General features: G+C 72.3%; 99 protein-coding genes, 1 pseudogene and 1 riboswitch (2 of these 101 only partly in view). Of the genes and pseudogenes, 66 read left to right on the plus strand and 34 right to left on the minus strand.

Annotated features, from left to right (window positions below; translation table 11 throughout):
• The 5 genes from B446_RS27140 to B446_RS27160 all read right to left on the minus strand — a co-directional run.
• Window positions 1-971 carry the 5' portion of an FAD-dependent monooxygenase gene (locus B446_RS27140; RefSeq protein ID WP_020942623.1) on the minus strand. 649 nt of this gene lie to the left of the window's left edge, so only the first 971 of its 1,620 coding nucleotides appear in the window; the start codon lies at window positions 969-971; the stop codon falls past the left edge of the window.
• Between the two features lie 177 nt (window positions 972-1,148).
• A complete protein-coding gene (locus B446_RS27145) occupies window positions 1,149-2,042 on the minus strand; it encodes an amino acid ABC transporter permease (protein WP_020942624.1) in 894 nt (297 codons plus the stop codon).
• On the minus strand, window positions 2,039-2,704 hold the full coding sequence (locus B446_RS27150; RefSeq protein WP_020942625.1) for an amino acid ABC transporter permease: 666 nt from the start codon (window positions 2,702-2,704) through the stop codon (window positions 2,039-2,041). Before B446_RS27150 ends, B446_RS27145 begins: the two co-directional genes overlap by 4 nt.
• 70 nt (window positions 2,705-2,774) lie before the next feature.
• Entirely contained in the window at window positions 2,775-3,608 is an 834-nt protein-coding gene (locus tag B446_RS27155) for a glutamate ABC transporter substrate-binding protein (RefSeq protein ID WP_020942626.1), read from the minus strand.
• An 85-nt stretch (window positions 3,609-3,693) separates the two neighbouring features.
• Window positions 3,694-4,470: an amino acid ABC transporter ATP-binding protein gene (locus B446_RS27160; RefSeq protein ID WP_020942627.1), complete on the minus strand. Its 777-nt coding sequence runs from the start codon at window positions 4,468-4,470 to the stop codon at window positions 3,694-3,696.
• Window positions 4,471-4,765: 295 nt separating this feature from the next.
• On the opposite strand from B446_RS27160, the gene B446_RS27165 reads away from it, so the two are divergent.
• Window positions 4,766-5,452, plus strand: a complete 687-nt coding sequence (locus tag B446_RS27165) for a response regulator transcription factor (protein WP_020942628.1) — start codon at window positions 4,766-4,768, stop codon at window positions 5,450-5,452.
• Between the two features lie 9 nt (window positions 5,453-5,461).
• Entirely contained in the window at window positions 5,462-6,889 is a 1,428-nt protein-coding gene (locus tag B446_RS27170; RefSeq protein ID WP_020942629.1) for a sensor histidine kinase, read from the plus strand.
• Here B446_RS27170 and B446_RS27175 read toward each other — a convergent pair.
• Window positions 6,879-7,877 carry a TAXI family TRAP transporter solute-binding subunit gene (locus tag B446_RS27175; protein ID WP_020942630.1) on the minus strand — a complete coding sequence of 333 codons (999 nt, stop codon included), beginning with the start codon at window positions 7,875-7,877 and terminating at the stop codon, window positions 6,879-6,881. The two genes, B446_RS27170 and B446_RS27175, sit on opposite strands and share 11 nt — an antisense overlap.
• A 107-nt stretch (window positions 7,878-7,984) precedes the next feature.
• Between B446_RS27175 and B446_RS27180 the strand changes: the two genes are divergently transcribed.
• Window positions 7,985-8,389, plus strand: a complete 405-nt coding sequence (locus tag B446_RS27180) for a MazG nucleotide pyrophosphohydrolase domain-containing protein (RefSeq protein WP_020942631.1) — start codon at window positions 7,985-7,987, stop codon at window positions 8,387-8,389.
• Window positions 8,390-8,415: 26 nt separating this feature from the next.
• On the opposite strand, the gene B446_RS27185 is transcribed toward B446_RS27180, so the two are convergent.
• The 4 genes from B446_RS27185 to B446_RS27200 form a co-directional block, all read right to left on the minus strand.
• Complete coding sequence (locus tag B446_RS27185) at window positions 8,416-9,873, minus strand: hypothetical protein (RefSeq protein ID WP_020942632.1); 1,458 nt, start codon at window positions 9,871-9,873, stop codon at window positions 8,416-8,418.
• 379 nt (window positions 9,874-10,252) lie between these two features.
• Window positions 10,253-10,723, minus strand: coding sequence for a MarR family winged helix-turn-helix transcriptional regulator (locus B446_RS27190; protein ID WP_020942633.1), 471 nt, complete (start codon window positions 10,721-10,723; stop codon window positions 10,253-10,255).
• A gap of 57 nt (window positions 10,724-10,780) precedes the next feature.
• Entirely contained in the window at window positions 10,781-11,140 is a 360-nt protein-coding gene (locus tag B446_RS27195) for a DUF6204 family protein (RefSeq protein ID WP_020942634.1), read from the minus strand.
• Complete coding sequence (locus tag B446_RS27200; RefSeq protein WP_020942635.1) at window positions 11,137-12,186, minus strand: redoxin family protein; 1,050 nt, start codon at window positions 12,184-12,186, stop codon at window positions 11,137-11,139. Before B446_RS27200 ends, B446_RS27195 begins: the two co-directional genes overlap by 4 nt.
• Window positions 12,187-12,322: 136 nt before the next feature.
• On the opposite strand from B446_RS27200, the gene B446_RS27205 reads away from it, so the two are divergent.
• From B446_RS27205 to B446_RS27215, 3 genes are all read left to right on the plus strand, one after another.
• Complete coding sequence (locus tag B446_RS27205; RefSeq protein WP_043479185.1) at window positions 12,323-13,072, plus strand: PP2C family protein-serine/threonine phosphatase; 750 nt, start codon at window positions 12,323-12,325, stop codon at window positions 13,070-13,072.
• Between the two features lie 51 nt (window positions 13,073-13,123).
• Window positions 13,124-14,650, plus strand: coding sequence for a tRNA (N6-isopentenyl adenosine(37)-C2)-methylthiotransferase MiaB (gene miaB, locus B446_RS27210; RefSeq protein ID WP_106960624.1), 1,527 nt, complete (start codon window positions 13,124-13,126; stop codon window positions 14,648-14,650).
• Window positions 14,651-14,783: 133 nt separating this feature from the next.
• Window positions 14,784-15,497: a class III extradiol dioxygenase subunit B-like domain-containing protein gene (locus tag B446_RS27215; RefSeq protein WP_020942638.1), complete on the plus strand. Its 714-nt coding sequence runs from the start codon at window positions 14,784-14,786 to the stop codon at window positions 15,495-15,497.
• Between the two features lie 146 nt (window positions 15,498-15,643).
• Here B446_RS27215 and B446_RS27220 read toward each other — a convergent pair whose 3' ends face one another.
• Window positions 15,644-15,916, minus strand: a complete 273-nt coding sequence (locus B446_RS27220) for an antitoxin (protein WP_043476520.1) — start codon at window positions 15,914-15,916, stop codon at window positions 15,644-15,646.
• 25 nt (window positions 15,917-15,941) lie between these two features.
• On the minus strand, window positions 15,942-16,262 hold the full coding sequence (locus B446_RS27225; protein ID WP_020942640.1) for a hypothetical protein: 321 nt from the start codon (window positions 16,260-16,262) through the stop codon (window positions 15,942-15,944).
• Window positions 16,263-16,443: 181 nt separating this feature from the next.
• On the opposite strand from B446_RS27225, the gene miaA reads away from it, so the two are divergent.
• The 6 genes from miaA to hflX all read left to right on the plus strand — a co-directional run bounded on the left by miaA (window position 16,444) and on the right by hflX (window position 24,617).
• Window positions 16,444-17,382, plus strand: a complete 939-nt coding sequence (gene miaA / locus B446_RS27230; protein ID WP_020942641.1) for a tRNA (adenosine(37)-N6)-dimethylallyltransferase MiaA — start codon at window positions 16,444-16,446, stop codon at window positions 17,380-17,382.
• Window positions 17,383-17,489: 107 nt separating this feature from the next.
• Window positions 17,490-18,002, plus strand: coding sequence for a hypothetical protein (locus tag B446_RS27235; RefSeq protein ID WP_043476523.1), 513 nt, complete (start codon window positions 17,490-17,492; stop codon window positions 18,000-18,002).
• A gap of 58 nt (window positions 18,003-18,060) precedes the next feature.
• Window positions 18,061-18,930: a diaminopimelate epimerase gene (gene dapF, locus B446_RS27240; protein WP_020942643.1), complete on the plus strand. Its 870-nt coding sequence runs from the start codon at window positions 18,061-18,063 to the stop codon at window positions 18,928-18,930.
• 284 nt (window positions 18,931-19,214) lie between these two features.
• Window positions 19,215-21,344 (plus strand): RelA/SpoT family protein, encoded by a 2,130-nt coding sequence (locus tag B446_RS27245; protein ID WP_020942644.1) that lies wholly within the window; start codon window positions 19,215-19,217, stop codon window positions 21,342-21,344.
• A 132-nt stretch (window positions 21,345-21,476) separates the two neighbouring features.
• Window positions 21,477-22,979, plus strand: a complete 1,503-nt coding sequence (locus B446_RS27250) for a M1 family metallopeptidase (protein ID WP_020942645.1) — start codon at window positions 21,477-21,479, stop codon at window positions 22,977-22,979.
• 150 nt (window positions 22,980-23,129) lie between these two features.
• Complete coding sequence (gene hflX / locus B446_RS27255; protein WP_043476526.1) at window positions 23,130-24,617, plus strand: GTPase HflX; 1,488 nt, start codon at window positions 23,130-23,132, stop codon at window positions 24,615-24,617.
• Between the two features lie 133 nt (window positions 24,618-24,750).
• Here the strand turns inward: hflX and B446_RS27260 are convergent, their stop codons facing one another.
• The gene (locus B446_RS27260) at window positions 24,751-25,971 is read right to left on the minus strand and encodes a trypsin-like serine peptidase (protein WP_193384502.1); all 1,221 of its coding nucleotides are present in this window, start codon (window positions 25,969-25,971) and stop codon (window positions 24,751-24,753) included.
• Between the two features lie 288 nt (window positions 25,972-26,259).
• Here B446_RS27260 and B446_RS27265 point away from each other — a divergent pair, with 288 nt between their 5' ends.
• The 4 genes from B446_RS27265 (at window position 26,260) to B446_RS27280 (ending at window position 33,177) form a co-directional block, all read left to right on the plus strand.
• Window positions 26,260-27,741 carry a diaminobutyrate--2-oxoglutarate transaminase family protein gene (locus tag B446_RS27265; protein WP_020942648.1) on the plus strand — a complete coding sequence of 494 codons (1,482 nt, stop codon included), beginning with the start codon at window positions 26,260-26,262 and terminating at the stop codon, window positions 27,739-27,741.
• Between the two features lie 273 nt (window positions 27,742-28,014).
• On the plus strand, window positions 28,015-30,183 hold the full coding sequence (locus B446_RS27270) for an IucA/IucC family protein (RefSeq protein WP_020942649.1): 2,169 nt from the start codon (window positions 28,015-28,017) through the stop codon (window positions 30,181-30,183).
• An 83-nt stretch (window positions 30,184-30,266) separates the two neighbouring features.
• On the plus strand, window positions 30,267-31,082 hold the full coding sequence (locus tag B446_RS27275) for a GNAT family N-acetyltransferase (RefSeq protein WP_020942650.1): 816 nt from the start codon (window positions 30,267-30,269) through the stop codon (window positions 31,080-31,082).
• Between the two features lie 79 nt (window positions 31,083-31,161).
• Entirely contained in the window at window positions 31,162-33,177 is a 2,016-nt protein-coding gene (locus tag B446_RS27280) for an ATP-dependent DNA helicase (RefSeq protein WP_020942651.1), read from the plus strand.
• A 186-nt stretch (window positions 33,178-33,363) separates the two neighbouring features.
• Here the strand turns inward: B446_RS27280 and lexA are convergent, their stop codons facing one another.
• Window positions 33,364-34,143 carry a transcriptional repressor LexA gene (lexA, locus tag B446_RS27285; protein ID WP_030750750.1) on the minus strand — a complete coding sequence of 260 codons (780 nt, stop codon included), beginning with the start codon at window positions 34,141-34,143 and terminating at the stop codon, window positions 33,364-33,366.
• 618 nt (window positions 34,144-34,761) lie between these two features.
• On the opposite strand from lexA, the gene nrdR reads away from it, so the two are divergent.
• Complete coding sequence (nrdR, locus tag B446_RS27290; RefSeq protein WP_020942652.1) at window positions 34,762-35,316, plus strand: transcriptional regulator NrdR; 555 nt, start codon at window positions 34,762-34,764, stop codon at window positions 35,314-35,316.
• A 165-nt stretch (window positions 35,317-35,481) separates the two neighbouring features.
• Entirely contained in the window at window positions 35,482-38,382 is a 2,901-nt protein-coding gene (locus B446_RS27295; RefSeq protein ID WP_020942653.1) for a vitamin B12-dependent ribonucleotide reductase, read from the plus strand.
• Window positions 38,383-38,537: 155 nt separating this feature from the next.
• Here the strand turns inward: B446_RS27295 and B446_RS27300 are convergent, their stop codons facing one another.
• Complete coding sequence (locus B446_RS27300) at window positions 38,538-39,065, minus strand: TerD family protein (protein WP_020942654.1); 528 nt, start codon at window positions 39,063-39,065, stop codon at window positions 38,538-38,540.
• A gap of 151 nt (window positions 39,066-39,216) precedes the next feature.
• Here B446_RS27300 and B446_RS27305 point away from each other — a divergent pair, with 151 nt between their 5' ends.
• The 6 genes from B446_RS27305 (at window position 39,217) to B446_RS27330 (ending at window position 43,764) form a co-directional block, all read left to right on the plus strand.
• Window positions 39,217-39,822 (plus strand): YdbC family protein, encoded by a 606-nt coding sequence (locus B446_RS27305; protein ID WP_043476530.1) that lies wholly within the window; start codon window positions 39,217-39,219, stop codon window positions 39,820-39,822.
• Window positions 39,823-39,974: 152 nt separating this feature from the next.
• Window positions 39,975-40,634 (plus strand): histidine phosphatase family protein, encoded by a 660-nt coding sequence (locus tag B446_RS27310; RefSeq protein WP_020942656.1) that lies wholly within the window; start codon window positions 39,975-39,977, stop codon window positions 40,632-40,634.
• Window positions 40,635-40,646: 12 nt separating this feature from the next.
• Window positions 40,647-41,552 carry an ADP-ribosylglycohydrolase family protein gene (locus B446_RS27315; protein ID WP_020942657.1) on the plus strand — a complete coding sequence of 302 codons (906 nt, stop codon included), beginning with the start codon at window positions 40,647-40,649 and terminating at the stop codon, window positions 41,550-41,552.
• 483 nt (window positions 41,553-42,035) lie between these two features.
• The gene (locus B446_RS37455) at window positions 42,036-42,269 is read left to right on the plus strand and encodes a TetR-like C-terminal domain-containing protein (protein ID WP_020942658.1); all 234 of its coding nucleotides are present in this window, start codon (window positions 42,036-42,038) and stop codon (window positions 42,267-42,269) included.
• A gap of 80 nt (window positions 42,270-42,349) precedes the next feature.
• Window positions 42,350-43,051, plus strand: coding sequence for a ribonuclease HII (locus B446_RS27325; protein WP_020942659.1), 702 nt, complete (start codon window positions 42,350-42,352; stop codon window positions 43,049-43,051).
• Between the two features lie 68 nt (window positions 43,052-43,119).
• The gene (locus B446_RS27330; RefSeq protein WP_078614818.1) at window positions 43,120-43,764 is read left to right on the plus strand and encodes a hypothetical protein; all 645 of its coding nucleotides are present in this window, start codon (window positions 43,120-43,122) and stop codon (window positions 43,762-43,764) included.
• A 333-nt stretch (window positions 43,765-44,097) separates the two neighbouring features.
• Here the strand turns inward: B446_RS27330 and B446_RS27335 are convergent, their stop codons facing one another.
• Both B446_RS27335 and B446_RS27340 read right to left on the minus strand, forming a co-directional pair.
• Window positions 44,098-44,718, minus strand: coding sequence for a hypothetical protein (locus B446_RS27335; RefSeq protein ID WP_020942661.1), 621 nt, complete (start codon window positions 44,716-44,718; stop codon window positions 44,098-44,100).
• A gap of 282 nt (window positions 44,719-45,000) precedes the next feature.
• A complete protein-coding gene (locus tag B446_RS27340; protein ID WP_020942662.1) occupies window positions 45,001-47,166 on the minus strand; it encodes a RecQ family ATP-dependent DNA helicase in 2,166 nt (721 codons plus the stop codon).
• A gap of 140 nt (window positions 47,167-47,306) precedes the next feature.
• On the opposite strand from B446_RS27340, the gene B446_RS27345 reads away from it, so the two are divergent.
• The 7 genes from B446_RS27345 to B446_RS27375 all read left to right on the plus strand — a co-directional run bounded on the left by B446_RS27345 (window position 47,307) and on the right by B446_RS27375 (window position 58,891).
• Window positions 47,307-48,995 carry a DUF4192 domain-containing protein gene (locus B446_RS27345; protein ID WP_020942663.1) on the plus strand — a complete coding sequence of 563 codons (1,689 nt, stop codon included), beginning with the start codon at window positions 47,307-47,309 and terminating at the stop codon, window positions 48,993-48,995.
• Window positions 48,996-49,573: 578 nt separating this feature from the next.
• Window positions 49,574-51,523: a glycogen debranching N-terminal domain-containing protein gene (locus B446_RS27350; RefSeq protein WP_020942664.1), complete on the plus strand. Its 1,950-nt coding sequence runs from the start codon at window positions 49,574-49,576 to the stop codon at window positions 51,521-51,523.
• Window positions 51,524-51,664: 141 nt separating this feature from the next.
• Window positions 51,665-52,423 (plus strand): NUDIX hydrolase, encoded by a 759-nt coding sequence (locus B446_RS27355; protein WP_020942665.1) that lies wholly within the window; start codon window positions 51,665-51,667, stop codon window positions 52,421-52,423.
• Window positions 52,424-52,582: 159 nt separating this feature from the next.
• Entirely contained in the window at window positions 52,583-54,877 is a 2,295-nt protein-coding gene (locus B446_RS27360; protein ID WP_043479194.1) for an ATP-binding cassette domain-containing protein, read from the plus strand.
• 162 nt (window positions 54,878-55,039) lie between these two features.
• Window positions 55,040-55,927 (plus strand): FadR/GntR family transcriptional regulator, encoded by an 888-nt coding sequence (locus B446_RS27365; protein WP_078614819.1) that lies wholly within the window; start codon window positions 55,040-55,042, stop codon window positions 55,925-55,927.
• Window positions 55,928-56,363: 436 nt separating this feature from the next.
• On the plus strand, window positions 56,364-57,908 hold the full coding sequence (locus B446_RS27370) for an RNA polymerase sigma factor (protein ID WP_020942668.1): 1,545 nt from the start codon (window positions 56,364-56,366) through the stop codon (window positions 57,906-57,908).
• Window positions 57,909-58,030: 122 nt separating this feature from the next.
• The gene (locus tag B446_RS27375) at window positions 58,031-58,891 is read left to right on the plus strand and encodes a serine protease (protein WP_020942669.1); all 861 of its coding nucleotides are present in this window, start codon (window positions 58,031-58,033) and stop codon (window positions 58,889-58,891) included.
• Window positions 58,892-58,989: 98 nt separating this feature from the next.
• On the opposite strand, the gene B446_RS27380 is transcribed toward B446_RS27375, so the two are convergent.
• Window positions 58,990-59,220 (minus strand): DUF7455 domain-containing protein, encoded by a 231-nt coding sequence (locus B446_RS27380; protein WP_020942670.1) that lies wholly within the window; start codon window positions 59,218-59,220, stop codon window positions 58,990-58,992.
• Between the two features lie 440 nt (window positions 59,221-59,660).
• Here B446_RS27380 and B446_RS27385 point away from each other — a divergent pair, with 440 nt between their 5' ends.
• The 6 genes from B446_RS27385 to B446_RS27410 all read left to right on the plus strand — a co-directional run bounded on the left by B446_RS27385 (window position 59,661) and on the right by B446_RS27410 (window position 66,605).
• Entirely contained in the window at window positions 59,661-61,784 is a 2,124-nt protein-coding gene (locus B446_RS27385) for a DNA gyrase/topoisomerase IV subunit B (protein WP_020942671.1), read from the plus strand.
• A gap of 250 nt (window positions 61,785-62,034) precedes the next feature.
• On the plus strand, window positions 62,035-62,568 hold the full coding sequence (locus B446_RS27390; RefSeq protein WP_020942672.1) for a DUF1453 family protein: 534 nt from the start codon (window positions 62,035-62,037) through the stop codon (window positions 62,566-62,568).
• Window positions 62,565-63,716, plus strand: a complete 1,152-nt coding sequence (locus tag B446_RS27395) for a sensor histidine kinase (protein ID WP_020942673.1) — start codon at window positions 62,565-62,567, stop codon at window positions 63,714-63,716. The genes B446_RS27390 and B446_RS27395 overlap by 4 nt, the downstream gene beginning before the upstream one ends.
• The gene (locus B446_RS27400) at window positions 63,713-64,402 is read left to right on the plus strand and encodes a response regulator transcription factor (protein ID WP_020942674.1); all 690 of its coding nucleotides are present in this window, start codon (window positions 63,713-63,715) and stop codon (window positions 64,400-64,402) included. Before B446_RS27395 ends, B446_RS27400 begins: the two co-directional genes overlap by 4 nt.
• Window positions 64,403-64,470: 68 nt before the next feature.
• The gene (locus B446_RS27405; RefSeq protein WP_078614820.1) at window positions 64,471-65,022 is read left to right on the plus strand and encodes a DUF485 domain-containing protein; all 552 of its coding nucleotides are present in this window, start codon (window positions 64,471-64,473) and stop codon (window positions 65,020-65,022) included.
• Window positions 65,019-66,605: a cation acetate symporter gene (locus tag B446_RS27410; protein ID WP_020942676.1), complete on the plus strand. Its 1,587-nt coding sequence runs from the start codon at window positions 65,019-65,021 to the stop codon at window positions 66,603-66,605. Before B446_RS27405 ends, B446_RS27410 begins: the two co-directional genes overlap by 4 nt.
• A 51-nt stretch (window positions 66,606-66,656) precedes the next feature.
• Here B446_RS27410 and B446_RS27415 read toward each other — a convergent pair whose 3' ends face one another.
• Window positions 66,657-67,349 (minus strand): response regulator, encoded by a 693-nt coding sequence (locus B446_RS27415; RefSeq protein WP_020942677.1) that lies wholly within the window; start codon window positions 67,347-67,349, stop codon window positions 66,657-66,659.
• 158 nt (window positions 67,350-67,507) lie between these two features.
• Between B446_RS27415 and B446_RS27420 the strand changes: the two genes are divergently transcribed.
• The 3 genes and pseudogenes from B446_RS27420 (at window position 67,508) to B446_RS27430 (ending at window position 70,342) form a co-directional block, all read left to right on the plus strand.
• A complete protein-coding gene (locus tag B446_RS27420) occupies window positions 67,508-68,323 on the plus strand; it encodes an ABC transporter ATP-binding protein (RefSeq protein ID WP_043476533.1) in 816 nt (271 codons plus the stop codon).
• Window positions 68,313-69,175 (plus strand): annotated as a pseudogene (locus tag B446_RS27425) (ABC transporter permease). Before B446_RS27420 ends, B446_RS27425 begins: the two are co-directional and overlap by 11 nt.
• Window positions 69,176-69,283: 108 nt before the next feature.
• Complete coding sequence (locus tag B446_RS27430; protein WP_020942680.1) at window positions 69,284-70,342, plus strand: ABC transporter substrate-binding protein; 1,059 nt, start codon at window positions 69,284-69,286, stop codon at window positions 70,340-70,342.
• 52 nt (window positions 70,343-70,394) lie between these two features.
• Here the strand turns inward: B446_RS27430 and B446_RS27435 are convergent, their stop codons facing one another.
• From B446_RS27435 to B446_RS27450, 4 genes are all read right to left on the minus strand, one after another.
• A complete protein-coding gene (locus tag B446_RS27435; protein WP_020942681.1) occupies window positions 70,395-71,075 on the minus strand; it encodes a response regulator in 681 nt (226 codons plus the stop codon).
• Window positions 71,072-72,733, minus strand: coding sequence for an ATP-binding protein (locus B446_RS27440; protein ID WP_193384503.1), 1,662 nt, complete (start codon window positions 72,731-72,733; stop codon window positions 71,072-71,074). Before B446_RS27440 ends, B446_RS27435 begins: the two co-directional genes overlap by 4 nt.
• Before the next feature lie 120 nt (window positions 72,734-72,853).
• Window positions 72,854-73,795: a sucrase ferredoxin gene (locus B446_RS27445; RefSeq protein WP_020942683.1), complete on the minus strand. Its 942-nt coding sequence runs from the start codon at window positions 73,793-73,795 to the stop codon at window positions 72,854-72,856.
• Window positions 73,796-73,854: 59 nt separating this feature from the next.
• Window positions 73,855-75,117: a citrate synthase gene (locus tag B446_RS27450; protein WP_043476535.1), complete on the minus strand. Its 1,263-nt coding sequence runs from the start codon at window positions 75,115-75,117 to the stop codon at window positions 73,855-73,857.
• A 113-nt stretch (window positions 75,118-75,230) separates the two neighbouring features.
• Between B446_RS27450 and B446_RS27455 the strand changes: the two genes are divergently transcribed.
• Both B446_RS27455 and B446_RS27460 read left to right on the plus strand, forming a co-directional pair.
• Complete coding sequence (locus B446_RS27455) at window positions 75,231-76,397, plus strand: citrate synthase (RefSeq protein ID WP_020942685.1); 1,167 nt, start codon at window positions 75,231-75,233, stop codon at window positions 76,395-76,397.
• Window positions 76,398-76,496: 99 nt separating this feature from the next.
• The gene (locus tag B446_RS27460; RefSeq protein ID WP_020942686.1) at window positions 76,497-77,576 is read left to right on the plus strand and encodes a CobW family GTP-binding protein; all 1,080 of its coding nucleotides are present in this window, start codon (window positions 76,497-76,499) and stop codon (window positions 77,574-77,576) included.
• Between the two features lie 58 nt (window positions 77,577-77,634).
• On the opposite strand, the gene B446_RS27465 is transcribed toward B446_RS27460, so the two are convergent.
• Window positions 77,635-80,094 carry a DNA gyrase/topoisomerase IV subunit A gene (locus B446_RS27465; RefSeq protein WP_020942687.1) on the minus strand — a complete coding sequence of 820 codons (2,460 nt, stop codon included), beginning with the start codon at window positions 80,092-80,094 and terminating at the stop codon, window positions 77,635-77,637.
• Window positions 80,095-80,454: 360 nt separating this feature from the next.
• On the opposite strand from B446_RS27465, the gene B446_RS27470 reads away from it, so the two are divergent.
• The 4 genes from B446_RS27470 (at window position 80,455) to B446_RS27485 (ending at window position 85,345) form a co-directional block, all read left to right on the plus strand.
• The gene (locus tag B446_RS27470) at window positions 80,455-81,849 is read left to right on the plus strand and encodes a M16 family metallopeptidase (protein ID WP_043476537.1); all 1,395 of its coding nucleotides are present in this window, start codon (window positions 80,455-80,457) and stop codon (window positions 81,847-81,849) included.
• Window positions 81,846-83,234, plus strand: coding sequence for a M16 family metallopeptidase (locus B446_RS27475; RefSeq protein WP_020942689.1), 1,389 nt, complete (start codon window positions 81,846-81,848; stop codon window positions 83,232-83,234). The genes B446_RS27470 and B446_RS27475 overlap by 4 nt, the downstream gene beginning before the upstream one ends.
• Before the next feature lie 237 nt (window positions 83,235-83,471).
• Window positions 83,472-83,634, plus strand: a riboswitch (cyclic di-AMP (ydaO/yuaA leader).
• Window positions 83,635-83,647: 13 nt separating this feature from the next.
• Window positions 83,648-84,403: a M23 family metallopeptidase gene (locus tag B446_RS27480; RefSeq protein ID WP_020942690.1), complete on the plus strand. Its 756-nt coding sequence runs from the start codon at window positions 83,648-83,650 to the stop codon at window positions 84,401-84,403.
• A 246-nt stretch (window positions 84,404-84,649) separates the two neighbouring features.
• Complete coding sequence (locus B446_RS27485) at window positions 84,650-85,345, plus strand: GntR family transcriptional regulator (protein ID WP_020942691.1); 696 nt, start codon at window positions 84,650-84,652, stop codon at window positions 85,343-85,345.
• A gap of 257 nt (window positions 85,346-85,602) precedes the next feature.
• Here B446_RS27485 and B446_RS27490 read toward each other — a convergent pair whose 3' ends face one another.
• On the minus strand, window positions 85,603-85,884 hold the full coding sequence (locus B446_RS27490; RefSeq protein ID WP_020942692.1) for an HPr family phosphocarrier protein: 282 nt from the start codon (window positions 85,882-85,884) through the stop codon (window positions 85,603-85,605).
• A gap of 178 nt (window positions 85,885-86,062) precedes the next feature.
• Between B446_RS27490 and B446_RS27495 the strand changes: the two genes are divergently transcribed.
• The 4 genes from B446_RS27495 (at window position 86,063) to B446_RS27510 (ending at window position 91,528) form a co-directional block, all read left to right on the plus strand.
• A complete protein-coding gene (locus B446_RS27495) occupies window positions 86,063-88,912 on the plus strand; it encodes a bifunctional GNAT family N-acetyltransferase/acetate--CoA ligase family protein (RefSeq protein WP_020942693.1) in 2,850 nt (949 codons plus the stop codon).
• A gap of 147 nt (window positions 88,913-89,059) precedes the next feature.
• On the plus strand, window positions 89,060-89,647 hold the full coding sequence (locus B446_RS27500) for a DUF5998 family protein (RefSeq protein ID WP_193384504.1): 588 nt from the start codon (window positions 89,060-89,062) through the stop codon (window positions 89,645-89,647).
• A complete protein-coding gene (locus B446_RS27505; RefSeq protein WP_020942695.1) occupies window positions 89,647-90,837 on the plus strand; it encodes an alkaline phosphatase family protein in 1,191 nt (396 codons plus the stop codon). The genes B446_RS27500 and B446_RS27505 overlap by 1 nt, the downstream gene beginning before the upstream one ends.
• A gap of 40 nt (window positions 90,838-90,877) precedes the next feature.
• The gene (locus tag B446_RS27510) at window positions 90,878-91,528 is read left to right on the plus strand and encodes a thymidine kinase (protein ID WP_020942696.1); all 651 of its coding nucleotides are present in this window, start codon (window positions 90,878-90,880) and stop codon (window positions 91,526-91,528) included.
• Window positions 91,529-91,593: 65 nt separating this feature from the next.
• On the opposite strand, the gene B446_RS27515 is transcribed toward B446_RS27510, so the two are convergent.
• Window positions 91,594-92,385, minus strand: a complete 792-nt coding sequence (locus B446_RS27515) for a VOC family protein (protein ID WP_020942697.1) — start codon at window positions 92,383-92,385, stop codon at window positions 91,594-91,596.
• Window positions 92,386-92,703: 318 nt separating this feature from the next.
• On the opposite strand from B446_RS27515, the gene B446_RS27520 reads away from it, so the two are divergent.
• A complete protein-coding gene (locus tag B446_RS27520) occupies window positions 92,704-93,555 on the plus strand; it encodes a sulfurtransferase (protein ID WP_020942698.1) in 852 nt (283 codons plus the stop codon).
• An 88-nt stretch (window positions 93,556-93,643) separates the two neighbouring features.
• On the opposite strand, the gene sepH is transcribed toward B446_RS27520, so the two are convergent.
• Window positions 93,644-94,684, minus strand: coding sequence for a septation protein SepH (sepH, locus tag B446_RS27525; protein WP_020942699.1), 1,041 nt, complete (start codon window positions 94,682-94,684; stop codon window positions 93,644-93,646).
• A gap of 479 nt (window positions 94,685-95,163) precedes the next feature.
• Between sepH and B446_RS37465 the strand changes: the two genes are divergently transcribed.
• Complete coding sequence (locus B446_RS37465; protein WP_020942700.1) at window positions 95,164-95,955, plus strand: hypothetical protein; 792 nt, start codon at window positions 95,164-95,166, stop codon at window positions 95,953-95,955.
• On the opposite strand, the gene B446_RS27535 is transcribed toward B446_RS37465, so the two are convergent.
• Both B446_RS27535 and B446_RS27540 read right to left on the minus strand, forming a co-directional pair.
• Window positions 95,879-97,198: a D-arabinono-1,4-lactone oxidase gene (locus B446_RS27535; protein WP_043476542.1), complete on the minus strand. Its 1,320-nt coding sequence runs from the start codon at window positions 97,196-97,198 to the stop codon at window positions 95,879-95,881. The genes B446_RS37465 and B446_RS27535 overlap by 77 nt on opposite strands.
• Complete coding sequence (locus B446_RS27540) at window positions 97,158-98,396, minus strand: MFS transporter (RefSeq protein ID WP_020942702.1); 1,239 nt, start codon at window positions 98,394-98,396, stop codon at window positions 97,158-97,160. Before B446_RS27540 ends, B446_RS27535 begins: the two co-directional genes overlap by 41 nt.
• A 173-nt stretch (window positions 98,397-98,569) precedes the next feature.
• Between B446_RS27540 and B446_RS27545 the strand changes: the two genes are divergently transcribed.
• Both B446_RS27545 and B446_RS27550 read left to right on the plus strand, forming a co-directional pair.
• The gene (locus B446_RS27545) at window positions 98,570-99,697 is read left to right on the plus strand and encodes a ferrochelatase (RefSeq protein ID WP_020942703.1); all 1,128 of its coding nucleotides are present in this window, start codon (window positions 98,570-98,572) and stop codon (window positions 99,695-99,697) included.
• An 8-nt stretch (window positions 99,698-99,705) separates the two neighbouring features.
• On the plus strand, window positions 99,706-100,524 hold the full coding sequence (locus tag B446_RS27550; RefSeq protein ID WP_020942704.1) for an inositol monophosphatase family protein: 819 nt from the start codon (window positions 99,706-99,708) through the stop codon (window positions 100,522-100,524).
• 77 nt (window positions 100,525-100,601) lie between these two features.
• Here the strand turns inward: B446_RS27550 and B446_RS39770 are convergent, their stop codons facing one another.
• Complete coding sequence (locus tag B446_RS39770) at window positions 100,602-100,775, minus strand: hypothetical protein (protein WP_020942705.1); 174 nt, start codon at window positions 100,773-100,775, stop codon at window positions 100,602-100,604.
• A 416-nt stretch (window positions 100,776-101,191) separates the two neighbouring features.
• On the opposite strand from B446_RS39770, the gene B446_RS27555 reads away from it, so the two are divergent.
• From B446_RS27555 to B446_RS27570, 4 genes are all read left to right on the plus strand, one after another.
• Window positions 101,192-101,845, plus strand: a complete 654-nt coding sequence (locus tag B446_RS27555; RefSeq protein ID WP_007387794.1) for a response regulator transcription factor — start codon at window positions 101,192-101,194, stop codon at window positions 101,843-101,845.
• 6 nt (window positions 101,846-101,851) lie between these two features.
• The gene (locus tag B446_RS27560) at window positions 101,852-103,099 is read left to right on the plus strand and encodes a sensor histidine kinase (protein ID WP_020942706.1); all 1,248 of its coding nucleotides are present in this window, start codon (window positions 101,852-101,854) and stop codon (window positions 103,097-103,099) included.
• A gap of 393 nt (window positions 103,100-103,492) precedes the next feature.
• Window positions 103,493-103,789: a DUF4193 domain-containing protein gene (locus B446_RS27565; protein WP_005481602.1), complete on the plus strand. Its 297-nt coding sequence runs from the start codon at window positions 103,493-103,495 to the stop codon at window positions 103,787-103,789.
• A gap of 13 nt (window positions 103,790-103,802) precedes the next feature.
• Window positions 103,803-104,738: a hypothetical protein gene (locus B446_RS27570; RefSeq protein WP_020942707.1), complete on the plus strand. Its 936-nt coding sequence runs from the start codon at window positions 103,803-103,805 to the stop codon at window positions 104,736-104,738.
• Here B446_RS27570 and B446_RS27575 read toward each other — a convergent pair.
• Complete coding sequence (locus B446_RS27575) at window positions 104,735-105,202, minus strand: DUF3093 domain-containing protein (protein WP_020942708.1); 468 nt, start codon at window positions 105,200-105,202, stop codon at window positions 104,735-104,737. The two genes, B446_RS27570 and B446_RS27575, sit on opposite strands and share 4 nt — an antisense overlap.
• Before the next feature lie 58 nt (window positions 105,203-105,260).
• Here B446_RS27575 and B446_RS27580 point away from each other — a divergent pair, with 58 nt between their 5' ends.
• From B446_RS27580 to B446_RS27610, 7 genes are all read left to right on the plus strand, one after another.
• Window positions 105,261-105,845 (plus strand): PaaI family thioesterase, encoded by a 585-nt coding sequence (locus B446_RS27580; RefSeq protein WP_043476544.1) that lies wholly within the window; start codon window positions 105,261-105,263, stop codon window positions 105,843-105,845.
• Window positions 105,842-106,420, plus strand: coding sequence for a dUTP diphosphatase (gene dut / locus B446_RS27585; protein ID WP_020942710.1), 579 nt, complete (start codon window positions 105,842-105,844; stop codon window positions 106,418-106,420). Before B446_RS27580 ends, dut begins: the two co-directional genes overlap by 4 nt.
• A 1-nt stretch (window position 106,421) precedes the next feature.
• Entirely contained in the window at window positions 106,422-107,183 is a 762-nt protein-coding gene (locus tag B446_RS27590; protein WP_020942711.1) for a DUF3710 domain-containing protein, read from the plus strand.
• A gap of 287 nt (window positions 107,184-107,470) precedes the next feature.
• Entirely contained in the window at window positions 107,471-110,047 is a 2,577-nt protein-coding gene (locus B446_RS27595; protein WP_020942712.1) for an ATP-binding protein, read from the plus strand.
• Complete coding sequence (locus B446_RS27600; RefSeq protein WP_020942713.1) at window positions 110,044-110,730, plus strand: response regulator; 687 nt, start codon at window positions 110,044-110,046, stop codon at window positions 110,728-110,730. Before B446_RS27595 ends, B446_RS27600 begins: the two co-directional genes overlap by 4 nt.
• A gap of 82 nt (window positions 110,731-110,812) precedes the next feature.
• Window positions 110,813-111,211, plus strand: coding sequence for an OB-fold nucleic acid binding domain-containing protein (locus tag B446_RS27605; RefSeq protein ID WP_078614821.1), 399 nt, complete (start codon window positions 110,813-110,815; stop codon window positions 111,209-111,211).
• A gap of 3 nt (window positions 111,212-111,214) precedes the next feature.
• The gene (locus B446_RS27610; protein ID WP_020942715.1) at window positions 111,215-112,000 is read left to right on the plus strand and encodes a DUF3159 domain-containing protein; all 786 of its coding nucleotides are present in this window, start codon (window positions 111,215-111,217) and stop codon (window positions 111,998-112,000) included.
• Window positions 112,001-112,150: 150 nt separating this feature from the next.
• Here B446_RS27610 and B446_RS27615 read toward each other — a convergent pair whose 3' ends face one another.
• The 3 genes from B446_RS27615 to B446_RS40810 all read right to left on the minus strand — a co-directional run bounded on the left by B446_RS27615 (window position 112,151) and on the right by B446_RS40810 (window position 113,742).
• Window positions 112,151-112,822, minus strand: coding sequence for a potassium channel family protein (locus B446_RS27615; protein ID WP_020942716.1), 672 nt, complete (start codon window positions 112,820-112,822; stop codon window positions 112,151-112,153).
• On the minus strand, window positions 112,822-113,493 hold the full coding sequence (locus B446_RS27620; protein WP_020942717.1) for a potassium channel family protein: 672 nt from the start codon (window positions 113,491-113,493) through the stop codon (window positions 112,822-112,824). The genes B446_RS27615 and B446_RS27620 overlap by 1 nt, the downstream gene beginning before the upstream one ends.
• 114 nt (window positions 113,494-113,607) lie before the next feature.
• Window positions 113,608-113,742 carry a hypothetical protein gene (locus B446_RS40810; protein WP_268825454.1) on the minus strand — a complete coding sequence of 45 codons (135 nt, stop codon included), beginning with the start codon at window positions 113,740-113,742 and terminating at the stop codon, window positions 113,608-113,610.
• A 161-nt stretch (window positions 113,743-113,903) separates the two neighbouring features.
• Here B446_RS40810 and B446_RS27625 point away from each other — a divergent pair, with 161 nt between their 5' ends.
• Window positions 113,904-115,343, plus strand: partial view of an APC family permease gene (locus B446_RS27625; protein ID WP_043479200.1) — the 5' portion only. Its footprint extends 609 nt past the window's final position; only the first 1,440 of its 2,049 coding nucleotides appear in the window; the start codon lies at window positions 113,904-113,906; the stop codon falls past the right edge of the window.

The raw sequence follows: 115,343 nt of genomic DNA on the forward strand, positions 1-115,343 counted from the left end.
GCCTCGTGATGCCCGTGGTGCCAGGCCGGAGCCAGCTTCCAGGCCAGGTTGTCGGCGTCGCGCAGCCCCTCGTCGAGGCCCTGCGTGCCGAGCGCGCCGAGGAGGTGGGCCGCGTCGCCGGCGAGGAAGACCCGGCCGGCACGCCAGCGCCGGGCCAGCCGGTGGTGCACGGTGTGGACGCCGGTGTCGAGGAGGTCGTAGACCGGCGCGGACTCGCCCGTCCAGCCGGTGAGCGTCTCGCGGATGCCGGCCACCAGGATCTCGGGCGTGACCAGGTCCTTGCCCGGCGGCAGCAGCCAGTCCAGACGCCACACACCGTCCGGGAGGGGGCGGGCGGTCACCTCTCCGGCCGAGGGTCCGGATTGCCGCCACGGCGGCATCCGGTGGAGCAACGCGCGTCCCTCCCAGGGAAGTTCCGTGCGCAGCGCGGCGACCGCGTGCCGCTCCACCGCCGTACGGCCCGGGAAGCGGATGTCCTGGAGCTTGCGCACGGTCGAGCGGGGGCCGTCGCAGCCGACCAGGTAGCTGCCACGCCACCAGGTGCCACTGGGCCCCCGGGTGTGCGCGGTGATGGCGGAACGCTCCTGCTCGATCGCGTCGAGCCGGCTGTCCACGGCGATCCGCACCAGAGGGTCGTCCGCGGCGGCCGCGCGCAGGGCGCCCGTGAGGACGTGCTGGGCGATGTGCAGGGGGGCGGGCTCGTCCTCCTCGAAGGTGATCTCGCTCGTCACCTGCTTGCGCCGCAGCGACCGCCATCCGGTCCACGTCGCGCCGTGGTCACCGAGCGCGACCCCGGTCAGCCGCGACAGCAGGGCGGCCGTGTCCTCGCGCAGCACGGCGGTGCGGGCCGGGCGCGGCTCGTCCTTGCCGGGCCCCTCGTCCAGGACGACGGACGGCACCTCCTGACGGGCCAGCGCCAGGGCGAGCGTGAGCCCGACGGGCCCCGCTCCGACGACGATCACCGGGTCCACGACGCGGCGCCTCCTGCCCGCAGCGGTGTCCGGACGGTCGCAGGTGAACAGGAAGGTGAAGCGGGGTGCACGATCACAGAACGTATGCAACCCATTGGCGGAGTTTGCGTCAAGCGACCGGAGGCAGTGGCGATCATGCCACTGCCTCCGGGTGAAGCATTCGGGTTTGATCGGGCGTCAGGCCGCGATGCCCGTCCCCGCCGCGCCGGCGATGTTCGCCGTGTCGTCGACGCCGAGCACCGCTCCGGTCGACTTCTTGCCCTGCCGCAGCCGCCGCTCCAGCCAGCTCGCGAACGAGGTCAGCGAGAAGTTGATGACCACGTAGATGACCGCGACGACCGTGAAGGAGGCGATGGTGTTGGCGCCGTAGTACGCGCTCATCGTGTTCGCCGAGGCGAGGAGTTCGGGGAAGGTCAGGACCGCGCCGCCGAGCGCCGTGTCCTTCACGATGACGACCAGCTGGCTGACGATCGCCGGGAGCATGGCGGTGACCGACTGCGGCAGCAGGATGAGCCGCATGACCTGGTTCTTGCGCAGGCCGATCGCCATGGCCGCCTCGGACTGGCCCTTCGGCAGCGCGAGGATGCCCGCGCGGACGATCTCCGCGAGCACGGACGCGTTGTACAGCACCAGACCGGTGACGACCGCGTACAGGGGACGGTCGTCCGAACTGACGTCGGTGTACGCGGCGAACAGGGCCAGCCCGAAGATCATCAGGACCAGCACCGGGATCGCCCGGAAGAACTCCACGACCGTCGCCACCGGGACCCGTATCCACGCGTGGTCCGAGAGCCGGGCGATGCCGAGCGCGGCGCCGAGCGGGAGCGCGATGACCATGGCCAGGGCCGCGGCCTTGAGGGTGTTCTGCAGACCGGGCCAGATGTACGCCGAGTAGGCCTCGGTGCCGCTGAAGAACGGCTTCCAGAGGACCCACTCCCACTGGCCCTTGTCGTCGAGCCCCTTGTAGACCCACCACAGGACGGCCGCGAGGACGACGAGGAAGCCCGCCGTGTACAGGAAGTTGCGCCGCTTGGCCCGCGGGCCCTGGGCGTCGTACAGGACCGAACTCATCGCTTCACCGCCACCTTCTTGCCCACCCAGCCGAGGACCAGACCGGTCGGCAGCGTCAGGCAGCAGAACCCGAAGGCGATGACCGCGGAGATCAGCAGCAGCTGGGCCTCGTTCTCCACCATCTCCTTCATCAGGAGCGCCGCCTCCGCCACGCCGATCGCGGCCGCCACGGTCGTGTTCTTCGTCAACGCGATCAGCACGTTGGTCAGCGGCCCGACGGCCGCACGGAAGGCCTGCGGCAGTACGACGAGGCCCAGGACCTGCGTGAAGCTCAGGCCGATGGCCCGGGCCGCCTCGGCCTGCCCGACCGGCACCGTGTTGATGCCGGAGCGGATCGCCTCGCAGACGAAGGCCGACGTGTAGACGACCAGACCGAGTACGGCGAGCCGGAAGTTGGACGTGTCGACCTGGTCCGACCCCAGGGTGATGCGCAGGGTGTCCTTCAGGCCGAGCGAGGCGAACAGGATGATCACCGTGAGCGGGATGTTCCGCACGATGTTCACGTAGGCGGTGCCGAAACCGCGCATGAGCGGCACCGGGCCCACCCGCATGGCGGCCAGCAGAGTGCCCCAGACCAGGGAGCCCGCGGCCGACAGCAGCGTCAGCTGCACTGTCGTCCAGAAGGCTCCCAGCACGTCGTACTTGTCAAGAAAGTCGAACACGATCTCCCGTGCTTCCGCGTGTAGGGACGCCCGGGTGCGCCGCCCTCACGGACGGCGCACCCGCCGGGCCTCAGCTCTTGATGTCGCCGATCTTCGGGGCGGGCTCGTTCTTGTAGCCGGCCGGGCCGAAGTTCTTGTCCACGGCCTTCTGCCACGAACCGTCGGAGACCATCGACTCGAGGGCCTTGTTGATCTTGGCCTTGAGGTCGCTGCCCTTCTTGACGCCGATGCCGTAGTTCTCGTTGGTCATCTTGAGACCGCCGAGCTTGAACTTGCCCTTGAACTGGGCCTGGGCGGCGTAACCGGCGAGGATCGAGTCGTCCGTGGTCAGCGCGTCGATGGCCTTGCTCTGCAGACCGGTCAGGCACGCCGAGTACGTCGGGTACTGCTGCAGCTGCGCCTTGGGGGCCAGCTTGTCCTTGACGTTCTGGGCCGACGTCGAGCCGGTCACCGAACACAGCTTCTTCTTGTTCAGGTCGCCGGCCGACTTGATGGAGGAGTCGTCCGCGCGGATCAGCACGTCCTGGTGGGCCAGCAGGTACGGGCCGGCGAAGTCGACCTTCTGCTGACGCTCCGGGGTGATCGAGTAGGACGCGGCGATGAAGTCGACGTCACCGCGCTGCAGCATGGTCTCGCGGTCGGCGCTCTTCGACTCCTTCCACTCGATCTGGTCGGGGCTGTAGCCGAGCTTCTTGGCGACGTAGGTGGCCACGTCGACGTCGAAGCCGGAGTAGCCCTGCGGGGTCTTCTGGCCGATGCCGGGCTGGTCGAACTTGATACCGACGGTGATCTTCTTGCCGCCGCCGGAGCCGCCGTCGTCCTTCTTGTCGCCGCCGCACGCGGTCGCGGACACGGCAAGGGCGAGCACGACGGCCGAGGCGGCGGTGACCTTGCGGAGCTTCATGGTGAACTTCCTTTGCGTGGTGAAGGAACGAGGGCCGTGAGGGACGGGTGGCCCCGGGGCCGCCGGGGCGCCGGGCTCGGTGCCGTCAGTGGTGCAGGATCTTCGACAGGAAGTCCTTGGCCCGGTCGCTGCGCGGGTTGCTGAAGAACTGGTCGGGCGTGGACTGCTCGACGATGCGGCCGTCGGCCATGAAGACGACCCGGTTCGCGGCCGAACGCGCGAAGCCCATCTCGTGGGTGACGACGATCATGGTCATGCCCTCGCGGGCGAGCTGCTGCATGACCTCCAGGACCTCGTTGATCATCTCGGGGTCCAGGGCCGAGGTCGGCTCGTCGAAGAGCATGACCTTCGGGCCCATCGCCAGCGCCCGGGCGATGGCCACACGCTGCTGCTGGCCGCCGGACAGCTGCGCCGGGTACTTGTCGGCCTGGGTGCCCACGCCGACCCGGTCGAGCAGGGCCCGCGCCTTCTCCTCGGCCTGCTTCTTGTCCGCCTTGCGGACCTTGATCTGGCCCAGCATCACGTTCTCGAGCACGGTCTTGTGCGCGAACAGGTTGAAGGACTGGAAGACCATCCCGACGTCGGCGCGCAGCCTGGCCAGCTCCTTGCCCTCGTGGGGCAGCGCCTTGCCGTCGATGGTGATGGCGCCCGAGTCGATGGTCTCCAGGCGGTTGATGGTGCGGCACAGGGTCGACTTGCCGGACCCGGAAGGCCCGATGACCACGACGACCTCACCGCGGGAGATCGTCAGGTCGATGTCCTGGAGCACGTGCAACGCGCCGAAGTGCTTGTTGACGCTCTTCAGGACGACCAGTTCGCCGGACGCGGCCACGTCCTCCTTGGCCACCGATACTTCGGTCATCGCTTACTGGCTCCGTCCTCCTCGGTTTCGGTGGACAGTAGTAAGGGCCGGTGACCAGCGTCATCACATCTGAGGGGAATCTGAGCATCACGATCCGATAGCAATCGGACACGTGTCGTAGCAGTTGGCTCCCGCGCGCGTATCGGCCGGATAACGGAACCCGCAGGCAACCGGAACCCTCTTGACGCCGTCCTTATCCATCGGCGTGACTGCCATGGTGCACGCGCGCGTGCACCCGGTGTACACGCCGGACGAGAACCACGACCGTACGAACGCTGAACCGGAGGGGGCCGGGATGAGACTGCTGCTCGTCGAGGACGACAACCACGTCGCGGCCGCCCTGTCCGCGGTTCTGGCGCGGCACGGATTCGACGTCACCCACGCGCGCAGCGGCGAGGAGGCCCTCCAGGCGCTCGTCCCGGAAGGCGCCGGCTTCGGGGTGGTCCTGCTCGACCTCGGCCTGCCCGACCAGGACGGCTACGAGGTATGCGGCAAGATCCGCAAGCGCACCACCATCCCCGTCATCATGGTCACCGCCCGCTCCGACGTCCGCTCCCGGATCCACGGGCTGAACCTCGGCGCCGACGACTACGTGGTCAAGCCGTACGACACCGGGGAACTGCTCGCTCGCATCCACGCCGTCAGCCGGCGCACCGTCCACGAGGACGCCGCGGCGGGCGCCGAGACCGCGCTGCGGCTCGGGGCCGTGCACATCGAACTGCCGACCCGCCAGGTCAGCGTGGACGGTTCGGTCGTCCAGCTGACCCGCAAGGAGTTCGACCTCCTCGCGCTGCTCGCCCAGCGCCCCGGGGTCGTCTTCCGGCGGGAGCAGATCATCAGCGAGGTCTGGCGGACCAGTTGGGAGGGCACGGGCCGCACCCTGGAGGTGCACGTCGCCTCCCTGCGCTCCAAGCTGCGCATGCCCGCGCTGATCGAGACCGTGCGCGGCGTCGGCTACCGGCTCGTCGCTCCGGCCGCGTAGCGGGGCCGCGTGCGCACACGGCTCCTGCCGCTGCTCATCGTCCTGATGGCGGCCGTGCTCCTCGCCCTCGGCGTGCCGCTGGCCGTCAGTGTCGCCGCCGGCGAGCAGCAGCGAGTCGTCGTCGACCGGATCGACGACACCGCACGCTTCGCCGCGCTCGCCCAGTACGTCACCGACGCGCCCAGCGGCTCCCGGCCCACCGCCCCGGACGAGCGCCAGGAGACCCTCCGCCGCGAACTGGACAGCTACTACGGCGTCTACGGCATCCGCGCGGGCGTCTTCTACCGCAACGGTTCCGCCATGGCCAACGCCCCCGGCGACTGGCTGGTCCCGCAGACGGGGGAGGTCAGGGAGGCGTTCGGCGAGGCACTGCTGAGCCGCCGCAGCCACGACCCCCGGCAGGTGTGGCCCTGGCAGCGCAGCCGGCTCATCGTCGCCTCGCCGGTGATCCGGGACGGCGACGTCGTCGCGGTGGTGGTCACCGACTCGCCCACCGGGCAGATGCGGTCACGGATCCTGCGCGGCTGGCTGCTCATCGGGGCGGGGGAGATCGCCGCGATGCTGCTCGCCGTCGGCGCCGCGCTGCGGCTGACCGGCTGGGTGCTCAAGCCGGTGCGGATCCTGGACGCGACCACCCACGACATCGCCACCGGGCGTCTGAAGTCCCGCGTCGCGGTCGGCGGCGGACCGCCGGAACTCAGACGGCTGGCCCGGTCGTTCAACGAGATGGCGGACAACGTCGAGGACGTGCTGGAGCAGCAGCGGGCCTTCGTCGCGGACGCCTCGCACCAGTTGCGCAACCCGCTCTCGGCGCTGCTGCTGCGCATCGAACTGCTCTCCCTCGAACTCCCCGAGGGCAACGAGGAGATCGCATCGGTCCGCACCGAGGGCAAACGGCTCGCGCAGGTCCTGGACGACCTGCTCGACCTGGCGCTGGCCGAGCACACGGAGGCCGACCTCGCGGTGACCGACATCGGCGCCCTGACCGAGGAGCGGGTGGCCGCCTGGTCACCGGCCGCCGCCGCCAAGGGCGTCCGGCTCGCCGGCGACTGCCCGCCCACCACCGGCTGGGCCGACCCGATCACCCTGTCCAGCGCGCTGGACGCGGTGATCGACAACGCCGTGAAGTTCACCCCCGAGGGCGGCACGGTCGACGTCGCCGTGTCCTCCGACGGCGCGGTCACGACGGTCGTGGTCACCGACACCGGGCCGGGCCTCACCGACGACGAACTCGCGCGCGTGGGCGACCGTTTCTGGCGCAGCGGCCGCCATCAGAACGTCAAGGGCTCGGGCCTCGGCCTGTCCATCACCCGCACCCTGCTCGCGGCCGGCGGCGGCTCGATCACCTATGCGCACCACGAACCGAGCGGACTGACGGTCACGGTGTCCGTGCCACGGCACCCCGAGACCCACCAGGCCCTGTCCGTCAGGGCTTGACCGACTGGTAGTAGCGCCGGGCGCCCTCCTGCAAGGGCAGCGGATCGGTGTAGATCGCGGTGCGCAGGTCGACGAGCTGGGCGGAATGGACGTGGGCGCCGATGCCGTCCCGGCTCTTGATCACCGTGCGGGTCAGCCACTCGGTCAGCCGGGGGTCCATGTCCTTGCGGGTGATCAGCACGTTGGACACCGCGATCGTCGGGACCGCCGACCCCCGCTGCACGGAGCGGTACGCCGACTCGGGAATGCTGGTGGCCCGGTAGTAGCGGTCCACCTCACCGCCCGCGTGCAGCCTGGCGACGAGGTCGCCGTCGATCGGCACGAACTTGAAGGCGGACTTCTCGGCCAGCCCCATCAGCCCCTTGGTGGGCAGCCCGCCCGACCAGAAGAAGGCGTCGATCTTCCCCTGCCGCAGCCGTTCGGGGCCGGTGTCTATGCCGTCCGACACCGGTGTGACGTCCTTGCGCGGGTCGATCCCCGCGGCCCGCAGGACCCGGTTCGCGATCAGCCGCACCCCCGAGTCGGGCAGCCCGATCGCCACCCGCTTGTGCCGCAGGTCCGCGACGCTGTCGACCGTCGAGTCGCGCGGCACGATGAGCTGCACGTAGTCGTCGTAGAGCCGGGCCACTCCGCGCAGCCGGGCGGCCGCGGCCGGATGCCGCAGCGTGTACGTCTCCACCGCGTCGGCCGCCGCGATCGTGACGTCGGCGGTGCCGTTCGCCACCCGCTGGACGTTCTCCTGCGAACCGGCGCTGTTCAGCAGCTTCACCTTCAGTCCCGGCATGTCCTTGCGCAGCTCGGTGCGCAGCCGCTCGCCGTACTCCTGGTAGACGCCGCGCGGTGTGCCCGTGCTGAAGACGATCGTCCCGCTCGGCGGCTTCTCGCCCAGCGGCAGCAGCCACCACAGCAGCAGCCCGAGGGCGACGACGCCGGCGGCCGCGCTCTGCAGCGCCCGGCGCCTGCTGACACGGGGGAACACCATGGACATGCGGGCGATCCTGCCAGGCCGTGCACGGCACTGGCCAGGGCGGGGGCCGCGCCGTCGGGTCCCGGTGGGCCAAGGGCGCTGTCGGTGGCGGCCGTTAGGGTCGCCGCATGAGCACTTCGCCCGCCTGCCTCGTCGTCGAGTTCCACACCGCCTTCGGCCTGGACGCCCGTACCACGCCGACGGAGGTGACGCCTGCCCTGGCCGCGCACCGAGGGGAGCTGCTCGCCGAGGAGGCGGCCGAGGTCGCGGAGGTGTCGGTCGAGGGGCCGCTGGACCGGCTCGCGCATGAGCTGGCGGACGTGGTGTACGTGGCGTACGGCACCGCCCTGGTCCACGGGATCGACCTGGACGAGGTGATCGCCGAGATCCACCGCGCCAACATGAGCAAGCTGGGGCCCGGCGGCGAGGTCGCCCGCCGCGCCGACGGCAAGGTCCTCAAGGGCGAGCACTACCGGGCACCGGACGTGGCGGCGGTCCTGCGCCGCCAGGGCTGGACCCCCGGCGGCGCCTGAGCGCACCCCACAGCCCTCGGCGAGGCCTACGAGTGCAGGGAACCGCCCGCCAGCTTCCACTCGCGGTGAAGGGCACCCAGCGGGACGTTCCGCTGCACCACCGGCGTGCCGAAGACGGAGAGCTGCAGGCGCAGGGTGCCGGACAGGTCGACGCCGCCGTACACCGCCCAGGTGCCCTCGGCCTCGGCGCCGGGACCGTCGGAGGAGGCCGTGGCCGTACCGGACGCGTCACCGCGCACGTACGGGGCCAGATCGGCGGTGACACCGACGGTGCCGTAGAGGCCGACGGACGCCTGGGCGCCGAGGGCCGTCTTCACGGTGCCCGCGGCGGCCAAGGAGGCCCGCACGGGGGTGCTCTTCATGTCGGCGGAGCTGACCGGCGTCCACCCCTTGGCCGGGCCGAAACTGCCGCCCGCCCTGAAGTCGCCCTTGAGGCTCTGCTCGACGTCCACGGTGACGTGTCCGTCGCCGCTGATCTGGACGTAGCAGGTCAGGTCGAGGTTGACGACGACGGGCACCGGGCCGACCTGGAGGACGGGATCGGCGTGCAGCTTGGCGAACGGGATCCGCAGCGGTGTGCCGGTGGCCGCGGCGGCCCGCCCCTTCACGGCCCACCCGGAGGTCCAGTCGCCCGACACCCCGAGATAGGCGGAGCCGGGCGCCGCGTCGGTCCCGGTGCCGCCGTAGCCGAAGTCGACCTGGGGGGCCACCTGGACGAACCCGGACACCGAGGCGCCGGCCGAGGCGGGAGCGCCCTGCGCCGTCGGGACCTCGGCGCCGACGTCGAGGCGGAGGCTGCCCAGCGGCACGGTCCCGCCCTTGGGGCCGACGTGCACGTCTCCCGCCTTGGACCAGGAGACCTTCACGTCGGGCAGCAGCTTGTCGACGGTGAAGGCCGACGGGTCGACCGGCACCGTGCCCTTCGCCGTGTCGTCGCCCAGCAGCGCGTTGAGCGTCGCCGGTTCGGTCTGCACCCGGGTCCCCCGGTCGGTCTCGCCGAGCACCTTGGTCACCCGGGCCAGCAGGCCGTGCGGGGCGCCGGGCGCCGGGGCGCTGGCGATGACGTCCCCGACGGCGGCTTCGTGCGGGGCCGCCGAAGCGGTCGGAGCGGCGGTGGGGGAGGGGGCCGCCGGGGTCCGGGAGGGGCCGCGGCCCGCAGGTGTGCGTGAGATGACGGCGCGTCGGGTCCGGCTGTCGTAGGAGCTGACGGCCAGCGTGCTGGTGCGGGGCCGCCGGCCGGAACCGGACGGGGTGGCCGTGGCGGTCGCGGCTGCGGCTGGTGCGGCGGCGACGGTGAGCCGGTGGTCCGGGTCGCCGGTGGAGGCGTCGGTGGAGGTGTCGGCGGCGATCCGGCCGCCCCGTCCGTGGTCCGCGGTAGGTCCCGCGGCCTGCGGCGGAGCCGAGGAGCAGCCGGCGGCGAACAGGAGGGCGGTCACGGCGAAGGCGGGCAGGAGGGCATGCCTGTGCCTCGTGCGTCTGCGCAAGGTCGGTCCTGGGGTGAAGTGGGGGGTGGTGAGAAGGACGCACCGCCGGCCGGACTACCCGTGGGTAGAACCGGCCGGTAACTCGGTGGTGAGCCATGAGCATGCCATGGTCGCGACCGCGGGTCCCCCACAAACCGGCCACGTCCCAACGTGACGTGGCTAACGGCGAGTTGGGGTCAGAGCGGCCGAATCACGGCCGCCGCGACCGCAGCCGGACGCGCCGCGGACCACGCGACCAGCCGTGCACCCGCGTCAGGCGGTCGCGACCCGGCCCGAACTCACCTCAGGGGGCCGGTCGGTGCGCCGCGACTCACCTCAGGGGGCCGGTCGGTGCGCCGCGACTCACCTCAGGGGGCCGGTCGGTGCGCCGCGACTCACCTCAGGGCGCCGGTCGGTGCGCCGCGCCGCCTCCACCCAGGAGTCCCGTACCGCCCAGCCGGGTCAGCAGGGCGGCCAGCAGCCCGACCTCGTCCTCGCTCCAGCCGGGAGCGGCGAAGACCTCCGTGGCCGTCTCCTCGGCCGTGGCCAGCATCTCCTTCAGGAGCTGCCGCCCGGTCCCGGTGAGCGACGCGTACGCCACGCGCGCGTCACGGGCGTCCGGCTCGCGGGTCACCAGCCCGATCCGCTCCAGCGGGGCCAGCCCCCGGGTCACCCCGGAGGCGGTCAGCCCCAGCGCCTCGGCGAGGTCCACCCGGCGCATCCGGCCGCCGGGCGCCTGCCCCAGGCGCAGCAGCATCGTGAAGTCGGCGAGGCTCACCCCGTGCAGCCCGCCCAGCCGGGCGTCGAACCGCCGTACGACCGCGGTCTGCGCCCGCACGAGCCGCAGTGACGCGTCCAGGGCGTCACTCATCCCTCACCGCCGTTCTCCGCGCGGACTCGTCATTGCGACTTCCTTGACCACTCAAGTTCATGCGCCGTCCGCACGCATGGCGCGCCGCTGCCGCTTGCCCAGGGGCGCCTGGGAGAGGTCCTCCGCACTGGATTTCAGCTTCTTGAAGCCGTAACCGCGCTCGGTCAGCCACGCCTTCGCCGCCTCCTCGGCCCGTTCGGTCGCCTCCAGGATGTCCTCCTCTTCCTCGCCGGTGTCCGAGAAGCGGAAGACGAAGGCGGGCCGGGCGGCGATGTCGTAACTGAGGTGTCCCTCGGGCGTGAAGGCTGCGCGCAGCATGTCGTGCTGGGCGGCGTCCGCGAGCAGTTCGGCCCGCTGGGCCTCGGTGAGCCCGTCGAAGACGCCGCGGACGGTGATACGGAAGGTCCGGGTATTCATGCCGGGACCATAGGCGCGGCGGGCGCAGTGCCTCCACCGGGTTTCCGGCGGGACGGCGGCGCCCCGGCTCCTCCTCGGACGGCCGGCTCCGCCGGCGGGTTCTCGCGCAGCCAGATCAGGACCTGCTCGGCGTGCTGGTCCGGTGGGAAGACCGGATGGAAGACGTGCTCGATCACGCCGTCCCGGACGATCATCGTCAGCCGCTTGTACAGCCGCGTCCCGCCGGCCTCGAACGTCGGCAGCCCCAGCGCCTCGGCCAGGTCGAAGGCCGGGTCGGACAACATGGCGAACGGCAGCCCGAGCCGCTCCACGACCTCGCTCTGGTATCCCGCGTCCTGGCTGGACAGCCCGAACACCCGCCCGGCGCCCGCTTCGAGGAGGTCCCGGAAGTGGTCGCGGAACCCGCATGCCTCGGCCGTGCAGCCGCGGGCGCCAGGGATCGAGCTCCAGCCCTCGGGCAGGTCGGTGCCGGGGCGGCCGGTGAGGGGATAGACGTAGATCACCGCTCGCCGGGGCCCGAGCCGGTCGAGCCGGACGGCCCGGCCCGCCGTGCCGGGCAGCGCGAGCCCCGGCATCCGCGTCCCGGGCAGGTGCTCCGCCGCGCCGTCGGCCTCGGGCGCGGGCAGGCCGGCGGGCAGCGTGAGGTAGTCCTCGGCCCGCGACCCGCTCGCCTCGGCCGCCCCGGCGCCACTGCCCCGGTGGGCGGCCGCGTTCAGCTGGGTGATCAGCGTCGCGCGGCGCGCGGTCAGCGCCTCGATGCGCTCGCCGAGCTCGTCGATGGCCTCCCGGTAGCTCGCCAGCGAGGCCGGACAGTCGTCGGCGTGCGCGCTGCCGGCCGCCAGGCACTCCAGGAACGGCCGGGTGCGCTCCACGGGGATGCCCAGCCCGTGCAGCGAGCGGATCTCCCGCACCAGCCGTACGTCGTCCCCGGTGCAGTCCCGGTATCCGTTGGCCAGCCGCGCGGGCGCGATCAGCCCCAGCGACTCGTAGTACCGCACCGCCTTGACCGTCGTACCGGCCCGACGGGCGAGCTCACCGATCCTCATGTCCGATCACCTCACCGGAACGCTGAACCCGGCCCCCGGGGGCAAGGTCAAGCGCGGGGCCGGGCCGGCGCCCCTCACGCGGGGTGCCCGGGACGGCGGGCAGGTGTACAACGGGAGCGGAGGGCGGTGGCATTCCATGCAGTACGTCGCGGTGACCGCGCTGAGCCACCCCGGGCTGCTCCGCCGGCGGAACGAGGACAGCCTCGTCGTCGGCCCCTGGACCCTGTGCGCCACGGTCACCGAGAACGCCCAGACCCTGGTCTTCCCGCTCGGCACCCCGCTCGTCGTCGCGGTCGCCGACGGGCTCGGCGGACATCCCGGCGGCGACGTGGCCAGCGCGCTCGTCGTCCGCCGTCTCGCCGGTCTCGGCTCCGCCCTCGCCACCGAGGACGACGTCCACGACGCCCTCACCGCCTGCAACCGCGCCGTGTACCGGACGGCCGGCGAGGACCCGGGGAGCGAACTCGCCGCCATGGGCACGACGGTCGCGGGAGCCGTCGTACGGGGCGACTCCGCGATGGTGTTCAACGTCGGCGACAGCCGGGTCTTCGCGGCGCCGCCGGAGGGACTGCGGCAGGTCAGCCTCGACGACAGCCCCCCGCTCGAACCCGGGCGGCGCACCACCTCGATCGTCACCCAGTGCCTCGGCGGCACCCGCACCTACCGTGCCGTGCGCCCCCATGTGACGACGCTGCCCCTGTCGCCCGGCGACCGCTGGCTCATCTGTACCGACGGCCTCACCGACCCGGTGCCCGAGGACGAAATCGCCGACGTGCTGCGCACCCACGACGACGGCCGGGCCGCCTTCGAGCTGTGGAAGGCCGCGATGGCCGCGGGCGGCCCGGACAACGTCACGCTGGCCATCGTGCGCGTCGGCGGCGATTAGGGGCGGGAGAGCGCGGCAGGGGCTCACCCCGGGACCGCCTACCCTGGACGCATGACCAGCAGCAGCGACCGGAGCCCGGCAGTGGACGTTCAGAGCACTTTGACGTACGAGATCCGGACCTACGGGTGCCAGATGAACGTCCATGACTCCGAGCGGTTGTCCGGACTGCTCGAAGAGGCCGGGTACGTGCGTGCCCCCGAGGGGTCGGACGGGGACGCCGACGTCGTCGTCTTCAACACCTGCGCCGTGCGCGAGAACGCCGACAACCGGCTGTACGGCAACCTCGGCCGGCTCGCGCCGCGCAAGGCGTCCCGGCCCGGGATGCAGATCGCGGTCGGCGGCTGCCTGGCGCAGAAGGACCGGGACACCATCGTGAAGAAGGCGCCCTGGGTGGACGTCGTCTTCGGCACGCACAACATCGGCAAGCTGCCCGTCCTGCTGGAGCGCGCCCGCGTCCAGGAGGAGGCGCAGGTCGAGATCGCCGAGTCGCTGGAGGCGTTCCCCTCCACGCTGCCCACCCGGCGCGAGAGCGCCTACGCGGCCTGGGTGTCGATCTCCGTCGGCTGCAACAACACCTGCACCTTCTGCATCGTCCCGGCGCTGCGCGGCAAGGAGAAGGACCGCCGCACCGGCGACATCCTCGCCGAGATCGAGGCCCTGGTCGCCGAGGGCGTCTCCGAGATCACGCTGCTCGGCCAGAACGTCAACGCCTACGGCTCCGACATCGGCGACCGCGAGGCGTTCAGCAAGCTGCTGCGCGCCTGTGGCGGCGTCGAGGGCCTGGAGCGCGTCCGCTTCACCTCCCCGCACCCCCGTGACTTCACGGACGACGTCATCGCGGCCATGGCCGAGACGCCGAACGTGATGCCGCAGCTGCACATGCCGCTCCAGTCCGGCTCGGACACCGTGCTGAAGGCGATGCGCCGCTCGTACCGGCAGGACCGTTACCTCGGCATCATCGAGAAGGTCCGCGCCGCCATCCCGCACGCCGCTGTCACGACCGACATCATCGTGGGCTTCCCCGGCGAGACCGAGGAGGACTTCGAGCAGACCCTGCACGTCGTCCGCGAGGCGCGCTTCGCCCAGGCGTTCACCTTCCAGTACTCCAAGCGGCCCGGCACCCCGGCGGCGACGATGGAGGACCAGATCCCCAAGGAGGTCGTCCAGGCGCGCTACGAGCGTCTGGTCGCGCTCCAGGAGGAGATCTCCTGGGAGGAGAACAAGAAGCAGGTCGGCCGCACCCTGGAGCTCATGGTCGCCGAGGGCGAGGGCCGCAAGGACGGCGCCACCCACCGCCTGTCCGGCCGCGCCCCCGACAACCGCCTGGTCCACTTCACCAAGCCGGACCAGGAGGTCCGCCCCGGTGACGTGGTCACCGTCGAGATCACCTACGCCGCCCCGCACCACCTCCTCGCCGAGGGCGCCGTCCTCGACGTGCGCCGCACGCGCGCGGGCGACGCCTGGGAGAAGCGCAACGCCGCCGAGGCCGCCAAGCCGGCGGGCGTGATGCTCGGCCTGCCCAAGATCGGCGTCCCGGCCCCCCTCCCGGCCGCGGCGAGTGCCTGCGGCTGCGACTAGGGCGCACGTCCTCGGGGTGAGGTGGTACAGGGCCGCGCACCCTTGACGGCGAGGTGGCCCGGGCCGCGGTGCGGGCGCGCGAACCGCTGCGTGCGGTGACGCCGGCCGGCGCTCCGGCGTTACCCTGCAGATCATGCTTGTCGCCGCAGCCGTCTGCCCCTGTCCGCCGCTGCTCGTGCCCGAGGTCGCCGCGGGTGCCGCCGCCGAACTGGACGCCGCGCGCGCGGCGTGCACCGACGCGCTCGGTGTGCTCGCCGCCGCCCGTCCCGACCTGCTGGTGGTCGTCGGACCCGCCGAGAGGAGCGGGCGTGGCCCGCACCCGCAGGGCACCCCGGGCTCGTTCCGGGGCTTCGGCGTCGACCTGGACGTACGGCTCGGTGCCGCCACGGGCACCGTTGCCGAGCGTGAGCTGCCGCCGTCGCTGGCCGTCGGCGCCTGGCTGCTGGAGCGGACCGGCTGGGCGGACGCCCCGATCGAGGGACTCGGTGTCGGGGAACCGCTCGAGCCCGAGCGGTGCGCCGAGGCGGGCCGGGGGATCGGCGCCCGCGCCGACCGGGTGGCGATGCTGGTGATGGGCGACGCCAGTGCCTGCCGGACACTCAAGGCACCGGGGTACCTCGACGAACGGGCGGCGGACTTCGACGCCGGGGTCGCGCGGGCGCTGGGCGCGGCGGACCTGGCGGCCGTCATGGCGCTGGACGCCCGGCTGGCGCAGGAACTGAAGGCGTCCGGCCGCGCCGCCTGGCAGCTTCTCGCCGGGGCGGCCGAGGGCGCCGGCCTGAGCGGCGCGCTGCTGTACGACGACGCCCCGTACGGCGTCGGCTACCTGGTCGCCACCTGGTCCTAGACGACCCGGGCGACCGGGAGGCCCGGGTGAGCCGTACGCGTGGGCGGTCCTGACCGGGGCGACCCGACCCGGCGGATCACCGCGCCCCGCTCGCGGCGGACGGCCGGGACCTCGCGCCCGCGGCCGTCCACCGGCCCGCGTGCCGTTCAGGAAGCCGGCGGCGGGCCCTCGGGGCGCGTGGCGGTCGTGGTGCCACCGGCCTGTGGACCCTCCATGTGCGCGAGGCGGTCCATCGCGTGCTTCGTCTTGCTCGTACCCGCGTGGATCTTGTCGCTGTACTTGTGCTTGGTGCGGTCGTCTACGGCCTTCGCGGCCTTCTCGATCCCGTGCTGGACCTTGTCCTCGTGCCGGCGCGCGAAGTCCGACATCTTGTCCTTGGCCGGCGCGAGCCTGGCCTTCACGTTCTCCAAAAGACGCATGGTCCACCTTCCCTCACGGGCACGGTCATGTGCGGGCGTTCTCACCGGCCTCGCTGTCGGCGGCCTCGTCGGCGGACTGCTGCCTGGGGATCTCGGCCCCCTCGGCCGGGCGGGCCCCGGCGGCCTCCGGCCGCTCGGCCGCGCTCCCGGGCGCGTCCGCATCCGGTCCCTCGGCCTCCGCTCCCGTCACCTCCGCCGTCCCGACCGCCTCCGCCACCTCGGCCTCTCCCGGCCCGGCCGCCCCCGCCCCGGCCTCTCCCGGCCCGGTGCCGGCCGGAGCCTCGGCGGCCGACGCCTCTCGTGTCGCCTTCGGCGACCTGCCGAGGATCCGTGCAAAAACGCCCATATCAACTCCATACGTTACTCGTGCGGGCGAAATCCCGCGTCACGCGGTGCGTCCGTTTGCGCCACCCCGGTCACCGGGATCCTGAAGATCGACTGGACGGCACGTCGGTGCAACGACCCGGGACACGGGCCGTCACGTAACCCGTTCGAGGCGTGGTGGCGACGTTTGCGAGACTGGTGCGGTGAGCAGCGCACCCCTCGCCCCCCGCGTCATCGCCGTCGTCGGCCCCACAGCGGCCGGAAAGTCCGATCTGGGGGTATACCTGGCCCAGCGGCTCGGGGGTGAGGTCGTCAACGCCGACTCCATGCAGCTCTACCGGGGGATGGACATCGGCACCGCCAAGCTGACGCCCGAGGAGCGCGGCGGCGTCCCGCACCACCTGCTCGACATCTGGGACGTGACCGTCGCCGCCTCCGTCGCCGAGTACCAGAAACTCGCCCGCGCGCGGATCGACGCGCTGCTCGCCGAAGGCCGCTGGCCGGTCCTGGTGGGGGGCTCGGGGCTGTACGTCCGCGGAGCCGTCGACAACCTGGAGTTCCCCGGCACCGACCCCGAGGTCAGGGCCCGCCTGGAGGAGGAGCTGGCGCTGCGCGGCTCCGGCGCGCTGCACGCGCGCCTGGCCGCCGCCGACCCCGAGGCCGGCCGCGCGATCCTGCCCAGCAACGGACGCCGTATCGTCCGGGCCCTGGAAGTGATCGAGATCACCGGGCAGCCGTTCACCGCCAACCTGCCCGGCCACGACTCGGTCTACGACACCGTCCAGATCGGCGTCGACGTCGCCCGCCCCGAGCTCGACGAGCGCATCGCGCGCCGCGTCGACGTGATGTGGGAGCAGGGCCTCGTGGACGAGGTGCGGGACCTGGAGGCGCGGGGGCTGCGCGAGGGCCGTACCGCGTCCCGCGCGCTGGGGTACCAGCAGGTGCTCGCGGCGCTCGCCGGGGAGTGCACCGAAGCGGAAGCGCGGGCCGAGACGATCCGCGCCACCAAGCGCTTCGCGCGCCGCCAGGATTCCTGGTTCAGGCGCGATCCCCGGGTGCACTGGCTGAGTGGGGCCGCGGCCGACCGCGGGGAACTTCCCGGGCGGGCTCTGACGTTGGTCGAACGACCGGTCACAGCCTGATCACGTCATGGCATCGGGATGCGCCGCCGGTCATCGCGGCCTCTGACGCCGTGCCATCATCGAGCTTCGATCGACCAGTGGAGTCCTAGTTGGGAGGGCGCGTGGCGATGGAGGCCGGCCCTCGCGACACCGCACACAGTGCCGAGCACGTCACCACCGACGGTGGCGAACCGGAACTGGGTGAGGACCGTCTGGGCGACCTGACCGACGACGGGCCCGAGGAGACCTCCGGAGGCGTGACAGCCGACGGGCCGACGCCCGAGGAGATGTACGCGGGCGGTCCCGAGGTCGAGGTCGAGCTGCGCCCGCAGCGGCGGCTGCGCATCTGGCAGCTGGCGCCCATCGTGGCCCTGGCCGCGGGCGGCTCCCTGATGTTCGCCTTCCCGCTCGCCTTCGACTTCGGCGACAGCGGCGCGGTCATCGCCATGCTGGGACTGCTGATCTGCTCCTGCGCGGCCGGCTGGGGCATGATGGCCGCCCGCCGGGTCGGCTACACCTGGCCCGGCCTGCCTCCGCGCGGCTCCGGACGCAGACCCGACTGGCGGGTCGTGCTCGGATACGTCCTGCTGGTCGCCGTGGTGGCGGTCCTCGCCGTCTGGCGCGTGGCACGGCTGCGCTGAGCCGTCCCGGCGGGGGAGCGCCCGGCCCCTTGCGGCGGGCGGCGCGTACCCTCGAGGAATGAGCACGCGGATCGCCTTCCTCAAGGGTCACGGCACCGAGAACGACTTCGTGATCGTCCCGGACCCCGAGAACACCCTCGACCTCACCCCGGCCGCCGTGGCCGCCCTGTGCGACCGCCGCGCCGGCATCGGCGGCGACGGGGTCCTGCACGTCGTGCGGTCCGCGGCGCACCCCGAGGCCCGGTCGATGGCCGCCGAGGCGGAGTGGTTCATGGACTACCGCAACGGCGACGGCTCGATCGCCGAGATGTGCGGCAACGGCACCCGCGTGTTCGCCCGCTACCTCCGGCACGCCGGGCTGGTGGACGAGGGCGACCTCGCGATCGCCACGCGCGCGGGGGTGAAGTCCGTGCACATCGACAAGGACGGCGACATCACCGTCGGCATGGGCAGCGCCCGGCTCCCCGAGGGGGACGTCACGGTGAGCGTCGGCGAGCGCAGCTGGCCCGCGCGCAACGTGAACATGGGCAACCCGCACGCCGTCGCCTTCGTCGACGACCTGGCGCACGCGGGCGACCTGTTCGGCCCGCCGCCGTTCAGCCCGGCCGCCGCCTACCCCGAAGGGGTCAACGTCGAGTTCGTCGTCGACCGCGGTCCCCGTCACGTGGCGATGCGCGTGCACGAGCGCGGCTCCGGCGAGACCCGCTCCTGCGGCACCGGCGCGTGCGCGGTCGCCGTGGCCGCCGCCCGGCGCGACGGCGCCGACCCGGCCGTCACCGGCACCCCGGTGACGTACACGGTGGACCTGCCCGGCGGGCGCCTGGTCATCACCGAACGCCCCGACGGCGAGATCGAGATGACCGGTCCGGCCGTGATCGTCGCCGAAGGCGAGATCGACGCCGACTGGCTGGAAAGCGCCCTCCGGTGACCTGCTGAAACCTCGGCCGTCACGGCCCCGGACACCGGTACCAGCGGTTTCCGCGGGCCGGAGCCGTTCGAAACCACGGCCGAGTACAGGGCAGGTGGCGCAAACTCTAAACCTCATTCGCGTCGCTCGATGGGGTGATCCGTTTCACGCTCGGCGAGAGGCGGTCAGTCATACGTGATGGGCTCGGTAGCATCAAGCACCGGCACGGACGGGGGAACGTCGCCAACCCATGGGCCACGTACCCCCTGGGGCTCCGTCCGCCGGTCCACGAGCCGGAGGTGCCCATGAGTGCGGAGGCCACGAACCCTGCGACCCCTGGCCCGGTAGCGCCCACAGCGCCCGCGACGGCCCGCAGGAAGTCCCGGGCCCGGATCGACCTGCGTCGGCTCGGCCGGGCCGCGCTGCTCGGCCCCGCCGCCCGCGGCAGGCTGCCCGACGCCATCGGCCACGTCGTCGAGGCGCACCGCGCCCACCACCCCGACGCCGACCTCGAACCCCTGCGCCGCGCCTACGTCCTGGCCGAGTCCTCGCACCGCGGCCAGATGCGCAAGAGCGGCGAGCCGTACATCACGCACCCGCTGGCCGTGACCCTGATCCTCGCCGAACTCGGCGCGGAGACCACCACCCTGACGGCCTCCCTGCTCCACGACACCGTCGAGGACACCGACGTGACGCTGGACCAGGTGCGCGAACAGTTCGGCGAGGAGGTGCGCTACCTCGTCGACGGCGTCACCAAGCTGGAGAAGGTCGACTACGGCGCGGCCGCCGAGCCCGAGACCTTCCGCAAGATGCTCGTGGCCACCGGCAGCGACGTGCGCGTGATGTCGATCAAACTCGCCGACCGCCTGCACAACATGCGCACCCTCGGCGTGATGCGCCCCGAGAAACAGGCGCGGATCGCCAAGGTCACCCGGGACGTCCTCATCCCGCTCGCCGAACGCCTGGGCGTGCAGGCCCTGAAGACCGAACTCGAGGACCTGGTCTTCGCCATCCTCCACCCCGAGGAGTACGAGCACACCCGGGAACTGATCGCCCGGAACGCGGCACGCCCCGACGACACCCTCGCGGAGATCGCCGACCAGGTGCGCGTGGTGCTGCGCGAGGCCGACATCCCGGCCGAAGTCCTCATCCGCCCGCGCCACTTCGTCTCCGTGCACCGCGTCTCCCGCAAGCGCGGCGAACTGCGCGGCGCCGACTTCGGCCGGCTGCTGGTGCTCGTCAACGAGGACGCGGACTGTTACGGCGTCCTGGGCGAACTGCACACCTGCATGACCCCGGTGGTCTCGGAGTTCAAGGACTTCATCGCCGTACCGAAGTTCAACCTCTACCAGTCGCTGCACACCGCGGTCGCCCGCGGGGACGGCCAGGTCGCCGAAGTCCTCATCCGCACCCACCAGATGCACAAGGTCGCCGAGGCCGGGGTCATCGCCCTCGGCAACCCGTACACCCCGGGCTCCGACGACCCGGCCGACGGCGAGCGCGCCGACCCCACCCGCCCCGGCTGGCTCTCCCGGCTCCTCGACTGGCAGCGGGCCGCGCCCGACCCCGACACCTTCTGGTCCACCCTGCGCGAGGACCTGGCCCAGGACCGGGAGATCACCGTCTTCCGGCCCGACGGCGGCACCCTGGGCCTGCCCGAGGGCGCCACCTGCGTGGACGCCGCCTACGCGCAGTACGGCGAGGACGCCCACGCCTGCATCGGCGCCCGCGTCAACGGCCGCCTGGCGACGCTCAGCACGGTCCTGCGGGACGGCGACACGGTCCAGCTCCTCATGGGCCAGGACCCGGCCTCAGAACCGTCCCGCGAGTGGCTGGAGCACGCCCACACCCCCGCCGCCCGCATCGCCATCCAGCGGTGGCTCGCGACGCACCCGGCCGAGACCGGCGAGAACGAGGCCGACGACCCGGGCACGGTGAGCGGCCCGCCCGTCCGGCCCGTCCCTGCCGAGGGTGCCCTCGACACCCGCCCGCGCGGCGCCGAGGTCCTGGTGGACCGGCCGGGGGCCTCGGTACGCCTCGCCGGGTGCTGCACCCCGGTGCCGCCCGACGAGATCACGGGCTTCCTGGTACGCGGGGGAGTGGTCACCGTGCACCGCGAGCAGTGCGCGGCGGTGGCGCACATGAAGAGCCGGGGGCGCGCGGAGGTCGACGTGCGCTGGGGGGAGACCACCGAATGCCGGGTCACGCTCGTCGCTGAATCGTTCGGCCGCCCGCATCTGCTCGCCGACCTCACCGAGGCCATCGCCACGGAGGGCGTCGAGATCGTCTCCGCGACCGTCGAACCGCCCAGCCAGGGAAGGGTCCGCCACACCTACAGCCTCCAGCTGCCCGACGCGGCCCACCTCCCGGCCCTGATGCGCGCCATGCGCGACGTACCCGGCGTGTACGACGTGGACCGGGCCAGGCACCAGTAGCAGGACCGGCGCCGGCAGCCGGTCGTCGCGCCGGCCCCCGGCGGTGCAGAAGGCGTCGTCGTACCAACTCGTTCGGGTGGGCCGGGCGCGCGTCGCCGCAGTGACGCGCGTGCGCGCTGGTAGCGGTGTGGCATGTCGCTCAAGCCCCGCCCGCGCCCGTCGCGCAGGCCGCTCGGCCGCCGCAAGGCCGCCCTGCTCGCCTCCGCCGTCAGCGTCTGCCTCCTCGCCGCCGCCGCGCCCGCCGAGCCCCTGGGCGTCGGCGACCGCCTCTATCCGTACCTCGGCAACCCGGGGTACGACGTGACGGCGTACGACCTGTCCTTCACCTATTCCGGCGCCAACGACAAACCGCTGCGGGCCGTCACCACCATCGACGCCCACACCACCACCGCCCTCGACCGCGTCAACCTGGACTTCGCGCACGGGAAGGTCGAGTCCGTCGAGGTCAACGGCCGGCCCGCCGCCTTCACCGGCGCCGGCGAGGACCTGGTCGTCACCCCGGAGCACCGGCTGCCCAAGGGCCGCTGGATGCGGATCACCGTGAAGCACACCAGCGACCCGGTCGCGGCGAAGGACCAGGACGGCGGCTGGGTGCGCACCGCCGACGGCCTCGCGATGGCCAACCAGGCCGACGCCGCCCATCTGGTCTTCCCGTGCAACGACCACCCCTCGGACAAGGCGCGGTTCACGATCCGGATCACCGCCCCGAACGGCTACACCGCCGTCGCCAACGGGGTGCCCCTCGGATCGGAGCGGGTCGGCGCCGCCACCACCTGGACCTACCGCACCCTGCACCCCATGGCCACCGAACTGGCCCAGGTGTCCATCGGGCGCTCCGCCGTCCTGCACCGCCAGGGCCCGCACGGACTGCCGGTCCGGGACGTCGTGCCCAGCGCCGACCGCAAGGCGCTCGAACCCTGGCTGGCCAAGACGCCCGACCAGATCGCCTGGATGGAGAGCAAGGTCGGCGACTTCCCGTTCGAGACCTACGGCGTGCTCATGGCGCAGGCCGACACCGGGTTCGAACTGGAGACGCAGACCCTCTCGCTCTTCGAGAAGGACCTGTTCGGCGACCCCGCCTACCCCTCCTGGTATCTGGACTCGATCATGGTGCACGAGCTGTCGCACCAGTGGTTCGGGGACAGCGTCAGCCCCCGCACCTGGTCCGACGTCTGGCTGAACGAGGGGCACGCCACCTGGTACGAGAGCCTCTACTCGGAGGAGAAGGCGCACCGGCCCATGGTGGACCGGATGAAGGCCGCCTACGGCGCCTCCGACCGCTGGCGGGCCGCCGGCGGCCCGCCCGGCATGCCCAAGCCGCCCCAGCCCGGCGAGAAGATCAGCATCTTCCGCCCGAACATCTACGACGGAGCCGCGCTGCTGCTCTACGCCCTGCGCCAGGAGATCGGCCGGGACGCCTTCGAGCGCCTGGAGCGGCTGTGGGTGCGCGAGCACCGGGACTCCACGGCCACCACCGCCGACTTCGTCCGCCTCGCCTCCGCCGTCGCCGGCCGCGACCTGAACGGCTTCTTCCACGACTGGCTCTACGGCGAGAAGACCCCGCCCATGCCCGGTCACCCGGACTGGAAGAGCGTGGCCCAGGGCAAGGCTCCCCAGCTGCGGATCCCGAAATAAGACGGTGACGAGACGGGCCGTGCCGTGCGACCATTTTCAGGTCGGCGCGGCACGGGACACGGGAATCTCCCGGGGTACCCGAGCGTTGTACCCCCTGACCGCCGGTGTCGCCACCGGCGGATCGCTCATCCCATCGACGTTAAGGATCCAATGACCTCCTCTTCTTCCCCTTCCCAGGACACCAAGCGCGCAGCGCACACCACCGAAGGTCTTCGGGCCGATGCCCTGATGGAAGAGGACGTCGCCTGGAGCCACGAGATCGACGGCGAGCGGGACGGCGACCAGTTCGACCGCTCCGAGCGCGCGGCCCTGCGCCGCGTGGTGGGCCTCTCCACCGAGCTGGAGGACGTCACCGAGGTCGAGTACCGCCAGCTCCGCCTGGAGCGGGTCGTGCTCGTCGGCGTGTGGACCACGGGAACCGCCCAGGACGCGGACAACTCCCTCGCGGAGCTGGCCGCCCTCGCGGAGACCGCGGGCGCGCTCGTGCTCGACGGCGTGATCCAGCGCCGCGACAAGCCGGACGCGGCCACCTACATCGGCTCCGGCAAGGCGCTGGAGCTCAGGGACATCGTGCTCGAGTCGGGCGCGGACACCGTGATCTGCGACGGTGAGCTGAGCCCCGGCCAGCTGATCCAGCTGGAGGACGTCGTCAAGGTCAAGGTCATCGACCGTACGGCCCTGATCCTCGACATCTTCGCCCAGCACGCCAAGTCACGAGAGGGCAAGGCGCAGGTCGCGCTCGCGCAGATGCAGTACATGCTGCCGAGGCTGCGCGGCTGGGGCCAGTCCCTGTCCCGCCAGATGGGTGGCGGTCGCGGTGGCCTGGCCACCCGTGGCCCCGGTGAGACCAAGATCGAGACGGACCGGCGTCGGATCCGCGAGAAGATGGCGAAGATGCGCCGGGAGATCGCGGAGATGAAGACCGGCCGCGAGATCAAGCGCCAGGAGCGACGGCGCAACAAGGTGCCGTCGGTCGCCATCGCGGGCTACACCAACGCCGGTAAGTCCTCCCTGCTCAACCGCCTCACCGGTGCCGGCGTCCTGGTCGAGAACGCCCTGTTCGCGACCCTGGACCCGACCGTCCGCCGCGCGGAGACCCCGAGCGGCAGGCTGTACACGCTCGCCGACACCGTCGGCTTCGTCCGGCACCTGCCGCACCACCTGGTCGAGGCGTTCCGCTCCACCATGGAGGAGGTCGGTGACGCCGACCTGATCCTGCACGTGGTGGACGGCTCGCACCCCGACCCGGAGGAGCAGCTCGCCGCGGTGCGCGAGGTGATCCGCGACGTCGGCGCCACCGACGTGCCCGAGATCGTCGTGATCAACAAGGCGGACGCGGCCGACCCGCTGGTGCTCCAGCGGCTGCTGCGGGTGGAGAAGCGCTCGATCGCGGTGTCGGCCCGTACCGGCCGGGGCATCGAGCAGCTGCTCACGCTGATCGACGACGAGCTGCCCCGCCCCTCGGTCGAGGTCGAGGCACTCGTGCCCTACACGCACGGCAAGCTCGTCGCCCGCGCGCACACCGAGGGCGAGGTGATCTCCGAGGAGCACACCGCGGAGGGCACCCTGCTCAAGGTCCGGGTGCACGAGGAGCTGGCGGCGGACCTGGCGCCGTACACGCCGGCCCCCGCGGCCTGATCTTCCGGCAGGACGAAGGCCCGCCACCCCCTGACGGGTGGCGGGCCTTCGTCCTGTCCCGGTGGAGGCGGGCCGCCGGGGCGGTCGCGAAACCGGCCCGGCGGCCCGCCTCCCGCCGCCGCCCGTGCCGCCGTCAGCGCCCGGCGAACTTCTTGCTGACCGAGTCGTACACGCCCTTGGCCACCTCACCCAGCCGCGGACCCGCCAGCCAGCCCGCGGACACCGGGCCGATGGAGGTGTTGGAGACCAGTGCCGGCTTGCCGTCGGAGCCCGTCTCCACCCAGCCGCCGCCGGAGGAACCGCCGGTCATCGTGCAGCCGATCCGGTACATCGTCGGGTCCGTCCGCTGGATCGACAGCCGGCCCGGCTTGTCCTGGCACTGGTAGAGCAGCTGACCGTCGTAGGGAGCCGCCGCCGGGTAGCCGGAGGCCGTGATGCTCCGCACCTGCGGCACGGCGGGGGCGTTGAAGTTCACCGGGAGGGCGCCGCCGACGGTCTCTTCCAGCGACTTGCCGGCGCTGCCCTGCTCCGGCGTCACATGGATGACCGCGAAGTCGTACGACGCCCCGTTGCCGCCGGTCTCGCCGCCCTGGTCGATCCACTGCTGCGAGGTCTTCGCCGCGTCGGCCCACCACACCCCGTACGGCGCGACCTCGGCCCTGGAAGCGTCCCGCAGCTCGGCGTTCGACTTGCCCGCGTTGTTGTACGACGGCACGAACGCGATGTTGCGGTACCAGCCGCCCTTCTTGCCGGCGTGCACACAGTGGCCCGCCGTCCAGATGAGGTTGGACTTGCCCGGGTGGGCCGGGTCCTCCACGACCGTCGCCGAGCAGACCATGGTGCCCTCGGGGGAGTCGAAGAACACCTTGCCCGACGTGGCGGCGCCGGTGTGGTACGGCGCCCGGACCGGCTGGGCCCGCACCGGCGCCGGCGTCGGGTCCGTCACTCCCTGGTCACCGGAGATGTCGTTGTCGTCGACCTTCTTGTCGGGGTCGTTGGCGTCCCGCATCCGGTGCGGGTCCCACAGGCCCTTGATGATCGGGTTGACGAAGTCGTTGGCCTCGCGCAGCCAGTCGTCCCGGTTCCAGTTCTTCCAGGCGCCGCCCTTCCACTTGTCGATGTCGATCCCGTGCTCGCGGAGCCGCTTCCGGATGTCGTCCGGAATCTTGATCTTCCCATCCGTGCCCGCCGTCGCGCTGACCGACGGCTTGGCGTCGGCGTGGTCGTCGCCGTTGCAGGCGGTGGCGGTCAGCGCCAGCACGGAGACGAGGGCGACCGTCGCCGGCACGGGGGAGGTTCTGCGGGACGCGCCCCTCCCTCGGCGAACGGTGAACGACGGTCGTATGGATCGCATGGTCGTGACTCCCCCTGCTGTGAAGGAACTAGGCGCTCGGCCCGCACACCGGCCGGGAACTCACGGGGAGTTCACGCCGGCTGCGCGGACCGCTGGGAACGGGACCACACACTATGCGGTCGCTGTGGGGGACTTCCGACGGACCGGCAACAGTTCCGTCACGGCAAGGATCTTGAAGCAACCCGTAACCCGCGGGCCGATCAGCGGTTGGTAGCGGTGAGGGGGCTGCTGCCTGTGCCCGGTCCCCGTCGGACAACTCGCCTCTGGACAGCGGGAGGACAGCGAGCAGTGGCCGTGACCGAGTCGGTGGCTGAGGGCGCGCGCGAGGAAGCGCGCGCCGTGCACGAGGGCATCCTGCGGCGCCAGTCGGCGCGCGAATCAGCGGCGCGCACCTACGCCCGGGCCCTGCCCATCGTGCCCGTGCGCGCACGCGGGCTGACCATCGAGGGCGCCGACGGCCGCCGCTACCTGGACTGCCTCTCCGGCGCCGGGACGCTCGCCCTCGGACACAACCACCCGGTCGTCCTGGAGGCCATCCGCCGCGTCCTCGACTCGGGCGCCCCGCTCTCCGTCCTCGACCTGGCGACCCCCGTCAAGGACGCCTTCACCACCGAGCTGTTCCGGACCCTGCCACCGGGTCTCGCCGACCGCGCCCGCGTCCAGTTCTGCGGACCGGCCGGCACCGACGCGGTCGAGGCCGCCTTCAAACTCGTCCGGGCGGCGACCGGGCGCACCGGCATGCTCGCCTTCACCGGCGCCTACCACGGCATGACGGCCGCCGCCCTGGCCGCGTCCGGCGGCGCCGGGGACGTCCGGGTCGCCCGCCTGCCGTACCCGCAGGACTACCGCTGTCCCTTCGGGGTCGGCGGCCCGCGCGGCGCCGAACTCTCCGCCCGCTACACCGAGTCGCTTCTCGACGACCCCAAGTCCGGCGTGCCGCTGCCCGCTGGGATGATCGTCGAGCCCGTCCAGGGCGAGGGCGGGGTGATCCCGGCGCCGGACGACTGGCTGCGCCGCATGCGGCGGATCACGGCCGACCGGTCCGTCCCGCTGATCGCCGACGAGATCCAGACCGGCGTCGGCCGCACCGGCGCCTTCTGGGGCGTCGACCACAGCGGCGTCACACCCGACGTCATGGTGCTGTCCAAGGCCATCGGCGGCAGTCTGCCGCTCGCCGTGGTCGTCTACCGCGACGACCTCGACGTCTGGCGGCCCGGAGCCCACGCCGGAACCTTCCGCGGCAACCAGCTCGCCATGGCCGCGGGCACCGCCACCCTGGTCTACGTCCGCGAGAACGGCCTGGCCGAACGGGCTGCCGCACTCGGCTCCCGGATGCTGACCCGGCTGCGCGCCCTGCGGGACGCGTTCCCGTGCGTCGGGGACGTCCGGGGGCGCGGTCTGATGATCGGTCTCGAACTGGTCGACCCCGAGGGCGAGAGAACCGGGCCGGGTGAGGGGCCCCTCGCCGGGGAGCCTGATGAGCCCGACGCCCTGATGACCGGGGCGGACCCGGACCGCTCGCCGTGCCCCGCCGACCCCGAACTCGCCGCCGCCGTCCAGCGGGAGTGCCTGCACCGCGGCCTCATCGTGGAACTCGGCGGCCGTCACGCCGGAGTCGTACGGCTCCTTCCGCCGCTCACCATCAGCGACGAACAGGCGGCGGCCGTACTCGACCGGCTGTCCGACGCGGTCGCCGCGGCGGCCCGCCACCGCAGGGACCACGGCCGCGGCCGACGCCGTGACGACGGGCCCGCTCCACGCACCGGCTGACCGTCGTCGCCCGGCGGCCGACTTGGTCCCTCCGGCCGTGTCGCCCCGTCTCGGTGCGCGGCCGAGGTGTCAGGTCAGGCTCGCACCGCCGGCAGACGCCGCCGACGACAGGCACCGGGCGAGGGGCGCTCGGCCGACGGGACCCCGGTGCCTGAGCAGACAGCCGGTCGTACGCGCACCACCGGCACAACCTCGCGCCACCAACCCCACTTCGCACCACCCACGCCACCGGCACCACCCCGCACCACCACTGCCCAGCCCCGAGGAGCCGTCTTGAACGCCACCCCCACCCCCGACGGCCGCTCCGGAAGCCCCGAGGAACCAGGCGACTCCGGGCACCAGCCCGCATCCGTCCCGCTCGCCGAGGCGGTTCCCCAGCAGAAGCGCCGGACCCCTGGCCCCGCACAGCCCGGCCGGCCCGGCACCCCCGGCACCCCTGGCGTCGACCCGCTGGACGATCCCGACCCCCGCACCGCCGCCCAGGCGGCCGCCGTCGACAACCTCCTGCGCTGCTGGGTCCGCGAGACCAACCTCACCGCCCCCGCCGACGGCACCCTCGGCATCCCGCTGCCCGGCAGCGGTACCGCGCTGCTCGCACCGGTGCACCACTGGTCCCCGACCGGCTGGCACCGCTTCGGACCGCCCCGCCTCGCCGGAGCGCCCGAAGCCGCCCCACCCGTCGACGCCGTCACACTCGCGGCACTGCTCGCCAGGGAGACGCCGGGCACCACTGACTGCACTGACGGCACCGGGCAGGTCGCGGGCAGCCCCACACCCGTCCCCGCCCAGGGCGGACCGGCCCAGGGCGGACCGGCCCAGGGCGTCCCCGTCCAGGGCGGCGACGCCCACCCCACCTCGGCCACCGACGTCCGCGCCCACGACGGCTCCCCCGACGGCGTCCGTGCCGACGACGGCCCGGCCGCCGATGCCCCCGTCCACGACGGCGCGGACCTCGTCGCCAGGGTGGCCGACTCCCTGCGCCGCACCGCGACCTTCATCCGCGACCGCCGCGCGCACCCGGCCGACGGGCCCGACCTCTTCCTCGCCGCGGAACAGGCCCTCCTCCTCGGCCACCCCCTCCATCCGACGCCGAAGAGCAGGGAAGGTCTGACCGACGCCGAGACCCGGCTCTACTCACCCGAGCTGCGCGGCTCCTTCCCGCTGCACTGGATGGCGGTCGCCCCCTCCCTGCTCAGGACCGACTCGGCCTGGACCGAACGGGGCCGGCCGCTGCCCGCGGGTGAGCTGACCCGGCGCCTCGCCGGACCCGGGCCGTTCCTGCCCGACGGCCACGCCGTCCTCCCGCTGCACCCCTGGCAGGCGCGCGAGGTCCGGCACCGCCCCGCGGTCGCCGCCCTGCTCGACTCCGGCGCCCTCCGCGACCTCGGCCCCCTCGGCGCGCCCTGGTACCCCACCTCCTCCGTACGCACGGTCCACCGGACCGGCGCGCCCGCGATGCTCAAGCTGTCGCTGGGCCTGCGCATCACCAACTCCCGGCGCGAGAACCTGCGCAAGGAACTCCATCGCGGGGTCGAGGTGCACCGGCTGCTGCGCAGCGGCCTGGCGAAGCAGTGGCAGGCCGTGCACCCCGGCTTCGACATCGTCCGCGACCCGGCCTGGCTCGCCGTCGACGGCCCCGACGGCCGTCCCCTGCCCGGCCTCGACGTCGTGATCAGGCACAACCCGTTCACCCCGGCCGACGACGTCAGCTGCGTCGCCGGACTCGTCTCGCCCCGTCCCCTCGCGGAAACCGGCCCCGACGCCTCGCCGACGGCACCGACAGGGCTTACAGCGCCGGCGCCGCCGGGCGCCGTCCGCCGCCACGGGTCCCGGCTGGCGCAGCTCGTGGCCGGGCTCGCCACCCGCACCGGCCGGCCGGTGGGAGCCGTCGCCGCGGAGTGGTTCCTGCGCTACCTCGAACAGGTCGTACGGCCCGTGCTCTGGCTGGACAGCGAGGCCGGCATCGCCCTCGAAGCCCACCAGCAGAACACGCTGCTCCTGCTCGACCCGGAAGGCTGGCCCGCCGGCGGCCGCTACCGCGACAACCAGGGCTACTACTTCCGCGAGTCCCGGCGGGACGAACTCGACGCGCGGCTGCCCGGCATCGGCGAGCACAGCGACACGTTCGTCTCCGACGAGGTCACCGACGAACGCTTCGCCTACTACCTGGCCGTCAACAACGTGTTCGGCCTGATCGGCGCGTTCGGTTCCCAGGGCCTCGCCGACGAACGGCTGCTCCTCGCGGCCTTCCGCGGCTTCCTCACGGACATCGCCTCGGGAGCCGCCGCGCCGCGCAGCCCGCTGCCCGCGCTCCTGCTCGACTCGCCGGTCCTGCGGTGCAAGGCCAACCTGCTGACCCGACTGCACGGCCTGGACGAACTCGTCGGTCCCGTCGACACCCAGTCCGTCTACGTCACCATCGCCAACCCCCTGCAGTGCTGAGCACGAGCGCGCGGCAGCGCACCGCCCCGTCTTCCGCCGACGCCGAGGACCCCGACCCCCTTCGTTCCCGAGAGGAGCGCACCGTGCCTTCCACCGACGCGAGCGCCGGCACCGGCCCCTTCTCCGTCCCCCTCGACGAGGCGCGAGCCACCGGCGCGGCCGGCGACCGGGACACCGGCGGTCGTGGAGCCCCCGCGACCGCGGGGGACACCGCGTCGTTCGGCGACGGCGAGGACACGCTGGACCTGAGACTGCCGGCCGAGTTCGTCGCGCTCTTCGGCTCCGCTCCGGCCGGCGGGAGCGCGGACCGCTGTGCCGGCAGCCGGGACGACCTGCTCGACGACGTCGCCGCCTGGGGACCGACCGCGACCTCCGTGGGCGGATTCCAGCTGGTTCCGGTACGCCTCGACCACGACCTGCCGCTCGTCCACCGCTGGATGAACGACCCCGCCGTGGCCTCCTTCTGGGAGCTGGCCGGGCCCCAGGAGCGGACGGAGGGCCACCTGCGCGCCCAGCTCGACGGCGACGGGCGCAGCGTGCCCTGCCTGGGCGTGCTGGACGGCACCCCCATGAGCTACTGGGAGATCTACCGGGCGGACCTGGACCCGCTCGCCCGGCACTATCCGGCGCGGCCGCACGACACCGGGATCCACCTGCTCATCGGTGACGCCGCCGACCGGGCGCGGGGGCTCGGCTCCGCGCTGCTCGGAGCCGTGGCCGAGCTGATCCTCGACCGCCGCCCCACCTGCGCCCGGGTCCTCGCGGAGCCCGATCTGCGCAACGCTTCCTCCGTGGCCGCCTTCCTGAGCGCCGGATTCCGGATCGCGGCCGAGGTCGACCTGCCCGGCAAGCGGGCGGCCCTCATGACCCGCGACCGGGTGCGGCGCGGCCGGATGTAGCGCCCGCGCGCGGAGAGAAGGACGAGAGGAAGATCGTGATCGCCCGTTTGTCAGTCCCGGGCCGTAGGGTGGTCGGGCTATGACGAAGCCCTCACTCCCCGAACTCCTCCATGCCGCCGTCGCAGCCGTCGGCGGCACGGAGCGCCCCGGCCAGGTGACCATGGCCGAAGCGGTCGCCGAAGCGATCGACGACGGATCCCACCTGCTGGTCCAGGCCGGCACCGGCACCGGAAAGTCGCTCGGCTACCTCGTGCCCGCGCTCGCCCACGGGGAGCGGGTGATCGTCGCCACGGCCACGCTCGCACTGCAGCGGCAGCTGGTGGAGCGCGACCTGCCCCGCACCGTCGACGCCCTGCACCCGCTGCTGCGCCGGCGTCCGGATTTCGCCATGCTCAAAGGCAGGTCGAACTACCTGTGCCTGCACCGCCTGCACGAGGGCATGCCCCAGGACGAGGAGGACGGCCTCTTCGACCAGTTCGAGGCCGCCGCGCCCACCAGCAAGCTGGGCCAGGACCTGCTGCGCCTGCGGGACTGGGCCGACGAGACCGAGACCGGTGACCGCGACGGCCTCACACCGGGTGTCTCCGACCGGGCCTGGGCCCAGGTGTCGGTCTCCTCGCGGGAGTGCCTGGGCGCGTCGAAGTGCGCCTACGGTGCCGAGTGCTTCGCGGAGATGGCCCGCGAGCGCGCCAAGCTCGCCGAGGTCGTCGTCACGAACCACGCGCTCCTGGCCATCGACGCCATCGAGGGCGCTCCCGTGCTCCCGCAGCACGAGGTCCTGATCGTGGACGAGGCCCATGAGCTGGTCTCCCGGGTCACCGGCGTCGCCACCGGCGAGCTCACCCCCGGTCAGGTCAACCGCGCCGTCCGCCGAGCCGCCAAGCTCGTCAACGAGAAGGCCGCCGACCAGCTCCAGACCGCCGCCGAGGGCTTCGAGCGGGTGATGGAGCTGGCGCTGCCGGGCCGCCTGGAGGAGATCCCCGAGGACCTCGGCTACGCGCTGATGGCGCTGCGGGACGCCGCCCGAACGGTGATCACCGCGATCGGCTCCACCCGCGACAAGTCCGTCCAGGACGAGGACGCGGTGCGCAAGCAGGCGCTGGCCTCGGTGGAGACGGTGCACGACGTGGCCGAGCGGGTGGTGAACGGCTCCGAGTGGGACGTCGTCTGGTACGAGCGCCATGACCGTTTCGGTGCCTCCCTGTGTGTCGCCCCCATGTCGGTCTCCGGGCTGCTGAGGGAGAAGCTGTTCGCGGACCGCAGTGTGGTCCTCACCTCGGCGACGCTCAAGCTGGGCGGCGACTTCAACGGCGTCGGCGCCTCGCTGGGCCTGGGCCCGGAAGGCGCCGAGGGCGACGACCTGCCCCCGTGGAAGGGCGTGGACGTCGGCTCCCCCTTCGACTACCGCAAGCAGGGCATCCTGTACGTCGCCAAACACCTCGCGCGCCCCGCGAGGGACGGTGAGCGCACCGACATGCTCGACGAGCTGACCGAGCTGATCCAGTCCGCCGGCGGCCGCACCCTCGGACTGTTCTCCTCCATGCGGGCGGCCCAGCTCGCCGCCGAGGAGCTGCGCTCGCGGATCCCGGAGTTCCCGATCCTGCTCCAGGGCGAGGAGACCCTCGGTGAGCTGATCAAGAACTTCGCGGCCGACCCCAGGACCTGTCTGTTCGGCACGCTGTCGCTGTGGCAGGGCGTCGACGTCCCGGGGCCGAGCTGCCAGCTGGTCGTCATGGACAAGATCCCGTTTCCGCGCCCCGACGACCCGCTGATGAGCGCCCGCCAGAAGGCGGTGGAGGAGGCGGGAGGCAACGGCTTCATGGCGGTGGCCGCGACCCACGCGGCGCTGCTCATGGCCCAGGGTGCCGGCCGCCTGGTGCGCGCCTCCGGGGACCGCGGCGTGGTCGCGATCCTGGACCAGCGGCTGGCGACGGCTCGCTACGGCGGCTATCTCAAGGCTTCGCTGCCCGACTTCTGGTACACGACGGACCGCAACCAGGTGCGCAGGTCGCTCGCGGCGATCGACGCGGCGGCCAAGCAGACAGAGGGGGCCGAGCAGACGGAAGCGGCCAAGCAGACAGAAGGGGCCGAGTAGACGGAAGCCGGCTAGCCGGCCGGCCCGGCTGAGACGCTCCGCCTCAGCCGGCGGCCTGGTTCGGTAGCCGTGGCCCGGGACAGCGCGCGGCCGGAGGTGCGACGAACGCACAGGGCCCCGGAACCGGCGCAGGGGTTCCGGGGCCCGGTCAGGGGGAGGGGCCGCGGGGCCCGTCCGCCGCGGCTGTCAGACGCGCCGCAGCACGGCGACGACCTTGCCCAGGATGGTCGCGTCGTCACCGGGGATGGGCTCGTAGGCCGCGTTGTGGGGGAGCAGCCAGACGTGGCCGTCCTCGCGCTTGAAGCGCTTGACGGTGGCCTCACCGTCGAGCATGGCGGCGACGATGTCGCCGTTCTCGGCGACCGGCTGGCGGCGGACGGTGACCCAGTCGCCGTCGCAGATGGCGGCCTCGATCATGGAGTCACCGACGACCTTGAGGACGAACAGCTCGCCGTCGCCGACGAGCTGCCGGGGCAGCGGGAACACGTCCTCGACCGACTCCTCGGCGAGGATCGGGCCACCTGCGGCGATACGGCCGACCAACGGGACGTAGGACGCGGCGGGCTTGCCGGCGGTGTCCGTGGGCTGCACGGTCACGGCCTGGTCGGAACCGCGGACCTCGTACGCACGCGGGCGGTGCGGGTCACGGCGCAGGAAGCCCTTGCGCTCCAGGGCCATGAGCTGGTGCGCGACCGAAGAGGTGCTGGAGAGGCCGACGGCCTGGCCGATCTCGCGCATCGACGGCGGGTAGCCGCGCCGCTGCACGGAGTCCCTGATGACCTCGATCACCCGGCGCTGCCGGTCGGTGAGCCCCGAGCTGTCCGCCCGGATGCCTGGAGGTCGGCCCGGCAGGGAGCGCTTGTGCCCCTCGGGATTCGTGGCTTCGTTCATCGCATGTACCGGCTCGACTCGGCCCTGGGAGCGGTCCTGGGCAGTGATGGTGGCACTGTCTGCGGTGGTGGTCACGTCGGCCCCTCTCGATGGTCTCCCTGCTGCACAACGGTAGTTGCTTTCGAAAGGTTGCGCCAAACACACGTTCGAGTGAAAAAGTGCGATTCACCTGTCGTGATCATGTGTCCGGGTGTATGGCTCACGCGACCCCTGGCGGGCAAAAGCACCCATTGTTGTACTCTTCACCGCCGGGGTGGATCACCTCGTGGGTTGCTGCCCCAGTCTGCCATCCGGAATCCCGTGGACCGGGCTGCCGGACCCTTCTGGGCCGGAGTCCTACGCGTCCTCCGTCCGGCGCCCACGGTATCTCCGCACATGCCCGGGCGATACGGCCGTGCGCCCGCGTGTTGTCCGACGTGTGCGGGGACGGATGCGGGGCACGGGGTGCGCGGGGGCCCGATGCCGTTCCGCCGCCCGATTCCCCGTCGTCACGCGGCGACACGCGACTCTGCCTCGGTGTATGCAGTGATCCCCACATCTAGTGGTTGGATGGCTACACCGACCCACAAGTTGTGGTTTTCGGGGGGACCCGGGTCTTCTGGCCCGCCGCGATCGCCTATGCTTAGGGCTGCTTCGAGGGGCCCCTGTGGTCCGGCGAGGCTGTTGAGTCTGCTGTGAGGAGGGTTGGAGAACATGCACTGCCCCTTCTGCAGGCACCCCGACAGCCGTGTGGTCGACAGCCGTACGACCGACGACGGCACGTCGATCCGCAGGCGCCGCCAGTGCCCCGACTGCTCCCGTCGTTTCACGACCGTGGAGACGTGCTCGCTCATGGTGGTGAAGCGGTCCGGAGTGACCGAACCCTTCAGCCGTACCAAGGTCATCAACGGTGTGCGCAAGGCATGCCAGGGACGGCCTGTCACCGAGGACGCCCTCGCCCAGCTCGGCCAGCGGGTCGAGGAGGCGGTGCGGGCCACCGGAAGCGCCGAGCTGACCACCCATGACGTGGGTCTGGCCATACTCGGCCCGTTGCAGGAACTCGACCTCGTCGCCTTTCTGCGGTTCGCCTCGGTCTACCGTGCGTTCGACTCGCTCGAGGACTTCGAGGCCGCCATCGCGGAGCTGAGGGAAGGCGGGCGGTGCCCCGCCGCGAACGACGACGAGGACGCGGGAGCGGGGAGCCAGGAAGACGACCGCGGGCGCGGAGGGACCACTCAGGTTCCCGTGCCCGCCCACGCCGCCGACTGACCGGCGGGCCGGAAACCGGACGGAGACCCGGGTTCCGGCCGGGAGGCGGCGACCCAGGACCTGTTGCGGGCGGCAGCGTGAGGGAGCCCGCAGCACCAGACAGAACACCGTGTCACGGGAACATCGTGGCACTTCAGGGCGTTTTCGCCCGTACAGGGAGGCGGCATGACAGAGACGGCGAGCGGTCCGGCACGAGGTTCCCGAGCCAAGGGAGCCAAGACCACCAAGGGACTGCGCATCGAACGCATCCACACCACCCCCGGCGTGCACCCGTACGACGAGGTGGCGTGGGAGCGTCGTGACGTCGTCATGACCAACTGGCGCGACGGCTCGGTCAACTTCGAGCAGCGTGGCGTCGAGTTCCCCGACTTCTGGTCGGTGAACGCGGTCAACATCGTCACCAGCAAGTACTTCCGCGGTGCCGTCGGCACCCCGCAGCGTGAGGTCAGCCTCAAGCAGCTGATCGACCGCATCGTGAAGACGTACCGGAAGGCCGGCGAGGACCACAAGTACTTCGCGTCCCCCGCCGACGCCGAGATCTTCGAGCACGAGCTGGCGTACGCCCTCCTGCACCAGATCTTCAGCTTCAACAGCCCCGTCTGGTTCAACGTCGGCACCCCGCAGCCCCAGCAGGTCTCGGCGTGCTTCATCCTGTCCGTCGACGACTCCATGGAGTCGATCCTCGACTGGTACAAGGAAGAGGGGATGATCTTCAAGGGCGGCTCCGGCGCCGGCCTGAACCTCTCCCGCATCCGGTCCTCCAAGGAACTCCTGTCCTCCGGCGGCAACGCCTCCGGCCCGGTCTCCTTCATGCGCGGCGCCGACGCCTCCGCCGGCACCATCAAGTCCGGTGGCGCCACGCGTCGTGCCGCCAAGATGGTCGTGCTCGACGTCGACCACCCCGACATCGAGGACTTCATCCAGACGAAGGTCAGCGAGGAGGAGAAGATCCGCGTCCTGCGCGACGCGGGCTTCGACATGGACCTGGGCGGCGACGACATCACGTCCGTCCAGTACCAGAACGCCAACAACTCGGTCCGCGTGAACGACGAGTTCATGTCCGCGGTCGAGAAGGGCGGCAACTTCGGCCTGCGAGCCCGTATGACCGGTGAGGTCATCGAGGAGGTCGACGCCAAGGCGCTCTTCCGCAAGATCGCCGAGGCCGCCTGGGCCTGCGCCGACCCGGGCATCCAGTACGACGACACCATCAACAACTGGCACACCTGCCCCGAGTCCGGCCGCATCACCGCGTCGAACCCGTGCAGCGAGTACATGCACCTGGACAACACGTCCTGCAACCTGGCCTCGCTGAACCTGATGAAGTTCCTCAAGGACGACGGCAAGGGCACCCAGTCCTTCGAGACCGAGCGCTTCCAGAAGGTCGTCGAGCTGGTCATCACCGCGATGGACATCTCGATCTGCTTCGCGGACTTCCCGACCCAGAAGATCGGCGAGAACACCCGCGCGTTCCGCCAGCTGGGCATCGGCTATGCCAACCTCGGCGCGCTGCTGATGGCCACCGGCCACGCGTACGACTCGGACGGCGGCCGCGCCCTGGCCGGTGCCATCACCTCCCTGATGACGGGTACGGCCTACCGCCGCTCCGCCGAGCTGGCCGCGGTCGTCGGCCCCTACGACGGCTACGCCCGCAACGCTGACGCCCACAAGCGCGTCATGAAGCAGCACTCCGACGCCAACGGCACGGCCGTCCGCATGGACGACCTGGACACCCCGGTGTGGGCCGCGGCCACCGAGGCCTGGCAGGACGTCCTGCGCGTCGGGGAGCAGAACGGTTTCCGTAACTCCCAGGCGTCCGTGCTCGCCCCGACCGGCACCATCGGTCTGGCGATGTCCTGCGACACCACCGGTGTCGAGCCCGACCTCGCCCTGGTGAAGTTCAAGAAGCTCGTCGGCGGCGGCTCGATGCAGATCGTCAACGGCACCGTCCCGCAGGCCCTGCGCCGCCTGGGCTACCAGGAGGAGCAGATCGAGGCGGTCGTCGCCCACATCGCCGACCACGGCAATGTGATCGACGCCCCGGGCCTCAAGCCCGAGCACTACGAGGTGTTCGACTGCGCCATGGGCGAGCGTGCCATCTCCCCGATGGGCCACGTCCGCATGATGGCCGCGATCCAGCCCTGGATCTCCGGTGCCATCTCCAAGACGGTCAACATGCCGGAGACGGCGACCGTCGAGGAGGTCGAGGAGATCTACTACGAGGCCTGGAAGCTCGGCGTCAAGGCGCTCGCGATCTACCGCGACAACTGCAAGGTCGGCCAGCCGCTCTCCGCCAAGAAGAAGGAGGACGAGAAGGCCGAGATCACCGAGAAGACCGAGGACACGATCCGTGCCGCGGTCGAGAAGGTGGTCGAGTACCGCCCCGTCCGCAAGCGTCTCCCGAAGGGCCGCCCCGGCATCACCACGTCCTTCACCGTCGGTGGCGCCGAGGGCTACATGACCGCCAACTCCTACCCGGACGACGGTCTCGGCGAGGTCTTCCTGAAGATGTCCAAGCAGGGCTCGACCCTCGCGGGCATGATGGACGCCTTCTCCATCGCGGTCTCCGTCGGCCTCCAGTACGGCGTGCCCCTGGAGACGTACGTCTCGAAGTTCACCAACATGCGCTTCGAGCCGGCCGGCATGACGGACGACCCGGACGTGCGGATGGCGCAGTCGATCGTCGACTACATCTTCCGCCGCCTGGCGCTGGACTTCCTGCCCTTCGAGACCCGCTCCGCCCTCGGCATCCACTCCGCCGAGGAGCGCCAGCGCCACCTGGAGACGGGCTCCTACGAGCAGTCCATCGACGAGGACGAGGTCGACGTCGAGGGCCTGGCCCAGTCGGCGCCCCGCGCCCAGGAGCTGAAGGCGGTCGCCACGCCGAAGGCGGAGGCCGAGGTGGCCAAGGCCGCCCCGAAGCAGGCCCACACCAGCGCCGAGCTGGTGGAGATGCAGCTGGGCATCCAGGCCGACGCCCCGCTCTGCTTCTCCTGCGGCACGAAGATGCAGCGGGCCGGTTCCTGCTACATCTGCGAGGGCTGCGGCTCGACCAGCGGCTGCAGCTGATAACACGCGGTAACTGAGGTAAGGGGCGTCGGCACCAGCCGGCGCCCCTTACTCATGGGCAGGTCAGAGGGCCCAAGGGGCGCCCCGGCCGACCGCTCGTCTCGCGCCGGCGTGCGCCGCGACCTGCGGTCCTGACCCTGACGTACAGGCCTGGGTCAGTGCGCCCTGCCCATGACCCGGGCGAAGCCGGCCGGGTCCTCGTCGAAGCCGTGCACACCGGGCCGGAAGGCCCACCCGCCGGACTCGTCCCGCGCGAACTCCCCGATCGTGGCCGCGGTGGCGCCGCCGACCGAGCCGAACTCGTCCTCCGCGAGCACGGTGTACCCCTCACGTATGCGCATGGCCGGATTCAGCACCCCGTCGAAGGTCCGCTCCCCGGCCCGCTGCTGGATGACCACACCCACGACCACGCGCGCGTAGCGGTCGTCGAGCCGGTCGAGCTCGAGCTGCATGACCTCGTCCCAGCCGAATCCCCGGCCGTCCGTGCTGTCCCGGTCGAGGAAGATCGTGCCGTCCGGGGAGCGGCTGTCGAAGTGCACCAGATAGGCCGGTGACCCGTACGGGTCCGCCGACACGAAGGTCGCCGCGACGATGTCGAGATCGGTGGGCGGCTGACCCGCCGGACTCGGGTCCCACTTCAGGGCGACCTCGACCTTGCGGATTCCCTTGCTGAAGCCAGGCACCGGGCGTTCCCTTCCCCCCTGTGGGTCTGTCCCCCAACTCCCCTGGAGTCGGGGCTGCTTGCTCATCGTGCCACGTGCGCCGGGGCGCATGCGCGGGCGATCTCCGCCGGAGCGTGACCGACGCCACGCCCGGTGGCCGTACGATGGCGCGGTGCTGGTCAAGTGGATTCGCTGCACCGTGGTGGACCGCCGCGGCTTCGAGCGGGGGCAGCGGAAATGGGCGGGGCTTCCGGGGGAGCCGGGTTTTCGGGGGCAGGGTGGAGGCTGGAGCCGGCACCGGCCCGGAGTGGCGCACGTGTTCGCCTTCTGGGAGAGCCGCGCCTTCTACGACTCCTTCATGGCCCGTTCGCACGACCGTCTGGCGGCCGCCCAGTCCGGCACCTTCAAAGACGCCCAGGTCAAGCTGTTCGAGTACCGCTTCGACGTGAAGACCGGCTTCGAGCCGCGGTTCACCGACGCGGACCTGATCCGGGTGGCCCTGTGCCGGGTGCACGAGCAGCGTGTCGAGCACTTCACCCTGATGCAGGAGAAGGTCTGGAATCCCGCGATGGCGGGCTCGCCCGGCATGATCCGGGGCATGTTCGGCGAGGCACCCGCGCACGAGTTCATGGTGCTCTCCATGTGGCGGTCGGCCGCCGAGCACGGCAAGTACCGCACCGAGCGGGTGGAGCGTCTGGCCCTGCGCGCCCAGACGGAGGCGGACATCGCGGCCCTGACCGGTGACATCGTGGAGATGGAGCCCTCCTGGACGGTCTGAGGGGCTGGACGGTCCGCAGGCCCCGGGGCCGGGCGCCCCGGCCCGGTCCGCGCACGGCCCGGCGGCTCCATGTGCGGGGGATTCCGTGTGACCTACGCCGTATGAGCCCGCCGGAGTGCTCGATCGCCCTCCGGCCGAACTAGGGTTTTGGCATGGCACGACCACGGCGCATCGTCCTTGTCCGGCACGGCGAGTCAACGGGCAATGTTGATGACTCCGTCTACGAGCGGGAGCCCGACCACGCTCTCGCCCTGACCGAACGCGGCCGGCGGCAGGCCGAGGAGACCGGAAAGACGCTCCGGGAGGTGTTCGGCCGGGAGCGCGTGAGCGTGTACGTCTCCCCGTACCGCCGCACCCACGAGACCCTCCGCGCCTTCCACCTCGACCCCGACCTCATACGCGTACGCGAGGAACCCCGGCTGCGCGAGCAGGACTGGGGCAACTGGCAGGACCGCGACGACGTGCGCCTGCAGAAGGCGTACCGGGACGCCTACGGTCACTTCTTCTTCCGGTTCCCTCAGGGTGAGTCCGGCGCCGACGTCTACGACCGGGTCGGCGGCTTCCTGGAGAGTCTCTACCGCAGCTTCGAGGCCCCCGACCATCCGCCGAACGTGCTCCTGGTGACGCACGGACTCGCCATGCGGCTGTTCTGCATGCGCTGGTTCCACTGGACGGTCGCCGAATTCGAGTCGCTGTCGAACCCCGGGAACGCCGAGATGCGGATGCTCGTTCTCGGAGAGGACGGCCGCTACGCCCTCGACCGGCCCTTCGAGCGCTGGCGGGACCCGGTGCCGTACTGGGTCAACGGATAGAGTGGCAGTGCGATGACCGCTGACACCTCTTCTCTCGGGCGCCTGGAGCGCGCGCTGGCCAGCCTGCGCGGACTGGCGGTGGGGGACGCGCTGGGCTCGCAGTTCTTCGTCCCGGCGCACTACCCGCTGCTCAAGCGCCGCGAGCTCCCCGAGGGCTCCTGGCAGTGGACGGACGACACGGAGATGGCCTGTTCCGTCGTGGCCGTCCTGGCCGCCCACCAGCGCCTGGACCAGGACGCACTGGCCCGCTCCTTCGCCGACCACCACGACTTCGACCGGGGGTACGGCCCCGCGGTCAACCGGCTGCTCCGCCTCGTCCGGGAAGGCCAGGACTGGCGCGAGCTGGCCGCGGGCCTCTTCAACGGACAGGGCTCCTGGGGCAACGGCGCGGCGATGCGCATCGCCCCTCTGGGCGCCTGGTACGCGGACGATCCGGAGCAGGCGACCCACCAGGCGGAGATCTCCGCCTACCCCACGCACCAGCACCGCGAGGCCGTGGTCGGCGCGATGGCCGTGGCGGCCGCGGCCGCACTGGCCGCCGCACCGGACGGGCCGCCCAGCCCTGAGGCGCTGCTGGACGGCGTCATCGCCCTCGTGCCCAGGAGCGCGGTCGGCGCGGGCCTGCGCCGGGCCCGGGACATGCTCGACTACGGCGACGCCGGGACGGTCGCGGCCGTCCTGGGCTGCGGACGCCGCACGAGCGCTCACGACACCGTCCCCTTCGCCCTCTGGTCGGCCGCTCGTTCGCTCGCCGACTTCGAGAAGGCGTTCTGGACGACCGCCCAGGTGGGTGGGGACGTGGACACGAACTGCGCCATCGTCGGCGGTGTACTCGCGTCCGGCAAGGCGGGACCGCCCCCGGCGCCGTGGCTGGAGCGGACCGAGGCCCTGCCGGACTGGGTGCCGTCCGGCCCCTGAGCCACCCCCCTTCGCCCATCGGGCACTCTTCGTGTCCGCCGGGAACTCTCCGTGGTCGTCGCCCGTTGTCCCGGGGCTGCCGCGGGGCAGTGGTCCGGCCGGCCGCGGTGGGCCGCCGCCCCGGCCGGGTCGGACGATTCCCGGACCCGCCGTGCCCGCGAGGGCGCCGAGGCCGCTCATGCGGCCTGGATCACCAGCCGGCAGGTCACCAAAGCCGCCCCGCCCGCGAGTCGAGGACCTGGGATCAGATCACGCTTCCGTCGAGCACCACCATGAGTTGGCAGGCGGCGAGGACGGCCAGGGCGATGCCGGGATGCCCCTCCCGGCGGGCCGCGCCCGGTTCTGTTCTCCGGAGTAACTGAGAGGTTGTCACGATGGGTCCCCCAAAGAGGCGTTAGTGAACGACGCCATGTTCTCGCGACCCGGTCGCTGCGCGCCGTGATTCACGAGTGCGATCAGAAGTAGGCCGAACGCTCCCATGGTGTGATCTTCGACGGCGTGGTGGAGCCGACCATCCAGCAGTCGCGGGACGTGGTGACCCGTGGAAAAGAGCGGGGAGAAGTGCGTCCCGACGCGGCCGACGGATACGTCTTGGACGCCATCCCGGCGATGATGATGCACCGATCCAAGATGTGCAGAAGCGAATGGAGCGATCGGGATCTGGAGGAGATGGTCGACCACCTCATGATCCCGCTGCTACGTCCGCACGGCTCGTGACCCGCCCGCCGGCCCTCTTCGCCCCGGCCCGGGAACCGGGGTGTCGCTCGGTGATCCGGGCGGCGTACCCTAAGGGCGCCATGCCGTACGAACCACCCACCCACACTGTCGAGCGCTCCCTGCGCGCCACGACCGGAGCGAAGATCATCGCTGGTGTCGACGAGGTGGGGCGCGGCGCCTGGGCCGGGCCCGTCACCGTCTGCGCGGCGGTCACCGGACTCCGTCGGCCACCCGAGGGTCTGACCGACTCCAAGCTGCTGACCATCAAGCGCCGTACGGAACTGGCCGGGATACTCCGGACGTGGGTGACCTCCTACGCCCTGGGGCATGCTTCACCCGAGGAGATCGACGAACGGGGGATGACCGCCGCGCTGCGGCTCGCCGCCGTCCGGGCCCTGGACGCCCTGCCGGTGCGCCCCGACGCCGTGATCCTCGACGGGAAGCACGACTATCTCGGCGCCCCGTGGAAGGTCCGCACGGTGATCAAGGGAGATCGTTCCTGCGTCGCCGTCGCGGCGGCGTCGGTGATCGCCAAGGTTCAGCGCGACAAAATGATGGCCGAACTGGGTGTCGACCATGCAGACTTCGGGTTTGCGGACAACGCCGGGTATCCGTCTCCCGTGCACAAGGCCGCACTGGAGGAGCGGGGACCCACCCCGTACCACCGCCTGTCATGGGCGTATCTTGATGCGCTGCCCCAGTGGCGGCACCTCAAGAAGGTCCGCAGCTGGGCGGACGGAGGCGTTCCGGAGATCGAGGGTCAGCTCGGCTTCGACTTCTGACGGTTCCGCTCGCACTGATGTGCCACCCGGTCGTTCCCACCGCATCAACGTTTGATAAAAAACAGCTCATGCCTCTCATTCCCGAGGAGCCTCAGATTCACGAGAGTGCCCAGGGTCCCCGCGTCACTCCGGCCAGTGGCCGTACCGCGCCGACCCCTCGCCCCGTACCCGGCCCCCGTTCCGCGGCTCCGTCCCGCCCCGGTCGTCCCGGCCCTCCGCGGCCCACGCCGCCGGTGCAGCGCACGCAGCGTGACGTGGTTCCGGCCAAGCCAGGCCCGTCGGGCCCGGCCGTTCCCGCCGTCTCGGCGGCCACCCCGCAGATCCAGCTGATCCCCGCCTCGGCCGAGGGTGCCCTCGACGCCGCCGAGGAAGCGGTGGACCTGCTGCTCGACTCGGGCCGCACCCCCGGGGAGGTGCTGGTGATCACCACCGGCGCCCAGCACCCGTGGGCCGAGCACGAGCTCTCCTTCGGTGAGGCCGCCTACTGGGCGCAGCACGACTCCGGTGACGACGTCTTCTACACGGACGCCGCCATCGCCTCCCGTGCCGCGTCCCGCCCCGTGGTCGTCGTGGCCGTCAACGGAGGCCCCGCCGCCGCTGCCGCCACCGTCCTCCCGCTCGCCCATGCCAGGGCCGGTGCTCTGCTGATCGTCTGCGGTGACCCGCAGCAGATCAACTCGGTGCTGGGCGCGGCCGTGGGCGCGGGCGTCTGAGTCACGTCCCGCCTCCCGCGCCGGGACGGCGCGGGAGGGTGACGGGGGTATCCGCACGGTGCGGCCTTCGCCATGCCCGCACACGGGCGCGACCGAAGGTGCCCGGTCCTTCCAGGGGACGGCCGTCCGGCGTGCGGGTGTGCGCCGGTGCCACGGCGCGGACCGCTCACGGGGGAATCACCGGCCGCTCCTGAACCGCGTCCGAGCCGGGCGGCCTCCCCGCCCGAACACGGCGCGGTGGGTGCGCCGTCCCTGGGGACGGTCACAGGAACGCCCGGGACGCCTGGGGTACTTCCCCTGCCCTCCGGCTCGGCCGGCGGCCGACGAGGATCCTCAGCGAGCGGCTGCGCGCCGCAGGACCTCGGAGACCGGGCCCCCGGTGCGCGGCGCCAGCGGTGGCGCCTCCGAGAGGGCGAAGGGCTCCGGCTCCGAACGGGAGCTCGGCCGGCGGCCGCCGCGGTTCTCGCCGAGCACCTGCCAGCCGTCCCCGGTCAGCGTGATGTACGCCCCGCAGCGCAACCCGTGCAGGGTGCAGGCGTCGCGCAGCCCCCACATCCAGGCGCCGTCCTCCTCCGTCCAACGCGCTTCGCCCTCACGGCAGTAGAGCAGCACGGCGGTGCGCACCGGAGTGCGTCGGCGCAGGTCGTGCGGAATGACCCGGCGCAACTGGGCGAGCAGCGCGTTGCGGAACATCCAGCCGTCGGCCGGTGCCGGACGCCGTACGAACGAGGCGCTGGCGCACAGCCGTTCCTCCGGGTCCAGGACGGCCACGACCGCCATGGACGGCTTGGGGTGATGCCGGGCGTGGAGCCCGCTGACGACCTCACGGGGGTTGCGCAGCAGGGGGATTCCGGCGGCTGCCCACTCCGCGGGCTCGAGCAGGCGACTGGCGGAAGCGGCGGACGCGGACGTCGACAACGAGGCCGCCGAGGACGAGGCGAATCCGAAGGTCACGTTCCTCCCTTCGGCTACGCGCCCACACTGCGGGCGAGGTCTGATTCGGGGGAGCGCGCACCGCAACGGAGCCCAACCGGGACACGGAGGAGTCGTGCGGGGAGCGGACCTCAATTCTTCCTGTCGAACTGGGATGCGGCAACGAGCAATTGGGGCCACCGGCTGTTATCTGGCGGTGCGTGGCTTATATCCCTACCCGCAGGGGCCGCTGACGACGCCTGGGATGCCCGGTCCAGGCCCGTTCGCGTGCCGCGCAGGCACCCGGACGGCCGCGGCGGCCGGTCAGCCCTGGACGGCCAGCACCAGGGGCAACACCGCGTTCGCGCCGCCCCGTCTGAGCAGGCGCGAGGCGACGGCGAGGGTCCAGCCGGTCTCCGTGAAGTCGTCCACGAGGAGGACCGGGCCGCGGGCCTCGGCGAGCGCCTCGGCGAGGTCGGGCGGCACCGTCAGCGCCCCGTCGAGGGCCTTCAGCCGCTGCGCGCTGTTGCTGCGCGGCACCCGTGACGCGTCGCCGCTGTACGCGATGGAGCCGAGCAACGGCAGCCGGCCGATCTCGGCGATGCGGGCGCCGAGGGACTGGACCAGCGCCGGCCGGGTGCGCGAGGCGACGGTCACCACTCCCACGGGCCTGGGCTGCGCGTCGGGCGCACCCGGGGCCCAGCCGCCCGGGCCCCTGGCCCAGTCGGCGAGCACGTCCACCACGGCGCGCGCGACGTCGTCCGGGACCGGCCCGTCGACCGCCTGCGGCGCGAACAGGGGACGCAGCCGGTTGCCCCAGCCGATGTCCGAGAGGCGGCCCAGCGCCCGCCCGGACGAGGCCAGTTCACCGGCCGGGATCCGGCCCTTGAGGTCGATGCCGATGGCGGGAAGTCCGGTCGGCCACATACGACGGGGCTCCACCTCGACCCCGGCGCGACCGAGGTCGACCCGGGCGGCGTCCAGTGCCGCCGTGGTCGTGTCGGCGGTGAAGCGCTGCCCCGCGCAGTTGTCGCAACGACCGCAGGGCTTGGCGCCCTCGTCGTCCAACTGGCGCTGGAGGAACTCCATCCGGCAGTCCGTGGTGGACGCGTACTCGCGCATCGCCTGCTGCTCCGCCTTGCGCTGGCGGGCCACCCACGCGTACCGCTCGGCGTCGTACGACCACGGCTGCCCGGTGGCGGTCCAGCCGCCCTTGACGCGCTTGACCGCCCCGTCCACGTCCAGGACCTTCAGCATCGTCTCCAGCCGGGAGCGGCGCAGCTCCACGAGCGGCTCCAGGGCGGGAAGCGACAGCGGGCGGTCGGCCCGGGCGAGGACGTCCAGGGTGCGGCGCACCAGGTCCTCCGCGGGGAAGGCGAGGGAGGCGAAGTACTCCCAGATCGCCTCGTCCTCCCTGCCCGGCAGCAGCAGTACCTCGGCGTGCTCGACGCCGCGTCCCGCGCGGCCGACCTGCTGGTAGTAGGCGATGGGCGAGGACGGCGAGCCGAGATGCACGACGAAGCCCAGGTCCGGCTTGTCGAAGCCCATCCCGAGCGCCGAGGTGGCGATCAGGGCCTTGACCCGGTTGGCCAGCAGATCGTCCTCGGCCTGCTGCCGGTCGGCGTTCTCCGTCTTGCCCGTGTACGAGGCGACGGTGTGTCCGCGCTGCCGGAGGAAGGCGGTGACCTCCTCGGCCGCGGCGACGGTGAGGGTGTAGACGATGCCGGAGCCCGGCAGGTCGTCGAGGTGGTCGGCGAGCCAGGCCATCCGGTGCGCGGCGTCGGGCAGCCGCAGCACGTTGAGGCTCAGGCTCTCCCGGTCCAGGGGTCCGCGCAGCACCAGCGCGTCCGAGGCGCCGCCCGTGCCGAGCTGCTCGGCGACGTCCGCGGTGACGCGCGCGTTGGCCGTGGCAGTGGTCGCCAGTACCGGCACCCCCGGCGGGAGGTCGCCGAGCATGGTGCGCAGCCGGCGGTAGTCCGGGCGGAAGTCGTGGCCCCAGTCGGAGATGCAGTGGGCCTCGTCCACGACGAGCAGCCCGGTCGCCGCCGAGAGCTTGGGCAGCACCTGGTCGCGGAAGTCGGGGTTGTTCAGGCGTTCCGGGCTGACGAGCAGTACGTCTACCTCTCCGGCCGCGATCTCGTCCTGGACCGTGTCCCACTCCTCGGTGTTGGCGGAGTTGATGGTCCGGGCGTGGATCCCGGCGCGGGCCGCCGCCTCCACCTGGTTGCGCATGAGGGCGAGGAGCGGAGAGACGATCACCGTGGGCCCGCTGCCTCTCGCCCGCAGCAGCGAGGTCGCCACGAAGTACACGGCGGACTTGCCCCAGCCGGTGCGCTGCACGACCAGGGCCCGGCGCCGGTCGGCGACCAGTGCCTCGATGGCCCGCCACTGGTCCTCGCGCAGCCGGGCGGCGCCCGTGTCGTCCCCGACGAGCCGGGCGAGGACGGCGTCGGCCTGCGTCCGGAGGTCCGCGTTGTTCGTGTGCTCCATGCGTCCCATACAACAGGACGGGACTGACAACCGGGCGGTGAGAGGGGTGCGGGACGGGGTGACATCGGCTTTGTCGTGTCCCTGGTCCGAGTTGTCCACAGGTTCAAGCGGAATGTCGGAATCCGCGAGATCGTCTGCGCATGACGAATCACGGCGAAACCACCGGACCCTTCGAAAACGGCGACATCCTGGGACGAGAGCCGCTGAACGAGCGGTCCGCGCACGACCCCCAGGTCACCCTGCGCACCCCGGCCGAGCTGGCCGACGCCCTTCCCTACCTGCTCGGGTACCGGCCGGAGGACAGCATCGTGCTGGTCGCCCTGCACGACCGGGAGGGCCGCGGCCGGTTCGGCGGACGGGCCAGGCTCGGCATCCCCGCGGCCACCGAGGACTGGGATGCGGCCGTACGGCAACTGGCTCAGGGGCTGGTGACCGGCAGCGAGCGGCGCGGCGCGAAGCCGGAGCAGATGGTCGCCTACGTCTGCCAGGAACCGGGCGCCGGCGAGACGGGCCGGGACGTGATGATCAGGCTCAGGCCGCTCATCGCTCTGCTGCGCACGCAGTGCGGCACCCTCGACGCGCCGGTGATCGAGGCCCTGTGCATCTCGGACGGCCGCTTCTGGTCCTACTGCTGCCCGACCGAGCGCTGCTGCCCCGACGACGGGACGCCGATGGGCCTGCCGGGCACCTCGGTGCTGGCCGCCGCGGCAACCTACGCGGGGATCCAGGTGCGCGGCACGCTCCGCGAGCTACGGGCCAGGCTGCTGCCCTGGGAGACGGGCGCGGCCCTGCAACAGGAGATCGCCCTGGACGCGGCCGGCATGGACCTGGTGCCCCGCATCCTCGACGACGCCACCCGGCCCGGCGTGGCCGAGGAGACCCTCGAACTGGCCGATCGGATCATCCGCAGGTTCACCGCGGCACCACCGGTCCCCGGCGCGCACCGGGCCGACATCCGCGACGACGAACTGCTCGGCCACGACGAGGCGGCGACCCTCATCCTCGGGCTCCAGGACCGCACGACCCGCGACCGGGCGGCCGCCTGGATGGAGGGAGACGAGGCCGGCCCGGCCCTGCGGCTCTGGCGCGCCCTGGCCCGCCGCTGCGTCGGGCCCTACGGCGAGCACGCCGCCGCCCCGCTGACCCTGGCGGGCTGGGTCGCCTGGTCCGGCGGGGACGAACTGGAGGCCCGGGAAGCGCTCGCGATGGCACTGGGCGCGGACCCCGACTACCTCTTCGCCCGCCTCCTGCACCAGGCATGCAACGACGGCCTCGACCCCGAGTCCATCCGCCGGTGCCTGCGCGCGGAACGCGCGGAGCGGACAGCGGGCAAGGGGTGCGCGCCGACGGCGGAACCCGCACAACCGGACGGGTCGGAGCAGGTGCGGACGGCAGGCACGGAGCCGGGGCAGCCGGACGGGTCGCAGCAGGTGCGGTCCCACGGGACGGACCCGGGGCAGTCGGCAGGGACGGAGCGGACAGTACCGGCACCGGAAGACACCCGGTGGCCGCCCCCGGCCGAGAGCGTGCCGGACTCGGGATCACCCGCCACGGCGGAGGCTCGCCCATCGGAGCGGACCTCAGGGACCGGTGGCCCCCGGCGCCGTCGCCGCACGCGGACCGCCGAGGGCGGCGACGGCGCCTCCCGCCCGCCGCGTGGCGAGGCCGACCGGCGCCGGCCGGCCGGCTCCCGTACCCGGACGCCGGCCACCGGACCCACCCGCCGCGGAGGTGAACGGTCCGGCGGTACGCGCACGCGCGCCGAAGGCGCCCCGGCCCATGACGCCGCGGCGACCGGCGGCCGCCGCGAGGCCGAGGGGGACGGGTGAGGACCGGCCGCGGGCCCGGCGCCGCGCTCATCCGCCGGCGCGTCCGCCCGCTCCGGCGCGTGGTGCCACCCGACCCGAGGGGCCCAGCGCGCCGGGAAGACCCGCCCGTCGCGATCCGGCCTCCGACACGCCGTCGTCCGGCCGGCTTCACCGGTCCGGGGCGTGACCAGGACGAGCGCGCCGCCGTTCACCTGAGTGGCGGAACGCCTGGACGGGGCGTGCCGCCGCACGACCCCCGCACCTCCGGGGGCGTCGGCCCGCGCCCGGCACGACCGAGGCGCACCGAGAGCAGAAAAGGCCACCCCATGCATCAGCAACCGACTCGGCCTTCCCCCGCAGACGACAGCCGACCACCGTGGGCCGGACACGAGCCCTTTCCCCAGGCCCGCGTCGGCAGCTCTGTTCCCGCCGCACTGGCAGCCCGCAAGCCCCTGACGCCTCCGCGTGCGCCGACCGACGTCCCGTCCGCCGAGGACGCCCTCCGGATCGCGGACCGGTCCGCCCGTCGAGCGGGCCACCCCACCACCACGCCCCCTACCGGCACCACACCGCGCCGCCGGCACCCGACGGCCCAGCTCGTGTCCGACCTTCCGCCCACGCACACCACCCTGATCTGCGTCGCCCTGCCGGGCCTCGCCATCTCGGGCGAACACGGGCAGCTGACGGGCCGGGGACTCGAAGGGTTCTACCGGGGCGGCCGACGCCTGCTCGCGCGATGCCAGGTCCGCGTCGCCGGACGCGAACCACTCCTGGTCCAGGCGCGGATGACCGCTTCCGACCGCGCCCGCCTCGTCGGCACCCTGCGGGTCACCCCGGACTCGGGTCCCGACCCCGACGTCATCGTCGAGCGGATCCGCGGCGCCGACGGAACCGAGCGCATCACGCTGCACAACGCCACCCTGCGCCCCCTGCGCCTCCCCGTCGAGGTCGCCCTCGGCACCGACCTGGCGGACATCGGGGCCATCGCCTCGGGCAGATCCGGTCCCGAACTGCCCGCCACCGTTCACGACTCGGGCCTGCGCTGGACGTCGGCCGACGGCGGAGCCTGCGTCACCGCCCACCCGTCGCCCGCCGACGCCCTCGCCTCCGCCGGCCTGCTGCGCTGGGAACTGGACCTGCCGCCCGGCGCGACGACGGCCGTGGAACTCCGCGTGCGCCCGGACGGCACCGGACCGCTTCGCACCGTGGGCCGGACCGCGACGAGTCCCCTCGCACCTGCCCGGGCGAGCGGCGACGACCCGCGGCTGGCCGCCCTGCTCCGGACGGCCGTCGACGACCTGCACGCCCTGCTGCTGCGCGACCCGGGACACCCCTGCGACACCTACCTGGCGGCGGGCGCCCCCTGGCGCTGCGGCATGGCACCGGCCGAAGCGCTCGCCGCCGCCCGTATGACGCTTCCCCTCGGTACCCGGCTCGCAGCGGGCACGCTGCGCGCCCTCGCCCGCACCCAGCTCACCGGTCCGGGCACGCGGCAGGGGCTGATTCCCGGACCGCGGCGGGACGCGGGCGCCTTCCTCCCGCCGGCCTGCACGGGCACGGAGGCCACACTCCTGTTCCCCGTCCTGCTCGCCGAGGCCCGCCGCTGGGGACTCGCCGAGCGGGAGACCTCGGAGCTGCTGCCCGCGGCGGAGCGCTGCCTGGCATGGCTGCGGACCACCGTGGGCGACGGCACCTACCTGCCCGACCCGCCGCAGGGCGGACCGATCCGCTGCGAGACCCAGGCCCACGCCCACCGCGCGGCCGTGCTGGGCGCCGACCTGCTCGACGCCCACGGCAGACCGGGCGGCACGGAACTGCGGCAGTGGGCCGAGACCGCGCGGAGGGCGTTCCGCACGGACTTCTGGATCGAGGACCGCAGCGGCGGACGCCCGACCACGGCCCTCGCGCCGGGAGGCCGCCCCCTTCCGCACCTCGGCTCCACCACCGTGCACCTCCTCGACACCGGCCTCCTGGGTGGCGGCCGGTACGCCCCCGGACTGCTCGACCACGCCCAGACCCAACAGCTCGCCCGGCTCCTCGGCAGCCCGGCGATGGACGCGGGCTGGGGATTGCGAGGTCTGGGCGCCAAGGAGGCGGGACACAACCCGTTCGGCCACCGGACCGGAGCCGTGCGGGTCCACGAGACCGCGCTCGCGGTCGCCGGACTGGCCGCCGCCGGGTACGAGAAGGAGGCGGCGAACCTGCTCAGTGGCCTGGTGGACGCCGCCGAGCACTTCGGCCACCGGCTGCCGGAGATGTTCGCGGGGGAGCAGCGCTCCGCCGGTAGCGCTCCGCTGCCGCACCCGGCGGCCTGCCGACCTGCCGCCACCGCCGCCGCGTCGGCGATCCTCCTCCTCACCACGCTGGCGGGCATCCGGCCCGACGCACCCGCCCGCACCGTCACACTCCGCCCGGTGCGCAGTGCTCCCCTCGGCGAGATCGGCCTGACCGGGCTGCGGGTGGCGGAGGCGCCCTTCGCCGTGCGGGTCAGCAGACTCGGACTCGCGATGGTCGAGGAGGCGGCGGACGACCTGCAACTGGGAGTGTGACCTGGCACGACGCCCACCGACGCGCCACCGACGGGAAGGACGGGTGAGCACCGCGCGCCCATACCGGAACGAAGCGGATCCGCTGCCTGCGCGGCCCGCGAAGGGAGTGTTTATCGTCAGGCAGACGACTATGATCGCGGCATGCCCTACGACCCGTCAGCCTTTCCGCCCTTCGCCGTCACCGTGGACCTGGTCGTGCTGACCGTGCGCCGCCATTCCCTGTGCGCGTTGGCGGTACGCAGGGGCGAGCCGCCGTTCCAGGGACGCTGGGCGCTGCCCGGCGGCTTCGTGCGGGACGACGAGGACCTTTCCCAGGCGGCGGCGCGTGAGCTGGCCGAGGAGACGGGACTGCGCGCGCACGACCCGTCGGCTCCGGCCCAGGACAACGGCGCGCACCTGGAACAGCTCGCCACCTACGGCGATCCCAAGCGCGACCCCCGCATGCGGGTCGTCAGCGTCGCGCACCTGGCCCTCGCCCCGGACCTGCCGGCGCCCCGGGCGGGCGGCGACGCGAGCAACGCGCGCTGGGCGCCGGTCGAGGAACTCCTCCAGCAGGGCGGCTACGGCCGGGACGGTGAGACCATGGCCCCGCTCGCCTTCGACCACGCCCAGATCCTCGCCGACGGCGTCGAGCGGGCCCGCTCGAAGATCGAGTACTCGTCGCTGGCCACGGCGTTCTGCCCGCCCGAGTTCACCGTCGGGGAGCTGCGCAGGGTGTACGAGGCGGTGTGGGCCGTGGCCCTCGATCCGCGCAACTTCCACCGCAAGGTCACGGGAACGCCGGGATTCCTGGTCCCCACGGGCGGCACGACCACCCGGCAGGGCGGCCGCCCGGCCCAGCTCTTCCGGGCCGGGGGAGCCACCCTGCTCAACCCTCCGATGCTCCGTCCCGAGGTCTGACACCGGCGTCGCACGGCAGGCCGGAACGGGCGTGTGCGCGATCGCACCGGGAGGTGGTCCCCCGAATGGCGCAGAAAACTGCTCTCCAAGTTGCGCGCCACCCGGTAACAGATCAGGTGATACCCGGAAAACCGGACACGGCGCGCTATCTTGCTGCAGGTGATCCAGGCCGTCGGACTGACCAGCATCCCCCGCAAGGCGCACCCGCCCGTCGTCGACGACGTCTCCTTCGAGGCGTGTGCCGGACGGGTCACCGCGCTCCTCGGTCCCGCGGGCGCCGGCAAGACGACGGCGCTCAGGCTGATGCTCGAACTGCAACAAGGGCGCGGCATCACCTACTTCAGAGGCCGGCCACTGCACCGGATTCCTCACCCCGCGCGAGAAGTCGGCGTGCTCCTCGGCGACGTACCCGGTCATCCGGCGCGCTCCGTGCGCGGACACCTGCGGATGCTGTGCGCGGCAGCGGGAGTTCCGGTCCGCCGTGCCGACGAGGTCCTGGAGGTGGTCGGCCTCGTCAGTCTCCGGGAGGAACGTCTCGGCACCCTGTCCCGCGGCATGGACCGCAGGCTCGGACTGGCCTGCGCCCTCCTGCCCGACCCCCACACGCTCGTGCTGGACGACCCCACCGGCGGCCTCTCCACCCGCGAGGCACGCTGGATGCACGGCATGCTGCGCGCCCACGCGGCCCAGGGCGGCACGGTGCTGTACACCACGGCCGACTCCAAGGAGGCGGCGCGCGCGGCCGACCGGGTCGTCACCCTCGACGGCGGCAGGCTCGTGGCCGACCAGGAGGCCGGTGAGTTCGCGCGGAACCGGCTGCGCCCGCGCGTGGCCGTCCGCAGCCCCCAGGCCGCCCGCCTCGCCGTCCTGCTGAGCAAGGAGGCCCGCACCGCGCAGCGCTCCGTGGAGGTCGTACGCGAGGACGGCAACCGCCTCTCCGTGTACGGCAGCACGACGGCGGACATCGGTGAGACCGCCTTCCGGCACGGCATCCTCATCCATCAACTCGCCGACGAGGTGGGGGACATGGGGGCCGGCGCGGGAGCGGAGTCCCGGGATGTCGCGGCGGTGGCCGGTGAGCCGGCCACGGCCGTGCGGGAACGGCCCGTTCCCGAGCGCTCGTCGGAGGGGCGTACGCGGGCCGTGCTCGGTTCGTCGGCGGAGGGCCGGCCCGCCGGGCGCGCACAGGCGGTGTCCGAGCTCGTGACCGGGGACCAGAATCCGATGGTGTCCAGCCTCGTGGAGGTCGAGCCCGAGGCGCAGGCCCAGTCCGCGTCGGACTCGGCGCAGGCGTCGACCTCCACCTCGCCGTCCCCCTCGACCACGACCTCGGTACCGGGTGAGGCCGAGGCCGAGCCGACGTCGGCCGCCGTCCCGGACGGAGCCGGAGGTGACGCCTCTGTCGGTGCAGCCGGTGCGTCGCCGACCGGTGACTCCCGGCCCGCAGGCACGATTCCGCAGACCGTTCCCGCGGAGGTCTCCGGGGGTCCGGCGGCGGCCGGCGGCACGGCCGCGACCGGTACGCACGCCTCCGGCGCGACCGTCCCGGGCGCACGCAACCCCAGCACCCGCGACCCCGGCAGCGGCCGCACCCGGACCGGCCGGCCGGTGCCCGCGCGCGCCGGCGCGGCGGACACTCCCGAGGTTCTGTCCACCCTCCCGCCCCCCATCTCCCCCCGCGCCGCCCCCAGCCCCCTGCGCCCCCTGCGCTACGAGCTGCGGCGTGCGGCCGGGATCGGCACCGGATTCCTCACCTGTGGTGCCGCCCTGGTGGTGTCCGCGCTCACCGCCGTGATCCTGGCGCGGTTCGGTCACACCCCGCAGGAGCGGCTCTTCGCCGCATGGCCGCGGGAGCTGCCGCTGCCGCCCGCGGCGCTCGCCGCCGGCCTGCTCGGCGCGCTGGCCTTCGGTGACGAGTTCCGCCACCCGGCGCTGGCGGCGGACCGCGGCACCGTGCCCCGCCGGCTGGGGCTGCTCACCGCGAAACTCGTCGTCTCCGGAGCCACCGCCCTGCTGCTGGCCTTCCTCACCCTCGGCTGCGACGCCGAGGTGCTCTATCTCGTCTACGGAAGGGAGCTGACACACGTTCCCACGGACTGGCTCTCGCTGACCGCGAGTTGGTTCGGGCTCGTGACCGGCTGCGCCTGGGCCGGTGTCCTGGCGGCCGGGGTCTTCCGGTCCGCCACGGGGGGACTCGCCGCCGTGCTCGCCGTACCCGTCCTCGTCGTCCCGGCCGTCCATCTGACGCTGGGGGGTTCCACCGTGCGGACGGCGGCGGGCCTGCCGGCGCGGATGCGGGAACTCCTCCTGCTCCAGTGGCCCTTCGGCGGCGACAGGTACCTGCTCGCCACGGCCCGGGTCGTCGCCCAACCCGTCGGCGGGGCACTGACGTTGTCGCTGACCGCGCTGCTCTGCGCGTACCTCGCCGGCACCCTGCGCGCCAGGGCCCGATGACGGCCTTCCGCACGCTTCCGGTCAGGCTGTGCGCACAACTCCCCGAAGAAAGGCCGTTTCTTTCCGATAAGGCGTCAATTGCGATGCGGTGAGCGATCACCCTTTCGTGTGCTTTTCACCAAAGACCTCAAGGGAGTTGGAACCGGCGCCGACAAAGGATGCGTGAGTACCCTTGCGCACACCATGATGACCGCCGCCCGCTCCTCAGACTCCGGTCTGGTCGGCCCGGGCGAACTCGACCGCTACCCCTACGCCGAGGCTCCGGTGCCCGACCGCGTGGGAGCACCCGCCTGGGACGGAGGGGAACCCGAGCTGGGCCGCGTGGGCCGGCGCGCCACGGGCAGCCGCGGCCGCGGCCTGCACGGCCAACTCGTACAGCAGCTCGGTCAGATGATCGTCTCGGGTGACCTGGGTGCGGACCGCCCGCTGGTGCCGGAGGAGATCGGCCAGCGCTTCGAGGTCTCCCGCACCGTCGTCCGTGAGTCCCTCCGCGTCCTTGAGGCCAAGGGCCTCGTCAGCGCCCGCCCGAACGTCGGCACGCGCGTGCGTCCCGTCAGCGACTGGAACCTGCTGGACCCGGACATCATCGAGTGGCGGGCCTTCGGGCCGCAGCGCGACGACCAGCGCCGCGAGCTGAGCGAGCTGCGCTGGACGATCGAGCCGCTCGCCGCCCGCCTCGCCGCCGGCCACGGGCGTGAGGAGGTGCAGCAGCGCCTGTCCGACATGGTGGAGATCATGAGCCACGCCATGGCCCAGGGAGACGCGCTGACCTTCTCGCGCGCCGACGCCGAGTTCCACGCGCTGCTGATCCAGATCGCGGGCAACCGCATGCTGGAGCACCTCTCGGGGATCGTCTCGGCGGCGCTCCAGGTCTCCGGCGGCCCCGTCACGGGCTGTGACCGGCCGAACGAGACCTCGCTCGCGCTGCACGCGCGGATCGTCGACGCCCTGGGCGCCGGCGACGGCACGGCGGCGGAGACGGCCATGCGGCAGCTGCTGACCGTCCACCCCGAGGTGGAGCGTGTGGTGCCCGCCCCGCGCGAGCACTGAGCCTCGCCGAAGGCGGCGCGGTCGCCGCGGTGCCGCGTTCTCGTGGTCCTCATGGCGTCGCCGGTTCCGGGAACCGGCCGTCGCCGGACCTCGTCGGATCATGGGGTGTCCGGCGGGGCCCGGCGGCGCGGCGGGCCGCCGGGCGGTGAAGCGGCCACGGCCGACTTGGCAGGGGTGATCTCTTCTGTCTATGTTTGACCGCTTTTGACCGCTTACGGGGTGTGACTCGGGCCACGCAGATTGGGCGTAACGCTCGTGGGGGCAGCGCGATGACCTAAGAGGTGACAGTCGCGGAGGGAATACGGACGCCACACCAGGCGCTGTGGATCTCCCCGGCCCCCGCCCGCTCCGTCGGCCCATCCCCAGGCCGGTGGTCGGCTCTCGTCCGCAGTGGACGGTGCCGGAAGCCGTTTTCCAACGTTCCGAGAGGTTGTTCGTGTCGGCCAGCACATCCCGTACGCTCCCGCCGGAGATCGCCGAGTCCGTCTCTGTCATGGCGCTCATTGAGCGGGGAAAGGCTGAGGGGCAGATCGCCGGCGACGATGTGCGTCGGGCCTTCGAAGCTGACCAGATTCCGGCCACTCAGTGGAAGAACGTACTGCGCAGCCTCAACCAGATCCTTGAGGAAGAGGGTGTGACGCTGATGGTCAGTGCAGCAGAGCCCAAGCGCACCCGAAAGAGCGTCGCAGCGAAGAGCCCGGCGAAGCGCACCGCCACCAAGACGGTCGCGGCGAAGACGGTGACCACCAGGAAGGCCACCGCGACCACGGCGGCCCCGGCCATGCCCGCCGCCCCGTCCGACGACGACTCCGCCGACGAAGCCGCACCCGCCAAGAAGGCGGTCGCGGCCAAGAAGACGACCGCCAAGAAGGCGGTCGCCAAGAAGACCGTCGCCAAGAAGACGGCGGCCAAGAAGACCACGGCCAAGAAGGACGACGCCGAGGTTCTCGAGGACGAGGTCCTCGAGGACGCCAAGCCCGGCGACGAGCCCGAGGGCACCGAGAGTGCCGGTTTCGTGCTCTCCGACGAGGACGAGGACGACGCGCCCGCGCAGCAGGTCGCGGCCGCCGGCGCCACGGCCGACCCGGTCAAGGACTACCTGAAGCAGATCGGCAAGGTCCCCCTGCTCAACGCCGAGCAGGAGGTCGAGCTCGCCAAGCGCATCGAGGCGGGCCTCTTCGCCGAGGACAAGCTGGCCAACGCGGACAAGCTCGCGCCCAAGCTCAAGCGCGAGCTGGAGATCATCGCCGAGGACGGCCGCCGCGCCAAGAACCACCTCCTGGAGGCCAACCTCCGTCTGGTGGTCTCCCTGGCCAAGCGCTACACCGGCCGCGGCATGCTCTTCCTGGACCTCATCCAGGAGGGCAACCTCGGTCTGATCCGCGCGGTCGAGAAGTTCGACTACACCAAGGGCTACAAGTTCTCCACGTACGCCACCTGGTGGATCCGGCAGGCGATCACCCGCGCCATGGCCGACCAGGCCCGCACCATCCGTATCCCGGTGCACATGGTCGAGGTCATCAACAAGCTCGCGCGCGTGCAGCGCCAGATGCTCCAGGACCTGGGCCGTGAGCCCACCCCGGAGGAGCTGGCCAAGGAACTCGACATGACCCCGGAGAAGGTCATCGAGGTCCAGAAGTACGGCCGCGAGCCCATCTCCCTGCACACGCCCCTGGGTGAGGACGGCGACAGCGAGTTCGGTGACCTCATCGAGGACTCCGAGGCCGTCGTCCCCGCCGACGCCGTCAGCTTCACGCTTCTGCAGGAGCAGCTGCACTCCGTCCTGGACACGCTGTCCGAGCGCGAGGCCGGCGTCGTCTCCATGCGCTTCGGTCTCACCGACGGTCAGCCCAAGACCCTCGACGAGATCGGCAAGGTCTACGGCGTGACGCGTGAGCGCATCCGCCAGATCGAGTCCAAGACCATGTCGAAGCTGCGTCACCCGTCGCGTTCGCAGGTGCTGCGCGACTACCTCGACTAGGTCCCGGCCGTACGACGGCGAAGGCCCGGCTCCCCTCGCGGGAGCCGGGCCTTCGTGCTGCGCGCGACGGTCGGGTGGCTGACTCTGAGTGTCCCAGTAGGACCTCGGAGTGAGGAGCTTGCATGCGCCGTACCGTTGCCCGTGCGCTGATCCGGCCGCTCGTGCTGGCGGCCACGTTGACCGCCATACCTTTGACCGGAGCGGCGCCGGTGGCCGCCGACAGCGTGGTCGTCGGGGGCTTCCCGATCGATGTCTCCCAGGCCCCCTGGACCGTGGCCCTCTCCAGCCGTGACCGGTTCGGGGGTACGCGCGCGGGGCAGTTCTGCGGTGGCGTGGCGATCACCCGGACCACCGTGCTCACCGCGGCCCACTGCCTCACCGACGACGTCCTCGGCGCGCCCCCGAACCGGGTGCACGACCTCAAGGTCATCGCGGGCCGCACCAATCTGCTGGCAGACGAGGGCCAGGAGATCGACGTCCAGGAGGTCCGGGTCAATCCGCACTACGACCCGGATGCCAACACCGGCGACTTCGGCGTGCTCACGCTGGCCGAGCCGCTGCCACGCAGCTCCGTGGTGACGATGGCGCCGGAGGGTGACCCCGTGTACACACCAGGGACCAAGGCCCTGGTCACCGGCTGGGGCGACACCTCGGGCGGAGGTGCGTACGCACGCCATCTGCACGCGGCGCGCGTCCACGTGCTGGCCGACAGCCGCTGCGCTCGCGCCTACCCGGGCGGCCCCGAGGGCACCTACCGGCCCGGATCCATGCTCTGTGCCGGGGAGGTCGAGGGCGGTCCGGACGCCTGTCAGGGGGACAGCGGAGGCCCTCTGGTCGCCTCGGGGCGGCTGATCGGACTCGTGTCCTGGGGGAGCGGCTGCGGGCGCCCGGGGAACCCCGGCGTCTACACCCGCGTGTCCGACGTCCTGCACACCCTGGAGACGGCCGCCGCAGGGCCTCAGAAGGCCCCTGGAAGCGCCTGAGAGCGCCTGAGGGCATGAGCACGGGCGGCCACTCCCACAGGGGAGGGGCCGCCCGTTCACCGGCCTGTGCCGGGGCTGGCTCGTCGTGTGTGCGAGATTCAGCGCTCTTCTTCCGAGGAGGTGCCGGGAACGGCCGTGAGCCGCTCCGTCTCGTCCTGTATCTCAGCGGCGATCTTCTTGAGTTCCGGCTCGAACTTGCGACCGTGGTGGGCGCAGAAGAGCAGTTCTCCGCCGCTGAGCAGGACCACGCGCAGGTATGCCTGGGCGCCGCAGCGGTCGCAGCGATCGGCGGCCGTCAGCGGGCTCGCGGGGGTCAGAACAGTAGTCACGTCGCCTCTTCTCTAGCTCGACGAGCTGTCGTACCAGGGTCAACATCCAACCAGCCCGAAAACGTTCCCGCTCGTGGCTTTTCCTGGAAAAAATCTTCCGGGGCGGCTGTCTGCTGCCGGTTTGGCGGCGAATGTGCCGTATTGCGTGTCTTAGATGCTTACGGGTTCGCGCGGTCTTCGATGTCGGTCCTCCCGGCTGGGTTGCCGGTTGTTCATGAGGACGTGCCCGGAGCCTAAATGGTTCATGCCTCCAAGGGAACGTGATGTGTGCTTCACTCCATCGAGGGATCGAACGTACATACGAGTCTGGACTAGGCTGAGATTCCGACGAGGGTGGCGCTACACCGCCTCTACCAGGGCTCGGTACCCTCTGTGCGGCGACCGAAGCCGCCCCCTTACCCAAAAGGGGGTCACCTGAAATTCAGCGAGGAGCGAACCGCGTGACCGCCGATACGTCCGTGCCGTCCACAGCGCTGCTGGCAGGAGCAGACCGCGACGGCTCCAACTACACCGCGCGGCACCTGCTCGTCCTCGAGGGCCTGGAGGCCGTGCGCAAGCGCCCTGGCATGTACATCGGCTCGACCGACAGTCGCGGCCTGATGCACTGCCTGTGGGAGATCATCGACAACTCCGTGGACGAGGCCCTCGGCGGCTACTGCGACCACATCGACGTGATCCTCCACGACGACGGTTCCGTAGAGGTGCGGGACAACGGCCGCGGCATCCCCGTGGACGTGGAGCCCAAGACCGGCCTGTCCGGCGTCGAGGTCGTCATGACCAAGCTGCACGCCGGCGGCAAGTTCGGCGGCGGCTCCTACGCCGCCTCGGGCGGTCTGCACGGCGTCGGCGCCTCCGTGGTCAACGCCCTCTCGGCCCGCCTCGACGTCGAGGTGGACCGCGGCGGCCACACCCACGCCATCAGCTTCCGGCGCGGTGTGCCGGGCGCCTTCCGCGGCGTGGGCGCGGAAGCGAAGTTCGAGGCCGGGAGCGGCCTGGCCAAGGGGAAGAGGATCCCCAAGACCCGTACCGGCACCCGTGTGAGGTACTGGGCCGACCGGCAGATCTTCCTCAAGGACGCCAAGCTCTCCCTGGAGACGCTGCACCAGCGCGCCCGGCAGACCGCCTTCCTGGTGCCGGGCCTGACGATCGTCGTCCGCGACGAGTTCGGTCTCGGCGAGGGCGGCAGCAAGGGCGAGGAGTCCTTCCGCTTCGACGGCGGCATCAGTGAGTTCTGCGAGTACCTGGCGACCGACAAGCCGGTGTGCGACGTCCTGCGCTTCTCCGGCCAGGGCAGCTTCAAGGAGACCGTCCCGGTCCTCGACGAGCACGGCCAGATGACCCCCACCGAGGTCACCCGTGAACTGGGCGTCGACGTGGCGCTGCGCTGGGGCACCGGCTACGACACCACCCTGCGCTCGTTCGTCAACATCATCGCCACCCCCAAGGGCGGCACGCACGTGGCCGGCTTCGAGCAGGCCGTCACGAAGACGATGAACGAGATGCTGCGCGCCAAGAAGCTGCTGCGCGTGGCCGAGGACGACGTCGTCAAGGACGACGCCCTGGAGGGTCTGACCGCGGTCGTCACGGTGCGCCTCGCCGAACCGCAGTTCGAGGGGCAGACCAAGGAGGTCCTCGGCACCTCGGCGGCCCGCCGCATCGTCTTCAACGTGATCTCCAAGGAACTCAAGGCGTTCCTGACCAGCACCAAGCGTGACGCGGCCGCCCAGGCCCGGGTCGTCATGGAGAAGGTGGTCGCCGCCGCCCGCACCCGGGTCGCGGCCCGCCAGCACAAGGACGCCCAGCGCCGCAAGACCGCTCTGGAGTCCTCGTCCCTGCCAGCCAAGCTCGCCGACTGCCGCAGCGACGACGTCGACCGCAGCGAGCTGTTCATCGTCGAGGGCGACTCCGCGCTCGGCACGGCGAAGCTGGCACGGAACTCCGAGTTCCAGGCCCTGCTGCCGATCCGGGGCAAGATCCTCAACGTGCAGCGGTCGTCGGTGACCGACATGCTCAAGAACGCCGAGTGCGGCGCGATCATCCAGGTCATAGGAGCGGGCTCGGGCCGTACCTTCGACATCGACGCGGCCCGCTACGGCAAGATCATCATGATGACCGACGCCGATGTGGACGGCTCCCACATCCGCTGCCTGCTGCTCACGCTGTTCCAGCGCTACATGCGGCCCATGGTCGAGGCGGGCCGGGTCTTCGCCGCGGTGCCGCCGCTGCACCGCATCGAGCTCGTCCAGCCGAAGAAGGGCCAGGACAAGTACGTCTACACGTACTCCGACCGCGACCTGCGCGACAAGCTCATGGAGTTCCAGAGCAAGGGCATCCGGTACAAGGACTCGATCCAGCGCTACAAGGGTCTGGGCGAGATGGACGCCGACCAGCTGGCCGAGACCACCATGGACCCGCGCCACCGCACCCTGCGCCGGATCAACCTGTCCGACCTGGAGGCCGCCGAACAGGTCTTCGACCTGCTCATGGGCAACGACGTGGCGCCCCGCAAGGAGTTCATCTCCAGCTCGGCGGCGACCCTGGACCGGTCGCGCATCGACGCCTAGTCGCCGCGCGGTTCACCCTACGGCCGTCCGGCCGGTCCGCTCGTGAGGAGCGGACCGGCCGGACGACGCCGTTCCGGACCCCTTTCCGGGGCCCGCCCCGGTGCCTCCACCCGAGGGTGGAGAAGGCGGGGGCGCGGGTTCCACCCGTGATCCACCCTCGCTCCGATCCCCCGGCCTGCGCGTTTCCGTAGCGTCGAAGGCGTCGGCGGCACTCGCTCCCGACACCCCCTTCCCGCACACGGAGGCAGTGATGTCCGGGCTCGTCAACGCGTTGGTGATCGTGGCGGTCGCGGCCGTGGTCATCGTCCGCCAGTTCCGCGCCCGTGCCCTGGACACCGACCGGCGCTGGTGGGTGCTCCCCGTGATCCTCGCGGTGGTGGCCCTGCGCGAGCCCGGCATACTCGACCCCCACCACCGCGCGGGATCCGCCGCGCTGCTGGCCGCGGAGGTGCTCATCGGCCTGGCCACGGGCGCCGGCTGGGCCTGGACCACCCGGTTGTGGACCGCACCGGACGGCGTCGTGTGGACGAAGAGCACCAGGGCCAGCATCGGCGTGTGGCTCGTCGGCATAGGGATGCGAGCCGGTCTCTTCGCCCTGGGCGCCGCATCCGGTGTGCACCAGCACAGCTCGGCCCTGATGCTCAGCCTCGCCGGCACCCTGCTGGTCCGCGCCGGGATCCTGACCTGGCGGGCCCGGTCCTTCGCCGCCGCGAGCGCGTCCGCGGGCCGTCCGGCCCCGGCCTACGGTGACGGCATGCGGACGGCGTGGAAGGAGGGCGTGTGACCGAGAACGCGTGGACACGCTGGCCGTCGCGTGAAGCGCTCGGCCGCGCCGGGACCCCGCGGCCCCGGCGGCTGCTCGCCTGGACCATCAGACTCGTGGTGCTCGCCCTGCTCCTGTGGGCCGCGTTCACCCACAAGCACGTCGGCGTCTGGGGCGCGCTGGCGGCCGCGGCGGCGGTCGTCCTGGCCGCCCTGGTCTCCTGGGCCTTCTTCCGCACCACCTACGCACACCGGCTGGCGTCCTCCCTGGCGCTCCTGGCCGTCCTGCTGGGCATCGCGGTCGCCGCCCAGGCCACCGGGTTCCAGGGGCCGGCCCTGGTGATCTGGTGCGGCTGCGGGATCTCCGCGCTGGAACGGCTGCCGCTCGGCGCCGCCCTGCCCGTGACATCGGTGGCACTGGCCTCGTACTCCGCGTTCAACAACGACGTCTGGCTGACCACGGCCGCCACGGTGGCGGGCATGGCTCTCGCCGGGTACGTGCTGCGGCTGGACGCCGAGGCCCGGGGCAGCGCCCAGCGGCTGCTCGCCCAGGAGCGGGCCGCGAGAGCCGCCGAGGCGGAGTCCGCGGCGCTGGCCGAGCGGACCAGGATCGCCCGGGAGATCCACGACGTGCTGGCACACAGCCTCTCGGCGCAGCTGGTGCACCTGGAGGCGGCCCGGTTGCTGATCGAGCGCGGCGCCGAGCGTGAACAGATCCTGGAACGTGTCGTCGCCGCCCGGGGCATGGCCCGCGACGGCCTGGCCGAGACCCGGCAGGCCCTGTCCGCGCTGCGGGGTGACCTCACCCCGCTGGAGGACTTCCTCGACCAGCTCGTCAGCGCGGCCGACGGCGCCGACGTCACCGTCACGGGTGAGCGCAAACCCCTGTCGGCCGAGGCGTCGCAGGCCGTGCGCCGCGTGGCGCAGGAGGCGCTGACGAACGTCCGCAAGCACGCCCACGGGGCCCAGGTGCACCTGCGGCTCGACTACGGCGAGCACCAAGTGACGCTGGACGTGCGGGACTCGGGCGGCCGGCCGGGCGACCTCACCGCGGCCGGCGGCGGGTACGGTCTGCTCGGGATGCGGGAGCGTGCCGAACTGCTGGGCGGCTCCCTGGACGCCGGGCCGTGCGAGGAGGGGTTCGTGGTGACGCTGAAGGTGCCCGTATGACCCGGACGGAGGGGGAGAAGAAGCCCGCACGGGTCGTGGTCGCCGACGACCAGACCGTGGTCAGGGAGGGCATCGTGATGCTGCTCGGGCTGCTGCCCGGGGTCGAGGTCGTCGGCGCCGCGGGCGACGGCGAGGAGGCCGTACGGCTGGTCGGGGAACTCGCGCCGGACGTGGTCCTGATGGACCTGCGGATGCCCCGCTGCGACGGGGTGGAGGCCACACGGCGGATCCGGTCGCAGTACCCCGGCACCCAGGTCGTGGTGCTCACCACCTTCGCGGACGACGAGTCGCTGTTCCCCGCGCTGCGCGCGGGAGCCCGGGGGTATCTCACCAAGGACGCCGGCGGTGACGAGATCGTGCGGGCCGTGGAGAGCGTCCTGTCGGGCGACGCGGGACTGTCCCCGAGCGTGCAACGGCGCCTGCTGGAACGGCTGTCGCAGCCCGAACCCGAGCCCACGCCGGCCGCGGCGGAGTCCCCCGACGGCCTGACCGCCCGCGAGACCGAGGTCCTGGTGCTGATCGCCGAGGGACTGAACAACCAGGAGATCGCCCGCAAGCTGCACGTCTCCACCGCCACGGTGAAGACGCACATCAACAACCTCTTCGCCAAGACGGGCCTCAAGGACCGGGCGCAGGCGGTGCGTTACGCCTATGCGAAGGGACTGGTGTGGCCGCCCGGGAAATGAGTCACCTTTTGGGGTGAAGAGCCGGAAAAGAAGAGTCAGGGATGCTCCCGGTCTGTCCATCCTTGGGCATGCAGTCAAGCAATGGTCGTGCCCATGGAGCCGGCGACGGCTCCGGGAGTCCGGCCGAGCGTCAGGAAGAGCTCGGCGAGGCTTCCCGCGACGTGAGGTACGAGGACCCCTGGTACGACGCGCTGGCCTCCGGCTGGGGCGAGTCGGACGGCGCCGGAACGCCCGCCGAGGCGGCCGTGCCGGCCGCGCGCACGGAGACGGACGGCGCGGGCGACCGCGCCCGTGACGTCTACGTCGAGGTGCAGCGCAGCGAGGCATTCCAGGAAGTGCGGGGCAGGTACCGGGGGTTCGTCGTCCCGGGCGTCACCGCCTTCCTCCTCTGGTACTTCGGGTACGTGGTCACCGCGACGACCGCGCCCGGCTTCATGGCCCGCCCGGTGGCCGGCGCGGTCAACGTGGCGATGGTGGCGGGGCTCGGGCAGTTCCTCACCACGTTCCTGCTCACTTGGGCCTACGCTCGGCACGCGCGGCTGCGCCGGGACCGGGCCGCGCTGGAGCTGCGCTGGGACACCCAGGAACTGACACGCGGAGCGCGGGGAGGCGCCTCGTGACCGGCACGCACCAGACCCTCGCACTGTTGCTGTTCAGCCTGTTCGTGGCCGTCACGCTGGGGATCACGACCTGGGTGAGCCGCAGGCGGCACGGCTCGGCCGAGGAGTTCTACGCGGGGGGCCGGCTCTTCTCCCCGATGGAGAACGGGTTTGCCATCGCGGGCGACTACATGTCCGCCGCCTCCTTCCTCGGGGTCACCGGGCTCATCGCGCTGTACGGCTACGACGGGATGCTGTACGTGGTGGGCTTCCTCGTGGCCTGGCTGGTCGTGCTGCTCCTGGTGGCGGAACTGGTTCGCAACTGCGGGCGGTTCACCCTGGCCGACGTGATCGCCGCGCGGATGAGCGAGCGGCCGGTGCGGATCGCGGCGGGAACCTCCTCGGTCACCGTGTCCGTTCTGTACCTGGTGGCGCAGATGGTGGGCGCGGGCAGCCTGGTGGCGCTGCTGCTGGGGCGGACCAGCGGCGCGGCCCAGGCGTGGGCCGTCATCGGGGTCGGCGCCCTGATGGTGATCTACGTGTCGCTCGGGGGCATGCGGGCCACCACCTGGATCCAGATCGTGAAGGCGGTGCTGCTGCTGAGCGGGACGGCGGCGCTGACCGTGCTGGTGCTGGTGCGCTTCCACGGCGACTTCGACCGGTTGCTGCTCACGGCCGCGGAGCGCAGCGGCCATGGGAAGGCGTTCCTGGCTCCGGGGCTGAAGTACGGCGGGAACTGGACCGCGCGCATCGACTTCATCAGCCTGGGGCTCGCGCTGGTGCTGGGCACGGCGGGGCTGCCGCACATCCTGTCCCGCTTCTACACCGTGCCGACCGCGCGGGCGGCACGCCGTTCGACGGTGTGGTCCATCGGGCTCATCGGCGGCTTCTACCTGATGACGATCGTCCTCGGCTTCGGGGCCGCGGCTGTCGTCGGACCGGATGCGCTGGTCCCGTCGAACGGGAACACGGCGATGCCTCTCCTCGCCCTCGACCTGGGCGGCGGTGCCGGCTCGACCGGCGGGACGGTGCTGTTCGCGGTCGTCGCCGCCGTCGCCTTCGCCACGATCCTCGCGGTCGTCGCCGGGATCACGCTCGCCTCCTCCGCCTCGGTGGCGCACGACCTCTACGCGTCGCTGCGCCGGTCGCACGGCAAGGCGCGCAGCGAGGTGACCGTGGCGCGCTTCGCGGCGGTCGGTATCGGTGTCGTGGCGATCGCGCTCGGCCTGCTGGCCCGCGATCTCAACGTCGCCTTCCTGGTGGGCCTCGCCTTCGCCGTGGCGGCGTCGGCGAACCTGCCGGTGCTGCTGTACTCGCTGTTCTGGCGCTCCTTCACGACGCGCGGCGCGGTGTGGGCCGTGTACGGGGGACTGGTCCCGGCGCTCGGGCTCGTGCTGCTGTCCCCGGTGGTCTCGGGCAGCCCGGGATCCCTGTTCCCGGACGTCGACTTCCAGTACTTCCCGCTGCAGAACCCGGGCATCGTCTCCATCCCGCTCGGCTTCGTCGCGGGCTGGCTGGGCACGGTCACCTCGGACGAGGTCGGGGACGAGGCGAAGTACGCCGAGACCGAGGTGCGGTCGCTGACGGGCGCGGGAGCCGTCTGAGCCGCCCGGCCGTCCCCTGACGTGCCCGGCCGCCGCGGGCCTGCGGCCGTGTCACGGCGCCACCCACGCGTAACGGTGCTCGGGGCGGCCGGTGTCGCCGTACTTCAGGGAGAGGCGGAGGCGGCCCGCCTGCTCCAGGTGCCGGAGGTAGCGCTGGGCGGTGGAGCGGCTGAGGCCGGTCCTGCTGGCCACCTCGTGGGCCGACAGCGGGTGTTCCGCGTGGTGGAGCACTCCGCAGATGAGGTCGGAGGTGGGCTCCGTGTGGCCGCTGGGCAGACCGGGGGCCGACGGCGCGGGGGAGGTGCGCAGGGCGCCGAAGATCCGGTCGACCTGCTCCTGTCCGGTCAGACCCCGGCCGCCCACCCGGTCCACGGTGCGGCGCAGCGCCGCGTAGGAGTCCAGGCGGGTGCGCAGGGCGGCGAAGGTGAAGGGTTTGACCAGGTAGTGCAGGGCGCCCAGGCGCATCGCCCGCTGCACGGTCGTCACGTCGCTTGCCGCAGTGATCATGATGACGTCGGTGCCGTGGCCCTGTTCGCGCATGCGGTGGACGAGTTCCAGGCCGGTCTCGTCCGGCAGGTAATGGTCGAGCAGAACGAGGTCGACGGCGCCGCGTTCGACGGTGGCCAGCGCCTGGGCGGCGCTGTGCGCGCGGGCGGTCACCCGGAAGCCGGGAACCTTGCCCACGTATTTTGCGTTTATCTCTGCGACGCGGAAGTCGTCGTCCACGACCAGGACGTCAATCATCAGGCCTCTCCTTCAAGGCCGGCGAGCGTTAAGCCCGTGTTACGTGCTCCGCAGTTGTAGCGCGAGCAAAATGAGCACAACAGGTGGTTGCGAGCAAAAGAACGGCTTGCGCTCACAAGACTGCTGCTGTGGCCGGGGCCACACCTACCGTCCCGGCCATGAGCGCAGACACCAGCCCCGCCATCGAGCTACGGGGCGCGAGCAAGACCTTCAGGACCCCGTCGGGGGGTCTGCACACGGCTGTCCGGAATCTCGACCTCACCGTGCGGCGCGGGGAGTTCGTGGCCGTCGTCGGACCGACCGGCTGTGGAAAGTCCACCACGCTGACCCTGGTCAGCGGCCTGGAGGAGCCCACCGAGGGCGAGGTGCTGGTGGCCGGCGAGCCGGTCGACGGCGTCGGCGGCAAGGTCGGGTTCGTCTTCCAGCAGGACGCCACCTTCCCCTGGCGGACGGTTCTGTCCAACGTGATGGCCGGCCCCCGCTTCCGGGGCGTGCCCAAGGCCGAGGCCAAGGAGAAGGCCCGCGAGTGGCTCGCCCGGGTCGGCCTCGCGGCGTTCGAGGACCGCTACCCGCACCAGCTCTCCGGTGGGCAGCGCAAGCGCGTCGCCCTCGCCGCCACCTTCGTCAACGACCCCGAGATCCTGCTGATGGACGAGCCGTTCTCGGCGCTCGACGTGCAGACCCGGGCGCTGATGTCGGACGAGCTGCTGGAACTGTGGGAGGGCACCGGCGCCTCCGTCGTCTTCGTCACCCACGACCTGGAGGAGTCCATCGCACTGGCCGACAAGGTCGTCGTGATGACCGCCGGGCCGGCGACGGTCAAGCAGGTCTTCGAGATCGACCTGCCCCGGCCGCGCAAGGTCGAGGCGGTGCGCCTGGAACCGCGGTTCATCGAGATCTACCGCGAGATCTGGGAGTCCCTGGGCGAAGAGGTCCGCATCACCCGCGAGAGGGGCGCCGCCAATGTCGCCTGAGGTCATCAGCACGTGGTCGTCGACACGGTGAAGGCTCCGGACCGAGCGCAGTCGCGGGCCCAGGCCGCCCGCAGGCGCAAGGTGGTGGTCAACGCCGCGCGCGTGGTGCTCCTGGTGGCCGTGCTCGGCCTGTGGGAGGCGCTGTCGCGGGCGGAGGTCATCGATCCGTTCAACTTCTCGATGCCCTCGAAGATCTGGGACCAGATCAGCACCTGGGTGATGCACGGGACGGCGCAGGGCTCGCTGGGCGAGCAGATCTGGGCCACGCTGCAGGAGGCCCTGCTCGGCTGGGGCTTCGGTGTCGTCGCCGGTGTGATCTGCGGTATCGCGCTGGGCCGGATCGCCTTCCTCGCCGATGTCCTCGGCCCCTACATCAAGGTGCTCAACTCCATTCCCCGGATCGTCCTGGCCCCGATCTTCGTGATCTGGTTCGGTCTCGGTCCCGCCTCCAAGATCGCGTCGGCCGTGGTGCTGGTGTTCTTCCCGGTGTTCTTCAACGCCTTCCAGGGCGCCCGTGAGGTCGACCGCAACCTGGTCTCCAACGCCCGGATCCTCGGTGCGAGCGATCGCCGCGTGACGCTTCAGGTGGTCATTCCGTCGGCGACGTCCTGGATCTTCACCAGCCTCCACGTCAGCTTCGGCTTCGCGCTCATCGGCGCCATCGTCGGTGAGTACATCGGCGCCACCAAGGGCATCGGCCTGCTCGTCGCCCAGTCCCAGGGCACCTTCAACGCCGCGGGCGTCTACGCCGCGATGGTCATCCTCGCGGCCGTCGCTCTGGTCGCCGAGGGCCTGCTGACCTTCGCCGAGCACCGCATCTTCCGCTGGAAGCCGGCCAACTCCGGCAGCTGAGCCCGGCCCGTCCGGCCCCGCCCGGGAGCCGGGGGCTCCCCGCCGTCCCGTCATCCGCACCACCCCGTCCCCACCCGCACCGCCATCTCACAAGGACGTGAACCCGCCATGCGCAAGACCGCCAGATACGCCTCGCTCGCCGTCTCCGGCCTGCTCGCCCTCACCTCGCTCACCGCCTGTGCCAACGACGCGTCGAGCAGCACCGCCGCCGGTTCCGGCAGCAAGGGCGGCGGCAAGGGGACGAAGGTCAAGATCATGGTCGGTGGCCTGGACAAGGTCATCTACATGCCGGCGATGCTGACCCAGCGGCTCGGGTACTTCGACGCCGAGGGCCTCGACGTGGAACTCCTCAGCGAGCCCGCCGGCGTCCAGGCCGAGACCGCGCTCGTCTCCGGCCAGGTCCAGGGCGCCGTCGGCTTCTACGACCACACCCTCGACCTGCAGACGAAGGGCAAGTCCGTCGAGTCCGTCGTGCAGTTCTCGCACGCTCCCGGCGAGGTGGAGGTCGTCTCGGCCAAGAAGGCGGGCGACATCCGCTCGCCGAAGGACTTCAAGGGCAAGAAGCTCGGCATCACCGGCCTCGGCTCCTCCACCGACTTCCTCACCAAGTACCTCGCCGTCAAGAACGGTGTGCAGGTGAGCGAGTTCAGCCCGGTCGCCGTCGGCGCGGGGCCGACGTTCATCTCGGCGCTGCAGCAGGGCTCGATCGACGCCGGTATGACGACGGACCCGACCGTCGCGACCATCCTGGACAAGAAGGCCGGCAAGATCCTCCTCGACATGCGCACCCCCGAGGGTTCGCGGGAGGCGCTGGGCGGCCCGTACCCGTCGTCGAGCCTGTACATGCAGACGGACTGGGTCAACGGGCACAAGGACACCGTCCAGAAGCTGACCAACGCGTTCGTCAAGACGCTCAAGTGGATGTCCACCCACAGCGCCGACGAGATCGCGGCCAAGATGCCCGCCGACTACTCCCAGGGAAACAAGAAGCTCTACGCCGAGGCGATCAAGGCCACGCTGCCGATGTTCACCAAGGACGGCGTCATGCCTACGAACGGTCCCGAGACCGTCGAGAAGGTCCTCAAGGCGTTCAACCCGAACATCAAGAACGCCAAGGTGGACCTGAGCAAGACCTACACGACCGAGTTCGTCGACGCCGCCAAGTAGGTACGGCGAGGAAGGCCGGACGCGGGTCCGGCAGGCAGCGCACGGCTTACGCTCAGACGCGGGCCGCCCACACGTAACGGTGTTCCGGGCGGCCCGCGTCGCCGTACCTGAGGCTCAGCCGGGCCCGTCCGGTGCGCTCCAGGAGCTTGAGGTAGCGCTGGGCCGTCTGCCGGCTCAACCCGGTCCGCTCGGCGATCTCCTGGGCGGACAACGGCCCGTCCGCGCCCGTCAGGGACCGGCGCACCAGATCGGCGGTGGTGGGGGAGTGCCCCTTGGGCAGTCCCGGCGCCGTCGGCGCGGAGAGGGCGGCGAAGATGCGGTCCACCTCCGCCTGTTCGGCCTCGCCGCCGCCGTCCAGGGTGCGGCGCAGCTCGGCGTACGCCTCCAGCCTGCCCCGCAGCCCGCTGAAGGCGAACGGCTTGACCAGGTACTGCAGGGCGCCGTGCCGCATGGCCGCCTGGACGGTCGACACGTCCCGGGCGGCCGTCACCATGATCACGTCGGTCTGGTGGCCCCGCCGGCGCATCTCCCGCACGACGCCGATCCCGGTGTCGTCGGGCAGGTAGTGGTCCAGGAGGACCAGGTCGAGCCGCGGCAGCGTCTCCAGCAGGCACAGCGCCCCCGTGGCGGTGTGCGCCTGTCCGGCCACCCGGAAGCCGGGGACCTTCTCGACGTAGGCGGCGTTGACCCGGGCGACCCGCACGTCGTCGTCCACCACCAGGACCTCGATCATCGTGCCTCCTCCTCGGCGGCGGGGACGTCCACCGGAGCCTCGTCCACCGCCTCGGTCAGCGCCTCCGGCAGCACGACGGTGAACTCCGCGCCCCCGCCGGCGGCGGCACCCACCGTGGCGCCGCCGCCCTGCCGTTCGGCGAGCCGGCGCACCAGGGAAAGGCCCAGGCCGCGCTTGCCGTGCGCGGGCGGCTTCTTGGTGGACCACCCCTCGGTGAACACGAGTTCGCGCTGGTCCTCTGGTATCCCGGGCCCGGTGTCACGTACGCGCAGGACGGCCGTACGGCCCTCGGTGCGCAACTCGACCTCCACGCGCGCGTGCGGGGTGCCCGCGACCGCGTCGAGCGCGTTGTCCACGAGGTTGCCGACGACCGTGACCAGCCCCCGGGGATCGACCAGCCGGTCCGGGAGCCAGGTGTCCTCCGACACCCACAGGGCGACCGCGCGTTCGGCCGCGACCGTCGCCTTGCCGACCAGCAGGGCGGCGAGCAGCGGGTCCTGGATCTTCTCGGTGACCTGTTCGGCGGTGGCCCGGTGGTCCCCGACGACCTCGCCGACGAACTCCACGGCGTCGTCGTACATCTCCAGCTCCAGCAGGCCGAGCAGGGTGTGCATCCGGTTGGCGTGCTCGTGGTCCTGCGCCCGCAGGGCGTCGATCAGGCCCCGCGTGGAGTCGAGTTCGCGGCCCAGCCGCTCCAGCTCGGTGCGGTCGCGCAGGGTGGCCACGGCACCGCCGTCGTCCGTGGGCATGCGGTTGGCGACCAGGACGCGCTGGCCGCGCACGGTCAGCAGGTCGGTACCGGTCACCCGGCCGGCCAGGACGTCCGTCGTGCGGCCCGCGCCCAGGGCCTCGTCGGGGGACTTGCCGATGGCCTCGTCGCCGATCCCCAGCAGCCGCCGCGCCTCGTCGTTGAGCAGGCGGACACGGCCGCCCCGGTCGAGCGCGACCACGCCCTCCCGGATGCCGTGCAGCATCGCCTCGCGCTCCGAGAGCAGGGCCGAGATGTCGGAGAAGGCCAGGTCGCGGGTCTGCCGCTGGACCCGGCGGGAGATCAGCCAGGCGGCCAGCGCGCCCACCGCGAGGGCGCCGCCGGCGTAGGCGAACAGTCCCGGGATCGCGTGCAGCAGCCGGGCCCGGACGCTGTCGTAGGCGATGCCGACCGACACCGCGCCGACGATCCGGTGGTGGGAGTCGTACAGGGGCACCTTGCCGCGTGCCGAGCGGCCCAGGGTGCCCTGGTCGATCTCCATGACCTCCTTGCCGGCGAGGGCGGCGCGGGGGCTGGTGGAGACGGGGCGGCCGATCTGGCTCGGGGTGGGGTGCGACCAGCGGATCTTCCGCCCATCGAGGACCACGATGTACTCGGCGTCCGTGGCGTGCCGGATCCGCTCCGCCTCCTGCTGCACGGGGCCGTCGCGCGTCGGCGGGGTGGTCAGGACGCCCTCGGCGATCTGCGGGTCCTGCGCGGTGGTCCGGGCGATGGCCAGGGCCCGGCTCATCGCCTCCTGGTCGAGCTGTTTGCTCAGCGGGGCCAGGAAGAGTCCGGTCGCGAGCACCGCGACCCCCGCGGCGACCGCCAGCTGCATCAGCAGCACCTGCGAGAACACCCGCCGGGGCAGTCCCAGGCGCAGGCGGCGAGCGGGGGGCGTGGGACTCATGCCCCCGACGTTACGTGGGCGGGCGGCGGCGGCCGTAGGGGGTGTGGCACGGATCTCCCGAACTCACCCGGGTCGGCTCCCGCAAGGGGAACCGGCTCACCTCGCCCTGCGGGAACCGCGTCAGCTCGCCATGGCCGTCGTGCGCAGTTCGCGCACCGCGACCACGTCCATCCGGGCCGGTGTCCCGAGCACCGCCGCGCCGCAGCTCTCCTGCCGCGGCGGCAGGGAAGCCCCCTGGGCCACGGTCACGCGCCAGCGGCGGCCGTCGGTGTGCGCGACGGTGACCTCCCAGCGGTGCGCCCGCTCCTCGGTCCCCACGACGCGCAGCGCGCCCGCCCGGTCCTCGCCCGCCACCGAGCGCACGGCCAGCTCGGCCGCCTGGCCGGGGCGTCCCCAGGCGGAGCAGCCGCGGCACGCCTCCGTCACCACCCGGCCCTCCCGGACGCCGCGCAGGGCCTCCCGGACGGTGTCCGCCTCGACGCGGCCGTACGCGTAGCCGTACGGCAGGACGAGCACGGTGGGCGAGAAGCGATGACCACCCAGATGCGTGACTTCCCAGACGCCCCGCTCGCCGGCCGCGCTCAGCTCGGTGGCCAGGGGGCGGCCCAGCAGGGCGCAGCAGCGGTCCCGCTTGCCGTTGGTGCACACGAGGGCGAGCGGGTCGCCCGTGTGCGGCCGGCCGCCGAGGGCCGTGCCGAAGGAACGGTGGTCGCCGGCGCCGAGGGCCGCGAGGTCCAGGCCGAGCAGCCGGTGCGGGTCGTGCACGGTGGCGCTGTGCAGCCACGCGTTTCCGGGAACGGTGTGGGCCGCGTAAACCTGCCGGGGCCCGGGGGTGCCGGGGTCCGCGTGCCGGCCGGGGCGCCGGACGAGCGCGACCCGGACGCCGGTTCCCTCTGCGGCCGCCTCCAGGGCACGCCCCAGCACCGGGTCGAGGTGGCTCGAAGTGAGCGCCTTGGCACCCCACGGGCCCGGCTGTTCCAGCAGCAGCCACGTCGTCGCCGTGACAGCGGTGCCGGAGACGCGCTCGTCGAGACTCCGGGAGACGGTCGCACACCTACTCACAGAGGTGAGCCTAACCTGACTCCGCACAGGGTGACTTCCGGCCGCCCCCGTTGCGTGTCCTAGGCGGTGTCCGGGAGGGGCTGTGGCGGTCGTGGCCCGACGTACTGGCCGCGGGGGCGCATGCGCAGGGGGCGCTCGCCGTACTCCTCCAGGGCGTGGGCGATCCAGCCCGCTGTCCGGGCGACGGCGAAGATGGTCTCGCCGGCCGTGGCGGGCATGCCGCTGGAGGCGGTGAACACGGCAAGGGCCAGGTCGACGTTGGCGTGCAGCGGGGCGTGGCGCGCGGTCGTGGCCACGACGTCGCGGGCCGCGAGCAGCGCGGGCTCCGCGCGCGGGACCTGCTCCAGGAGGGCGAACAGCACCCGCGCGCGCGGGTCTTCGCCGGTGTAGAGCCGGTGGCCGAGCCCGGGAACGCGGCGTCCGGCGCGCAGTTCGTCGGCGATCACCGGGACGGCGGTGCCCTGGTCGAGCACGTCCAGCAGCATCCGGTGGGCCAGTCCGCTGGCGGCACCGTGCAGCGGGCCCTCCAGCACCCCGAGCCCGGCCGAGACCGCCGCGTAGGCGTGGGCGCGCGCCGAGGCGGCGACCCGGACGGCGAGCGTGGAGGCGGCGAGGTCGTGGTCGATGAGCAGCGCCAGGGCGGTGTCCAGGACGCGCAGCGACTCCTCGTCGGCGGGGCGGCCGGTCAGCCGGGTCCACAGGCGGTGGGCGAGCGGGCCGTCGTCCTCGGCGGCGGACCGCGCCGGCGGCAGCGCGGCGACCAGTGTGGGAATGAGGACGCGCGCGGTGCCGAGCACGGCCTTCTCGGAGAGGTCGAAGCGCAGCGGGTCCTGGGCGGCCGCCGCGATGGCTGCCACGCGCAGCCGGTCGGTGGGGGAGGTGTGCTCGGGCAGCGCGTTCACGGCGTGGCGGGCGACCTCGACGGTGTCCTCGGGCGCGGTGAACGTGACGCCGGGGGTGAGCCGGTCCGTCCACAGCCACTCCGCGACCTCCTCGTAGGAGTGGCGGGTGGCCAGCTCCGTGGCGTCCACCCCGCGGAAGTAGTACCGGTCGTCGTCGATCAGCGTGATGCGGGTGCGGACCGACAGGTCCGCGCCGGAGCCCGGACTCGTCGCGGCCTCCCGCCGGTTGCGCCGGGCGAGGGCCTCGACCTCCTTGGCGTCGAAGGTGCTGGCGCGGCTGCCGGGTTCGCGCCGGCTGCCGAGCAGGCCGCGGCTCACGTAGGCGTACACCGTCTCCGGCTTCACGCCGAGCGCCTCGGCGGTCTCCTTGGTGGTCAGCCGTCGTCCGGGGCGGCCGGCGGCGGGTTCCTGATCGCGCATGGGGGTCACCGTAGCGGCCTCCGAACATGTTGATGGCTGTAGATTGATTCAATCAATATTGACATCCATATCGTCAAGCATGGACAGTCGGATCAAGTCCAAGGAGGAGAACCATGACCGTCAACAGGAGCGCGACCGCACTCGTCGAGGTCCCGCGGGGGCTCGCCGGCGTCGTCGTCACCGAGACCGAGATCGGCGACGTCAGAGGGCGCGAGGGCTTCTACCATTACCGCCAGTACTCGGCCGTCGAACTCGCCCGGACCCGCCGCTTCGAGGACGTGTGGCACCTCCTCGTCCACGGCACGCTGCCGGACCCCGCGCGCGGCGCCGCATTCGCCGCCGAGACCGCCGCGCTGCGCCGGCTGCCCGCGGGCGTCCGCGCGGCCCTGCCCGGCATAGCCGCCGCCGGGGGCGGCGCCGGCCCGCTGGCCGGCCTGCGCACGGCCCTGTCCCTGCTGGGCGCGGAACGCGGGTTCCGGCCGGTGTACGACCTCGACGCCGACCGGCGCCGCACCGACACGGTGGCCGCCTGCGCGGCCGTACCCACCCTGCTCACCGCGCTTTACCGGCTCGGCCGGGGCCTCGACCCGGTCGAGCCGCGCGAGGACCTGTCGTACGCGGCCGACTACCTGCGCATGCTGACCGGTACGGAACCCGACCCGCGCCATGTCCGCGCCGTCGAGCAGTACCTGATCTCCACCATTGACCACGGATTCAACGCGTCCACTTTCACCGCCCGCGTCATCGCCTCCACCGGCGCCGACGTGGCGGCGTGCCTGACCGGTGCCGTGGGCGCGCTCTCGGGCCCCCTGCACGGCGGAGCCCCCAGCCGGGCCCTGGACACCCTGGACGCGATCGGCACGCCGGACCGGATCGACGCGTGGATCCGGGAGCGGGTGCTCGCCGGCGACCGCATCATGGGCTTCGGGCACGCGATCTACCGCACCGAGGACCCCCGTTCGCGGATGCTCCGGGAGACGGCGCTCGGCTTCGGCGGCCCCCGCGTCCGGTTCGCCGTGGAGGTGGAGCGCCGGGTGGAGGCCATCCTCGCCGAGCTGAAGCCGGGCCGTGAACTGCACACCAACGTGGAGTTCTACGCCGGCATCGTCATGGAACTGTGCGGCCTGCCCCGGGAGATGTTCACCCCCACCTTCGCGGCGGCCCGGGCCGTGGGCTGGAGCGCCAACATCCTGGAACAGGCGGCCGACCCGAAGATCATCCGACCCGTGGCGCGCTACGTGGGCCCCGAGCCGCGGGTGGCGGTCCCGGCCGCGCTCTGACCCGCGCGGCCCTACGGCGCGGCCCTCCTATCCTGGTCGGGCAGCCGGTCCACAGGAGTTCACCGGAGCCCGCCGGAGTTACAGGAGAGAGGTCACCCGTTGGGGAACAGCAGCGGTCCGCAGATCCCGGTCGTCGTCCTGGCCGGATTCCTGGGCTCGGGGAAGACCACGCTCCTCAACCACCTGCTGCACCGCAGCGGAGGCAGCCGTATCGGGGCGATCGTCAACGACTTCGGCGCCATCGAGATCGACGCGATGGCCGTCGCGGGAGCCCTCGGCGACTCCACCGTCTCCCTCGGCAACGGCTGCCTGTGCTGTGCCGTCGACGCGAGCGAACTCGACGAGTACCTGGACCGGCTCGCCGCACCCGGCGCCGGCATCGACGTCATCGTCATCGAGGCCAGCGGGCTCGCCGAGCCGCAGGAACTGGTCCGCATGGTCCTCGCCAGCGAGCACCCCGGCATCGTCTACGGCGGTCTCGTCGAGGTCGTCGACGCGGCGGAGTTCGACGCCACCCGGGCCGAACACCCCGAGATCGACCGGCACCTCGCCCTCGCCGACCTCGTGGTCGTCAACAAGACCGACCGGGTGCCCGACCCCGACCGCGTCCTCGCCCTCGTCCGGTCGCTCACCGACCGCGCCGCCGTCGTCCCCGCGGTCCACGGCCGCATCGACCCCGAGTTCCTCTTCGACCGCAGGCCGAGCGAGGAGCGCGTCGGGCAGTTGTCCTTCGACGACCTGCACCGGCACGGCGACGACCACGCCACCCATGCGCACACGGCGTACGAGAGCCTGTCGTTCAGCTCCGACGTGCCCATGGAGCCGCGCCGGCTCATGCGGTTCCTGGACAGCCGCCCCGAGGGGCTGTACCGGGTCAAGGGATACGTCGACTTCGGGCCGTACGACACCGTCAACCGGTACGCCGTGCACGTCGTCGGGCGCTTCCTGCGCTTCTACCCCGAGCCCTGGGCCGCGGCCGACGACCGCCGCACCCAGCTCGTGCTGATCGGCCGCGGCATCGACACCGGCACGCTCGGCAAGGAACTCCGGGCGTGCCGCGACGACGCCCCGCTCGCCGACGAGCACGGCATGTGGGGCGTCCTGCGCTACGTGCAGGGCTCCCAGGAGGAACCCGACGCCGGGCCCTACGAGGCCCGGGACAGCGGCGTCGGAGTCTGAGGGACCCGGAACGGCGGTGCCGGCGGTCCCGGACCGCCGGCACCGCCGACCGCGAGGCCTAGAACACCGGCCCCGCGACCACTCCCACCGTCTTCGGCAGCGAGGTGCCCGAGCCGTCACGGCGCGGGTCCACCTCCGGCAGCTCCGCCGGAGTGCCGTTCTTCTGCGCCGCCCGGGCCGGGACGGGACCCGCCCAGGCCAGCGCCAGACAGTCCTCGCCCTTCAGGAACCGCTGGCAGCGCACACCGCCGGTGGCCCGGCCCTTGCGCGGGTACTGGTCGAACGGCGTCAGCTTGGCCGTCGTCTGCACGGAGTCGTCCAGCGTGCCGCGCGAGCCCGCCACCGTGAAGACCACCGCGTCCGCCGCCGGGTCGACCGCCGTGAACGTGATGACCTTGGCGCCCTCGGTGAGCTTGATGCCCGCCATGCCACCGGCCGGACGGCCCTGCGGACGCACGATGGAGGCCTGGAAGCGCAGCAGTTGCGCGTCGTCCGTGACGAACACCAGGTCCTCCTCGCCGGTGCGCAGTTCCACCGCGCCGACGATCCGGTCGCCGTCCTTCAGCGTGATGACCTCCAGCTCGTCCTTGTTGGACGGGTAGTCGGGCACCACACGCTTGACGACACCCTGCTCGGTGCCCAGCGCCAGACCCGGGGACGACTCGTCCAGCGTGGTCAGGCAGACCACCGTCTCGTCGTCCTCCAGGGACACGAACTCCGCGAGCGGCGCCCCTCCGGAGAGGTTCGGCGGGGCCGCCGGGGCGGCCAGCTGCGGCAGGTCGACCACGTTGATCCGCAGCAGACGCCCGGACGAGGTCACCACGCCGATCTCGCCCCGCGCGGTCGCCGGCACCGCCGAGACGATCACGTCGTGCTTCACCCGCTTTGCGCCGGCGTCCTTCGGGAACGGCTCGTTGTCCGCCGTGCGGGCCACCAGGCCGGTGGAGGAGAGCAGCACCCGGCAGGGGTCGTCGGCGACCTGGAGCGGCACCGCCGCCACCGGGGTGCCCGCGGACTCCAGCAGGACCGTGCGCCGGTCGGTGCCGAACTTCTTCGCCACCGCCGCCAGTTCGGCCGAGACCAGCTTGCGCAGCTCCGCGTCCGACTCCAGGATCCGGGTCAGCTCCTCGATCTCCGCGGTGAGCTTCTCCTTCTCCGCCTCCAGCTCGATGCGGTCGTACTTGGTGAGCCGGCGCAGCGGCGTGTCGAGGATGTACTGCGTCTGGACCTCGCTCAGCGAGAACCGCTCCATCAGGCGCTGCTTGGCCTGGGCGGAGTTCTCGCTGGAGCGGATCAGCCGGATGACCTCGTCGATGTCGACCAGCGCGGTCAGCAGGCCCTCGACCAGGTGCAGCCGGTCGCGGCGCTTGCCGCGGCGGTACTCGCTGCGGCGGCGGACGACCTCGAAGCGGTGGTCGAGGTAGACCTCGAGCAGCTCCTTCAGGCCCAGGGTGAGCGGCTGGCCGTCCACCAGGGCCACGTTGTTGATGCCGAAGGACTCCTCCATCGGGGTCAGCTTGTACAGCTGCTCCAGGACGGCCTCCGGCACGAAGCCGTTCTTGATCTCGATGACCAGGCGCAGACCGTGCTCGCGGTCGGTGAGGTCCTTGACGTCCGCGATGCCCTGGATCTTCTTGGCGTTGACCAGGTCCTTGATCTTGGCGATCACCTTCTCCGGGCCGACCGTGAACGGCAGCTCGGTGACGACCAGGCCCTTGCGGCGGGCGGTCACCGTCTCGATCGCGACCGACGCGCGCATCTTGAAGGTGCCACGGCCCGTCGCGTACGCGTCCCGGACGCCGTCCAGGCCGACGATCCGGCCGCCCGTGGGCAGGTCGGGGCCCGGGACGAGCTTCATCAGCGCGTCCAGGTCCGCGTTCGGGAACCTGATCAGGTGGCGGGCGGCCGCGATGACCTCGCGCAGGTTGTGCGGCGGCATGTTCGTCGCCATGCCGACCGCGATGCCGGAGGAGCCGTTGACCAGCAGGTTCGGGAAGGCGGCGGGCAGGGCCACCGGCTCCTGCTCCTGGCCGTCGTAGTTGGGTGCGAAGTCGACCGTGTCCTCTTCGATGGACTCGGTCATCAGGCTCGTCGCCTCGGCCATCCGGCACTCGGTGTACCGCATGGCGGCGGGCGGGTCGTCGTTGCCCAGCGAGCCGAAGTTGCCGTGGCCGTCGACCAGCGGGACGCGCATCGAGAACGGCTGGGCCATGCGGACCAGGGCGTCGTAGATCGACGCGTCTCCGTGCGGGTGCAGCTTGCCCATGACCTCGCCGACGACACGGGCGCACTTCACGTAACCGCGCTCGGGGCGCAGGCCCATCTCGTTCATCTGGTAGACGATCCGGCGGTGCACCGGCTTCAGGCCGTCACGGGCGTCCGGCAGGGCGCGCGAGTAGATGACCGAGTACGCGTACTCGAGGTAGGAGCCACGCATCTCGTCCACGACGTCGATGTCGAGGATCCGCTCCTCGTACGCATCGTCGGGCGGCGGGGTCTTCGTGCTGCGGCGGGCCATCGCTGCCTGGCTCCTTCTGATCTTGTCGCTCGCCTACGGGGGCGACGCGCCCCTCCGACTCGCTCTTGCTGAAGCTCGCTGTTGCTGAAGCGTCTGACGGATCTGACGCCGACCATTGTGGACCGACGCACTGACAAGCCGTGCCACGACCCGGTGCACGCGCACCGGCCCGGCTCCGCCGGGCGTCCCGGTCCGGTGCCGGCGGGTTCCCGGGCGACGGTCCGAGGCAGGCTACGCGATCCGCTGTGGGCGTACGTCCCGCGGGAACTTCGCCGGGGCCCCGCACGCTTTGCATACAGTGGCAGGAACGGCAGGAAGACCGCGGTTTCGACGACCGCCTCCGCTCGCGAAGGGACGTACATGCCCATGGGTCACACGACCACGGCCGAGGCAGGCTCCGGGGGCCTGACAGCGACCGAGCACCGGCTGGCCAACGGTCTGCGCGTGGTGCTCTCCGAGGACCACCTGACCCCGGTGGCGGCGGTCTGCCTCTGGTACGACGTCGGCTCCCGCCACGAAGTCAAGGGACGCACCGGCCTGGCTCACCTTTTCGAGCACCTGATGTTCCAGGGCTCGGCGCAGGTCACGGGCAACGGCCACTTCGAGCTGGTGCAGGGCGCGGGCGGCTCGCTGAACGGCACCACCAGCTTCGAGCGCACCAACTACTTCGAGACGATGCCCGCCCACCAGCTGGAGCTCGCCCTCTGGCTGGAGGCCGACCGCATGGGCTCCCTGCTCGCGGCCCTGGACGACGAGTCCATGGAGAACCAGCGGGACGTCGTCAAGAACGAGCGCCGCCAGCGCTACGACAACGTGCCCTACGGCACCGCCTTCGAGAAGCTGACCGCCCTCGCCTACCCGGAGGGCCACCCGTACCACCACACGCCGATCGGCTCGATGGCGGACCTGGACGCGGCCACCCTGGAGGACGCGCGCGCGTTCTTCCGCACCTACTACGCGCCCAACAACGCGGTGCTCTCCGTGGTCGGCGACATCGACCCGCAGCAGACGCTGGCCTGGGTGGAGAAGTACTTCGGCTCCATCGCCTCCCACGACGGCAAGCCCGAGCCCCGCGACGGCTCCCTGCCGCAGGTCATCGGGGAGCAGGTGCGCGAGGTCGTCGTGGAGGAGGTCCCGGCGCGCGCCCTGATGGCCGCCTACCGGCTTCCGCACGACGGCACCCGCGACGCGGACGCGGCCGACGTGGCGCTGACGATCCTGGGCGGCGGCGAGTCCTCCCGCCTGTACAACCGGCTCGTGCGCCGCGACCGCACGGCGGTCGCGGCCGGCTTCGGCCTGCTGCGCCTGGCCGGCGCGCCCTCGCTCGGCTGGCTGGACGTGAAGACCTCCGGTGACGTCGAGGTGCCGGTCATCGAGACCGCGATCGACGAGGAGCTGGCCCGCTTCGCCGAGGAGGGCCCCACGCCCGAGGAGATGGAGCGCGCCCAGGCCCAGCTGGAGCGCGAGTGGCTGGACCGGCTCGGCACCGTGGCCGGCCGCGCCGACGAACTGTGCCGCTACGCGGTCCTGTTCGGGGACCCGCAGCTCGCCCTCACCGCCGTCAAGCGCGTCCTGGAGGTGACCCCCGAGGAGGTCAAGGAGGTCGCCAAGGCGCGCCTGCGGCCCGACAACCGCGCGGTGCTCGTCTACGAGCCGAAGTCCCCCGAGACCGTCGAGGACGCCGACGTCCCCGGGGACCCGGAATCGGAGGCCACCGTAGAGGCCGGCAACGACAACGAGGAGACGGCCAAGTGACCGAGCTCGCCACCATGGACTTCCACCCCCAGCCGCAGCCGGGCGAGGCCAGGCCGTGGGCGTTCCCGGCCCCCGAGCGCACCACGCTGGACAACGGCCTGACGGTGCTGCGCTGCCACCGCCCCGGCCAGCAGGTCGTCGCGGTCGAGGTCATGCTCGACGCGCCCCTGGACGCCGAGCCGAGCGGCCTCGACGGCGTCGCCACGATCATGGCGCGCGCCTTCTCGGAGGGCACCGACCAGCACTCGGCCGAGGAGTTCGCCGCCGAGCTGGAGCGGGCCGGCGCCACGCTGGACGCGCACGCCGACCACCCCGGCGTCCGCATCAGCCTGGAGGTCCCGGCCTCCCGCCTGGCCAAGGGCCTCGGCCTGCTCGCCGACGCCCTGCGCGCGCCCGCCTTCGCCGAGAGCGAGGTCGAGCGGCTGGTCCGCAACCGCCTGGACGAGATCCCGCACGAGCTGGCCAACCCCTCCCGGCGGGCCGCGAAGGAGCTTTCCCGGCAGCTGTTCCCGGCGGCCTCGCGCATGTCGCGCCCCCGCCAGGGCACGGAGGACACGGTCGAGAAGATCGACGCGGCGGCCGTGCGCGCCTTCTACGACCGGCACGTCCGACCCGCCACGGCGACCGTGGTGGTGGTCGGTGACCTCACCGGCACCGACCTGGACGAACTGCTCGGCGACACCCTCGGCGCCTGGTCCGGTACCCCCGGGCAGCCGCGGCCCGTGCCGCCGGTGACCGCGGACGACACCGGCCGCGTCGTCATCGTCGACCGGCCCGGCGCCGTCCAGACGCAGCTCCTGATCGGCCGGATCGGCCCCGACCGGCACGACCGCGTGTGGCCCGCCCAGGTGCTCGGCACGTACTGCCTCGGCGGCACCCTCACCTCCCGCCTGGACCGCGTCCTGCGCGAGGAGAAGGGCTACACGTACGGCGTGCGCTCCTTCGGTCAGGTCCTGCGGTCCACGCCGGAGGGCACCGGTGCCGCCATGCTCGCCATCAGCGGCTCCGTGGACACGCCGAACACCGGTCCCGCGCTGGAGGACCTGTGGAAGGTGCTGCGCACGCTCGCGGCGGAGGGACTGACGGACGCCGAGCGCGACGTCGCCGTGCAGAACCTCGTCGGGGTGGCACCGCTCAAGTACGAGACGGCGGCGGCCGTCGCGAGCACGCTCGCGGACCAGGTCGAGCAGCACCTGCCGGACGACTTCCAGGCGACGCTCTATCAGCAGCTCGCCGCCACCGGCACCGTTGAGGCCACGGCCGCGGTCATCAACGCCTTCCCGGTGGACCGCCTGGTGACCGTGCTCGTCGGTGACGCGGCCGAGATCAAGGCACCCGTCGAGGCGCTCGGCATCGGCGAAGTCACCGTCGTCACCGCGGAGTAGCGGCGGCGGGCGAAGCCGCGCCACGCGCGCGTGGGGCCCTGGCGACCGACGGGTCGTCAGGGCCCTTGCCGTCGCCGCCCCGCCGGAGCGCGGCCCGGATGTCCGGATTGGGGCGGAGGAGGCCCGTCTGGCCTGTGGGATGCGCTACAAAAACCCCGATCCGTTTGGGAATCGAAAGTCGCCCGCCGTAGCGTCTTCCCGGCTGTCCGTCAGGTACTGCGCCGCGCCCGCGGCACCGGACAGTCATCGCCGAGTCCCCCCACGGCGCGAGCCAGGGGAGCCGGGGACCCAACGCAGTCCCTGGGGTGAATCGGACGCCCGCGCGTGAGCGAGGGGGTCCGTAGGAGACCTTCCTGCTCCGAACCCGTCAGCTAACCCGGTAGGCGAGAAGGAAGGAAAGGACCAGCCACTTCATGGCGTTCATGTGCGCCACCGGGAAGCACCGCAGGCCCGGCAGGGTCAAGCGCACCACGGCTCAGGCGGCCGGTATCGCCGCCCTCACCACCACCGGTGTCATCGGCACCCTCGCGGCCGGCCCGGCGTCGGCCGCCGAGAACCCCGTCGAGCAGACCGGACTCACCCCGGTGATCACCGTGAGCGACGACGTCGCCGCGCAGATCGACGAGCAGGCCGCCGCGCAGAAGCAGGCGGCCGACCAGAAGGCGGCCGAGGAGGCCGCGGCCAGGGCCGCCGCCGAGCGGGCCGCCAAGGAACGCGCGGCCAAGGCCCGCGCCGCCCGCGAGGCCGAGCGCAAGCGCCTGAACGCGTTCGTCATCCCGATCACCGGCTCGTACGTCTCCACGGGCTACCAGGCCAGCAGCTCGCTGTGGTCCTCCGGCTCCCACACCGGCATCGACTTCCACGCGGCCAGCGGCACGTCCGTCCACGCGGTCGGCTCCGGCACGGTCGTCTCCACCGGCTGGGGCGGCGCGTACGGCAACCAGATCGTGATCCGGATGGCCGACGGCATGTACACCCAGTACGGCCACCTGTCGTCCATCGGTGTCAGCGTGGGCCAGAAGGTCGTCCCGGGCCAGCAGATCGGCCTGTCCGGCGCCACCGGCAACGTGACCGGGCCGCACCTGCACTTCGAGGCCCGCACCACCCCCGAGTACGGCTCGGACGTCGACCCGGTCGCCTACCTGCGCAAGCACGGCGTGAACGTCTGACGCCGTCCCGCGCGCGGCGTCCGCTCGACGGCGCCGCTCAAGGCGGCGTCCCGTCGCACGGCATTTCCGAAAGCCCCGGCCCACACGCCGGGGCTTTCGCTGTTTTCCCGCCCCCGACCGCATCCGCTGTCCAAAAAATATCCATGGATTCCGGCCTGCCGTCGGAAATTCCGGCTCATTGCAATAGAGTCACGGAAAGGCACGTCCTTCGTCGGCGTGTCACGGGGATCGAGGCGGAGGTCGGTCATGCGTATTCCGGCGCACTCGGTGTGCACGGCGATCCGGGACGACATCGTTGCCGGTGTCCACGAACGCGGCAGCCGCCTCACCGAGGAAGTCCTCGCCCGCCGCTACGGCGTCTCGCGCGTCCCCGTCCGCGAGGCCCTGCGCACCCTGGAGGCGGAGGGCTTCGTGGTGACCCGCAGGCACGCCGGCGCCTGCGTGGCCGAGCCGACCGAGCAGGAGGCCGCCGATCTGCTGGAGATGCGCCTGCTGCTGGAGCCGCTCGGCGCGGCCCGGGCCGCCCAGCGGCGCACCGAGGCCCATCTCAAGGTGCTGCGCGGCCTGGTCCGGCTGGGCCAGGAGCGGGCCAGGCGGGGCACCAGCGAGGACCTGCGCTCGCTCGGCGGCTGGTTCCACGAGACGCTCGCGCAGGCCGCGGGCAGCCAGGCGCTGACCGCAACGCTGACCCAGCTCAGGCACAAGATCGCCTGGATGTACGCGGTCGAGGCGTCGCCCCGTCCGGAGGAGACCTGGGCCGAGCACGGCGCCATCGTGGACGCCGTCGCCCGCGGTGACGGCGAGCGCGCGCGGGCGGTCACGGCCCTGCACACCGAACGCGCGGCGCCCGCGCACCGGCTGCGGCTCGCCCCGGGCGGCCCCCGCGCGGAGCGTGTGAGGAACTCGCAACATGCCGTCAACACACCGAGCCTGCGGTATTAACACGGGCGCCGTATACAAAGAGAGGGCATATTCGGCAGCCGGATTCTGTGCGCAGATTCGGCGCATCCGGTGCGGGGCTTCCGCGCGGGTATTCGGCGGAGGAATTCTCGCCGTCCTATCAGTGGTGCGTATCAATGGTGCGCGCCATGAATGGACGGCGCGCTCGATCCCCTGTGTTCTTCGTGCCGCGCGGCGAATCGGCGAACGCGAAAGCCGCGTCGCCCGCACGGGACGACGCGGCTTTCGCGGATCACGGCTCAGACGGTCTCGGGAAGTTCCTCGAGGCCCTCGGCGACCAGCTTCGCCAGCCGGTCGAGGGCGGCGTCCGCGCCCTCGGCCTCGGAGGCGAGGACGATCTCCTCGCCGCCCTGGGCGCCCAGGCCCAGGACAGCCAGCATGGAGGCCGCGTTGACGGGGTTGCCCCCGGCCTTGGCGATCGTCACCGGGACGCCTGTGGCCGTGGCGGCTCGGACGAAGATGGAAGCGGGGCGGGCGTGGAGGCCCTCGGCCCAGCCGACGTTGACGCGGCGCTCAGCCATGTGTTGCTGCCCTTCACTGTTTCAGGGTTGTCTAGACCAGTTTCCCATATCGCGAAGCGTGCCCGGAGCGGTCCTGTGTCCCGCTCCGGTGTGTCCCCGGACCGCGGCCTCGGTCCGGCGGCCGTCCTCCACAGACTGCCTCGCGCCGTTGTCGGACGCGAGCCGTACTCTGGGGCCCATGCAGAGCCCGGCGGACCGGCAGGACCGGCACGAGTACCCCGCCCACTGGGAGGCGGACGTGGTGCTGCGCGACGGGGGCACCGCGCGCATCCGGCCCATCACCATCGACGACGCCGACCGCCTGGTCAGCTTCTACGAGCAGGTCTCGGACGAGTCGAAGTACTACCGCTTCTTCGCGCCCTACCCGCGACTGTCCGCCAAGGACGTCCAACGCTTCACCCACCACGACTTCGTGGACCGGGTGGGACTCGCGGCCACCATCGGCGGCGAGTTCATCGCCACCGTACGCTACGACCGGATCAACGCGAACGGCATGCCCGCCTCTTCGCCCGCCGACGAGGCCGAGGTCGCCTTCCTGGTCCAGGACGCCCACCAGGGCCGCGGCGTCGCCTCCGCCCTCCTGGAGCACGTCGCGGCCGTCGCGCGTGAGCGCGGCATCCGCCGCTTCGCCGCCGAGGTGCTGCCCGCCAACACCAAGATGATCAAAGTGTTCACGGACGCCGGCTACACCCAGAAGCGCAGTTTCGAGGACGGCGTCGTACGCCTGGAGTTCGACCTCGAACCCACCGACCGCTCGGTCGCCGTGCAGCGCGCGCGGGAGCAGCGCGCCGAGGCGCGCTCGGTACGGCGGCTGCTGGCTCCCGGCTCGGTGGCGGTCGTCGGCGTCGGCCGCGCGCCCGGGGGAGTGGGCCGCAGCGTCCTCGGCAACATCCGGGACGCCGGTCACCCCGGCCGTCTCTACGCCGTGAACAAGGCGTTCCCCGAGGACCTGGAGGAGGTCGACGGCGTGCCGGCCCGCCGCTCGGTGCGGGACATCGACGGCCCCGTGGACCTGGCCGTCGTCGCCGTCCCCGCCGACCAGGTGCCCGCCGTGGTCGCCGAGTGCGGCGAACACGGCGTCCAGGGTCTCGTGGTGCTCTCGGCCGGGTACGCCGAGAGCGGGCCCGAGGGGCGGGAGCGCCAGCGGGCCCTGGTCCGGCTGGCCCGCGCGTACGGCATGCGGATCATCGGCCCCAACGCCTTCGGCGTCATCAACACCGCGCCCGCGGTGCGGCTGAACGCCTCGCTCGCACCCGAGATGCCCCGGCCGGGCCGCATCGGCATGTTCGCGCAGTCCGGGGCCATCGGCATCGCCCTGCTGTCCCGGCTGCACCGGCGCGGCGGCGGGGTCACCGGCGTCACCGGCGTCTCCACCTTCGTGTCCGCGGGCAACCGCGCCGACGTCTCGGGCAACGACGTCCTGCAGTACTGGTACGACGACCCCGACACCGACGTCGCCCTCATGTACCTGGAGTCCATCGGCAACCCGCGCAAGTTCACCCGCCTCGCCCGGCGCACCGCGGCGGCGAAGCCGCTGGTCGTGGTGCAGGGCACCGGCACCGCGCCGCTGGGCCACGCGGTCCGGGCCACCCGGCTGGAGCACGACACCGTCTCCGCGCTGCTGCGGCAGGCCGGGGTGATCCGGGTCGACACGATCACCGAGCTGGTCGACGCGGGCCTGCTCCTCGCCCGCCAGCCGCTGCCCGCAGGCCCGCGCGTGGCGATCCTCGGCAACTCCGAGTCGCTGGGCGTCCTCACCTACGACCGCTGTCTGGCGGAGGGGCTGCGCCCGGCCCGCCCGGTGGACCTGACCACGGCGGCCACGGCGGAGGACTTCCGCCGCGCGCTCGGGCAGGCCCTGGCCGACGACACCCACGACGCCGTCGTCGTCACGGTGATCCCCGCGATCGGCGAGGGAGCGCCGGGCGACGCCGAGCTGGCCGAGGCCCTGCGGTCGGCGGCCGCCGCGGTGCCCGGCAAACCGGTGCTGGTGGTCCACGTCGAACTCGGCGGGCTCGCCGAGGCACTCTCGGCCGCGGCGAGCACCGCCCCCCAGGCCGCCGACCGCCAGACGGAGGCCCCGGACCCCGCCGACCGGCAGGCGAAGACCCCGGACCCCGCGGACCGGCCGCCCACCGCCCTGCCGGCGACACCCCCCGACGGCACGCACCTGATCCCCGCCTACCCCGCCGCCGAACGCGCGGTCCGCGCCCTGGCCGAGGCCGTCCGGTACGGACAGTGGCGGCGCGAGGCCGCCGACCCCGGCCGGGTCCCTGAGTACGACGACATCGACGAGAAGGGCGCCGCCCGGCTGATCGACGCCCTGCTGCAGCGCGGCCAGGGACTCACCATCGGGCAGGAGGAGACCTGCGCGCTGCTCGCCGCCTACGGCATCCGGGTCCGCCGGGCGCTGCCCGCGCCGTCCCCGGACGAGGCCGCCGAGGCCGCCCGCGCCCTCGGCTACCCGGTCGCCCTCAAGGCCACCGCCCCGCACCTCAGGCACCGCGCCGACCTGGGCGGCGTCCGCCTCGACCTCGCCGACGAGGACCAACTGCGCCGCGCCTACGCCGAGTTGACCGAACTGTTCGGCAAGCCCGAGGAGCTGCGCCCGGTGGTGCAGGGCATGGCGCCGCGCGGGGTCGACACCGTCGTACGCGCCGTGATCGACCCGGCGGCCGGCGCCGTGCTGTCCTTCGGGCTCGCCGGTGCCGCCTCGCAGCTCCTCGGTGACATGGCCCACCGGCTGGTCCCGGTCACCGACCGCGAGGCGACCTCGCTGGTGCGCTCGATCCGCACGGCACCGCTGCTGTTCGGCTGGCGCGGCTCCACCCCGGTGGACACCCCCGCCCTCGAGGAACTGCTGCTGCGGCTCTCCCGGCTGGTCGACGACCACCCGGAGGTCGTCGCGGTCACCCTGGAACCGGTCGTCGTCGCCCCGCACGGGGCGAGCGTCCTCGGCGCCACCGTCCGGCTCGCGCCCCCACCCGCCCGCGACGACCTCGGCCCGCGCACGATGCCGGCGTACTGACCGGTCCAGGGGGGAACCACATGGGTGATCGCCGTCCGCAGGGCGGCCCGGCGCCCGTCCCGGGGCGCCGGCGTGCGGGCGAGCGGGCCGCCCCGGGTGCCCACGACTGGCCCGGACCGCCCTTGCCCACGGATTAGGATGGACGCCATGGCCAAGACCAGTACGACGACCCAGGGGCTGCGCGCGGCGATCGAGCGCAGCGGCTACTACCCGGCCCTCGTGGCCGAGGCGGTGGAGGCCGCCGTGGGCGGCGAGCCCATCCGGTCGTACCTGGTCCACCAGGAGACCACGTTCGACCAGAACGAGGTCCGCCGGCATGTGACCGTCCTGGTCCTCACCGGCAACCGCTTCATCGTCAGCCACACCGACGAGCAGGCCGCCGACACCACCTCCCCGACGCCGTACGCCACGACGTCCACGGAGTCCGTCAAGCTCGGCCGGATCTCGTCGGTCGTGGTCAGCAGGGTGGTCGCCAACCCCGAGCAGTACACGCCGGGCACCCTGCCCCGCGAGGTCGTCCTGACCATCGGCTGGGGCGCGGTCAGCCGCATCGACCTGGAGCCCGCCGCCTGTGGCGACCCCAACTGCGAGGCCGACCACGGCTACACCGGCAGTTCCACGGCGGACGACCTCAGCCTGCGGGTCAGCGAGGCCGGGGACGGTCCGGAGACGGTGCGCCAGGCGCTCGCCTTCGCGCAGTCCATCTCCGAGGCGACCGCGGACACCACGCGCTGATGGCCCAGCCCTCCCCCTGGGACCACCCGGAACCGCTCGCCCTGGACACCGCTCCGCTGCCCGAGTACGGCAGCGGCTCGCTCGCCGACCTGCTGCCGACGCTGGCCGCCGGCCTCGGCGTCCCCGGCACGACCGCCACGATCACGGAACTGACCCCCGCCGACCGGGTCTGCGTCTTCCTGGTCGACGGCCTCGGCTGGGAGCAGCTCAGGGCGCACCCCGACGAGGCGCCCTTCCTGACCTCACTGCTCGGCAGCTCGCGCGGCGGCACCGGGCGCCCGCTCACCGCCGGCTACCCGGCCACCACCGCGACCTCCCTGGCCTCCGTCGGCACCGGCCTGCCGCCGGGCGCCCACGGTCTGCCCGGCTACAGCGTGCGCAACCCGGACACCGGCGAGCTGATGAACCAGCTCCGCTGGCAGCCCTGGACGCCACCGCGCCCCTGGCAGCCGTACCCCACGGTCTTCCAGCTGGCCCACGACGCCGGCGTGCACGCCGCCCAGGTGTCCTCGCCCACCTTCGAGCGCACCCCGCTCACCAAGGTCGCGCTCAGCGGCGGCTCCTTCCACGGACGGCTCTCCGCGGAGGAGCGCATGGACCTCGCGGCCGGGCAGCTCGCCGCCGGCGAGCGCTCCCTGGTGTACACCTACTACGCCGAACTGGATGGCGCCGGGCACCGCTACGGCGTCGCCTCCGACACCTGGCGCGGTCAGCTCATGTACGTCGACCGGCTCGCCCAGCGCCTCGCCGAGCAGCTGCCGCCGCGCAGCGCGCTCTATGTGACCGCCGACCACGGCATGGTCGACGTCCCGTTCGACGAACAGCACCGGATCGACTTCGACGAGGACTGGGAGCTGCGCGCCGGCGTCGCCCTGCTCGGCGGCGAGGGCCGGGCCCGGCACGTGTACGCGGTCCCGGGCGCGGCGAACGACGTCGTGACGGTGTGGCGCGAGGTACTGGGCGAGCAGTTCTGGGTGGCCTCTCGGGACGAGGCGATCGAGGCCGGCTGGTTCGGGCCGCACATCGACGAGCGGGTGTACGCGCGCCTCGGCGACGTGATCGCGGCCGCCCACGACGACGTGCTGATCATCGCCTCCGAGCGGGAGCCCAAGGAGTCGGCGCTGGTCGGCAACCACGGCTCGATGACCCCCGCGGAGCAGCTGGTCCCGCTGCTCGAAGTACGCTCCTGAGACCCCCTGCCCGCCCCCGCCGAAAGGTGTTCGTCCCCTCATGCCCGAGCTGGTGTTCTTCTCCGGAACGATGGACTGCGGGAAGTCGACCCTGGCTCTGCAGATCGAGCACAACCGCTCCACGCGCGGCCTCGTCGGCATGATCTTCACCCGGGACGACCGGGCCGGCGAGGGCAAGCTGTCCTCCCGCCTCGGCCTGGTCACCGACGCCGTGGAGGTCGAGGACGGCCAGGACCTGTACGCGTACATCGTCGACCACCTGTCCCAGGGCGGCCGCGCGGACTACGTGATCGCGGACGAGGCGCAGTTCCTGGCACCCGGGCAGATCGACCAGCTCGCGCGCGTGGTGGACGACCTCGGCATGGACGTGTACGCCTTCGGGATCACCACCGACTTCCGCTCCAAGCTCTTCCCCGGCTCCCAGCGGCTGGTGGAGCTGGCCGACCGCATCGAGGTCCTCCAGGTCGAGGCGCTGTGCTGGTGCGGCGCCCGGGCCACGCACAACGCCCGTACGGTCGGCGGGGAGATGGTCGTCGAGGGCGCCCAGGTGGTCGTCGGCGACGTCAACCAGGCCGCGGGCGAGATCGGCTACGAGGTCCTGTGCCGCCGCCACCACCGCCGCCGGATGACCGCCGCGACGTCCCGCGCGGCGGCCCTGTCCCCGGACGTGCTGCCGGTGCCCCCGGCCTGAGACCGGCCGAGGGCGGCTCGGTGAGCGGTTCGGCGAGCGGCTGGGAAAGCGGCCCGGACAGCCGGTCAGTGCGGGTCCTCGATCACCGAGAACACCGCACCCTCCGGGTCCGCGACCGCGGCGACCCGGCCGTGCTCGCTGTCGTGGGCCGGGCCGAGCACCCGGCCGCCCAGCTCCTCGACCAGGCGCAGGGTCTCGTCGACGTCGGCGACCTCGAAGTAGGTCAGCCAGTGCGAGCCCCGGTCGCGCGGCAGCGCGTGTCCCACGCCGTGCAGGCCGGCCACCGGACGGCCGCCGAGGTCCAGGACGACATGGTCGAAGCCGGGGGACACCACCGGCTCCTCCTCGTACCCGAACACCGTCTCGTAGAACTTGGCGACGCTCTCGGTCTCGAAGGTGAGCAGCTCGTTCCAGGCGGGCGTGCCCGGCACCCCGCTGAGCGTCGCGCCGAGGTGGGACGCCCCCTGCCAGATGCCGAACACCGCGCCGGAGGTGTCGGAGGCGATGGCCATGCGCCCGGCCTCCGCCGCGTCCAGCGGTCCCACCGCCACCGTGCCACCGCACAGCCGTACCTGGTCGGCCGTCCGGTCCACGTCGTCCGAGGCGAAGTAGGGCGTCCAGGCGACCGGCAGCCGCTGGTCCGGCGTCAGCCGGCCGATGCCCGCCACGTCCTGACCGTCCAGCAGCGCCCGCACGTACGGGCCGAGCTGCTGCGGTCCGGGCCGGAACTCCCAGCCGAACAGGGCCCCGTAGAACTCCTCGGTCGCGGCCAGCCCGTGCACCATCAGGCTCACCCAGCAGGGTGTGCCGGGCGCGCGACGCGCGCGTGGACCGGCCGACTCCCGTGCCTCGGTCATCGATCACTCTCTCCCCGGCCCCTCGCGGTGGCCGTGTCGCATCCGCTCCCGGACGGTGCGTGCCGCTGCGCGTGCACGCCCGTGCCGGTACCCACATCCCCCGAGGTGCTGCTCGCCGGGCCGCGCCGATCGCCCGGTGCCGTCTTCGGAAGGATGCCCGATCGGCCGTCTTTCGCCGCTTCACGACGATGGCCGACGGGTGTTCGACAGATGTACAGCGTGTGCCCGATCCCGTACGCCTGGTGATCGAGCCTGTCCGGCCGAGCAGAGTAGCCGTACCTGGACGCCGCGGCCACCCCTGGCGTAAGGATGGACCTCATGACAGCCATCATCACCGCAACCGAACTCGCCGAGGACCTGGCCGGACAGGCCCCGCCGGTCCTGCTGGACGTCCGCTGGCAGCTGAGCACGGCGAAGGCGGCGGGCGTCCCGGCCTTCGACGGCCGGGCCGAGTACGCGGCCGGGCATCTTCCCGGCGCGGTCTTCGTCGACCTGGACCGGGAGCTGGCCTCCGCCGCCGGGGAGCACGGCCGCCATCCCCTGCCGGACCTCGCGGAGTTCGGCGCGGCCATGCGGCGCGCGGGCGTGTCGTCGGGCCGGCCGGTCGTCGTCTACGACGGCGGGCAGGGCTGGGCGGCGGCGCGCGCGTGGTGGCTGCTGCGCTGGACGGGTCACCCGGACGTGCGGGTCCTCGACGGCGGGTTGCCGTCCTGGCGGGGTGAGTTGTCGACGGAGCCGGTCACCCCGGCCGAGGGCGACTTCGAACCGGCGCCCGCCGCGGCCGGGTTGCTGGACGCGGACGCGGCCGCCGCCCTGGCCCGCTCGGGCGTGCTGCTCGACGCGCGCGCGGGGGAGCGGTACCGCGGTGAGGTGGAGCCGATCGACCCGGTCGGCGGCCACATCCCGGGCGCGGTGTCGGCGCCGACGACCGAGAACGTGGGCCCGGACGGCCGGTTCCTGCCCGCGGCCGACCTGCGCGACCGCTTCAAGGCCCTGGGCGTGTCCGGGGACGCGCCGGTGGGCGTCTACTGCGGCTCGGGCGTCTCGGGCGCCCACGAGGTGCTGGCCCTCGCGGTGGCGGGCGTTCCGGCGGCGCTCTACGTGGGCTCCTGGTCGGAGTGGTCGGCGGACCCGGCCCGTCCGGTCGCCGTGGGCCCCGACCCGCAGTAGGCACGGGAAGACACGGCGAAGCGGGGACACGCGCGCGTGCCCCCGCTTCACCCGGTCCGTCAGCCCTTCATACGGACGTACGTCCGGTTTACTCCTGCTTCTTGCGTCGGGTACCGAACACGATCTCGTCCCAGCTCGGGACCGCCGCACGGCGGCCGGGGCGGACGCCGTCGGCCTCGGCCTGCCGGTCGGTGGACCCGATGAGCCGGTCGCGGTGGCTGCCGACCGAGCGCGGCATGAGGACGTCCGCGTAGGCCGAACCGGCCGAGGCCGCGGGCGCCGGCGGCTCCTCCGCCTCGGGCTCCTCGACGGGCTCCTCCGTGACCTCGACGGGCCGTTCCGGTACGACCAGGTCGCCCCGGAAGCTCGGCACCGCCTCCAGCAGGCTGGTCAGCGAGTCGCGTTCGCCCGTGCTCTCCTCGGCGGGCTCGGACGCCTGCGCCGGCAGACTCGGGCGGTCCCGGTCGACGCGGTCGAGCGTGCGGTCCAGCGGACGGTCGCGCGGCAGCCGGGCGATGCGCGGCACGAACGGGAAGCTCGGCTCCGCAACGGCGAGGTCGTCGGACTCGCCGATCAGCGAGCGGGCCTCGTCGTCCACGGCCTGGACGAGCCGCCGGGGCGGGTCGTACGTCCAGCTCGCCGAGTGCGGTTCGCCGGCCACCAGGTAGACGAGCAGGACCTCCCAGGTGCCGTCGTCGCGGCGCCAGGAGTCCCACTGCACGGTGTCCTTCTCGGCGCCGCGCAGCAGCAGCCGTTCCTGGACGGCCTCGCCGAGCAGGGGGCCCGAGTTCTCGCCGGGGCGGCGGACCGGGGTCTTGCGGGCGCGCTCGGCCATGAAGGCGCGTTCGGCCAGCACCGGACCCTCGAAGCGCCGTACCCGGTCGACGGGGATGCCGGCGAGCTGGGCGACCTCTTCCGCGGTGGCACCGGCTCGTATACGCGCCTGGATGTCACGGGGGCGGAGATGGCTCTCCACCTCGATCTCGATCTGGCCGAGGCGGGGCCGGTCGCCGCGCACGGCGGCGCGCAGCCGCTCGTCGATCGGAAGCGTGTACTCCGTTGCGTCGGCAGCCTTCAGCACCAGCCGTGTGCCGTCATTCGAGACGGCCACGACACGCAGTTCGGGCATGGGGACCTCCCGGGTGGTGCCTGCCGACGTCACGTGCGTCGCTGCTTCCGCTAGTCGAGTGTGGCCTGCCCGGGTGCAGCCTGCCACAACCTTGCCGAGTTGCCCGGCGTGTCGGGCACGGGCCCTGGATCGCCGTTATGGCACGGTTACCTGTTCGCAACGCTAAGTGACAAACTCCGTCACTCTGTGCAACTAGCCCCCTCCCGGCGGTCCTGCGAGGCCGCGGACACCCTGGTGGGGGACCGGACCCAGGGCTCGCAACAGTACTCCATTTGGACCATGTGCGTGGATGGGCACGCCGTCCAACTTCTCGCAAGGGACGTGACTTGGCCGCCCGCAACCGGTTTCGCGGATCATGAAGGTGGCGAACTTCACGCAATCCCCAGAAACGGAACTAATGGTTTCGTTCGCACGTCCCTTTCTCGTGCAGACGATCCATCACGTCGCTCAAGCATGAGAAAGGGAGGCAAGTTCCGGGTATGCGTGAAACGCCCGATGCGGGTCGCAAGCGGATCGACCTGAGCGTCCCCCAGGTCGCCGGCAGCGCCCTCGCGGCGGTCGTGGCGGCCAAACTGGCCTCGTACTTCGGGGTGTACGGCACGATCCTCGGCGCCGGCGTCGTCAGTGTGGTCGCCAGCTGCGGCGGCACCCTCTTCCAGCATTTCTTCCGTCGTACGGGTGAACAGCTGAGGGAGGCGAAGCCGCCCGTCCGCCCCCGCCGGGAAGGCGCACCCGCTCCCGACGGGTTCGGCGAGGGGACCGTGTACCGGTCCCGGACGCGGACCTGGCGGCGCCCGGTCGTCGCGGCCGCCGTCGTCTTCTCGGTCACCATGGCCGGCATCACGGCGTACGAGCTGGTGTCCGGCAGCAGCTTCAGCGGCGGCAGGGGCACCACGGTCAGCGACGCGGTCGGCGAGCACGGCCGGTCCGTCCCGAGGACCGGTGGGACCGGATCCGCGACACGGCCCCCGGCCCCCGCCGCCGACCCGTCCTCCGGGTCCTCCGGCTCGTCCGGGTCCTCAGGGTCCGGCTTGTCGGAGGGGACCGCAGGGGCGGCCGCGTCGCCGTCCGGCGCACCTTCGGCGGGCGCCGCGGGCGGCGGCACGGACCCGGGCGCGACCTCCGTGCCGTCCGGGACGGCGAGCCCGCGCCCGAGCGGCGACCCGGCACCCGCGCCCAGCGGGTCCACGGCCGCTACGCCCCCAGGACCCTCCGCAAGTAGTCGTTCTGGAACAGGCGTTCCGGGTCCAGCCGGTCCCGCAGTGCCGTGAACTCGCCGAAGCGCGGATACACCCGGGAGAGGTAATCGGCGTCCCGGGTGTGCACCTTGCCCCAGTGCGGCCGGCCCTCGTGCGCCGTGAAGATGCGCTCGGCCGCCGTGAAGTAGGCGTGGTACGGCGTCCCCCGGAACATGTGGACGGCGACGTACGCGCTGTCCCGGCCGGAGGCGGTGGACAGGGTGATGTCGTCGGCGGGGGCGGTGCGCACCTCCACCGGGAAGCTGACGCGCAGCCCGGAGCGGTCGACCATGGTCTTCAGCTCGCGCAGCGTCTCGGCCAGGGCCGCGCGCGGAACGGCGTACTCCATCTCCACGAAGCGCACTCGGCGCGGCGAGGTGAACACCTTGTAGGGGATGTCCGTGTACGTCCGCGCGGACAGGGCCTTGCTGGACACCCGGGCGATGGCCGGAATGGCCGCGGGCGCCCCGCGCCCCACCCACTGGGCCACCTGGAAGACGCCGTTGGAGAGGAACTCGTCCTCGAACCACCCGGCCAGCTGCCCCACCGGCTGCTCCGGGCCGGCGCTGCGGTTGTTCCGCTTGGTGTTCGTGTTGCCGGTGTGCGGGAACCAGTAGAACTCGAAGTGCTCGTTCTCGGCCCACAGTTGGTCGAACTCGGCCAGAACCCGGTCGAAGGGCATCGGCTCCTCGCGGGCGGTGAGCAGGAACAGGGGCTCGACGGCGAAGGTGAGCGCGGTGACGATGCCGAGCGCGCCCAGGCCGATCCGGGCGGCCGCGAAGACCTCCGGGTTCTCCTTTTCGGAGCAGGTCAGCACCGAGCCGTCCGCCGTGACCAGTTCGAGTCCCCTGATCTGGGCGGCTATCGAGCCGGACTCGCGGCCGGTGCCGTGCGTGCCGGTGCTGACGGCGCCCGAGACGGTCTGCTCCATGATGTCGCCCATGTTGGTGAGCGACAGGCCCTCGCGCGCCAGCGCGGTGTTGAGCCTCTTGAGCGGGGTGCCGGCCTCGACCGTCACGGTCATGGCGTCCCGGTCGATGCCGCGGATGCCGGCCAGCAGCCGCGGGCGGATCAGCACGCCGTCGGTGGCGGCGATGGAGGTGAAGGAGTGCCCGGTGCCGACCGCCTTCACCTTCAGGCCGTCCTCGGCGGCCGCACGCACCGCGGCGGCCAGTTCCGCCACCGAGGCCGGTTCGACCTGACGGACGGGACGGGCGGTGACGTTGCCGCCCCAGTTACGCCAGGTGCCGTTCTTCGCGCTCACTGTGGTGCTCAACGGTGCCTCCCCGCCCCGCGGCCGGCCTGCGCAGCCGGCGGAACCCGAGGAAACCGACCGTGACCGCGACGGCTCCGGAGACGGCCGGAACCCCGTACCCGGCCCGCGCGCCGGCTGCGTCGATCACCCAGCCGGCCGCTGAGGAGCCGAGCGCGACGCCGACCGCGAGGCCGGTGCTCACCCAGGTCATGCCCTCGGTGAGCTTCGCGCGAGGTACGTGCTCTTCGATGAGGGACATCGTCGTGATCATCGTCGGTGCGATGGACAGCCCCGAAACGAACAGCGCCACGGCCAGAAGCGGCAGGTTTCCGACCAGTAGGAGGGGGATCATACTCACGGCCGTCGCCGCCACGCCCAGCAGCCAGCGGCGTTCCGGCGCCCCGGCGAACCGCATCAGCCCGAAGACCGCGCCCGCCAGGCAGGAGCCGGCCGCGTACAGCGCGAGGACGACGCTCGCGGCGCCCTTGTGGCCGCGCTCGTCGGCGAAGGCCACCGTGACCACGTCGACGGACCCGAAGATCGTCCCGGTCGCCACGAAGGTGAGCACCAGCACCTGGAGCGGCGCCGAGCGCAGCGCGCTGCCGCCGCCGTGGTGCTCGCGCGGGTGCGGCTCCGGCTCGGTGGCCCGCTGGGCGGTCAGCCAGAAGACACCGGCGGCCAGGAAGCAGGCGGCCAGCAGGGGCCCCGCCTCCGGGAACCAGGCCGTGCACAGGCCGATGGAGATGATCGGCCCGAAGATGAAGCACGCCTCGTCCACCACCGACTCGAACGAGTAGGCGGTGTGCAGCTTCTGCGTGCCCCGGTACAGGGCGGCCCAGCGGGCCCGGATCATCGCGCCCAGGCTCGGCACGGACCCGATGCCGGCGGCGCACACGAACAGCACCCAGTCCGGCCACTCGAAGTGCGCGGCCAGCAGCAGCCCCGCCGCGGCCGTGAGCGCCACCAGGGTCGCGGGGCGCAGCACCCGGCGCTGCCCGTGCCGGTCGACCAGCCGGGAGATCTGCGGGCCGATCACGGCGGCGGACAGGGCGATGGTGGCCGACAGCGCGCCCGCGAGGCCGTAGCGCCCGGTGAGCTGGGAGACCATCGTGACCACGCCGATGCCCATCATCGACAGCGGCATACGGCCGAGGAAGCCCGCTGCGGAGAAGCTCTTGGTGCCGGGCTCGGCGAACAGGGCGCGGTAGGGGCTGGGCACGTGGTCTCCGAGGGAGGATCGGTAAGGCGCGATTGCGGCTGATACAGCTTACGAGTTAGGTGACCCTAAACGCACCGGGGAGAACGGCGGGAAATTCCCGGCCGAACCGGCCGCAATCCGACTCTCCACCGCACTGCGTCCCCGCTGTCGGTGCCGGGTGGGAGGATCAGGACATGCCAGACGCGCTCGATGCCAGCCCCTACGACGCCCTGCTCCTGCTCTCCTTCGGCGGACCCGAGGGCCCCGACGACGTGGTCCCGTTCCTGGAGAACGTCACCCGCGGCCGTGGCATCCCGAAGGAACGCCTGAAGGAAGTCGGACAGCACTACTTCCTGTTCGGCGGGGTCAGCCCCATCAACGACCAGAACCGCGCCCTGCTGGACGCGCTGCGCGAGGACTTCGCCGGGCACGGTCTCGACCTGCCGGTCTACTGGGGCAACCGCAACTGGGCGCCGTACCTGACGGACACCCTGCGCGAGCTGACGGCCGACGGCCACCGCCGCGTCCTGGTGCTCGCCACCAGCGCCTACGCCTCCTACTCGGGCTGCCGCCAGTACCGCGAGAACCTCGCCGACGCGCTGGCCGCCCTGGAGGCCGAGGGCCTGGAGCCGCCGAAGGTCGACAAGCTCCGGCACTACTTCAACCACCCCGGGTTCGTCGAGCCCATGGTCGACGGGGTGCTGCGCTCGCTCGCGGACCTCCCCGAGGACGTCCGCGACGGCGCCCACATCGCCTTCACCACCCACTCCATCCCGACCTCGGCGGCCGACACCTCCGGCCCGGCCGAGGCCCACGGCGACGGCGGCGCCTACGTCGCGCAGCACCTGGACGTGGCCCGGCTGGTCGCCGACGCCGTCCGCGAGCGCACCGGCGTCGACCACCCCTGGCAGCTCGTCTACCAGTCCCGCTCCGGCGCCCCGCACATCCCCTGGCTCGAGCCGGACATCTGCGACCACCTGGAGGAGCGGCACGCCGCCGGTGTCCCGGCCGTCGTCATGGCCCCGATCGGCTTCGTCTCCGACCACATGGAGGTCCTCTACGACCTCGACACCGAGGCCAGGGCCAAGGCGGAGGAGCTGGGCCTGCCCGTGCGCCGCTCGGCCACCGTGGGCGCCGACCCGCGGTTCGCCGCCGCCGTCCGCGACCTCGTCCTGGAGAGGGCCGGCGCGGAACGCGGCCAGGAGGTCGCCCGCTGCGCCCTGGGCGCCCTCGGCGCGAGCCACGACCTCTGCCCGGTCGGCTGCTGCCCCGCCCGTGCCCCCCGCCCCGCCGCCGCGGGCGCCGACAGCCCCTACGCGTGAGGAGCCCCGTGACCGACGCCGCCCTTCACCGGGAACTGCTCGACCTGGCCCTGGAGGCCGCCGGCCGGGCCGGTGAGCTGCTGCGCGACGGCCGCCCCGCCGACCTGGCGGTGGCCCGGACGAAGTCGAGCCCCATCGACGTCGTCACCGAGATGGACATCGCGGCCGAGAAGCTGATCACCGACCTGATCTCCGGGCGGCGCCCCGACGACGGCTTCCTCGGCGAGGAGGGCGCCTCCGTGGCGGGCACCAGCGGCGTCCGCTGGGTGATCGACCCGCTCGACGGCACCGTGAACTACCTGTACGGGCTGCCGACCTGGGCGGTGTCCATCGCGGCCGAACACGACGGCGAGACCGTCGTCGGGGTCGTCGCGGCCCCGATGCGCGGCGAGACGTACCACGCGGTACGCGGCGGCGGCGCCCACGCGACCGGCGCCTGGGAGGGCGAGCGCGCTCTGTCCTGCCGCCCCGCACCCCCGCTGGACCAGGCACTGGTCTCCACCGGCTTCAACTACGTCGCCGCGGTCCGCGCCCACCAGGCCGAGGTCGCCGGCCGCCTCGTCCCGCTGCTGCGCGACATCCGGCGCAGCGGATCGGCCGCCGTCGACCTGTGCGACGTGGCCTGCGGCCGGCTCGACGGCTACTACGAGCGCGGACTCCACGCCTGGGACGTCGCGGCGGGCGACCTGATCGCCCGGGAGGCGGGCGCCCTGACCGGTGGACGGCCCGGAGAGCGCCCCGGACGCGACCTGACGGTGGCGGGCACCCCCGGCGTCTTCGAGCCCCTCCAGCGGCTGCTGGAGGACTTCGGGGCCTGGCACGACTGACCGGTTCCGGGGCACACGCCAAAAGCGGGACCCCCGGCGCTGGATTCGCCGGGGGCCCCGCTCGTGCGCTTGGCCGGTCAGACGCGTGACGCGCCGACTTCCACACCGTGTTCGGCGGCGAGGCGGCGCAGGTCGTCGAGCTCTGCCTGCTCCACCTCGACGAGGAAGTCGTCGCCCTCGTCACGAGCCCGGGTCAGGTCGGACTCGGTCGCCTTTATGCGCTGGAGAAGCCCTGCGGTGAATGCGTCCATGCTGCGCCCCCTCGTCCTGGGTCGTGGGTCGGGTGGCACGGGGGTGTGCCGTTCGGAAGGGGCGATCACGTCTTGCGCGGGTGCCCAGCGCAGCCCTGGCCGGGCGGCGACGGTGCCGGACATCCGCGCCCGCTCTGCGGAAGCGGACCGCGATGTACCGCATGGTGTTGCGGCACGTGCAGAGCGTGATCGCGGGGTGTAAAGCCGTCCTCCCCCCGCTCCCTTCCGCGGAAACCTCAACCGCTCGAAAAAATCCCGCATTCCCGGGCCCGTGACCGGATGTCTGCCGCGCGAACCCCGCCTTACAGCCGACTTATGGCCGAAAAGGGCAGGATGGAGGTCACATCCCACGGACACCCCTGCCCGCAGCGCGCCCACGGCGCGCTGCGCGGGCGGACACAGGAAGGACAAGCGACGTGCGCGTACTCGTCGTCGAGGACGAGCAACTGCTCGCCGATGCGGTGGCCACCGGACTGCGCCGGGAGGCCATGGCCGTCGACGTCGTGTACGACGGCGCGGCCGCCCTCGAACGCATCGGCGTCAACGACTACGACGTGGTCGTCCTCGACCGCGACCTCCCGCTCGTGCACGGCGACGACGTCTGCCGCAGGATCGTGGAGCTGGGCATGCCCACCCGGGTGCTCATGCTCACCGCCTCCGGTGACGTGAGCGACCGCGTCGAGGGCCTGGAGATCGGCGCCGACGACTACCTTCCCAAGCCGTTCGCGTTCAGCGAGCTGATCGCGCGGGTGCGCGCCCTCGGACGGCGCACCAGCGTGCCCCTGCCGCCGGTCCTGGAGCGCGCCGGCATCAAGCTCGACCCCAACCGCCGCGAGGTCTTCCGCGACGGCAAGGAGGTCCAGCTCGCGCCCAAGGAGTTCGCCGTCCTGGAGGTCCTGATGCGTAGCGAGGGCGCGGTCGTCTCGGCCGAGCAGCTGCTGGAGAAGGCCTGGGACGAGAACACCGACCCGTTCACCAACGTCGTGCGCGTGACCGTCATGACGCTGCGCCGCAAGCTCGGCGAGCCGCCCGTGATCGTCACGGTGCCCGGCTCCGGATACCGGATCTGATCCGCCGTGGCCGCGACACCCGCGCCGCCCCAGGCGCCTCCGAAACCCACCTGGGACCCCAGGAGGCCGCAGCCGCCCTTCCCGTGGCTGCGCCCGACCATCCGCATACGGCTCACGCTGCTCTACGGCGGCATGTTCCTGATCGCCGGCATCCTGCTGCTGTCGATCATCTACCTGCTGGCGGCGCAGGCGATCAACAGCGGCAACCAGCCGCTGTTCAAGATCGTCAGCTTCCAGAAGCTCCAGGTCTCCAGCGACAACTGCCCGGCGATCAACACCAACAGCCTGCCGCTGCAGGACTTCAGGGACGCCATCGCGCACTGCATGGACCAGCAGCGCCAGACGGCCCTCGACGACCTGCTCAGCCGCTCGCTGCTGGCCCTGCTGGGCCTCGCCGTGATCGCCTTCGCGTTCGGCTACGCGATGGCCGGGCGCGTGCTGTCGCCGCTCGGCCGGATCACCCGCACCGCGCGCGCGGTGGCCGGCTCCGACCTGTCCCGGCGGATCGAGCTGGACGGTCCCGACGACGAGCTCAAGGAGCTGGCGGACACCTTCGACGACATGCTGGAGCGCCTGCAGCGGGCCTTCACCGCCCAGCAGCGCTTCGTCGGCAACGCCTCCCACGAGCTGCGCACCCCGCTGGCGATCAACCGCACGCTGCTGGAGGTGCACCTGTCCGATCCGGGCGCCCCGGTGGAGCTGCAGCAGCTCGGCAGGACGCTCCTGGCCACCAACGAGCGCAGCGAGCAGCTGGTGGAGGGCCTGCTGCTGCTCGCCCGCAGCGACAACCAGATCGTCGAGCGCAAGCCGGTGGATCTCGCGGAGGTGGCCGGCCAGGCCGTCGACCAGGTGCACGCCGAGGCCGAGGCCAAGGGCGTCGACATCCGGGGCGAGTGCAAGACCGCCGTGGTGCAGGGCAACGGGGTGCTGCTGGAGCGGATCGCGCTGAACCTGGTGCAGAACGCGGTGCGCTACAACGTGCCCGAGGACGGCTGGGTGGAGGTGGCCACCGAGGTCGAGCACGGACAGGCGGTGCTCACGGTGTCGAACACCGGCCCGGTGGTACCCGCGTACGAGATCGACAATCTCTTCGAGCCCTTCAGACGGCTCCGTACGGAGCGCACGGGCAGCGACAAGGGCGTCGGTCTGGGTCTGTCCATCGTGCGGTCCGTGGCCCGCGCGCACGGCGGCCACATCGTGGCCAGGCCCCGAGAGGGCGGTGGTCTGGTGATGCGTGTCACCCTGCCGCTGTGACCGGCATCCGACACACGCGGAGGATGTTCGCTTTGCGCGGAATTTTCTGACCACCGTCCGGGGTTCCACTTGTGTGATCAATCACATGGGCGGATTTCCGGCCATGTACTCTCTGTGATCATGACAGGGCCCGCAAAGCCGGGAAAATCCTTGTTTTCAGGGCTCTTGATCACGGGAAGTACACGGTGAGGCGCCTTTGAGGTGCGGCATTCGAACCGTGTACGGTCCTCACCGCCATCCAAGGCGATCACCTTCGGGAGATCGGGTTGGGTGTCGATTGAGTAACAGACCTTGATGTGAGGCAAAATCTCCGCCTCAGGTCGGGCACAAGTCCGGCCTCTCACGCGTTACGTGCGCTGGAGACACCGCAGACACCCAGAGGGGGAGAGCGACATGGCAACCGATTACGACACTCCACGCAAGACCGACGACGACGTCGACTCGGACAGCCTTGAAGAGCTGAAGGCCCGCCGGAACGACAAGTCCACCTCAGCGGTGGACGTCGACGAGTTCGAGGCCGCAGAGGGCCTCGAGCTTCCGGGCGCCGACCTCTCGAACGAGGAGCTGGCCGTCCGCGTACTGCCGAAGCAGCAGGACGAGTTCACCTGCATGAGCTGCTTCCTGGTACATCACCGCAGCCAGCTGGCCCGGGAGAAGAACGGTCAGCCGATCTGCCGCGACTGCGACTGAGGACGGGTCGGCCGTGACCGGCTCGACCCCTCCACGGAAGCGCCGCTTCTCCAGGCGGGGAGCGGACAAGGGGCCGTACGACGGCCCGCACGGCGCGCGTGACGACGAGCGGGGCTCACCCGACGCGGGAGCCTCGCTCGAAGCGGCGTCCGGCCAGGACCGGCCGGCGCCGGCCGCACAGCCCGCGCCCGTCGCCAGGCGGCGGGTCGCGGTGGTCCGGGACAAGGCCCGGCACTTGGCCCGGGAAGGCGCCCGCAGGGGCGGCAGCCGGGCTCGCGCGGGGCTGTCCTACCTCGCGGACCGCATCATCGAGATCGCCCCGCGTGTCCCCGTACGCGACCTCGCGACCCTGCGCAGGCAGTTCCCGGGTCTCGGACCCGAGCAGCTCGCCGACAAGCTCGTCGCGGGCGCGGCGGCCGGGACCTCGACCGTCGGGGCCGGGATCGGCGCGGCGGCGATGCTGCCGGTGCCGCCGGCCATGCCGACCGAGCTGGCCGCCGAGATCACCGGCGTGGCGGCGATCGAGCTCAAGCTGATCGCCGAACTGCACGAGGTGTACGGCGTACGCCCGCAGGGGAACCTGAAGGTCCGCAGCACCGCGTACCTGTCCTCCTGGTCGGGGGAGCGCGGGATCAACGTGATGAGACCGTCGACCGTCGACGCGGCCCTCGGCGGCCAGATGAAGCGCGAACTGCGCCAGCAGATCATGAAGCGGATGGTCAGGGACCTGCCCAACCTGATGCCGTTCATGGTGGGCGCCGCGGTGGGCGCGGCCATGAACCGCCGGGACACCAAGAAGCTCGCCGCCCGGATCAGGGCGGATCTGCGCAAGGTCCAGGTGCCGTGGGACGAGCTGTCGGGGCTTCCCGCCCTGGAGCGCCCCGAGCACCCGCTGAGACTGGGCGACCTGCCCGAGGTGCTGGGCGACCGCCCCGACGACGTGCCCTAGGCCTTCTGCTCGCTGCGGGCCGCCTCGATCGCCGCCGCCAGCCGCTCCGGCTCCCGCGTCGACAGGTACAGGTACGGCGTCGGGTCCTCCGGGTCGGTGACCTCCACCCGCAGGGCCCCGGGGATGTAGGCGCGCAGCAGCAGGAAGGCGCGGGTGTCGGCCTTGTACGTGCGCCAGGCGCGCGCCTCCTCCGCGTCCAGCACCTCCGACCCGCCGAGTGCCGAGACCGGGATCCGCGCCTCGCCCGCGATCAGGAAGCCGCCCACGACCCGGATGCGGGGGGATCCGTAGGCGCTGGCCACCACGGCGGCCGCGGCCGTGCCGCCGACCAGGCCGCCGAGCAGCGGCAGCGTGCCGAAGGGGAGCAGGATCAGGGCGAACGAGACGCCCACGAGGAAACTGATCAGCCACCACGAGCGCGGGGCGGTGAGGCGTTCTTCGTAGGGGGTGGCGGAGTGCTGCATGGAGCCAAGCTTGGCACGGTATCCGCAACCCGCCGACGCGCGGGTAAGGTCTGCGGACGTGAGTGGTAGTTCCGCAGCTCTTCAGCCTCCCGCCGACGCGGTGAAACCCGTACGGCACCCCGACGCTCCCGCACCCGGCGAGCTTCTCGGCGCCCACTACGAACACTGTTTCGGATGTGGGCACGAGCAGCCGCACGGGCTGCACCTGGAGGCGCGCGCCGGCGAGGGCGTCTCGCTGACCGCCGAGTTCACCGTCCAGCCCGCCCACCAGGGCGCCCCGGGCCTCGCGCACGGCGGGGTGCTGGCCACCGCCCTCGACGAGACCCTCGGCTCGCTGAACTGGCTGCTGCGCACCATCGCCGTCACCGGCCGGCTGGAGACGGACTTCGTCCGGCCCGTCCCGGTGGGCACCACGCTGCACCTGGCGGCGGAGGTCACCGCCGTGGCCGGGCGGAAGATCTACTCCACCGCCACCGGGCGGATCGGCGGCCCCGAGGGGCCCGTCGCCGTGCGCGCCGACGCCCTCTTCATCGAGGTCAAGGTCGACCACTTCATCGACCACGGCCGCGACGAGGAGATCAAGGCCGCCATGAGCGACCCCGACCGGATCCGGCGCGCCCGCGCCTTCGAGGTGAACCCGTGACGCCCGACCCCGCCACGGCCCCCGGTGCCCGCGGCCCCCTGGACGTACTCATCCGCCGTGTCGACGCGGACGTACCGCTCCCGGCGTACGAGCACCCGGGCGACGCGGGGGCCGATCTGCGCACCACCGAGGCGTGCGAACTGGCACCCGGTGAGCGGGCCGTCCTGCCCACGGGAGTGTCGATCGCCCTCCCCGAGGGGTACGCGGCCTTCGTGCACCCACGGTCCGGGCTGGCCGCCCGCTGCGGTGTCGCCCTGGTGAATGCCCCGGGGACGGTTGATGCCGGGTACCGTGGGGAGATCAAGGTGATCGTGGTGAATCTCGACCCGCGCGAGTCCGTGCGGTTCGAGCGCTTCGACCGGATCGCCCAACTGGTCGTCCAGCAGGTCGAGAGGGTCCGCTTCCAGGAGGTCGCGGAGCTTCCCGGCTCGGCGCGGGCCGAAGGGGGCTTCGGGTCCACCGGTGGTCATGCCGCGGTGGGCGACGAGAGCGGCACAAGCGGTCGGGCCGCCGATGGCGGTCCGGCGGGTGGGAATCGATACGCTTCGGTCGTATCCGACCGGGAAGGACAGTGACGTGTTCGGACGTCGCAACAAGAAGGGTGCCGCCGAGGACGCGGCCGGCGAGGCCGAGCAGGTCGTCGACAGCGTCGACACCGAGGCGGACGAGGTGGAGGCCGAGCGCGAGCGCGTCCGGCTGGAGCCCGAGCCCAGGCCCGACGGGCCGTGGGACAGCAGCGAGGTGCGCGACCCGGGCGAGGGGCGCGTCGACCTCGGCGGGCTGTTCGTGCCGGGCGTCGACGGCATGGAGCTGCGGGTCGAGGTGGCCGGTGACGCGATCGTCGCGGCGACCGTCGTGCTGCGCGACAGCGCCGTCCAGCTGCAGGCCTTCGCCGCACCCAAGCGTGAGGGCATCTGGGGCGAGGTCCGCGAGGAGATCGCGGGCGGCATCACCCAGCAGGGCGGCATCGTCGACGAGGTCGAGGGTCCGCTGGGCTGGGAGCTGCGGGCCCAGGTGCCGGTGCAGCTGCCGGACGGCACCGGCGGCTTCCAGGTCGTGCGGTTCATCGGTGTGGACGGCCCGCGCTGGTTCCTGCGCGGTGTGATCTCCGGCCAGGGCGCCGTCCAGCCACAGGCCGCCGGTCTGCTGGAACAGATCTTCCGGGACACCGTCGTGGTCCGCGGCGAGGGCCCGATGGCGCCCCGCGACCCGATCGTCCTCAAGCTGCCGAACGACGCCCAGATGGTCCCCGAGGGCGTCCAGCAGGAGGAGGGCTCGCGCTTCTCCGGCGGTATGGGCCAGCTCCAGCGGGGCCCGGAGATCACCGAGGTCCGCTAGACACCCCGCTCGACGAGCGGTGCAAGGGCCGTACCCCTGGAGGTGCGGCCCTTTCGCCTGCGCGGATGGCACGTGCGGGCCGCGGCCCCCGCCCGAACCGTGGAACGCCCGGACGCCCGCAGCCGGGTTGCGCCGGGCCTCGGCCCCGCCGGTGCGGCGGGCCGGGCCCCCGGCCGTCAGAGTCGCGTCAAAGACCGTCGGGGAACGGGCCGGCCGGCCGTTCGGCCACATCCTTGGCCGTAGGGTCGACGCTGCGTACACAGCAGTCACGGGAAGACAATGGGGCCATGGCGCGCGGCAAGCTTCGGATCTACCTCGGTGCGGCACCGGGCGTGGGCAAGACCTACGCCATGCTGTCCGAGGCGCACCGGCGTGTCGAGCGGGGCACCGACTGCGTCGTCGGCCACGTCGAACACCATGACCGGCCGCGCACCGAGGTGATGCTGCACGGCCTGGAGCAGGTGCCGCGCAGACGGCTGGAGCACCGGGGCGCGGCCTTCGCCGAGATGGACGTCGACGCGGTGCTGCACCGGGCGCCCGCCGTCGCCCTGGTGGACGAACTCGCGCACACCAACGTGCCCGGTTCCCGCAACGCCAAGCGCTGGCAGGACGTCGAGGAACTGCTCGCCGCCGGGATCGACGTCGTCTCGACCGTCAACATCCAGCACCTGGAGTCCCTGGGTGACGTGGTCGAGTCGATCACCGGGGTGCGCCAGCGCGAGACCGTCCCGGACGAGGTCGTCCGCCGGGCCGACCAGATCGAACTGGTCGACATGTCCCCGCAGGCCCTGCGCCGCCGCATGGCGCACGGCAACATCTACCAGCCGGACAAGGTCGACGCCGCCCTGTCCAACTACTTCCGGCCCGGCAACCTCACCGCCCTTCGCGAGCTGGCGCTGCTGTGGGTGGCCGACCGGGTCGACGAGTACCTGAACGCCTACCGCAGCGAGCACCAGGTCTCCCGGATCTGGGGCTCCCGCGAGCGGATCGTGGTCGGGCTGACCGGCGGGCCCGAGGGCCGCACCCTGATCCGGCGCGCTGCGCGGCTCGCCGAGAAGGGCGCCGGCGGCGAGGTGCTCGCCGTCTACATCTCCCGCAGCGACGGCCTGACCTCGGCCTCGCCGAAGGAACTGGCCGTGCAGCGCACCCTGGTGGAGGACCTGGGCGGCACCTTCCACCACGTGGTCGGCGACGACATCCCGGCCTCCCTGCTCGACTTCGCGCGCGGCGTCAACGCCACCCAGATCGTGCTCGGCTCCTCGCGCCGCAAGGCCTGGCAGTACGTCTTCGGGCCCGGCGTCGGCGCCACGGTCGCCCGGGAGTCGGGACCCGACCTCGACGTCCACATCGTCACCCACGAAGAGGTCGCCAAGGGCCGCGGACTGCCCGTCGCCCGGGGCGGGCGGCTCGGCCGGACCCGGATCGTCTCGGGCTGGCTGGTCGGCCTGGCCGGCCCGGCGATCTTCGCGGTGCTGCTGAACACCGTCGACCTCGGCCTCGCCAACGACATGCTGCTGTTCCTCGCCGTGACGGTGGCCGCGGCCCTGCTCGGCGGCCTGCTGCCGGCCCTCGCCTCGGCGGCCTTCGGCTCCCTGCTGCTGAACTACTTCTACACCCCGCCGCTGCACCGGCTGACCGTCGCCGATCCCAAGAACATCGTGGCCATCGCGATCTTCTTCGGTGTCGGCATGTCGGTCGCCTCGGTGGTCGACCTCGCCGCCCGGCGCACCCACCAGGCCGCCCGGCTGCGCGCCGAGTCCGAGATCCTCTCCTTCCTCGCCGGCAACGTGCTGCGCGGCGAGACCGGCCTCGACGAACTGCTGGAGCGGGTCCGGGAGACCTTCGCCATGGAGTCGGCGGCCCTGCTGGAACGGGCGGGTGACGTCGAGCCATGGACCTGCGCGGGCCGCGCCGGGTTCGGGCCCCCGCTCGGACGACCCGAGGACGCCGACGTCGACATGCCGGTCGGCGACCACATGGCCCTCGCGCTGACCGGCCGGGTGCTGCCCGCCGAGGACCGCCGGGTGCTCGCCGCCTTCGCCGCGCAGGCCGCCGTCGCCCTCGACCGCAGGCGCCTGCAGGAGGAGGCGGACCAGGCCAAGGAGCTGGCCGAGGGCAACCGCATCCGCACCGCGCTGCTCGCCGCCGTCAGCCACGACCTGCGCACCCCGCTCGCCGGGATCAAGGCCGCGGTCTCCTCCCTGCGCTCCGAGGACGTGGCCTGGTCCGAGGAGGACCGGGCTGAGCTGCTGGAGGGCATCGAGGAGGGCGCCGACCGGCTCGACCACCTCGTGGGCAACCTCCTCGACATGTCCCGTCTGCACACCGGCACCGTCACCCCGCTCATCCGCGAGATCGACGTGGACGAGGTGGTCCCGATGGCGCTGTTCGGCGTCCCCGAGGACAGCGTCGAGCTGGACGTGCCCGAGACGCTGCCCATGGTCGCCGTCGACCCCGGGCTGCTGGAGCGGTCGGTGGCCAACCTCGTGGAGAACGCCGTCAAGTACAGCCCGGCCCGGCACCGGGTCCTGGTGTCCGCCAGCGCCCTGGTGGACCGGGTCGAGGTGCGGGTCGTGGACCGCGGGCCGGGGGTGCCGGACGAGGCGAAGGACCGGATCTTCGAACCCTTCCAGCGGTACGGCGACGCCCCGCGCGGCGCCGGGGTGGGCCTGGGCCTCGCGGTGGCCCGGGGCTTCGCCGAGGCCATGGGCGGCAGCCTGAACGCCGAGGACACCCCGGGCGGCGGGCTCACCATGGTGCTCAGCCTGCGCGCCGCCGGGACGCGTCCCGAGCACCTCCCTGCCGGGGAGCCCGGCACATCGGCCGGGGAGCCCGGCACAGAACCGGAAAGGCAGGCCTCATGACCCGTGTGCTCGTGGTCGACGACGAGCCGCAGATCGTGCGTGCCCTCGTGATCAACCTCAAGGCGCGCAAGTACGACGTCGACGCGGCACCCGACGGCAGGACCGCCCTCGACCTCGCCGCCTCCCGCCACCCGGACGTGGTCGTCCTCGACCTCGGGCTGCCGGACATGGACGGCGTGGAGGTGATCAGGGGGCTGCGCGGCTGGACCCGGGTGCCGATCCTGGTCCTGTCCGCCCGCCACTCCTCCGACGAGAAGGTCGAGGCGCTCGACGCCGGCGCCGACGACTACGTCACCAAGCCCTTCGGCATGGACGAACTGCTCGCCCGGCTGCGGGCCGCCGTGCGCCGGGCCGAGCCGGTCGGGCCCGGCGAGGACGACGTGACGACGGTGGAGACCGAGGGCTTCACCGTCGACCTCGCCGCGAAGAAGGTCAACCGGGCCGGCCGGGACGTCCGGCTCACCCCGACCGAGTGGCACCTGCTGGAGGTGCTGGTCCGCAGCCCCGGCCGGCTGGTCAGCCAGAAGCAGCTGCTCCAGGAGGTGTGGGGGCCCTCGTACGGCACCGAGTCCAACTACCTGCGCGTGTACATGGCCCAGCTGCGCAGGAAGCTGGAGGCGGACCCCGCGCACCCGAGGCACTTCATCACGGAGCCGGGGATGGGCTACCGGTTCGAGAGGTGAACCCACGAGGTGAACTCCGGAGGTGTATCCAGGAGGTGAGCTGCCTTACAGCCCTCTCGGCGGGTCCCGGTACGCTTCAGATATGAGTGCTGTTCCTCGTTCCGAAAAGCCGGCCGGCCGGTTCCGGCGGATGCTCGACCGGCTCTCCACGTCGCAGGAGGACCTGGAGTCGGAGGAGCTGCGGGAGGACACCGAGACCGCCGGTTGCGTCCGGATCGGTGACTGCCGTGACCGGCAGATCGTCACCGTAACTGGTACCTTGCGCACGGTCACCCTGCGACCGCGCGCCGGAGTCCCGGCCCTGGAGGCCGAACTGTTCGACGGCTCGGCCGCGCTGGACGTGGTGTGGCTCGGCAGGCGCTCCATCGTGGGCATAGAACCGGGGCGCAAGCTGATCGCATCGGGCCGGATCTCGATGAGCCGGGGCCGCCGTGTGCTGTTCAACCCGAAATACGAACTGCGACCCCTCGGACGGGAGTAGCCGGTGACGTCCCTCGACAAGCCGACCGAAGACACCGAACAGACCCAGCCGGACGAGGCCCGCGACGCCCGCGCGGTCACCGAGGCCGCGCTGTTCGAGGCGTTCGGCGGTGTCCGCGGCATGGTCGAGACGGTCCTGCCCGGGCTGCTCTTCGTCGCGATCTTCACGATCAACAAGGACCTGCACATCTCGGCGATCGCCGCGCTGGCCGTGTCGCTGGTGCTGGTGGTGGTGCGGCTGGTCCGCAAGGACACCGTCAAGCACGCCTTCAGCGGCGTCTTCGGCGTGGCCTTCGGCGTCGTCTTCGCGATGTTCACCGGCAACGCCAAGGACTTCTACCTGCCCGGCATGCTCTACACGCTGGGCCTGGCACTGGCCTACATCGTCACGACCCTCGCCGGGGTCCCGCTGATCGGCCTGATCCTCGGCCCGGTCTTCAAGGAGAACCTCTCCTGGCGCACCCGTAATCCGGGCCGCAAGAAGGCCTACGCCAAGGCCAGTTGGGCCTGGGGCCTGATCCTGCTCGCCAAGTGCGCGATCCTCTTCCCGCTGTACTGGTGGGCCAACACGGCCCAGCTCGGCTGGGTGCTGGTCGCGCTGAAGATCCCGCCGTTCCTGCTCGCGGTCTGGCTCACCTGGGTCTTCCTGGCGAAGGCACCCGCGCCGATCGACGTCTTCGCGGAGATGGAAGAGGCCGAGAAGGCCGAGAAGGCGGAGAAGGAGCGCAAGGCCGCCCTGGCCGGCGACGCCGGCGACCCGTCGGGCGGACGGCACCGCCGGGGCGCGTAGGGCGGCCGGCGGACGCGACGCCACGGCCCTCCGCGACCAGAACCACGCGAAGGGCGCCCTCGGCAGCGAGGGCGCCCTTCGTCGTACCGGCTCACACCGGCTCGTACGGCCCACACCGGCTCGTACCCGTACAGCCCCGTCAGGAGACCGTCACGCGTCCTCGCGGCGCACGGACAGCAGCTCCTCCAGCTGCTCCTCCCGGGCCTGGGCGGCCACGAAGAGCAGTTCGTCGCCCGGCTCCAGGGAGTCCTCCCGGGACGGGGTCAGGACCCGGTTGCCCCGGATGATCGTGACCAGCGAGGTGTCCTGCGGCCACTCCACGTCGCCGACCTGGGTGCCGGCCAGGGCCGACTCCTCGGGCAGGGTCAGCTCGACGAGGTTGGCGTCGCCGTGGCTGAAGCGGAGCAGCCGGACCAGGTCGCCGACGCTCACCGCCTCCTCGACCAGGGCCGACATCAGACGCGGCGTGGACACGGCGACGTCGACGCCCCACGACTCGTTGAACAGCCACTCGTTCTTCGGGTTGTTCACCCGGGCGACGACGCGCGGAACGCCGTACTCCGTCTTGGCGAGCAGCGAGACCACCAGGTTGACCTTGTCGTCACCGGTCGCGGCGATCACCACGTTGCAGCGCTGCAGCGCGGCCTCGTCCAGCGACGTGATCTCACAGGCGTCGGCCAGCAGCCACTCCGCCTGCGGCACCCGCTCCACCGAGATGGCGGTCGGGGCCTTGTCGATGAGCAGGACCTCGTGGCCGTTCTCCAGCAGCTCGCCCGCGATCGAGCGGCCGACGGCGCCGGCTCCGGCAATGGCGACCCTCATCAGTGACCGCTCTCCTCTTCCGGGCCCCCGGCGAACGCCGCCTCGACCTTCTCCACGTCGTCCGTCCGCATCATCACGTGCACCAGGTCGCCCTCCTGCAGCACCGTCTGCGAGGTGGGCAGGACCGCCTCGCCCAGGCGGGTCAGGAACGCCACGCGGACGCCGGTCTCCTCCTGGAGCCGGCTGATCTTGTGACCGACCCACTTGGGGGAGGCGTGCACCTCGGCGAGCTGCACCCCGCCGGTGGGGTCGCGCCACAGGGGCTCGGCGCCCGAGGGCAGCAGACGGCGCAGCATCTGGTCGGCGGTCCAGCGGACCGTGGCCACGGTGGGGATGCCCAGGCGCTGGTAGACCTCGGCGCGGCGCGGGTCGTAGATACGGGCGGCCACGTTCTCCACACCGAACATCTCGCGGGCCACGCGCGCGGAGATGATGTTGGAGTTGTCACCGCTGGAGACGGCGGCGAAGGCGCCGGCCTCCTCGATGCCCGCCTCGCGCAGGGTGTCCTGGTCGAAGCCGACACCGGTGACCCGGCGTCCCCCGAATCCCGGGCCCAGCCGGCGGAAGGCGGTGGGGTCCTGGTCGATCACGGCGACCGTGTGGCCCTGTTGCTCCAGGGTCTGGGCGAGAGCGGAGCCCACTCTTCCGCAGCCCATGATGACGATGTGCACGACCGTCCTTCCGGTGTCCAAAAGTTACTGCTCAGCATCAGGGTCTCAGACCGACGCCCAAAGCTACACAGGAGCCGTGCGGGCTGGGCACCCCCGTGTCCCGGATCGTGGCGATCACTGGCCCGGTTCGCTGTCCGGGACCACGGAGGGCAGGTCCCGGCGAGTGATGCTGCGCACGCTGAACAGGGTCAGGATTCCGAGGCCGAGCAGTGCGACCGTGGCACCGATCAGCTCCGCGGTCGCGGGCATGGGACCTCCGAAGTGCGATGACAGGCGGGATTTGCCATCTAGGCACGCGGAGCGCGCGAAGCACGGAATCCGCAGTTCCGAGCCCCCGTGAGTTCACTCGTGAGGCAGAACCGGGATGCCGGGTGGGCGGCAACGTGTTCGACGCCCTACGATCCTCTGTCGTGTCCAAACTGACCGACGTGCCCAAACGGATTCTGATCGGGCGCGCACTGCGCAGTGACCGGCTGGGCGAGACGCTCCTGCCGAAGCGCATCGCACTCCCTGTCTTCGCCTCCGACCCGCTGTCCTCCGTCGCCTACGCGCCGGGGGAGGTTCTGCTGGTCCTGTCCATCGCGGGCGTGTCGGCGTACCACTTCAGCCCCTGGATCGCCGTCGCGGTCGTCGTGCTGATGTTCACGGTCGTCGCCTCCTACCGGCAGAACGTGCACGCCTACCCGAGCGGCGGTGGCGACTACGAGGTCGCCACCACCAACCTCGGGCCCAAGGCCGGCCTCACCGTGGCCAGCGCGCTGCTCGTCGACTACGTCCTGACCGTCGCGGTCTCCATCGCCTCCGGCATCGAGAACCTCGGCTCCGCGGTCCCGTTCGTGGTGCAGCACAAGGTGCTGTGCGCGACGGCCGTGATCATCCTGCTGACCCTGATGAACCTGCGGGGCGTGAAGGAGTCGGGCAAGCTCTTCGCGATCCCGACCTACGTGTTCGTCGGCGGCGTCTTCGTCATGATCGCGTGGGGCGCGTTCCGCGGCCTGGTCCTCGGCGACACCATGCACGCGCCGACGGCCGACTACCACATCAAGGCCGAGCACCAGGGCCTCGCGGGCTTCGCGCTCGTCTTCCTGCTCCTGCGTGCCTTCTCCTCCGGCTGTGCCGCCCTGACGGGCGTGGAGGCCATCTCCAACGGCGTCCCGGCCTTCCGCAAGCCCAAGTCGAAGAACGCGGCGACCACGCTCGCCATGATGGGCCTGCTGGCCGTCACGATGTTCTGCGGCATCATCGCCCTCGCCATGTCGACGAACGTCCGCATGGCCGAGCACCCCGCCACCGACCTGATCCACAACGGAAAGCCGGTCGGCTCCGGCTACGTCCAGAACCCGGTGATCTCCCAGGTCGCCGAGGCGGTCTTCGGCAAGGGCAGCTTCCTGTTCGTGCTGCTGGCCGCCGCCACCGCCCTGGTGCTGTTCCTCGCGGCGAACACGGCGTACAACGGCTTCCCGCTGCTCGGCTCGATCCTCGCCCAGGACCGCTACCTGCCCCGCCAGCTCCACACCCGCGGCGACCGCCTCGCCTTCTCCAACGGCATCGTGCTGCTGGCCGGCGCGGCGACCCTGCTCGTGGTCATCTACGGCGCGGACTCCACCCGGCTGATCCAGCTCTACATCGTCGGCGTGTTCGTGTCCTTCACCCTCAGCCAGACCGGCATGGTCCGGCACTGGAACCGCCACCTCGCGGTCGAGAAGGACGCGGCCAAGCGCAGCCACATGATCCGCTCCCGCGCGATCAACGCCTTCGGCGCCTTCTTCACCGGCCTGGTGCTCGTCGTCGTCCTGGTCACCAAGTTCACGCACGGCGCCTGGGTCGCCCTGCTGGGCATGTGCATCTTC

Origin of the sequence: Streptomyces collinus Tu 365 (assembly GCF_000444875.1) — a bacterium.
GTDB lineage: Bacteria > Actinomycetota > Actinomycetes > Streptomycetales > Streptomycetaceae > Streptomyces > Streptomyces collinus_A.

Excerpts from the sequence above, each read along its gene's own strand:
- B446_RS27355 (WP_020942665.1), top strand. The coding sequence starts at position 51,665 with ATGCCCTACGACCCGTCAGCCTTTCCGCCCTTCGCCGTCACCGTGGAC.
- B446_RS27510 (WP_020942696.1), top strand. The coding sequence starts at position 90,878 with ATGCCCGAGCTGGTGTTCTTCTCCGGAACGATGGACTGCGGGAAGTCG.
- B446_RS27600 (WP_020942713.1), top strand. The coding sequence starts at position 110,044 with ATGACCCGTGTGCTCGTGGTCGACGACGAGCCGCAGATCGTGCGTGCC.
- nrdR (WP_020942652.1), top strand. The coding sequence starts at position 34,762 with ATGCACTGCCCCTTCTGCAGGCACCCCGACAGCCGTGTGGTCGACAGC.
- B446_RS27315 (WP_020942657.1), top strand. The coding sequence starts at position 40,647 with ATGACCGCTGACACCTCTTCTCTCGGGCGCCTGGAGCGCGCGCTGGCC.
- B446_RS27225 (WP_020942640.1), bottom strand. The coding sequence starts at position 16,262 with ATGGGCGTTTTTGCACGGATCCTCGGCAGGTCGCCGAAGGCGACACGA.
- B446_RS27575 (WP_020942708.1), bottom strand. The coding sequence starts at position 105,202 with ATGCAGCACTCCGCCACCCCCTACGAAGAACGCCTCACCGCCCCGCGC.
- B446_RS27200 (WP_020942635.1), bottom strand. The coding sequence starts at position 12,186 with ATGAGGATCGGTGAGCTCGCCCGTCGGGCCGGTACGACGGTCAAGGCG.
- B446_RS27595 (WP_020942712.1), top strand. The coding sequence starts at position 107,471 with ATGGCGCGCGGCAAGCTTCGGATCTACCTCGGTGCGGCACCGGGCGTG.
- B446_RS27340 (WP_020942662.1), bottom strand. The coding sequence starts at position 47,166 with ATGGAGCACACGAACAACGCGGACCTCCGGACGCAGGCCGACGCCGTC.
- B446_RS27280 (WP_020942651.1), top strand. The coding sequence starts at position 31,162 with ATGACGAAGCCCTCACTCCCCGAACTCCTCCATGCCGCCGTCGCAGCC.
- B446_RS27160 (WP_020942627.1), bottom strand. The coding sequence starts at position 4,470 with ATGACCGAAGTATCGGTGGCCAAGGAGGACGTGGCCGCGTCCGGCGAA.
- B446_RS27235 (WP_043476523.1), top strand. The coding sequence starts at position 17,490 with ATGGAGGCCGGCCCTCGCGACACCGCACACAGTGCCGAGCACGTCACC.
- hflX (WP_043476526.1), top strand. The coding sequence starts at position 23,130 with ATGACCTCCTCTTCTTCCCCTTCCCAGGACACCAAGCGCGCAGCGCAC.
- B446_RS27325 (WP_020942659.1), top strand. The coding sequence starts at position 42,350 with ATGCCGTACGAACCACCCACCCACACTGTCGAGCGCTCCCTGCGCGCC.
- B446_RS27180 (WP_020942631.1), top strand. The coding sequence starts at position 7,985 with ATGAGCACTTCGCCCGCCTGCCTCGTCGTCGAGTTCCACACCGCCTTC.
- B446_RS27205 (WP_043479185.1), top strand. The coding sequence starts at position 12,323 with ATGCAGTACGTCGCGGTGACCGCGCTGAGCCACCCCGGGCTGCTCCGC.
- B446_RS27250 (WP_020942645.1), top strand. The coding sequence starts at position 21,477 with ATGTCGCTCAAGCCCCGCCCGCGCCCGTCGCGCAGGCCGCTCGGCCGC.
- B446_RS27165 (WP_020942628.1), top strand. The coding sequence starts at position 4,766 with ATGAGACTGCTGCTCGTCGAGGACGACAACCACGTCGCGGCCGCCCTG.
- B446_RS27390 (WP_020942672.1), top strand. The coding sequence starts at position 62,035 with ATGTCCGGGCTCGTCAACGCGTTGGTGATCGTGGCGGTCGCGGCCGTG.
- B446_RS40810 (WP_268825454.1), bottom strand. The coding sequence starts at position 113,742 with ATGCCCGCGACCGCGGAGCTGATCGGTGCCACGGTCGCACTGCTCGGC.
- B446_RS27215 (WP_020942638.1), top strand. The coding sequence starts at position 14,784 with ATGCTTGTCGCCGCAGCCGTCTGCCCCTGTCCGCCGCTGCTCGTGCCC.
- B446_RS27495 (WP_020942693.1), top strand. The coding sequence starts at position 86,063 with ATGCAGAGCCCGGCGGACCGGCAGGACCGGCACGAGTACCCCGCCCAC.
- B446_RS27520 (WP_020942698.1), top strand. The coding sequence starts at position 92,704 with ATGACAGCCATCATCACCGCAACCGAACTCGCCGAGGACCTGGCCGGA.
- dapF (WP_020942643.1), top strand. The coding sequence starts at position 18,061 with ATGAGCACGCGGATCGCCTTCCTCAAGGGTCACGGCACCGAGAACGAC.
- B446_RS27490 (WP_020942692.1), bottom strand. The coding sequence starts at position 85,884 with ATGGCTGAGCGCCGCGTCAACGTCGGCTGGGCCGAGGGCCTCCACGCC.
- B446_RS27505 (WP_020942695.1), top strand. The coding sequence starts at position 89,647 with ATGGCCCAGCCCTCCCCCTGGGACCACCCGGAACCGCTCGCCCTGGAC.
- B446_RS27295 (WP_020942653.1), top strand. The coding sequence starts at position 35,482 with ATGACAGAGACGGCGAGCGGTCCGGCACGAGGTTCCCGAGCCAAGGGA.
- B446_RS27605 (WP_078614821.1), top strand. The coding sequence starts at position 110,813 with ATGAGTGCTGTTCCTCGTTCCGAAAAGCCGGCCGGCCGGTTCCGGCGG.
- B446_RS27500 (WP_193384504.1), top strand. The coding sequence starts at position 89,060 with ATGGCCAAGACCAGTACGACGACCCAGGGGCTGCGCGCGGCGATCGAG.
- B446_RS39770 (WP_020942705.1), bottom strand. The coding sequence starts at position 100,775 with ATGGACGCATTCACCGCAGGGCTTCTCCAGCGCATAAAGGCGACCGAG.
- miaB (WP_106960624.1), top strand. The coding sequence starts at position 13,124 with ATGACCAGCAGCAGCGACCGGAGCCCGGCAGTGGACGTTCAGAGCACT.
- B446_RS27450 (WP_043476535.1), bottom strand. The coding sequence starts at position 75,117 with ATGCGCGATCAGGAACCCGCCGCCGGCCGCCCCGGACGACGGCTGACC.
- B446_RS27545 (WP_020942703.1), top strand. The coding sequence starts at position 98,570 with ATGCCAGACGCGCTCGATGCCAGCCCCTACGACGCCCTGCTCCTGCTC.
- B446_RS27195 (WP_020942634.1), bottom strand. The coding sequence starts at position 11,140 with ATGAATACCCGGACCTTCCGTATCACCGTCCGCGGCGTCTTCGACGGG.
- B446_RS27345 (WP_020942663.1), top strand. The coding sequence starts at position 47,307 with ATGACGAATCACGGCGAAACCACCGGACCCTTCGAAAACGGCGACATC.
- B446_RS27420 (WP_043476533.1), top strand. The coding sequence starts at position 67,508 with ATGAGCGCAGACACCAGCCCCGCCATCGAGCTACGGGGCGCGAGCAAG.
- B446_RS27400 (WP_020942674.1), top strand. The coding sequence starts at position 63,713 with ATGACCCGGACGGAGGGGGAGAAGAAGCCCGCACGGGTCGTGGTCGCC.
- B446_RS27175 (WP_020942630.1), bottom strand. The coding sequence starts at position 7,877 with ATGTCCATGGTGTTCCCCCGTGTCAGCAGGCGCCGGGCGCTGCAGAGC.
- B446_RS27440 (WP_193384503.1), bottom strand. The coding sequence starts at position 72,733 with ATGAGTCCCACGCCCCCCGCTCGCCGCCTGCGCCTGGGACTGCCCCGG.
- sepH (WP_020942699.1), bottom strand. The coding sequence starts at position 94,684 with ATGCCCGAACTGCGTGTCGTGGCCGTCTCGAATGACGGCACACGGCTG.
- B446_RS27330 (WP_078614818.1), top strand. The coding sequence starts at position 43,120 with ATGCCTCTCATTCCCGAGGAGCCTCAGATTCACGAGAGTGCCCAGGGT.
- B446_RS27220 (WP_043476520.1), bottom strand. The coding sequence starts at position 15,916 with ATGCGTCTTTTGGAGAACGTGAAGGCCAGGCTCGCGCCGGCCAAGGAC.
- B446_RS27485 (WP_020942691.1), top strand. The coding sequence starts at position 84,650 with ATGCGTATTCCGGCGCACTCGGTGTGCACGGCGATCCGGGACGACATC.
- B446_RS27310 (WP_020942656.1), top strand. The coding sequence starts at position 39,975 with ATGGCACGACCACGGCGCATCGTCCTTGTCCGGCACGGCGAGTCAACG.
- B446_RS27565 (WP_005481602.1), top strand. The coding sequence starts at position 103,493 with ATGGCAACCGATTACGACACTCCACGCAAGACCGACGACGACGTCGAC.
- B446_RS27245 (WP_020942644.1), top strand. The coding sequence starts at position 19,215 with ATGAGTGCGGAGGCCACGAACCCTGCGACCCCTGGCCCGGTAGCGCCC.
- B446_RS37465 (WP_020942700.1), top strand. The coding sequence starts at position 95,164 with ATGCGTGAAACGCCCGATGCGGGTCGCAAGCGGATCGACCTGAGCGTC.
- B446_RS27465 (WP_020942687.1), bottom strand. The coding sequence starts at position 80,094 with ATGGCCCGCCGCAGCACGAAGACCCCGCCGCCCGACGATGCGTACGAG.
- B446_RS27430 (WP_020942680.1), top strand. The coding sequence starts at position 69,284 with ATGCGCAAGACCGCCAGATACGCCTCGCTCGCCGTCTCCGGCCTGCTC.
- B446_RS27455 (WP_020942685.1), top strand. The coding sequence starts at position 75,231 with ATGACCGTCAACAGGAGCGCGACCGCACTCGTCGAGGTCCCGCGGGGG.
- B446_RS27190 (WP_020942633.1), bottom strand. The coding sequence starts at position 10,723 with ATGAGTGACGCCCTGGACGCGTCACTGCGGCTCGTGCGGGCGCAGACC.
- B446_RS27405 (WP_078614820.1), top strand. The coding sequence starts at position 64,471 with ATGCAGTCAAGCAATGGTCGTGCCCATGGAGCCGGCGACGGCTCCGGG.
- B446_RS27480 (WP_020942690.1), top strand. The coding sequence starts at position 83,648 with ATGGCGTTCATGTGCGCCACCGGGAAGCACCGCAGGCCCGGCAGGGTC.
- B446_RS27435 (WP_020942681.1), bottom strand. The coding sequence starts at position 71,075 with ATGATCGAGGTCCTGGTGGTGGACGACGACGTGCGGGTCGCCCGGGTC.
- B446_RS27615 (WP_020942716.1), bottom strand. The coding sequence starts at position 112,822 with ATGAGGGTCGCCATTGCCGGAGCCGGCGCCGTCGGCCGCTCGATCGCG.
- B446_RS27145 (WP_020942624.1), bottom strand. The coding sequence starts at position 2,042 with ATGAGTTCGGTCCTGTACGACGCCCAGGGCCCGCGGGCCAAGCGGCGC.
- B446_RS27375 (WP_020942669.1), top strand. The coding sequence starts at position 58,031 with ATGCGCCGTACCGTTGCCCGTGCGCTGATCCGGCCGCTCGTGCTGGCG.
- B446_RS27415 (WP_020942677.1), bottom strand. The coding sequence starts at position 67,349 with ATGATTGACGTCCTGGTCGTGGACGACGACTTCCGCGTCGCAGAGATA.
- B446_RS27515 (WP_020942697.1), bottom strand. The coding sequence starts at position 92,385 with ATGACCGAGGCACGGGAGTCGGCCGGTCCACGCGCGCGTCGCGCGCCC.
- B446_RS27155 (WP_020942626.1), bottom strand. The coding sequence starts at position 3,608 with ATGAAGCTCCGCAAGGTCACCGCCGCCTCGGCCGTCGTGCTCGCCCTT.
- B446_RS27470 (WP_043476537.1), top strand. The coding sequence starts at position 80,455 with ATGCCCATGGGTCACACGACCACGGCCGAGGCAGGCTCCGGGGGCCTG.
- B446_RS27260 (WP_193384502.1), bottom strand. The coding sequence starts at position 25,971 with ATGCGATCCATACGACCGTCGTTCACCGTTCGCCGAGGGAGGGGCGCG.